103 protein-coding genes, 1 other RNA gene and 3 pseudogenes (2 of these 107 cut by a window edge) are annotated in these 112,097 nt (G+C 65.5%); 34 read left to right on the plus strand and 73 right to left on the minus strand.

The genetic code is table 11. The features are described from left to right. Positions 1-140 carry the start of a M3 family oligoendopeptidase gene (locus ACNJYB_RS31610; protein WP_439370434.1) on the minus strand. The gene continues 1,792 nt to the left of window position 1, outside the view, so only the first 140 of its 1,932 coding nucleotides appear in the window; it begins with the start codon at positions 138-140; the stop codon falls past the left edge of the window. A gap of 127 nt (positions 141-267) precedes the next feature. Between ACNJYB_RS31610 and ACNJYB_RS31615 the strand changes: the two genes are divergently transcribed. From ACNJYB_RS31615 to ACNJYB_RS31625, 3 genes are all read left to right on the plus strand, one after another. Further along, positions 268-1,764 (plus strand): sigma-54-dependent transcriptional regulator, encoded by a 1,497-nt coding sequence (locus ACNJYB_RS31615; protein WP_439370435.1) that lies wholly within the window; start codon positions 268-270, stop codon positions 1,762-1,764. Positions 1,765-2,112: 348 nt separating this feature from the next. Next, a complete protein-coding gene (locus tag ACNJYB_RS31620; protein ID WP_439370436.1) occupies positions 2,113-4,287 on the plus strand; it encodes a L,D-transpeptidase family protein in 2,175 nt (724 codons plus the stop codon). Positions 4,288-4,559: 272 nt separating this feature from the next. Further along, positions 4,560-6,182, plus strand: coding sequence for a DUF882 domain-containing protein (locus ACNJYB_RS31625; RefSeq protein WP_439370437.1), 1,623 nt, complete (start codon positions 4,560-4,562; stop codon positions 6,180-6,182). A gap of 83 nt (positions 6,183-6,265) precedes the next feature. On the opposite strand, the gene ACNJYB_RS31630 is transcribed toward ACNJYB_RS31625, so the two are convergent. From ACNJYB_RS31630 to ACNJYB_RS31640, 3 genes are all read right to left on the minus strand, one after another. Further along, the gene (locus ACNJYB_RS31630) at positions 6,266-8,032 is read right to left on the minus strand and encodes an adenylate/guanylate cyclase domain-containing protein (protein ID WP_439370438.1); all 1,767 of its coding nucleotides are present in this window, start codon (positions 8,030-8,032) and stop codon (positions 6,266-6,268) included. A gap of 115 nt (positions 8,033-8,147) precedes the next feature. Continuing rightward, the gene (locus ACNJYB_RS31635) at positions 8,148-8,420 is read right to left on the minus strand and encodes a DUF2312 domain-containing protein (protein WP_018641571.1); all 273 of its coding nucleotides are present in this window, start codon (positions 8,418-8,420) and stop codon (positions 8,148-8,150) included. Between the two features lie 198 nt (positions 8,421-8,618). Next, positions 8,619-8,924, minus strand: a complete 306-nt coding sequence (locus ACNJYB_RS31640) for a DUF1244 domain-containing protein (protein ID WP_439370439.1) — start codon at positions 8,922-8,924, stop codon at positions 8,619-8,621. Between the two features lie 167 nt (positions 8,925-9,091). Here ACNJYB_RS31640 and ACNJYB_RS31645 point away from each other — a divergent pair, with 167 nt between their 5' ends. Then, positions 9,092-9,670, plus strand: coding sequence for a DUF1036 domain-containing protein (locus tag ACNJYB_RS31645; protein WP_439370440.1), 579 nt, complete (start codon positions 9,092-9,094; stop codon positions 9,668-9,670). Next, positions 9,667-11,103: a pyruvate kinase gene (gene pyk, locus ACNJYB_RS31650; RefSeq protein ID WP_439370441.1), complete on the plus strand. Its 1,437-nt coding sequence runs from the start codon at positions 9,667-9,669 to the stop codon at positions 11,101-11,103. The genes ACNJYB_RS31645 and pyk overlap by 4 nt, the downstream gene beginning before the upstream one ends. Positions 11,104-11,253: 150 nt before the next feature. Here the strand turns inward: pyk and ACNJYB_RS31655 are convergent, their stop codons facing one another. After that, positions 11,254-11,934: a helix-turn-helix domain-containing protein gene (locus ACNJYB_RS31655; RefSeq protein WP_439370442.1), complete on the minus strand. Its 681-nt coding sequence runs from the start codon at positions 11,932-11,934 to the stop codon at positions 11,254-11,256. 267 nt (positions 11,935-12,201) lie between these two features. On the opposite strand from ACNJYB_RS31655, the gene ACNJYB_RS31660 reads away from it, so the two are divergent. After that, the gene (locus tag ACNJYB_RS31660; protein WP_439370443.1) at positions 12,202-13,185 is read left to right on the plus strand and encodes a phosphatase PAP2 family protein; all 984 of its coding nucleotides are present in this window, start codon (positions 12,202-12,204) and stop codon (positions 13,183-13,185) included. 376 nt (positions 13,186-13,561) lie between these two features. Here ACNJYB_RS31660 and ACNJYB_RS31665 read toward each other — a convergent pair whose 3' ends face one another. Then, positions 13,562-13,726: a Flp family type IVb pilin gene (locus ACNJYB_RS31665; RefSeq protein WP_018641576.1), complete on the minus strand. Its 165-nt coding sequence runs from the start codon at positions 13,724-13,726 to the stop codon at positions 13,562-13,564. Between the two features lie 287 nt (positions 13,727-14,013). Here ACNJYB_RS31665 and ACNJYB_RS31670 point away from each other — a divergent pair, with 287 nt between their 5' ends. After that, positions 14,014-15,486 (plus strand): hypothetical protein, encoded by a 1,473-nt coding sequence (locus tag ACNJYB_RS31670; RefSeq protein ID WP_439370444.1) that lies wholly within the window; start codon positions 14,014-14,016, stop codon positions 15,484-15,486. Positions 15,487-15,577: 91 nt separating this feature from the next. Here the strand turns inward: ACNJYB_RS31670 and ACNJYB_RS31675 are convergent, their stop codons facing one another. Further along, positions 15,578-16,783: an ABC transporter substrate-binding protein gene (locus tag ACNJYB_RS31675; protein WP_439370445.1), complete on the minus strand. Its 1,206-nt coding sequence runs from the start codon at positions 16,781-16,783 to the stop codon at positions 15,578-15,580. A 191-nt stretch (positions 16,784-16,974) separates the two neighbouring features. Here ACNJYB_RS31675 and ACNJYB_RS31680 point away from each other — a divergent pair, with 191 nt between their 5' ends. Then, on the plus strand, positions 16,975-17,829 hold the full coding sequence (locus tag ACNJYB_RS31680; protein ID WP_439370446.1) for an alpha/beta fold hydrolase: 855 nt from the start codon (positions 16,975-16,977) through the stop codon (positions 17,827-17,829). A gap of 314 nt (positions 17,830-18,143) precedes the next feature. Here the strand turns inward: ACNJYB_RS31680 and ftsH are convergent, their stop codons facing one another. The 12 genes from ftsH to ACNJYB_RS31740 form a co-directional block, all read right to left on the minus strand. Beyond that, a complete protein-coding gene (ftsH, locus tag ACNJYB_RS31685) occupies positions 18,144-20,066 on the minus strand; it encodes an ATP-dependent zinc metalloprotease FtsH (protein WP_439370447.1) in 1,923 nt (640 codons plus the stop codon). Positions 20,067-20,371: 305 nt separating this feature from the next. Next, positions 20,372-21,445, minus strand: coding sequence for a tRNA lysidine(34) synthetase TilS (gene tilS, locus ACNJYB_RS31690; protein ID WP_439370448.1), 1,074 nt, complete (start codon positions 21,443-21,445; stop codon positions 20,372-20,374). A 258-nt stretch (positions 21,446-21,703) separates the two neighbouring features. Beyond that, entirely contained in the window at positions 21,704-22,744 is a 1,041-nt protein-coding gene (gene ybgF / locus ACNJYB_RS31695) for a tol-pal system protein YbgF (RefSeq protein ID WP_439370449.1), read from the minus strand. A 188-nt stretch (positions 22,745-22,932) separates the two neighbouring features. Next, the gene (gene pal, locus ACNJYB_RS31700) at positions 22,933-23,421 is read right to left on the minus strand and encodes a peptidoglycan-associated lipoprotein Pal (RefSeq protein ID WP_018641585.1); all 489 of its coding nucleotides are present in this window, start codon (positions 23,419-23,421) and stop codon (positions 22,933-22,935) included. A 251-nt stretch (positions 23,422-23,672) separates the two neighbouring features. Continuing rightward, positions 23,673-24,398 (minus strand): N-acyl amino acid synthase FeeM domain-containing protein, encoded by a 726-nt coding sequence (locus ACNJYB_RS31705; RefSeq protein ID WP_439370450.1) that lies wholly within the window; start codon positions 24,396-24,398, stop codon positions 23,673-23,675. 177 nt (positions 24,399-24,575) lie between these two features. Further along, entirely contained in the window at positions 24,576-26,909 is a 2,334-nt protein-coding gene (locus tag ACNJYB_RS31710) for a putative bifunctional diguanylate cyclase/phosphodiesterase (protein ID WP_439370451.1), read from the minus strand. Between the two features lie 236 nt (positions 26,910-27,145). Then, entirely contained in the window at positions 27,146-28,492 is a 1,347-nt protein-coding gene (gene tolB / locus ACNJYB_RS31715) for a Tol-Pal system beta propeller repeat protein TolB (protein ID WP_439375694.1), read from the minus strand. A gap of 41 nt (positions 28,493-28,533) precedes the next feature. Continuing rightward, positions 28,534-29,493, minus strand: coding sequence for a protein TolA (locus tag ACNJYB_RS31720; RefSeq protein ID WP_439370452.1), 960 nt, complete (start codon positions 29,491-29,493; stop codon positions 28,534-28,536). Positions 29,494-29,497: 4 nt separating this feature from the next. Next, the gene (gene tolR, locus ACNJYB_RS31725; protein WP_080139316.1) at positions 29,498-29,950 is read right to left on the minus strand and encodes a protein TolR; all 453 of its coding nucleotides are present in this window, start codon (positions 29,948-29,950) and stop codon (positions 29,498-29,500) included. Positions 29,951-29,993: 43 nt separating this feature from the next. Continuing rightward, positions 29,994-30,710, minus strand: a complete 717-nt coding sequence (tolQ, locus tag ACNJYB_RS31730; RefSeq protein ID WP_018641591.1) for a protein TolQ — start codon at positions 30,708-30,710, stop codon at positions 29,994-29,996. A gap of 895 nt (positions 30,711-31,605) precedes the next feature. Next, on the minus strand, positions 31,606-32,316 hold the full coding sequence (locus ACNJYB_RS31735; RefSeq protein WP_439370453.1) for an SDR family NAD(P)-dependent oxidoreductase: 711 nt from the start codon (positions 32,314-32,316) through the stop codon (positions 31,606-31,608). Between the two features lie 25 nt (positions 32,317-32,341). After that, positions 32,342-33,109, minus strand: coding sequence for a serine O-acetyltransferase (locus ACNJYB_RS31740; RefSeq protein WP_439370454.1), 768 nt, complete (start codon positions 33,107-33,109; stop codon positions 32,342-32,344). Between the two features lie 297 nt (positions 33,110-33,406). Here ACNJYB_RS31740 and ACNJYB_RS31745 point away from each other — a divergent pair, with 297 nt between their 5' ends. Continuing rightward, positions 33,407-34,570, plus strand: a complete 1,164-nt coding sequence (locus tag ACNJYB_RS31745) for an acyl-CoA desaturase (protein ID WP_439370455.1) — start codon at positions 33,407-33,409, stop codon at positions 34,568-34,570. A gap of 156 nt (positions 34,571-34,726) precedes the next feature. Here the strand turns inward: ACNJYB_RS31745 and ACNJYB_RS31750 are convergent, their stop codons facing one another. From ACNJYB_RS31750 to ACNJYB_RS31770, 5 genes and pseudogenes are all read right to left on the minus strand, one after another. Continuing rightward, positions 34,727-35,218, minus strand: coding sequence for a DUF2852 domain-containing protein (locus ACNJYB_RS31750; protein ID WP_439370456.1), 492 nt, complete (start codon positions 35,216-35,218; stop codon positions 34,727-34,729). 121 nt (positions 35,219-35,339) lie between these two features. Continuing rightward, positions 35,340-36,080 (minus strand): TetR/AcrR family transcriptional regulator, encoded by a 741-nt coding sequence (locus tag ACNJYB_RS31755; RefSeq protein ID WP_439370457.1) that lies wholly within the window; start codon positions 36,078-36,080, stop codon positions 35,340-35,342. A 125-nt stretch (positions 36,081-36,205) separates the two neighbouring features. Then, entirely contained in the window at positions 36,206-36,571 is a 366-nt protein-coding gene (locus tag ACNJYB_RS31760; protein ID WP_439370458.1) for a hypothetical protein, read from the minus strand. Between the two features lie 59 nt (positions 36,572-36,630). Then, positions 36,631-37,035, minus strand: a complete 405-nt coding sequence (locus ACNJYB_RS31765; protein WP_439370459.1) for a YciI family protein — start codon at positions 37,033-37,035, stop codon at positions 36,631-36,633. A 121-nt stretch (positions 37,036-37,156) separates the two neighbouring features. After that, positions 37,157-37,392 (minus strand): annotated as a pseudogene (locus ACNJYB_RS31770) (DUF4440 domain-containing protein); the annotation flags it as partial. On the opposite strand from ACNJYB_RS31770, the gene ACNJYB_RS31775 reads away from it, so the two are divergent. The 4 genes from ACNJYB_RS31775 to ACNJYB_RS31790 all read left to right on the plus strand — a co-directional run bounded on the left by ACNJYB_RS31775 (position 37,391) and on the right by ACNJYB_RS31790 (position 40,309). Continuing rightward, complete coding sequence (locus tag ACNJYB_RS31775; protein ID WP_439375801.1) at positions 37,391-37,570, plus strand: hypothetical protein; 180 nt, start codon at positions 37,391-37,393, stop codon at positions 37,568-37,570. The pseudogene ACNJYB_RS31770 and the gene ACNJYB_RS31775 overlap by 2 nt on opposite strands. Before the next feature lie 370 nt (positions 37,571-37,940). Continuing rightward, positions 37,941-38,729 carry an SDR family NAD(P)-dependent oxidoreductase gene (locus tag ACNJYB_RS31780; protein ID WP_439370460.1) on the plus strand — a complete coding sequence of 263 codons (789 nt, stop codon included), beginning with the start codon at positions 37,941-37,943 and terminating at the stop codon, positions 38,727-38,729. A 154-nt stretch (positions 38,730-38,883) separates the two neighbouring features. Further along, on the plus strand, positions 38,884-39,321 hold the full coding sequence (locus ACNJYB_RS31785; protein WP_439370461.1) for a hypothetical protein: 438 nt from the start codon (positions 38,884-38,886) through the stop codon (positions 39,319-39,321). A 637-nt stretch (positions 39,322-39,958) separates the two neighbouring features. After that, complete coding sequence (locus ACNJYB_RS31790) at positions 39,959-40,309, plus strand: hypothetical protein (RefSeq protein WP_439370462.1); 351 nt, start codon at positions 39,959-39,961, stop codon at positions 40,307-40,309. Between the two features lie 106 nt (positions 40,310-40,415). Here ACNJYB_RS31790 and ACNJYB_RS31795 read toward each other — a convergent pair whose 3' ends face one another. The 4 genes from ACNJYB_RS31795 to ACNJYB_RS31810 form a co-directional block, all read right to left on the minus strand. Further along, entirely contained in the window at positions 40,416-40,829 is a 414-nt protein-coding gene (locus tag ACNJYB_RS31795; RefSeq protein ID WP_439370463.1) for a VOC family protein, read from the minus strand. 36 nt (positions 40,830-40,865) lie between these two features. Further along, a complete protein-coding gene (locus ACNJYB_RS31800; protein ID WP_439370464.1) occupies positions 40,866-41,402 on the minus strand; it encodes an SRPBCC family protein in 537 nt (178 codons plus the stop codon). A gap of 149 nt (positions 41,403-41,551) precedes the next feature. Next, positions 41,552-42,838 carry an RNA polymerase sigma factor gene (locus ACNJYB_RS31805; protein WP_439370465.1) on the minus strand — a complete coding sequence of 429 codons (1,287 nt, stop codon included), beginning with the start codon at positions 42,836-42,838 and terminating at the stop codon, positions 41,552-41,554. Beyond that, positions 42,835-43,203: a YciI family protein gene (locus tag ACNJYB_RS31810; RefSeq protein ID WP_439370466.1), complete on the minus strand. Its 369-nt coding sequence runs from the start codon at positions 43,201-43,203 to the stop codon at positions 42,835-42,837. The genes ACNJYB_RS31805 and ACNJYB_RS31810 overlap by 4 nt, the downstream gene beginning before the upstream one ends. Before the next feature lie 144 nt (positions 43,204-43,347). Between ACNJYB_RS31810 and ACNJYB_RS31815 the strand changes: the two genes are divergently transcribed. Next, positions 43,348-44,313 (plus strand): 2-hydroxyacid dehydrogenase, encoded by a 966-nt coding sequence (locus ACNJYB_RS31815; protein ID WP_439370467.1) that lies wholly within the window; start codon positions 43,348-43,350, stop codon positions 44,311-44,313. 142 nt (positions 44,314-44,455) lie between these two features. Here ACNJYB_RS31815 and ACNJYB_RS31820 read toward each other — a convergent pair whose 3' ends face one another. Further along, positions 44,456-45,133 (minus strand): TetR/AcrR family transcriptional regulator, encoded by a 678-nt coding sequence (locus tag ACNJYB_RS31820; RefSeq protein WP_439370468.1) that lies wholly within the window; start codon positions 45,131-45,133, stop codon positions 44,456-44,458. A gap of 106 nt (positions 45,134-45,239) precedes the next feature. Between ACNJYB_RS31820 and ACNJYB_RS31825 the strand changes: the two genes are divergently transcribed. Continuing rightward, the gene (locus tag ACNJYB_RS31825; RefSeq protein ID WP_439370469.1) at positions 45,240-45,884 is read left to right on the plus strand and encodes a glutathione binding-like protein; all 645 of its coding nucleotides are present in this window, start codon (positions 45,240-45,242) and stop codon (positions 45,882-45,884) included. Positions 45,885-46,100: 216 nt separating this feature from the next. On the opposite strand, the gene ACNJYB_RS31830 is transcribed toward ACNJYB_RS31825, so the two are convergent. The 8 genes from ACNJYB_RS31830 to ACNJYB_RS31865 form a co-directional block, all read right to left on the minus strand. After that, entirely contained in the window at positions 46,101-46,868 is a 768-nt protein-coding gene (locus ACNJYB_RS31830; RefSeq protein WP_439370470.1) for a substrate-binding periplasmic protein, read from the minus strand. 49 nt (positions 46,869-46,917) lie between these two features. Then, positions 46,918-47,244, minus strand: a complete 327-nt coding sequence (locus tag ACNJYB_RS31835) for a c-type cytochrome (protein ID WP_439370471.1) — start codon at positions 47,242-47,244, stop codon at positions 46,918-46,920. Positions 47,245-47,345: 101 nt separating this feature from the next. Next, on the minus strand, positions 47,346-49,064 hold the full coding sequence (locus ACNJYB_RS31840) for a pyrroloquinoline quinone-dependent dehydrogenase (protein WP_439370472.1): 1,719 nt from the start codon (positions 49,062-49,064) through the stop codon (positions 47,346-47,348). Between the two features lie 384 nt (positions 49,065-49,448). Next, a complete protein-coding gene (locus ACNJYB_RS31845) occupies positions 49,449-51,107 on the minus strand; it encodes a hydantoinase B/oxoprolinase family protein (protein ID WP_439370473.1) in 1,659 nt (552 codons plus the stop codon). A 2-nt stretch (positions 51,108-51,109) separates the two neighbouring features. Then, positions 51,110-53,194, minus strand: a complete 2,085-nt coding sequence (locus tag ACNJYB_RS31850) for a hydantoinase/oxoprolinase family protein (protein ID WP_439370474.1) — start codon at positions 53,192-53,194, stop codon at positions 51,110-51,112. A 141-nt stretch (positions 53,195-53,335) separates the two neighbouring features. Next, a complete protein-coding gene (locus ACNJYB_RS31855; RefSeq protein ID WP_439370475.1) occupies positions 53,336-54,142 on the minus strand; it encodes an NAD-dependent protein deacetylase in 807 nt (268 codons plus the stop codon). 53 nt (positions 54,143-54,195) lie between these two features. Then, a complete protein-coding gene (locus ACNJYB_RS31860; protein ID WP_439370476.1) occupies positions 54,196-55,032 on the minus strand; it encodes an SDR family oxidoreductase in 837 nt (278 codons plus the stop codon). 74 nt (positions 55,033-55,106) lie between these two features. Beyond that, a complete protein-coding gene (locus tag ACNJYB_RS31865) occupies positions 55,107-56,426 on the minus strand; it encodes a solute carrier family 23 protein (RefSeq protein ID WP_439370477.1) in 1,320 nt (439 codons plus the stop codon). 140 nt (positions 56,427-56,566) lie between these two features. Between ACNJYB_RS31865 and ACNJYB_RS31870 the strand changes: the two genes are divergently transcribed. Continuing rightward, entirely contained in the window at positions 56,567-57,895 is a 1,329-nt protein-coding gene (locus tag ACNJYB_RS31870; protein ID WP_439370478.1) for a dicarboxylate/amino acid:cation symporter, read from the plus strand. 97 nt (positions 57,896-57,992) lie between these two features. On the opposite strand, the pseudogene ACNJYB_RS31875 reads toward ACNJYB_RS31870, so the two are convergent. The 10 genes and pseudogenes from ACNJYB_RS31875 to ACNJYB_RS31920 all read right to left on the minus strand — a co-directional run. After that, positions 57,993-58,669 (minus strand): annotated as a pseudogene (locus tag ACNJYB_RS31875) (ATP-binding cassette domain-containing protein); the annotation flags it as partial. Between the two features lie 183 nt (positions 58,670-58,852). Continuing rightward, positions 58,853-59,200 (minus strand): RidA family protein, encoded by a 348-nt coding sequence (locus ACNJYB_RS31880; protein ID WP_439370479.1) that lies wholly within the window; start codon positions 59,198-59,200, stop codon positions 58,853-58,855. Positions 59,201-59,212: 12 nt separating this feature from the next. Then, entirely contained in the window at positions 59,213-60,334 is a 1,122-nt protein-coding gene (locus tag ACNJYB_RS31885) for an NAD(P)/FAD-dependent oxidoreductase (protein ID WP_439370480.1), read from the minus strand. After that, a complete protein-coding gene (locus tag ACNJYB_RS31890; protein WP_439370481.1) occupies positions 60,331-61,749 on the minus strand; it encodes an NAD(P)/FAD-dependent oxidoreductase in 1,419 nt (472 codons plus the stop codon). The genes ACNJYB_RS31885 and ACNJYB_RS31890 overlap by 4 nt, the downstream gene beginning before the upstream one ends. Continuing rightward, on the minus strand, positions 61,746-62,042 hold the full coding sequence (locus tag ACNJYB_RS31895) for a (2Fe-2S)-binding protein (protein WP_439370482.1): 297 nt from the start codon (positions 62,040-62,042) through the stop codon (positions 61,746-61,748). The genes ACNJYB_RS31890 and ACNJYB_RS31895 overlap by 4 nt, the downstream gene beginning before the upstream one ends. A gap of 28 nt (positions 62,043-62,070) precedes the next feature. Continuing rightward, on the minus strand, positions 62,071-63,207 hold the full coding sequence (locus ACNJYB_RS31900; RefSeq protein ID WP_439370483.1) for an NAD(P)/FAD-dependent oxidoreductase: 1,137 nt from the start codon (positions 63,205-63,207) through the stop codon (positions 62,071-62,073). 8 nt (positions 63,208-63,215) lie between these two features. Continuing rightward, complete coding sequence (locus tag ACNJYB_RS31905; RefSeq protein WP_439370484.1) at positions 63,216-64,022, minus strand: ABC transporter permease; 807 nt, start codon at positions 64,020-64,022, stop codon at positions 63,216-63,218. Beyond that, on the minus strand, positions 64,019-64,894 hold the full coding sequence (locus ACNJYB_RS31910) for an ABC transporter permease (RefSeq protein ID WP_439370485.1): 876 nt from the start codon (positions 64,892-64,894) through the stop codon (positions 64,019-64,021). Before ACNJYB_RS31910 ends, ACNJYB_RS31905 begins: the two co-directional genes overlap by 4 nt. Next, on the minus strand, positions 64,891-65,931 hold the full coding sequence (locus tag ACNJYB_RS31915) for an ABC transporter ATP-binding protein (protein WP_439370486.1): 1,041 nt from the start codon (positions 65,929-65,931) through the stop codon (positions 64,891-64,893). Before ACNJYB_RS31915 ends, ACNJYB_RS31910 begins: the two co-directional genes overlap by 4 nt. Positions 65,932-65,954: 23 nt before the next feature. Continuing rightward, positions 65,955-66,989: an ABC transporter substrate-binding protein gene (locus ACNJYB_RS31920; protein WP_439370487.1), complete on the minus strand. Its 1,035-nt coding sequence runs from the start codon at positions 66,987-66,989 to the stop codon at positions 65,955-65,957. Between the two features lie 274 nt (positions 66,990-67,263). Here ACNJYB_RS31920 and ACNJYB_RS31925 point away from each other — a divergent pair, with 274 nt between their 5' ends. Beyond that, positions 67,264-68,163 carry a LysR substrate-binding domain-containing protein gene (locus ACNJYB_RS31925; RefSeq protein WP_439370488.1) on the plus strand — a complete coding sequence of 300 codons (900 nt, stop codon included), beginning with the start codon at positions 67,264-67,266 and terminating at the stop codon, positions 68,161-68,163. 93 nt (positions 68,164-68,256) lie between these two features. Here the strand turns inward: ACNJYB_RS31925 and ACNJYB_RS31930 are convergent, their stop codons facing one another. The 9 genes from ACNJYB_RS31930 to ACNJYB_RS31970 form a co-directional block, all read right to left on the minus strand. Beyond that, on the minus strand, positions 68,257-69,630 hold the full coding sequence (locus ACNJYB_RS31930; protein ID WP_439370489.1) for an amidohydrolase family protein: 1,374 nt from the start codon (positions 69,628-69,630) through the stop codon (positions 68,257-68,259). Further along, complete coding sequence (locus ACNJYB_RS31935; protein WP_439370490.1) at positions 69,627-71,210, minus strand: ABC transporter substrate-binding protein; 1,584 nt, start codon at positions 71,208-71,210, stop codon at positions 69,627-69,629. Before ACNJYB_RS31935 ends, ACNJYB_RS31930 begins: the two co-directional genes overlap by 4 nt. A 222-nt stretch (positions 71,211-71,432) precedes the next feature. Next, the gene (locus tag ACNJYB_RS31940) at positions 71,433-72,089 is read right to left on the minus strand and encodes an aspartate/glutamate racemase family protein (protein WP_439370491.1); all 657 of its coding nucleotides are present in this window, start codon (positions 72,087-72,089) and stop codon (positions 71,433-71,435) included. 8 nt (positions 72,090-72,097) lie between these two features. Then, positions 72,098-72,982: a polysaccharide deacetylase family protein gene (locus tag ACNJYB_RS31945; RefSeq protein WP_439370492.1), complete on the minus strand. Its 885-nt coding sequence runs from the start codon at positions 72,980-72,982 to the stop codon at positions 72,098-72,100. After that, complete coding sequence (locus ACNJYB_RS31950; RefSeq protein ID WP_439370493.1) at positions 72,969-73,784, minus strand: ABC transporter substrate-binding protein; 816 nt, start codon at positions 73,782-73,784, stop codon at positions 72,969-72,971. Before ACNJYB_RS31950 ends, ACNJYB_RS31945 begins: the two co-directional genes overlap by 14 nt. A gap of 16 nt (positions 73,785-73,800) precedes the next feature. Further along, positions 73,801-74,565, minus strand: a complete 765-nt coding sequence (locus ACNJYB_RS31955; protein ID WP_439370494.1) for an amino acid ABC transporter ATP-binding protein — start codon at positions 74,563-74,565, stop codon at positions 73,801-73,803. Continuing rightward, entirely contained in the window at positions 74,562-75,419 is an 858-nt protein-coding gene (locus tag ACNJYB_RS31960) for an amino acid ABC transporter permease (protein WP_439370495.1), read from the minus strand. Before ACNJYB_RS31960 ends, ACNJYB_RS31955 begins: the two co-directional genes overlap by 4 nt. Then, entirely contained in the window at positions 75,416-76,243 is an 828-nt protein-coding gene (locus tag ACNJYB_RS31965) for an ABC transporter substrate-binding protein (RefSeq protein ID WP_439370496.1), read from the minus strand. The genes ACNJYB_RS31960 and ACNJYB_RS31965 overlap by 4 nt, the downstream gene beginning before the upstream one ends. A 48-nt stretch (positions 76,244-76,291) precedes the next feature. Further along, entirely contained in the window at positions 76,292-77,215 is a 924-nt protein-coding gene (locus ACNJYB_RS31970; RefSeq protein ID WP_439375695.1) for an N-carbamoyl-D-amino-acid hydrolase, read from the minus strand. 184 nt (positions 77,216-77,399) lie between these two features. On the opposite strand from ACNJYB_RS31970, the gene ACNJYB_RS31975 reads away from it, so the two are divergent. The 3 genes from ACNJYB_RS31975 to ACNJYB_RS31985 all read left to right on the plus strand — a co-directional run bounded on the left by ACNJYB_RS31975 (position 77,400) and on the right by ACNJYB_RS31985 (position 79,355). After that, on the plus strand, positions 77,400-78,326 hold the full coding sequence (locus ACNJYB_RS31975; RefSeq protein ID WP_439375696.1) for a LysR family transcriptional regulator: 927 nt from the start codon (positions 77,400-77,402) through the stop codon (positions 78,324-78,326). A gap of 27 nt (positions 78,327-78,353) precedes the next feature. Beyond that, a complete protein-coding gene (locus tag ACNJYB_RS31980) occupies positions 78,354-79,067 on the plus strand; it encodes a type 1 glutamine amidotransferase (protein ID WP_439370497.1) in 714 nt (237 codons plus the stop codon). A gap of 111 nt (positions 79,068-79,178) precedes the next feature. After that, on the plus strand, positions 79,179-79,355 hold the full coding sequence (locus ACNJYB_RS31985) for a hypothetical protein (RefSeq protein ID WP_439370498.1): 177 nt from the start codon (positions 79,179-79,181) through the stop codon (positions 79,353-79,355). Positions 79,356-79,359: 4 nt separating this feature from the next. Here ACNJYB_RS31985 and ACNJYB_RS31990 read toward each other — a convergent pair whose 3' ends face one another. From ACNJYB_RS31990 to ACNJYB_RS32020, 7 genes are all read right to left on the minus strand, one after another. Continuing rightward, the gene (locus ACNJYB_RS31990; RefSeq protein ID WP_439370499.1) at positions 79,360-79,827 is read right to left on the minus strand and encodes a DUF1348 family protein; all 468 of its coding nucleotides are present in this window, start codon (positions 79,825-79,827) and stop codon (positions 79,360-79,362) included. Positions 79,828-79,922: 95 nt separating this feature from the next. Continuing rightward, a complete protein-coding gene (ybgC, locus tag ACNJYB_RS31995; RefSeq protein ID WP_439370500.1) occupies positions 79,923-80,372 on the minus strand; it encodes a tol-pal system-associated acyl-CoA thioesterase in 450 nt (149 codons plus the stop codon). 67 nt (positions 80,373-80,439) lie between these two features. Continuing rightward, positions 80,440-81,357 (minus strand): metallophosphoesterase, encoded by a 918-nt coding sequence (locus ACNJYB_RS32000; protein ID WP_439370501.1) that lies wholly within the window; start codon positions 81,355-81,357, stop codon positions 80,440-80,442. A gap of 129 nt (positions 81,358-81,486) precedes the next feature. After that, the gene (gene ruvB, locus ACNJYB_RS32005; protein WP_439375697.1) at positions 81,487-82,518 is read right to left on the minus strand and encodes a Holliday junction branch migration DNA helicase RuvB; all 1,032 of its coding nucleotides are present in this window, start codon (positions 82,516-82,518) and stop codon (positions 81,487-81,489) included. Between the two features lie 20 nt (positions 82,519-82,538). Then, complete coding sequence (ruvA, locus tag ACNJYB_RS32010) at positions 82,539-83,156, minus strand: Holliday junction branch migration protein RuvA (RefSeq protein WP_439370502.1); 618 nt, start codon at positions 83,154-83,156, stop codon at positions 82,539-82,541. Next, on the minus strand, positions 83,153-83,680 hold the full coding sequence (gene ruvC, locus ACNJYB_RS32015) for a crossover junction endodeoxyribonuclease RuvC (RefSeq protein ID WP_439370503.1): 528 nt from the start codon (positions 83,678-83,680) through the stop codon (positions 83,153-83,155). The genes ruvA and ruvC overlap by 4 nt, the downstream gene beginning before the upstream one ends. Before the next feature lie 80 nt (positions 83,681-83,760). After that, positions 83,761-84,507 (minus strand): YebC/PmpR family DNA-binding transcriptional regulator, encoded by a 747-nt coding sequence (locus ACNJYB_RS32020; protein ID WP_439370504.1) that lies wholly within the window; start codon positions 84,505-84,507, stop codon positions 83,761-83,763. Between the two features lie 218 nt (positions 84,508-84,725). Between ACNJYB_RS32020 and ACNJYB_RS32025 the strand changes: the two are divergent. Further along, positions 84,726-85,230, plus strand: a pseudogene (locus ACNJYB_RS32025) (methyl-accepting chemotaxis protein); the annotation flags it as partial. 54 nt (positions 85,231-85,284) lie between these two features. On the opposite strand, the gene ACNJYB_RS32030 reads toward ACNJYB_RS32025, so the two are convergent. Next, a complete protein-coding gene (locus ACNJYB_RS32030; protein WP_439375802.1) occupies positions 85,285-85,686 on the minus strand; it encodes a hypothetical protein in 402 nt (133 codons plus the stop codon). A gap of 32 nt (positions 85,687-85,718) precedes the next feature. On the opposite strand from ACNJYB_RS32030, the gene ACNJYB_RS32035 reads away from it, so the two are divergent. The 3 genes from ACNJYB_RS32035 to ACNJYB_RS32045 are packed head-to-tail and all read left to right on the plus strand — an operon-like array spanning position 85,719 to position 89,700. Next, complete coding sequence (locus ACNJYB_RS32035) at positions 85,719-86,183, plus strand: (2Fe-2S)-binding protein (protein ID WP_439370505.1); 465 nt, start codon at positions 85,719-85,721, stop codon at positions 86,181-86,183. Between the two features lie 8 nt (positions 86,184-86,191). Next, positions 86,192-88,360: a molybdopterin cofactor-binding domain-containing protein gene (locus ACNJYB_RS32040; protein ID WP_439370506.1), complete on the plus strand. Its 2,169-nt coding sequence runs from the start codon at positions 86,192-86,194 to the stop codon at positions 88,358-88,360. Beyond that, on the plus strand, positions 88,357-89,700 hold the full coding sequence (locus tag ACNJYB_RS32045; protein ID WP_439370507.1) for a c-type cytochrome: 1,344 nt from the start codon (positions 88,357-88,359) through the stop codon (positions 89,698-89,700). The genes ACNJYB_RS32040 and ACNJYB_RS32045 overlap by 4 nt, the downstream gene beginning before the upstream one ends. 136 nt (positions 89,701-89,836) lie before the next feature. Here ACNJYB_RS32045 and ACNJYB_RS32050 read toward each other — a convergent pair whose 3' ends face one another. The 5 genes from ACNJYB_RS32050 to ACNJYB_RS32070 form a co-directional block, all read right to left on the minus strand. Continuing rightward, the gene (locus tag ACNJYB_RS32050; protein ID WP_439370508.1) at positions 89,837-90,661 is read right to left on the minus strand and encodes a TIGR00282 family metallophosphoesterase; all 825 of its coding nucleotides are present in this window, start codon (positions 90,659-90,661) and stop codon (positions 89,837-89,839) included. Then, complete coding sequence (locus tag ACNJYB_RS32055) at positions 90,639-91,235, minus strand: 5-formyltetrahydrofolate cyclo-ligase (RefSeq protein ID WP_439370509.1); 597 nt, start codon at positions 91,233-91,235, stop codon at positions 90,639-90,641. Before ACNJYB_RS32055 ends, ACNJYB_RS32050 begins: the two co-directional genes overlap by 23 nt. A gap of 191 nt (positions 91,236-91,426) precedes the next feature. After that, a non-coding RNA gene (gene ssrS, locus ACNJYB_RS32060) (6S RNA) lies at positions 91,427-91,587 on the minus strand. A 268-nt stretch (positions 91,588-91,855) separates the two neighbouring features. Then, positions 91,856-92,239 carry a cell division protein ZapA gene (locus ACNJYB_RS32065; RefSeq protein WP_061025095.1) on the minus strand — a complete coding sequence of 128 codons (384 nt, stop codon included), beginning with the start codon at positions 92,237-92,239 and terminating at the stop codon, positions 91,856-91,858. Beyond that, entirely contained in the window at positions 92,236-92,556 is a 321-nt protein-coding gene (locus tag ACNJYB_RS32070) for a DUF4164 domain-containing protein (RefSeq protein ID WP_020608063.1), read from the minus strand. The genes ACNJYB_RS32065 and ACNJYB_RS32070 overlap by 4 nt, the downstream gene beginning before the upstream one ends. Positions 92,557-92,926: 370 nt before the next feature. Here ACNJYB_RS32070 and tkt point away from each other — a divergent pair, with 370 nt between their 5' ends. The 8 genes from tkt to ACNJYB_RS32110 all read left to right on the plus strand — a co-directional run bounded on the left by tkt (position 92,927) and on the right by ACNJYB_RS32110 (position 102,508). Then, positions 92,927-94,912: a transketolase gene (tkt, locus tag ACNJYB_RS32075; protein ID WP_439370510.1), complete on the plus strand. Its 1,986-nt coding sequence runs from the start codon at positions 92,927-92,929 to the stop codon at positions 94,910-94,912. A gap of 148 nt (positions 94,913-95,060) precedes the next feature. Next, positions 95,061-96,068: a type I glyceraldehyde-3-phosphate dehydrogenase gene (gene gap, locus ACNJYB_RS32080; RefSeq protein ID WP_439370511.1), complete on the plus strand. Its 1,008-nt coding sequence runs from the start codon at positions 95,061-95,063 to the stop codon at positions 96,066-96,068. A 137-nt stretch (positions 96,069-96,205) separates the two neighbouring features. Further along, the gene (locus ACNJYB_RS32085) at positions 96,206-97,402 is read left to right on the plus strand and encodes a phosphoglycerate kinase (RefSeq protein ID WP_439370512.1); all 1,197 of its coding nucleotides are present in this window, start codon (positions 96,206-96,208) and stop codon (positions 97,400-97,402) included. 51 nt (positions 97,403-97,453) lie between these two features. Continuing rightward, the gene (fba, locus tag ACNJYB_RS32090) at positions 97,454-98,521 is read left to right on the plus strand and encodes a class II fructose-bisphosphate aldolase (protein ID WP_439370513.1); all 1,068 of its coding nucleotides are present in this window, start codon (positions 97,454-97,456) and stop codon (positions 98,519-98,521) included. Between the two features lie 288 nt (positions 98,522-98,809). Further along, positions 98,810-99,835 carry a class I fructose-bisphosphate aldolase gene (locus ACNJYB_RS32095; protein WP_439370514.1) on the plus strand — a complete coding sequence of 342 codons (1,026 nt, stop codon included), beginning with the start codon at positions 98,810-98,812 and terminating at the stop codon, positions 99,833-99,835. A gap of 3 nt (positions 99,836-99,838) precedes the next feature. Continuing rightward, positions 99,839-100,528, plus strand: coding sequence for a thiamine phosphate synthase (locus ACNJYB_RS32100; protein WP_439370515.1), 690 nt, complete (start codon positions 99,839-99,841; stop codon positions 100,526-100,528). 8 nt (positions 100,529-100,536) lie between these two features. Next, a complete protein-coding gene (locus tag ACNJYB_RS32105) occupies positions 100,537-101,628 on the plus strand; it encodes an HcpA family protein (RefSeq protein WP_439370516.1) in 1,092 nt (363 codons plus the stop codon). Positions 101,629-101,713: 85 nt separating this feature from the next. Further along, complete coding sequence (locus tag ACNJYB_RS32110; protein ID WP_439370517.1) at positions 101,714-102,508, plus strand: inositol monophosphatase family protein; 795 nt, start codon at positions 101,714-101,716, stop codon at positions 102,506-102,508. Positions 102,509-102,790: 282 nt separating this feature from the next. On the opposite strand, the gene ACNJYB_RS32115 is transcribed toward ACNJYB_RS32110, so the two are convergent. From ACNJYB_RS32115 to ACNJYB_RS32130, 4 genes are all read right to left on the minus strand, one after another. Then, positions 102,791-103,918, minus strand: coding sequence for an AAA family ATPase (locus ACNJYB_RS32115; RefSeq protein ID WP_439370518.1), 1,128 nt, complete (start codon positions 103,916-103,918; stop codon positions 102,791-102,793). Between the two features lie 229 nt (positions 103,919-104,147). Then, entirely contained in the window at positions 104,148-107,309 is a 3,162-nt protein-coding gene (locus tag ACNJYB_RS32120; RefSeq protein ID WP_439370519.1) for a multidrug efflux RND transporter permease subunit, read from the minus strand. Positions 107,310-107,416: 107 nt separating this feature from the next. Beyond that, a complete protein-coding gene (locus ACNJYB_RS32125) occupies positions 107,417-108,610 on the minus strand; it encodes an efflux RND transporter periplasmic adaptor subunit (RefSeq protein ID WP_439370520.1) in 1,194 nt (397 codons plus the stop codon). Positions 108,611-108,786: 176 nt separating this feature from the next. Further along, positions 108,787-109,860, minus strand: a complete 1,074-nt coding sequence (locus tag ACNJYB_RS32130; protein WP_439370521.1) for an SAM-dependent methyltransferase — start codon at positions 109,858-109,860, stop codon at positions 108,787-108,789. A gap of 246 nt (positions 109,861-110,106) precedes the next feature. Between ACNJYB_RS32130 and ACNJYB_RS32135 the strand changes: the two genes are divergently transcribed. Together ACNJYB_RS32135 and ACNJYB_RS32140 are read left to right on the plus strand one after the other, a co-directional pair. Then, on the plus strand, positions 110,107-111,126 hold the full coding sequence (locus ACNJYB_RS32135) for a flagellar motor protein MotA (RefSeq protein ID WP_439370522.1): 1,020 nt from the start codon (positions 110,107-110,109) through the stop codon (positions 111,124-111,126). Between the two features lie 4 nt (positions 111,127-111,130). Further along, positions 111,131-112,097: the 5' portion of a peptidoglycan -binding protein gene (locus ACNJYB_RS32140; RefSeq protein WP_439370523.1), read on the plus strand. Its footprint extends 62 nt past the window's final position; the window shows 967 of its 1,029 coding nt (coding positions 1-967); the start codon lies at positions 111,131-111,133; its stop codon lies beyond the right edge, outside the window.

The following is a 112,097-nucleotide window of genomic DNA, read 5'->3' on the forward strand; positions in this document are numbered from 1 at the left end:
GAGGGTTTTGCCTTGGCGGCCGATTTCACGGATGTCCTGGTAGCTGGCTTGCGGAGGGCGGGCTTTTTGAGAGCGGGCTTGTTCAAGGCAGACTTGTTCAAGCCAGACTTGTTCAAGGCAGAGTTGGAACGCGAATTCATTGTGTGGGAAACCTGTGTTCAACTATCGCGACGACGGGCCGGGGCATCAAGGTTTAAGAGTGCGTTAATCGGCTTCGGCCAGAGTGACCCGATTCGAGACAGATAGTAGTAGCGTGCGGGGAACACCATGGCTGCCTGTATTTTGATCGCCGACGACGACGCTGTAGCCCGCCGGCTGGTCGAGAACATGGTGCAGAAATGCGGCTATGAAACGATTGTCGTGGAGTCCGGCGACGCCGCGATCGCCGCCCTCACCGCCCCCGACGCCTCCGCCATCGACGGCGTCATCCTCGATCTCGTGATGCCCGGTCTCGACGGCATGGGCGTGCTGGCGAAGATCCGCGAAGCGGGCCTCTCCGTACCCGTCATCGTGCAGACCGCCCATGGCGGCATCGACAATGTGATCTCGGCGATGCGCGCAGGCGCCGCCGATTTCGTGGTCAAGCCGGTCGGCATGGAGCGGCTTCAGGTCAGCTTGCGCAACGCGCTCAACACCTCCGCGCTCAAAGGCGAATTGCAGCGCATCCGTCACAGCCGCGAAGGACGGCTGACCTTCTCCGACATCATCACCCGCGCCGAGGCAATGGCACCGGTCATGCGCGCCGCTCAGAAGGCGGCGAATTCCTCGATCCCCGTGCTGATCGAAGGCGAGTCCGGGGTCGGCAAGGAGATGTTCGCGCGCGCCATCCATGGCAGCGGCGAGCGCAAGGCAAAGCCCTTCGTCGCGGTCAATTGCGGCGCAATCCCCGACAACCTCGTCGAGTCCATCCTGTTCGGCCACGAGAAGGGCGCCTTCACGGGCGCCACCGAACGCCACACCGGCAAGTTCGTCGAGGCCCATGGCGGCACGCTGTTCCTGGACGAGGTCAGCGAGTTGCCGCTGACCGCGCAGGTCAAGCTGCTGCGCGCGCTGCAGGAAGGCGCGGTCGAGGCGGTCGGCGGCCGCAAGCCCGTCAAGGTCGACGTCCGCATCGTTTCCGCGACCAACCGCAAGCTGCTGGAGCGCGTGAAGCAGGGCCACTTCCGCGAGGATCTCTTCTATCGCCTGCACGTGCTGCCGCTGACCATCCCGTCGCTGCGCGCCCGCCGCGAGGACATCCCGCATCTGCTCCGGCACTTCCTGGCGCGCTTTGCCGCCGAGGAGAACCGTCCCATCACCGGCATCAGCGGCGAGGCCGTGGCGCATCTCGCCCAGCTCGACTGGCCCGGCAACATCCGCCAGCTCGAGAACGCGGTCTACCGCGCGGTGGTGATGAGCGACGGCGAGCAGCTCGGCCTCGCTGACTTCCCCCTGCTCACCGCCCAGCCGCATGGCGCAACGGACATCCCGACCGCACCGCTGATGCTGGAGCCGATCGCGGCTCCTTCGTTGGTGTCGGGTAGCGAAATACCAATCGCGCCGCTTCCCCTCGCGGGAAGCCTGTCGATGCTGACGCCGACCGGCGACGTCCGTCCGCTCGAGGACATGGAGAACGAGATCATCCGTTTTGCCATCTCGCACTACCGCGGACAGATGTCGGAAGTCGCTCGTCGCCTCAAAATCGGCCGGTCTACCCTTTACCGGAAACTCGACGAAGCCGGGGTCCCCGGACTCGGCGGGAAAAGCGGTGAGGAGACGCACTGAGCCTGATGCGAACGCACGTTCGCGCGAGGCTGGGAAGCGACCGCAAGCCGTTGAATTACGGGAAACTTCGACTGCGGCTTGAACCGTGACTTGGAAGTGACAGACAGAGGGAAAAGCGCGTGCGGCAAGCGCACAAACCGTTGCCAAGAGGCTTCCTTGAAGTCAGTTTGTCGTGAGTTGTCCCGGGTAGCGCTGGCAAAATCGGGGCCTGTATATCGATCGTCTGGCGTGGGGAAGCGTGGCGTGCAGGCGTGCGACTTTCGAGAGGCCGGCGCGACTAGCCGAAACTCAATTAGGCGATAACGAAGCTGTTCCACGAGGAACAGTTCACCCGAGGGGTGTGACACAATGCGTAACTGTTTGAACCACCGTGCAGGCTTTGACCGTGTCTTGATGACGGTCGCGGCAACCTTCCTCACGGTGTCGGCCGGCTCGGCGCTGGCGCAAGATCAGGCGCGCAGTAGCGCTGCCGAGCTCGCGATCGAAGCTGCGATCCCCCGCCCCGAACCCGCCAACGTTCCGCCTCCGACCGCGTCCGACATCAAGCTCGACACCACCGCCACCGTGCAGGATCCGGCGAAGGAAACTGTCAAGGAGCCCGCCAAGGCGGACACCGCGCCCGCACCGGACAAGGTCGAGACCAAGCCGTCCGACCTCGCCACCACGCCCGCGCCCGAGGCGCCGATGAGCGAGACGGCCAAATCCGAGCCTGCAAAGACCGAACCCGCGAAGACCGAGCCCGCAGCGCCTGCCGCTGCGACGGCTCCGGCGGCCGAGCCGGTGAAGGCCGCCAGCAACGTTCCCGCCGCCGACCAACCGGTCGCGGACAAGCTCAGGGATATCATCGGCGCCAAGACCTCGCGCCATTTCGACCGCAAGAACGAGCGCGCGGCGATCGAGAAGTTTTATGGAACCCGCGACTTCGCGCCGGTGTGGACGCAAGGCGGCCGCCTCACTGCTGCGGCAAAGGGCGTGATCGCGCGGCTGAAGGACGCTGCCTCCGACGGTCTCAATCCCGCCGATTACCCGGTGCCGGAATTCGCCGCCGCCACGACGCCCGATGCGCTCGCCGATGCCGAGCTGAAGCTCACCGCCAGCATCTTCGACTATGCGCGTCACGCGCAGAGCGGCCGCATGCACTGGTCCCAGGTCAGCGCCGACATCCTCTACCCCGAGCATCCGGTCGACCCGAACGAGGTGCTCGCGAAGGTCACGACCGCAGCCGACGCCTCTGCGGCGCTCGACAGCTACAACCCGCCGCACAAGCTCTACAAGGAGCTAAAAGCCAAGCTCGCGGAGCTCCGCGGCCATGGCAGCGGCCCGGTGATCGAGATCGCCGACGGTCCTGCGCTGAAGTACACGCCGGCCGGCAAGAAGCAGGCCGAGATCGTCGTGGACGATCCGCGCGTCCCGCAGCTGCGCGCCAAGCTCGGCATCACCGAGAACGCCAGCGACACCCGCTATGACGCGGCGGTCGCCGAGGCCGTGCGCAAATTCCAGAGCGGCATCGAGATGAAGCCCACCGGCATCCTCGACGACAAGACGGTCAGGGCGCTCAACACCCCCAAGCGCGACAAGCAGATCGACACCGTGGTGGTGAACATGGAGCGCTGGCGCTGGCTGCCGCGCGACCTCGGCGTGCCCGCGCTGGGCGATGCCTACGTCATCCTCAACATTCCCGACTACACGCTGAAGGTGATGCAGCGCGGCCAGCAGGTCTGGACCACCCGCGTCGTCACCGGCAAGCCAGGCCAGCACGCCACCCCGCTGCTGACCGAGACGATGAAGTACATCACGGTCAACCCGACCTGGAACGTGCCGCCGTCGATCGTCTACAACGAGTATCTGCCGGCGCTTCAGCAGGACCCGACCGTGCTCCAGCGCATGGGCCTCAGGCTCGAGCAGAACCGCGACGGCTCGGTGCACATCTCGCAGCCGCCCGGTGAAGCCAACGCGCTCGGCCGCATCCGCTTCAACTTCCCGAACAAGTTCCTGGTCTATCAGCACGACACGCCGGACAAGCACCTGTTCGCCAAGGAAGACCGCGCCTTCAGCCATGGCTGCATGCGCGTGCAGAACCCGGATCAGTACGCCTCCGTGCTGCTCAACATCACCATGCCGAACGAAAAGTACACGCCCGAGCGCGTGCGCAGCATGTACGGCAAGAGCGAGATCGACCTGAAATTCCCCACCCCGATCCCGGTCAACATCACCTACCAGACCGCGTTCGTGGACGACGCCGGCAAGCTGCAACTCCGCAAGGACGTCTATGGCCGCGACGCGACCATGCTCAACATCCTGAAGAACGGCCGCGGCAAGGATCTCGAGAACGTCGTGGCGCATTCCCAGCCGAGCTATTCGCGCCCGGCGACCACCCTGCCCTCGGGCGTTGCGGTGGCCAACAATGGCGGAGGCTTCGGGTCGTCGGGTCCGAACTTCTTCGAGCGGCTGTTTGGGGCTCCGACCCTGACCGCGCCGCCGGCCCCGATCGGCCGCCGGCCGCAGCGGGTGTTTACCCGCTGAGGCCCGCCCGGCGCCTTCTTTCCTCAAATTCTGCAATGAAATCAGCGACCCCGTCCCCAGGATGGGGTCGCTCAATGTTAACCGTCCTCAACCCGCCCTCGCTGCAGCGGGCGTGTTTTTGCCACAGTCAACCGTTTAGGATTGCAGCCTGACTTGGTTTGGGGGCGGGAAGGTCAACCTCGAATTAACCTTCTTGCTTTAAGAAAGCGTTCATCCTCTTTCGCGCGCTAACGGGGTTGGCGGGAGAGTCCATTTGAACGCAAGTCGACTGGGTGGGCTCATACGTGCTGACTGGTCTTGCACGCCAATTTGCTGTGCTGTCGTTGTCCCATGCGGGCGTGAAGGTCGGATCCCGGATCGGCCTCGCTTCCGTATTGCTGCTGGCTGCCGCCGGCTCGGTCCATAACGCCGCCGCGCTGAACGAGACCAAGACGCTCTCCTTCCACCACACCCATTCCGGCGAAGATCTCACCGTCACCTTCAAGCGCGACGGGCGCTATGACGAAGCCGCCCTGAAGCAGCTCAATCACTTCCTGCGCGACTGGCGCACCCAGGACGAGACGGTCATGGACCGTCACCTCTTCGACATCCTCTGGGAAGTCTATCGCGACGTCGACGGCAAGCAGCCGATCCAGATCATCTCGTCCTACCGCTCCCCTGCCACCAACGCCATGCTCCGCCGCCGCTCCTCGGGCGTGGCGCGCTTCAGCCAGCACATGCTGGGCCATGCGATGGACTTCTACATCCCGGGCGTGCCGCTGGAGCAGATCCGCTTCGCCGGCCTGCGCCTCCAGCGCGGCGGCGTCGGCTTCTATCCGACCTCGGGCTCGCCCTTCGTGCATCTGGACACCGGCAGCATCCGGCACTGGCCGCGCATGACGCATGACCAGCTTGCCCGCGTGTTCCCGGACGGAAAGACGGTGCATCTGCCGACCGACGGCACGCCGCTGAAGGGCTATGAGCTCGCCAAGGCCGAGATCGAGCGCCGCGGCAACGGTGACGATTCCGGCAGCAAGCCGAACTTCTTCGCCGCCCTGTTCAAGAGCAAGTCGGCGCCGGCCGCCACCAGCAGCGACGAGGATGACGAGGGCGCGCCGGCTCCGGCCGCGAAGTCGTCCGCGCCGACCGTGGTCGCCGCCGCAGCCAAGCCGGCCGATCCGGTGCCGACCCCGCGCGCCAAGCCACAGGTCGCAGCCACGCTCCAGCTGGCCTCGGCCGATGTGCAGCTCGTTGCACCGCCCAAGCCGAAGCCCGCGCCCGTGGCTGACAAGCCCGCCACGAAATCTGCCGAGGCCAAGCCGGAGACCCCGGCGGACATCATCAATGCCCGCGGCTTCTGGGATGCCCCCGCCACGCCGCAGCAGGCGACACCGGCGCAGGTCGCGGCGCTGAAGGCCCGCCAGGCGCTTGCTTCCGCCACCGATCCGCAACCGACTGCCAGCGTGTCCAGCGCAACTCTCCAGGCGCTGGCGTATGCGCCCGCGGCCTCGCCAGTCGAACGCGGCAACGTCGTCGCCGCCTCCGCGCCGATCCCGCGCTCTGCCCGTGCCGGTGCGCGCGGCGCGGCCCCCGCCACCGAGATCAACAGTGTGGTCGGCAAGAGCGTCGATGGCATGGTCGCGACCGCGACCCGCCTTTCCGCGGCCAAGAACGAGAGCATCTGGCTCAAGATCGTGATGCTGTCCCCGAGCGCCAGCCGTGCGATGTCCGTCACGCTGATGGGCGAGCTCGATACCGCGGCGCTGCGCGGCTACTTCGTCAAGCCGCAGACGGTGATCGCGATGGGCTTCACCGACGATCCGATGCCTGGCCTGTCCTGCGACAGCTTCTCCGGCAGCGCGACCGCGAAGCTCGAGACGGCGACCTTCGTCATGCGCACCGCGGCGCTGCGCTGAGGCGTAGAACGACCTCCACGAATTCGGTCTAGTAGCCTCCCGTCCTGCGATGGAGCGGCAATCGGTCTCCGCCGTGCGCAGGATCAGGCCGGCAGGCCTGCCCGGAGAAGACCTGCCTCATAGCGCTGACGATCGACCTCCCGCTTGTAATGCTGGGTGGAAAGATGATTGGCCACGGAAAAGGCAGGCTCACGCTTGAGCACTTCGGCCGCGTGCGCGCCGGCAGCCACTGCATTGCCCATCTGCGCGAAGATCCCGGCAAGGAACGCATGATGGGTATGATCGGGGCGTGAGATCCTCGAGAAGGCTTCGGCGGCTTCGGCGTATTTCTCGGCACAGTAATAGGCACGCCCGAGATGGCTCCAGAATCGTTCCGGGTGATACGGGTTGAGCCGCATCGCCTTCTTGATCCAGTCGATGCCCTCCTCCGGCCTCCCCAGCCAGGTCAGCAGTTCGCCCTGCTGCACCACCACGAGGTCGTAGTTCGGGTTGAGCGCCAGCGCGCGCTCCTGATGGTAAGTGGCCTTGTCATGATCGTCGCGGTTCAGATTGAGTGCCGCGAGGATGCGGTGGACGTCGCTGTCGTTGTCGTCGAGGACAAGCGCTGTTTCCAGCTCTGAAGCCACCTGCTGGAAGGTGGCGTCGCGATCCGCGCACCAGTTGTAGACCCAGGTCTGGCCCAGAACGCACGCCTTCCAGGCGTGCGCGTGCGCATAGTTCGCGTCGAGTTCGAGCGCCCGATCGAGCAGAAGCTGCGCCCGCGCATTGTCTTCGCGATTGGAGCGATGGTGCAACACCTTCGCGGCCAGCACGCATTCATAGGCCGCCATGTTGTCCGTCGGCTTGCGGTTCGCCCGATCGTGCGTCGCCGCCTCGACGCGGCCGGGCAACGTGGCGGCGATCGCCCGGGTCATCTCGTCCTGGATGGCAAAGATGTCCTTGATCTCGCCGTCATAGCGTTCGGCCCAGATATGCCGATCCGTCTCCGCATCGATCAGCTGCACGGTGACGCGGACGCGATCCCCGGCCTTGCGCACGCTTCCCTCGATGACGTAATCGACACCGAATTCGCGGCCAACGTCCTGCACCTTGACCGACTTGCCCTTGTACACGAAGGTCGAGTTGCGCGAGATCACCAGCAGGTCGTGGAAGCGTGACAGCTCGGTGATGATGTCCTCGGTCAAGCCGTCCGCAAAGAACTCCTGCTCCGGATCGCCGCTCATGTTGGCGAAGGGCAGCACGGCGATGGATGGCTTCTTCGACTTGCCGGTCGGCTTCGCGGCGGCGGTCGCGCCGGCTGGCGTGCTTGCCGGCGCATCCTCCAATCGGATTCGGTAGACACGGATGGCGCGCGCGATGTTCTTGACGTTCTGCTCGCCGATGTCCTCGAATGCGACCCCATCGAGGCGCTCGCCCAGCTGCTCGCGCACCGCGCTGGAGATGCAGATGCCTCCAGGCTCGGCTAGTGCCTCCAACCGGGCCGCGACGTTGACGCCGTCGCCGAAAATGTCGTTCTGATCGACGATGACGTCGCCCAGATTGATTCCGATGCGGAATTGGATCCATCGCGGCGGCGGGACATCGGCATTGCGGCGCCCCATCCGGCTCTGAATTTCAGCAGCGCACAACACAGCGTCGACGACGCTATGGAATTCGACGAGCAGGCCGTCGCCGGTCGTTTTGATGATGCGGCCGTGATTTTTGGCAATCGCCGGATCGATGAGCTCGATCCGGTGGGTCTTGAGGCGCGCAAGCGTGCCACCCTCGTCGACCTCCATGAGCCGACTAAAGCCGACCATGTCAGCCGCGAGGACCGCGGCGAGCCTGCGCTCTGGTCCAGGCACATCCATAGCTCGGTCCCTTCACCGAGCACTCTAGCAGACGAGCGGATTTTGCCCAAGTGCGGGCCCCGCAAATTGCGGCCCGGTGAGGTACGCCTACGGGTGAGGCGCGATCCTACCGCCTCTAAAGCATGCCCAGCGCCTGCATGTAGGTCTCGAGAATGGTCTCGGCCTCGGCGCGCTCGTTGGGATCCTGCTTGCGCAGGCGCACGATGGTGCGCAGCGCCTTGACGTCGTAGCCGTTGCCCTTGCTCTCGGCATAGACGTCGCGGATGTCGTCGGAGATCGCCTTCTTCTCTTCCTCCAGCCGCTCGATGCGCTCGATGATGGACTTGAGCTGGTCCTTGGCAAATTTCGTCGCGGGCTCGTCGTCGCGGACGGCGGCGGAGGTGGCCATCTTGGTACTCCCAATGGAACTGGCAAAACGAGGTGACGCCGGCATCCTCACCGCGCGTGCTGGGTAGACCCTTAAGCGTTAGCGCCCCCCGCGTTCAAGCCAGCATCACGCTCGTCCACAGCGCGCCCACACCTTCCTGAGGTGGCTCGAAGAAAGCTGTTGTGTGGTGCGACTCAGGCGGCGCCGGCACCGGGCCTCTCAGTGACCGTGCGGATGGACCTTCTTCATCGCCTCGAGCTGCTCGGGCGTGGCCGCGCCCTGGTACTTCGCCTTCCAGGTCTCGTAGGGCATGCCGTAGACGGCCTCCCGGCTCTCGTCCTTGCTCAGGGCGACCCCTTGCGCGTCGGCGGCGTCCTTGAGCCAGTTGGACAGGCAGTTACGGCAGAAGCCGGCCAGATTCATCAGGTCGACATTCTGGACGTCCGACCGGTTCCGCAAATGGTCGACCAGGCGCCGGAAAGCGGCCGCCTCGAGCTCCGTTCTGGTTTTGTCGTCGATTGCCATAGCTGGATCCCTCGGCTGGCCCTTGGACATCGTCACCCTTACGGGATCAGGTGGGGTCCTGTCACAGATTTTGCCATATCACGGCGCAAACGGGCCAAAGCGCGGCCAGGAGCAGTTCCCCCGGCCCTACGCCAATTCGTCAATGATCTGGTATAGCTTCCGCAACAATGATTGCCGAATCTCCCCGCTTCCCGCTTCGCCTGCTCGGCCGGTTGGTCCCGATGCTGGCGGTCCTGCTGTGCCTCTGGGCCAGCCCGGCCTCCGCCGATTTCCGGCTCTGCAACAACACCTCGAGCCGGGTCGGCATCGCGCTCGGTTACAAGGACGCCGAGGGCTGGACCACGGAGGGCTGGTGGAACATCTCGTCCCGCTCCTGCGAAACGCTGCTGCGGGGCACGCTGGTCGCTCGCTATTACTACATCTACGCCATCGACTACGATCGCGGCGGCGAATGGTCGGGCCAGGCCTTCATGTGCTCGCGCGACAAGGAGTTCACCATCCGCGGCACCGAGGATTGCCTGGCGCGCGGCTATGACCGCACCGGCTATTTCGAGGTCGATACCGGCGAGCAGCGCGCCTGGACGGTACAGCTCACCGATGCCAACGAACAGCCGGCGCAGCAGCGCGTGCCTGGCCTGCCCGGGCCGGTTGGCCCGGGCGGCGTCCCGGGTTTGCCCAATAGCCCGCCCGGTGCTACGCCCCCGGGCTCGCCCGGCCTGCCACCCCCGCCTGGAAATAAGCCATGAGGCGTCTTCGCCGTATCAAGATTCTCGCGACCCTGGGACCTGCGTCTTCAGACCTCGCGATGATCCGCCGCCTGTTCGAGGCCGGCGCCGACCTGTTCCGCATCAACATGAGCCACACCCCGCATGACAAGATGCGGGAGCTGGTGGCGACCATCCGCAATGTCGAAAGCAGCTACGGCCGCCCGATCGGCATCCTGGTCGACCTCCAGGGCCCCAAGCTCCGGCTCGGCGCGTTCGCGGAAGGCTCGGTCCAGCTCCAGAACGGCCAGACTTTTACCCTCGATTCCGACAAGGCGCCGGGCGATGCCACGCGCGTCCATCTCCCGCACCCGGAGATCCTGGCCGCGCTCAGGCCCGGCCACGCGCTGCTGCTCGACGACGGCAAGGTCCGGCTGATTGCGGAGGAGACCTCCAAGGAGCACGCGGTGACGCGCGTCGTGGTCGGCGGCAAGATGAGCGACCGCAAGGGCGTGAGCTTGCCCGACACCGACCTTCCGGTGTCGGCGATGACGCCGAAGGACCGCGCCGACCTCGAGGCTGCCCTGGTCACCGGCGTCGACTGGATCGCGCTGTCCTTCGTGCAGCGCGCCGACGACGTGATCGAGGCCAAGAAGATGATCCGCGGCCGCGCCGCGGTGATGGCCAAGATCGAGAAGCCGCAAGCGATCGACCGCCTCGCCGACATCATCGAGGCCTCCGATGCGCTGATGGTGGCGCGCGGCGACCTCGGCGTCGAGCTGCCGCTGGAGCGCGTGCCGAGCCTGCAGAAGCAGATGACGCGGATGGCCCGCCGCGCCGGCAAGCCGGTGGTGATCGCGACCCAGATGCTGGAATCGATGATCCAGTCGCCGGTGCCGACCCGCGCCGAAGTCTCCGATGTCGCCACCGCCGTCTATGAAGGCGCCGACGCCATCATGCTGTCGGCGGAATCGGCGGCCGGCAAATTCCCGGTCGAGGCGGTCTCGACGATGAACCGCATCGGCGAGGAGGTCGAGCGCGACCCGACCTATCGCAACGTCGTCACGGCCCAGCGCCCCGCCCCCGAAGCCACCGCGGGCGACGCCATCGCGGACGCCGCGCGGCAGATCGCCGAGACGCTGGACCTGCCGGCCCTGATCTGCTGGACCAGCTCGGGCTCGACGGCGGTGCGTGTGGCGCGCGAGCGGCCGAAGCCGCCGATCGTGGCGATCACGCCGAACATCGCGGCCGGCCGCCGGCTCGCCGTCGCCTGGGGCGTGCATTGCGTGGTGGCGGAGGACGCGCGCGACCAGGACGACATGGTGAGCCGCGCCGGCCAGATCGCCTTCCGGGACGGTTTCGTCCGCGCCGGCCAGCGCGTCATCATCGTCGCCGGCGTGCCGCTCGGCATCCCCGGCACCACCAACATGGTGCGCATCGCCTCGGTCGGCCCCGAGGGTGACGCGAACATGTAGGCCCCGCCAGCACGGCCAGATAAAAGTCGGAAAACAACCCCATGCACAGTAGCCGGCCGGTCCGGCGGATAATGCCGGGGTTTTGCGAAAAGGCACGCTCAGGCAATGACCTGAGCGCGATCGGGGCGCCGCTCCGGCCGCGGCGCGATTTTACGCCCCGACCAGCGCCTTGGTGGTCGGCAGCAGCGTCTGCTGGACCACGAGGCCGCGGGCGCGGGCGTCCATGACGCCGACGGCGCGCAGCGCCAGCAGCGTCACGGTCTGCACCGCATCGCGCATCTTGACGGGATCTTCGAGATTGTCGGGCGCGAGCGGCCCGACCAGAGCTTCATGCAGAGCCCCGAGCAGCGCGGTGGCGGCAAGGGCGGTATCCTGCGCCGGCAGATGACCGGCACGCACGGCCGCATCGATCCTTGCCGCGATCTCGCCGGCGATCTCGCGCCGGCTGGCGAACCGGGAGGCGCTGACATCGACATCAACAGGCTCGGCCAGGATGCCCCAGGCCAGCCGCCGCTGCGACAGCGTATGGACCGCCACCGTGGTGACGGCCGCGGCCAGCGCCGAGGACGGGCCCGGCGCGGCGTCGGCCGCCCGGCGGATCGCCGCGAGCTCGTCACGGGAGACCTCGGCGATCAATTCGGAGATCAGCTCGGCCTTGGAGGGGAAGTAGCGATAGACCGTGCCGGCAGCGACATTGGCCCGGACCGCGACCGGTGCGATCTGCACCGCCGCCATCCCGCCTTCCGCCGCCGCCTCCCGCGCCGCCGCCAAAATCGCACTGCGCCGGGCCGCAAGGCGCTTAACCACTTGATGCGTCCGCCGATAAACCATGGCGCGCTTCCTGTCCCACACACGCCGTCCGCACGCCCTGCGGCCGAACGCTTCGTCACTTCAAAGCTGCAAATCGCCCCGCAAGGACTGAACAACTATTCAGGCAGGATGACAAGATGATTTGCATCAAGCGACACGCCAAAGCCGCCGGCGACAAATGCGCAAAGTGCAAGAGCCGGTTGATAGACGGCTAACCACGATTGTTACCGTCATCTTAAAGCAGGTCCGCGACCTTACCGCCGGACTGCGATCCCATCTCGGTGCAGCATGCTCGATTCGGACGCCCGAACCGCCTGGCGGCTCTTCAACCTGAACTGGCTTCCCATCGTTGCCATGGGCATCCTGCTGGCGCTTGGCCTGCCTGCGACCGGTCTGAGCCTCGAGCCCGTCGCCTACAGCATCACGCTGGCAATTGCGGCCATCCTGGTCGGCGTCGCCTGTGGCCACCAGCTGACCAAGGGCGAGCTTGCCGACGCGAAACTGGTGTTCTCGCTCGGCACGATCGGACAAGTCATTTTCACCTGCGCCATCGTCGGACCTCTGAGCTACGTCGCGGGCAAGATGAACTGGCCACTCCAGGACGATGCGCTGCTGGCGATCGACCGCGCGCTCGGCCTCGATCCCGAACCGATCGCGCACTTCGTCAACGACCATCCATGGGTGGCAGATGTCCTGGCCCGCGGCTACGGACTGATCAAATGGCCGCTGCTCGCTGTCCCCGTCGTGCTGACGCTGTCGGCACGTCATGTGCGGCTGCAGGTGTTCATGCTGGCGATGAGCCTCGCGCTCGCGGTCACCATCGCAATCTCCGCAATGGTGCCGGCGATCGGCACCTATTACGCACTGCAATTGCCGGCCGCGCATTTTCCCGAGATCAACACCGCAGTCTATGCCGGGCAGCTGCGCGACATCCTCGCGCTGCGCGACGGCAGCCTGCACGAGCTGCGGCTGTTTTTCCTTTCCGGCATCGTCTCGTTTCCGAGCTTTCACGCCGCATCTGCGGTGCTCTACATGTGGGCGCTGTGGCCCGTGCGCGGCATCGGCGGCATCGCGGCCGCGCTCAACCTGTTGATGATCGCGGCGACGCCGGCGATCGGCGCGCATTACCTCATCGACGTCGCCGGCGGCATCGCCCTCGCCGCAGCATCGATCTGGGTAACGAAGCTTTTTGTCGAACGGCTCGGCCGCGCGGCGCCGGTGTCCGCCGCACCCGCGCTGCCGCCGGTCTGGCGGCCCAGCCTCGCGGAGTAACGGGGCGAGATTGGCCGTCACAAGCACGCTGCCGTAGCGCGGGCAAGGCGCACAGCGCCGTGCCCGCCATTTTCCACAACCGAAACGAACTTGTGAGTGCGCTGAGGCCTCCTCGTCATTGCGAGCGCAGCGAAGCAAACCAGTGCCTCTCCGCGGAGGCAGTCTGGATTGCTTCGCTGCGCTCGCAATGACGTTGTGGATGCACCGTGCTCATAGGAGGCGCATGTAGTGGTGGGCACGCTGCGCTTTGCTCACCCTACGATTTCCGCGATTGACGCGGCTGCTACGGACTCTCGCTCTGAAGGATGAGTGGCCGCCCAAAAAGAAAAGAGCCCCGTCGAAGACGAGGCTCTCGGAATTCCCAGCTCGTTCGGCCTTACTTGAGGCTGGACGAGATCGAGCCGAACTTGGTGTTCAGCGTGCTGCCGAGGTTGTTGACGACGGTAATGATCGCGAGCGCGATGCCGGCGGCGATCAGGCCGTATTCGATCGCGGTGGCGCCGGATTCATCCTTCACGAAACGTGCAACGAGGTTCTTCATAGAGTGCTCCCAAAGTACACAAGACTACAACTGGTCTGGTCTCTTCGGCTTCCCAGCGCCGCCCGACCATGGAACCCAACCTAGAGGCAAAGAATTGCGCCGCAGTTAATTCGAGTGCGGAAACAAGCAGCGGTTTGCGAGTATTCGGCGATGGTAAATCGAATTTGAAAACAATCCGTTAAATTGTCACGACATCGCACCGTCGCCGCGGTTTACCCGAAGTTATGACCGCCGTGGTCCAATGCCGCCCGTCCATCAGACAAGAACAAGCAGGACGACGAGGCGGCATGTCCCTTTCCTTTGCCAACAGCATCGCAGTACAGACCCGCGCGCGTGCGCTGGTGCCGCTGTGCGTCGGAGCGGCCGCCTATCTCTTCTTCCTCTGTGTCGGCGATACGCTGCTTCAGGACTCCGACTCGTTCTGGCAGATCAAGATCGGGCAATGGATTCTCGACCACCATGCCCTGCCCTACACCGACATCTATTCGTTCACGCGGCTGGGGGCGCCCTGGGTTTCGACCTCATGGCTGTCGCAGGTCGCGTTCGCACTGTCCTATGCGCAATGGGGCTGGGGCGGCCCAGTGATCCTCACTGCGATCGCGGTCGCATTGTCGGCAGCGATCCTCGTCTATCTGCTCGACGCGCATCTGGAGATGCCGCGCTCGGTGCTGTTCGCGATGCTGGCGGTCGTGCTGTCGCTGCATCACATCCTGGCGCGGCCGCACATGCTGGCACTGCCCGTGATGATCGCATGGATCGGCATGCTGATGGCCGCAGCCGATCGCAAGGGCACGCCCTCATGGCACTGGCTGCCGCTGATGTCGCTGTGGGCGAACCTGCACGGCGGCTTCATGCTGGGTCTCGCCCTGATCGGCCCGATGTCGTTCGTGGCGCTGTGGGGCCTTGAGTCCGGCAAGCAGGTCCGGCTGCTGCTGCGCTGGTTCCTGTTCGGCCTTGCTGCACTGGCCGCGAGCTGCGTCACGCCGTATGGCTGGCGCACGCTGCTGGGGGCGACCAACATCCTCAATCTCGGCGAGCTGCTCACCGTCATTTCCGAATGGTCGCCGGCCAACTTCGCAACGTTTACCGCGTTCGAAGGCGCGCTGCTCGGCCTGATCGCGCTCGGCCTCTATCGCGGCCTGACGCTGTCGCCGCCGCGCATCCTGCTGATCCTGCTGCTGACCTGGATGGCGCTCAGCCATGTCAGGAGCATCGAGGCCTTTGCGTTCCTGGTGCCGCTGGTGCTGGCCAGGCCGCTCGGCGAGAAATTTCCGCTGCAGCCAGCCGATGGGCAGATGGGCGAGAGCTGGCGTGCCCGGTACGTGACGGCGGTCGGCGCGTTGATGATCGTGGCAGCAAGCTGGACCTCGACTTCGATCTTCATGTCGCACCACCGCTTCAACTTCACGATGGACCAGACGCCGGTCGCGGCCACCGACCTGCTCGAGAAGCGTGGGGCGCAGCGCATCTTCAACGCCTACAGGTTCGGCGGCTATCTGATCGGGCGCGACATCCCGGTCTTCGTCGACGGCCGCGCCGAGCTCTACGGCGAGAAGTTCGTGATGGACTTCTTCAAGGCGACGGAGGGGAAGAAGCCCGAGCTGCTGCCTCGCCTGCTCGAGGAGTACAGGATCGACGCGACGCTGCTGGCCGCCGATGCACCAGGCCCGCAGATCCTCGATCACCTCAAGGGCTGGAAGCGGATCTATGCGGACGATATCGCGGTGATCCATGTGCGCGAGGACGCCGCGGCGCCGTGACGATCCTGCCCACGGCCGCGCATCCCGCAATCCCTGCCGTTCGACATGGCGGCCTAAGGCCCGCAACACGATCGCTCCAGTCCGGGACAGGTCAATTTCCCGTCTGCAACTCGCCAAAGCGCTCCCAGCTCCTGCCGTTGAAGCGCATGAACTGCATCTGGTCGATCGGAACGTGATCAGTCGGGCTGGTGTTGACCTTGATGCCGGGCAGCAGCATCGGCAATTCGAGATCGCGGATCGCAAACGCCTGCTTCAGGATGTTCTCGGTCGACAAATCGTCGCCGCAGGCTTTCAGCACCGCTTCCAGCGCCATCGCGCTGTTGTAGGAATTGACGTAGTTGGTGTCGTGCTGATCGGCCTCCGGCACGTATCTGGTCATGAACTCGCGCCAGCCCTTGACGCCGGGATCGTCCTTCCAGGCGGGATCGTCGGGATCCTTGACGTAGGCGGTGGAGAGGATGCCGGTGCCGGCTTCGAGCCCCGCCGGCTCCATCACCGCCGAAACCCATACCGCCACGTTCGAAAGGAACGTCAACGGCCGCCAGTTGATCTCGAAGGATTTGCGGATCGCCTGCGCCGCGAATTTCGGGGTCGCCGCGATCACGAACACGTCTGCGCCCGAAGCCTTCAGCTTCACGATCTGGGAATCGATGGTCGGATCCTGGATCTCGTAGGTGGCGTTGGTGACGACCGACTCGTATTTTTCGCCGAGCACGTCCTTCAGCCCGGCGAGGTAGTCGCGGCCGTAATCGTCGTTCTGGGAGATGACCGCGAATTTCGCGTTGGGATTCTTCGCCAGCGCATAGCGCGCGTACAGCCGCGCCTCGTAGCGGAACGGCGCCTGCACGCCCATGGTCGCCTGCGGATATTGTGCGATGTCGGCGAACTTCGAGGCGCCGGAGCCGATGAAGAGCTGCGGCACGTTCTTGGACTGGAGATATTTTGCGATCGCGGTGTTGTGAGCGGTGCCGATCGAGGAGAAGATCAGCGCGACCTCGTCGCTCTCGACCAGCCTGCGGGTCTGCTCGACCGATTTCGGCGGCGCGTAGCTGTCGTCGAGCGAGATGAGATTCACCCTGCGGCCGTTGATGCCGCCCTTCTCGTTCAGCATCTTGAAATAGCCGACCTCACCCTTGCCGAGCGCGCCGAAGGCGGAGACCGGGCCGCTGTAGGGCATGGTCTGGCCTATCCTGATTTCGGTCGGGGTGACGCCACGCATCTCGGCGGCGAGGGAAGCAGCAGGCCATAGCAGGAATGAAACGGCGCCAAGCGCGCCCAATGCCGCCTGAGAGCGCATCGGCTTTCCCTCCCCTTTTCGGTGCGGTCGCGACGCACCTTTATTTGGAGGGAGCATGCCATGACATCGCGGCGACTCCAATCATTATCGGGATCGGAAGATCGCAGTGTCGCTACAACTGTAACGCCTTAGAAGGTGACGCGGCCGTGTTGCCATGCAGTAATGTCCGGGGGCGAATAGGAATAATCATCATGATGTTTCGCAAGGTTTTCACCGCACTTCTCGTCACGATCGCGATCAACGCGGCGCACGCCGCGCCGCGGTGGCTGAACCTGCCGCCGACGCCGACCTTGCCCAAGGCGGCGCAGAGCGGCTTTGCACCGGTCAACGGCATCAAGGTCTGGTACGCCGTGTACGGCCGGGGCGAGCCCGTGCTGTTGCTGCATGGCGGTCTCGCCAACGCCAATTACTGGGGGCACCAGGTCCGCGCGCTGCAACGGCATTACCAGGTCATCGTCATGGAGAGCCGCGGACACGGGCGCAGCAGCCGCGACCAGGAGCCGTATGGGTACGATCTGATGGCCTCGGACGTGATCGGACTGCTCGACCACTTGGAGATCAGGAAGGCGGCGATCGTCGGCTGGAGCGACGGCGCGATCATCGGCCTCGACATCGCCATGAAGCATCCGGAACGGGTGAGCAGGCTGTTCGCCTTCGCGGCGAACTCGGATCCGTCGGGTGTTGCCGACATCGCCTCAAGCGAGGTGTTCAACGCCTACATCGCCAGGGCGGGCGAGGAGTACAAACGCCTCTCGCCGACCCCTACGCAGTACAAGAGCTTCGTCGACGAGATCACCAAGATGTGGGAGAGCCAGCCGAAATGGACGGCCTCGGACCTCGCGGCGATCAAGGTCCCGACCTGGATCGTGGACGGCGATCACGACGAGGCGATCAAGCGCGACAACACCGAGTTCATGGCGGCGAACATTCCCGGCGCCGGTTTGCTGATCCAGCCGGAGGTCAGCCACTTCTCGTTCCTGCAGGATCCGGGGCAGTTCAATGAGGACGTGCTGCGTTTTCTGGGGCGGGGTGCGGCGGCGAAGTGAGATATTGCAGGGTGGCGCAAGCGTCCCCACCATAGTGAGAGTGGACACGGCGCATCCCGATCGTCATTGCGAGCCACCGGGTGCGCGCGAAGCGTCGCCCGATGACAGGCTCCGCGAAGCAAATCCAGAGTCCTTCCGCGGAGACATTCCTGGATCGCTTCGCTGCGCTCGCAATGACGGAGTTTGCGGCCACGACGCAATCCAGAATCTTTCCACGGAGGCAGTCTGGATTCTTCGCTGCGCTCGCAATGACGAGGCCAACAAAAAAACGCGGCGTTGTCGCCGCGTTTTTGATGTCATCTGCCGCTTTGGGATCAGGCCTGCGGCTGCGGCTCCAGGCCGGGATCCGGATCGGGCCGCGGGCGCGACTTGCCGGCCGGGGGCACGGCGGAGGCGCGCGGGGTGGTCGGCTCGAGCACGGACTCACGGTTCGGCTTCTTGCCCTTAAGCAGGTCGACGATCTCGTCGCCGGTCAGCGTCTCGAACTCGAGCAGGCCCTTGGCGAGGGCTTCGAGATCGGCACGCTTTTCGGTGAGGATGCGGGTCGCTTCCTGATAGCCTTCCTCGACCAGACGGCGGATCTCGGAGTCGATCTTCTGCACGGTCGCTTCGGAGGCGTTCTGCGTGCGCGAGACCGACATCCCTAAGAACACCTCGTCCTGGTTCTCGCCATAGGAGACGGTGCCGAGCTCTTCGGACAGGCCCCAGCGCGTCACCATCATGCGGGCAAGGCGCGTGGCCTGCTCGATGTCGGAGGCGGCACCCGAGGTCACCTTCTCGCGGCCGAAGATCAGCTCTTCGGCGACGCGGCCGCCCATCATGATGGCGAGGCGCGAGGTCATCTGCTCCAGCGACATCGACAGCTTGTCACGCTCGGGCAGCTGCATGACCATGCCGAGCGCACGGCCACGCGGGATGATGGTCGCCTTGTGGATCGGATCGGTCGCGGGCACGTTGAGGCCGACGATGGCATGGCCGCCCTCGTGATAGGCCGTCAGCAGCTTCTCTTCCTCCGTCATGACGAGCGACTTGCGCTCGGCGCCCATCATCACCTTGTCCTTGGCTTCCTCGAACTCGGCCTGCGTCACCATCCGCTTGTTGCGGCGCGCAGCGGTGAGCGCAGCCTCGTTGACGAGGTTCATCAGGTCGGCGCCGGAGAAGCCGGGCGTGCCGCGCGCGATGGTCTTGAGGTTGATATCGGGAGCCAGCGGCACCTTGCGGACGTGGACCTTCAGGATCTGCTCGCGGCCGACGACGTCGGGGTTCGGCACCACGACCTGGCGGTCGAAGCGGCCCGGACGCAGCAGCGCGGGATCGAGCACGTCGGGACGGTTGGTCGCGGCGATCAGGATCACGCCCTCGTTGGCCTCGAAGCCGTCCATCTCGACCAGCAGCTGGTTCAGCGTCTGCTCGCGCTCGTCATTGCCGCCGCCGAGCCCGGCGCCGCGGTGACGACCGACCGCGTCGATTTCGTCGATGAAGATGATGCAGGGCGCGTTCTTCTTGGCCTGCTCGAACATGTCGCGGACGCGGGATGCGCCGACGCCGACGAACATCTCGACGAAGTCCGAACCGGAGATGGTGAAGAACGGCACGTTGGCTTCGCCCGCGACCGCACGCGCGATCAGGGTCTTACCGGTGCCGGGAGGGCCGACCAGCAGCACGCCGCGCGGAATGCGGCCGCCGAGGCGCTGGAATTTGCCGGGGTCGCGCAGGAATTCGACGATCTCCTGCAGGTCCTGCTTGGCCTCGTCGACGCCGGCGACGTCCTCGAAGGTGACGCGGCCGTGCGCTTCGGTCAGCATCTTGGCGCGCGACTTGCCGAAGCCCATCGCCTTGCCGGCGCCGCCCTGCATCTGCCGCGACAGGAATATCCAGACACCGATCAGCGCGATGAAGGGCAGCCAGGAGACCAGCAGCGAGACGAACCAGGGCACGTTGTCACCCGGCGGCTTCGCGGTGATCTGGACCTTGCTGTCATAGAGGCGCTTCACCAGCGTCGGGTCGTTCGGCGCATAGGTCTGGAAGCTCGAGCCGTTGGTGAAGGTGCCGTGGATGTCCGGCCCCTGGATCACGACGTCGCGCACGTTGCCGCGGTCAACGTCGCTCAGCAGCTGGGAGAAGGCGATGTCCTGCGAGGAGGCGCGCTGGCCCGGATTCTGGAAGAGCGTGAACAACGCCAACAGCAACAAGACAATGATGACCCAGAGGGCGAAGTTGCGCAGATTGGCGTTCATCGATCTTCCTTCGTGGTCGCGCGGATCGCGGCCCTGATCCTTCAGGAGTTACTCGACCCAGTGACTTGGCTAGTTACCTGGGCAATTCGAGGAAATCCCCAAGAATTCCTCATCGTTAGACGCATACAATTTAGGTGCCGCCCCGCTCGCTGCCAAGGGAACGAGATGGGACTATTTAGCCCATCTTAGGGCGATTCCCGCTGAAATAATGGCGCTAAAGGCCGGGTTTTTCCTGCCTGGTTAAGGTGTCCTGACGGCGTGCAGCGGAAGCGGCCGGTGTCATGATCCGCCCTCATCCGCCCTTTTCAAGTCCCCTTCAAGTCTGCTTGGGACCGCCGCGCCGGTGCAGGCGCGATGTGAATACGCCCGCCGGCAAGGCTGATCAAGGCTCCCGCAAGGGTCTGCTTCAGGACCGGCCGTCCATTTGCGCCTGCGCGGGAGCCCAAAGCCAAGGCCTGATCGAGCGCTGACAACAAGGTTTCGACCTTGCCGAGTTCCGCCGGCCCTTCATGCCCGAGGGCGTTGATGGCCCGCAGCAGGAGCCGCAGCCGGACCTCCTCCGGCAGGCTGGCGAAGGCGATCCCGTCGAAACTTCGCCGGCCCGGCCCATGCGGCGCATCGTCGCGATCCGTCAAGCGGAGGAAGCGCTCGGCACCGTCAGTCAGCACCTCGACGGCCGCATTGGCGCGCGCCAGCCGGCCCGCGAGCCGCGCCAGGTTCCTGGCATCGCCACCCTCGGCCGCGAGTTGCGGCAGCAATGCGCGCAGCCGCGGCCGGGTGAACGCGGTGTCGCGGTTGGTGGGATCCTCGGCAAAGACTATTCCGGCCCGCTTCAAGGTCGCGATCAGCTGCGACTTCGGGATGTCGAGCAGCGGACGCGCCAGCACGATGCCGTCGCGCTCCGTGAGGCGCGCCATTGCCGACAGCCCCGAAAGCCCGCTGCCGCGAAGCATGCGCATCAGCAGCGTCTCGGCCTGGTCGTCGCGGGTGTGGGCGGTCAGCACATGGCTCGCGCCGGCGATGCGCGCGACCTGCGCGAGCAGGCGATACCGGGCCTCGCGCGCGGCGGCAGGCAGTCCCGTCTTCGGCTTGGCGCCGCGCCAGCGCAGGGTCCGGTGCGGCAGGCCGAGCTCGGTCGCGAGCCGCTTGACCTCGCGCGCCTCGCGCGCCGCTTCCGGACGCAGGCCGTGATCGACGGTGACGACGATGAGACGCGGGCCGCGCGACAGGCTGCGCTGCCAGCGTGCCGCGAGCCACATCAGCGCGACGGAATCGGGCCCGCCGGAGACTGCGAGCACCAGCGCCGGCGCGTGCTTCAGGTCAGCGAAGAGTTGCTTCGCTGTGCGCGCCGAGATCGGTGAATTGTCGTCGTCTGACATGACGCTGCAATCGTCCGCGGATGGATCGACTGTTTAGCGCAAGGCAATCCGCATTGTCAGCGCCTGGACGGTGCGAAACGGATGCCTGCCGATGGTTCACCTCTCCCGTAGGGAGAGGTCGGAGCGCATCGAAGATGCGGTCCGGGGGAGGGGTCTAGGTCTCACTGGTCGCGGCGCCCCCTCACCCGGATTGCTGCGCAATCCGACCTCTACCCGCTGGGAGAGGTGAGCCACGGTCGGCCAGCCGAGTCTAAATCACTAGCACTTCACCCGCTTCTGCTCGCGGTCGACGGCGGCTTTGACGCCGGCGGAGGCGCGCGGATATTTGCGACCGATCTCACCGAAGGCGGCGCAAGCGGCTTCCTTCTCCTTCAGCGCGGCGAGCGACTGGCCGAGCCGCAGCAGGGCATCCGGCGCCTTGGCCGACTTGTCGTATTTGGTGGTGACGGCGAGGAAGGCTTCGGCGGAATCGCGATATTGCTGGCGCTGGAAGTAGCTCTCGCCGAGCCAGTATTGCGCGTCGCCGAGCAGCGGGTCGTTCGGATATTTCTGCGCGAAGTTCTTCATGGTCTGCTCGGCGAGCGCATAGTCCTTGCGCTGCATGTAGCCGATGCCGAGGTCGAACTCGTCGCGCGGCGTCGCCGAGGGCGGAAGTGTAGTCGGGCCAGCGCCGCCACCCTGCGCCGGATAGCCCTGCTGCGCCGGCGGATAACCCGGCTGGGCCGCGGGCGGCACGCCTTGCTGGTAGCGCGGGGCGGTGTTGGCGAGATCGAGCGGATCGCCGGCATTGCGTCCGCCGGGCGCACCCGGCATCGGCTGCTGTCCGCCGCCGAGCGCGCGCGGCGCGCCGGGCGCGTTCGGATTCTGGTTCGGATCGAAGGCATCGCCGCGGCGGCGCGTGCCGGGCGCGCCGGGCCCGGGCTGCTCCTGAACGATCGGCGCGGGAGCAGCGATCTGCGGCTGCTCGTAATTCGGCTGCACGGCCTGCTGCTGGCGATAGGCCGGCGCAACCTGCGCAGGCGGCACCGCGGTCACGCTGGGCTGGACCGGCTGCTGTCCTGGCGCGGCTTGCGCGCCGCCCTCGAGTGCCCGCAGGCGCTCCTCGAGCTGCCGGTTGCGGTATTGCAGTTCCTCGTTCTGGCCGGTGAGCTGGCGCAGCTGGTTCTCCAGCCGCTCGATCCGCATCTCGGGATCGTCATCGGTCTGAGCCAGGATCGATTGAGCCAGGACGGGCGCGCACAGGGAGAGCAGCGCGGCGGTCGCCACGGAGCCGGTAAGAACCTTAAATCTGGATGACATCTTGCCCTGACGACGAAAGCGAAATGGCCTGCGACGGAACCTTCGACGCGCCACACATTGAAGTGGAGTACGCCAAAAATGTGACTGCTACCAAGGGGTTTCTGTCACAGATCGCTGAAACGAAACCGGCGCCCTGAGGGCGCCGGCATGATCTTTTCCCGGAGATGGACGGCGCCTGACTGAAAGCGTCAGGAACTCGCGTTCAGCACGGTGACTGCCCGGCGGTTCTGCGACCAGCAGGAAATGTCGTTGCAGACGGCGACCGGCCGCTCCTTGCCATAGGAGATCGTGCGCATGCGGTTCGGATCGATGCCGCGCGAGGCGAGGAACGAACGCACCGACTGAGCTCTCCGCGCGCCGAGCGCGATGTTGTATTCGCGGGTGCCGCGCTCGTCGGCATGGCCTTCGATGGTGAAGGAGTAGCGCGGATAGGTCTGCAGCCACTGCGCCTGCTTCTCGAGGGTCACGATCGCCTGCGGGGTCAGATCGGTCTGGTCGCTCTCGAAGAACACGCGGTCGCCCACGTTCACGACGAAGTCCTGCTGGCTGCCCGGCGTCGCCGCATTGGCCATCGCATCCGTCGCAGCATTCTTGTTGGCGCAGGCGCCCATCGACAGCGCGACGGCAAGCACCGCGGCCAGCTTCAATCCCTGGAGGATACGCATAGGATGTTTCATTCGGGAGCCTCCACGCTCACGTTAGTCCACTGCTGTCCGGTCTACAGGGGGTTGGTTAAGCGAACGTTCCGTCAACCTTGACGGAACCTTGCCTCAGCCGGTCAAATGCCCCCAACCAGCGAAAAGCAACCGTCATGGTTAATGGGTTGTAAATGTGGCGCGAGGGTGAAGGCAAGCCGCGTTAACCGGCAAAATCGCTGGCATTGCTTGAATTTTGGGCCTGAGGCCGGGAGTTGCCGGAGTGCCTTAGGTCAGGCGTGAACGGCGTCCGCGACCAGCACCCGCCGCTGCGGGACCTGGCGCTGGCCGGCGCGCCCGAACAGCATGCGCCGCTCGAAGGCGGTGGAGCGCATGATCGGATAGCGCTCGAACACCTTCCTGCGGAAGGTCGGGAAGTCCGCCGCCATCAGTCCGAACGGCTTGGTGAGACCGGGGACCAGCCGCGGCTCGGCAATGGTCTCGTGCAGGAACACCCGCCGGTAGAAGGCCTGATGCTCAGGACGCACGATCGCAAGGCCGAGATCGGCATGGAAGTGCTCGCAGGCCATGTAGGCGAGCCGGGTCGTCAGATAGGGCAGCTCGGGGACGCGCTTGACCTGGTCGGGATCGGCGACGAACCGGGTCGGGTCGATCATGACCTCGCCGCGATCGAGCCGTGGCAGCAGGATGTCGGGAAAGACGTCGGCCGAAGTGGACTGGCGCCATTCCGAGTTCAGCACGCTGATACGCACCGAGCTGCAGAGCTTGCCCTTGAGATAGACGCCGAAGGTCCACGCGTTCGGCAATTCGTCATACTGGTCGGTGACGCGCGCGTCGGTAGATTCCTTGACGGCACCCTCGCGCAGATAGGCGCGATAGCGGAGATTGTAGATCTCCTCTTTCTCCGCGGCCGTTTCGGCAAGATGATAATCGACGTCGGTCAGGAGTTCGGCACCCCGTCCAACAGCCGAAATGATCGCTCTGGCTGAGGACTGCATTCCAACTCCCTGCCCACCACGGCTCACAAGTGCACACGGACAACTTCCACGCGCGTGATCCACCATTAACAGCTTCTTAATGATGAAGCAAAGCAATCGAAGTATTAGGGTTAACCTCCCGTAGCACCACGGTACCCGGCAACAGGCTGAAACAGTCGGGGATTTCGGGAAGCGGAATCAGGCGAAGGAGCGCGAGCCCACGACCTGGAGCAGGCTCTCGCCGCGCCGTCCATGCGAGGCGTTGAGGAGCTGGCGCATCCGCACGGCGGGCACCGGACGGCTGAACAGATAACCTTGCGCCTCGGACACGGTGCCGTCGGCGCTGATCAGCTCGAGCTGCTCGTTGGTCTCGATGCCCTCGACCACGACCGCCATGCCGAGGTCTGCCGACAATCGCGCGACGCCGCGCAGCAGCGTCAGCGGCCGGTCGGTGTCGATGCCCTCGAGGAAGGAGCGATCGATCTTCACCTTCTGCATCGGGAAATTGTGCAGGTAGCTGAGGCTCGAATAGCCGGTGCCGAAATCATCGAGCGAGATGCGCACGCCGAGCGCATGCAGCTGCGACAGGATATCGTGGGTGAGCTGGGTGTTGCGCAGCAGCGAGGACTCGGTGATCTCGATCTCGAGGCGATGCGCCGGAAGCCCCGAGACCTCCAGCGCGTAGCGGATCTCGCTCAGCACGTCGCGCTGGTGGAATTGCTGCGGCGAGAAGTTGACGGCGACGCTGACGCCGTCCGGCCACTTCATGCATTCCATGCAGGCGCGGCGCAGGATCCAGCGGCCGAGATCGACGATCAGGCCCATGTCCTCGGCGACCGGGATGATGTCGACCGGCGAAACCGTGCCGCGCACCGGATGATTCCAGCGCAGCAGCGCCTCGCAGGTCGTGATCTTGCCGGACTTCAGATTGACCAGCGGCTGGTAGAACAGCTCGAACTCCTCGTTGGCGAGCGCCTTGCGCAGGTCGAGCTCGAGGATGCGGCGCGCCTCGACGGTCGCAGCCATCTCGTCGCGGAAGAAGCAGAAGGTGCCGCGGCCGTCGGCCTTGGCGCGGTACAGCGCCATGTCGGCGTTCTTGAGCAGGGTGTCGGCGCTGACCTTGCCGTCCGGCGAGGTCAGCGCGATGCCGACGCTGGCGCCGATCTCGACCAGGTGATTGTCGATGCGGTAGCGCTCGCTCAGGCGCTCGACGATGCGGCGGGCGAGGCTCGCAGCGTCCTCGGCCGACGAGATGTTCTGCTGGAACACCACGAACTCGTCGCCGCCGAAGCGGGCGACGAAATCCTCGGGACGCAGCATCTCGCGCAGGCGGTTGGCGACCGCGCACAGGAGCTGGTCGCCGCAGGGATGGCCGAGCGTGTCGTTGACCTGCTTGAACTGGTCGAGGTCGACGAAGAGCAGCGCCGAGAGGCGTTCGGCGTGGTGGGCGAAGGCCAGCAGCCGCTCGATCTCGGCGCGGAACGAGACCCGGTTCGGCAGCGCCGTGAGCTCGTCATAGCGGGCGAGATGGCTGATGCGGGCTTCGGCGTTGGTGCGTTCGGTGATGTCCTCCAGCAGCAGCACGGTGCCGCCGCCCGTCATCGGCTGGAACGTCCAGGCGAGCGTACGGCCGCGCGAAAGATCCGGATCGGCGGTGACGATCTCGCAGATCCGCGCATGCGCGATCTCGGCCAGGATCTGGTTGCCGCTTTCCGCCGAGATGGAGCCCGCGGCGATGCAGGCCGACACGATGTCGGCCGCGGTGGCGCCGCGCTTGACCAGATCCTCGGGCAGGCCCATCAGCTGGCCGAAGCGATGGTTCATCACTGCAAGGCGCCCGTCGGCGCGGAACATGCACAGGCCATGCGGCATGTTGTTGAGCGCGGTGTCGAACTGGCTCGCCAGCGCGGATTCGCGGAAGCTCGAGGTCAGCGCCTTGACGAAGATCGCATGCAGGCTGAGGTTGATGTTCTTCAAGCCGATGAAGAAGAACATGAGCAGGACCGCAAGACCGACGTGGTAGGGGCCGCCGTGCAGCAGCAAAGCGAGCGACATCGGACCGCAGGCGAGCGCGACGTGCCACTGGATCACCCGGGGCTGGCCGTAATTGCGGGCGGCGCCGCCGGCGGTGTAGCCGATGCCGATGGCGACAGTGAGCATGTCGGCCACCGGATCCTCGTTGTTGTAGATGACGACGAAGGCCCACACGCCGAGCACAGCTGCATAGCTGAGCGCGCCGATCCAGTAGCGCGGCTCCAGATTCTTGGCTTCTTCGAACGACAGCGGGTGCGCGCGGTTCTCGTATCCGCGCATCTGGAACGCGCGCGCGGTGCCGATGGCGATCAGCAGAAATGCGAGCGGCCACAGCCACACGTCGCCGGTCTTGAGAGCAGTCATGACCGCGGCGACGGCCGCGGAGGCCGAGCCCAGGAAGATCGCCCAGAAATTCTGCACCATAGAGTTGATGAGAGCGGCGTAGAGTATCGGCTCCAGCTCGTCTCGATCGCTCTGCTTCTGGTCGGCCAGCTGCATTGGCTAATTACGCGTCCTGTTCAGCGCGTACTTTTACCCAGCCCAGGTGAAGCCTTTCTGAGGGAACATCGTTAAAGTCGAGTTGTTTTTCGGCAATTGCGAACAGGATTTCGCTGCAATATCAAGGAACTAGGCAAGCGTTGCCGGGCACAAGGTGAAGGAAAGCTTGCTTTCCCCGCCGAACGCGAAAAAATCGGCGCTTTTTTTCGGAAACATCGCGCGTCTGAACGCGCGATCTATTGACCTGCCGTCGAGGACAATAGCGGCGACCATGCCGGGTCGGAGGCGAAGCCCGGCGTCGGCACCTTCAGCTCGTTGCGTCCGGAGATGTCGACGGAGTACAGCGACGGTCCGGCATTGCCGCCGGGATCGCGGAAGAACATCAGCACGCGGCCGTTCGGCGAGAAGGTCGGCCCCTCATTGTGGAAGCCGGAGGTGAGCAGCCGTTCGCCGGAGCCGTCCGGCTTCATCACGCCGATCGAGAACTGTCCGCCGCCCTGCCTGGTGAAGGCGATGTAATCGCCCTTCGGCGACCACACCGGTGTAGAATAGCTGGCGTTGGTGTCGTCCTTGGAGAAGGAGATGCGCTGCGCAGGTCCCCCGCCCGCGCCCATCACGTAGATCTGCGACCTGCCGCCACGATCTGACTCGAAGCAGATGCGGCCGCCGTCCGGCGAGTAGGACGGAGACGTATCGATCGCCGGTGTGTCGGTGAGCCGCGTGGTCGAGCGCGAGCGCAGATCCATCACGAACAGGTTGGAATTGCCGCCCTGCTGCAGGCTCATGATGACCCGTTGGCCGTCCGGCGAGAAGCGCGGCGCAAAGGTCATGCCGGGGAAGTTGCCGACGATCTCGCGCTGCCCGGTCTCGATGTTGAAGAGATAGACCTTCGGATCGCCCTGGCCGAATTCCATGTAGGTGATCTCTTGCGAGTTCGGCGAGAAGCGAGGCGTCAGCACGAGGTCGGAGCCGCGGGTCAGGTAGCGCACGTTGGCGCCGTCCTGGTCCATCATGGCAAGCCGCTTGACGCGGCGCTCCTTCGGCCCGGTCTCGTCCACGAACACGACGCGGCTATCGAAATAGCCCTTCTCGCCGGTCATGCGCTCGTAGATCTGGTCGGAGATGATGTGGGCGATGCGGCGCCAATATTCCGGCGAGGTGAAATATTGCTGTCCTGCGAGCTGCTGGCCGGTGACGACGTCCCACAGGCGGAATTCCGCCTTGAGCCTGCCGTCCGGCTGCCGCGTCATGCGGCCGGTGACAAGGGCCTGCGCGTTGATGGTCTTCCAGTTCTGGAATTGCGGCGCGACGTCGATGTTGCTGATACGCTCGATGAAGGCGGCCTGGTCGATCGGCGCGAACAGGCCCGACCGCTTCAGGTTGTTGGTGATGACCTGCGTGACGCCGGTGCCGACGTCGCCGTCGGACGGCGAGCCCGGCACAAAGCCGGAGATCGCGATCGGGATCGGCTGGAATTCGGTGGGATCGATGCGCAGTCGCGGCTGGCCTTGAGCGAACGCATGTCCGCCCCCGAGCATCGCGAGCGTCGATCCGGCCAGGGTCATGAAGCGGCGGCGGTTCATCGATCGGGCGTCATTCATTGCAAAATTCTTTTGTTCGGATGTCACAACATATCTTTCAGGCCGAAAGTCATCGGAATGAGCTTCCAGCTCTCGTACTGCTGTTTCGGCATGAACGAATAGACCTGGCACTGCACGATGGCGCGCTTGGCGCTCTCGGCTACCGCCTGGGCGATCGACCGCGACGGTCCCCTGACCGCGATGACGATCGGCTCGGATGCGAGCGATCCATCGATCTTCATGGGAATGTCGATGTCAGCTTCGTATTGATCGGCGTCCTGGCCGTTATAGGTGGGCGTGAAGCAGCGCTTGACCGCGCCCTGGAATGCACCGCGCCAAGTCGCGACGTTGTTCGCGGCTGTCCCGGTCGCCGATCCCAACGACGCCGACGCATTCAGCGCGGCGCCTGCGAGCTCGTGCCGGGTCGCGGCGCGCTTGTCGAGATCGCGCTGGATCTGCGCGGGATCGAAGGTGCGCTCCTTCGGTTTCGGCTGCTGCTGCGGCTGCACCGCCGCGACCTTCTGCTCCACGGGCTTCGGTGGCGGCTTCTTGGTGTCCAGCTTCTTCTGGAGCTCGGCGATCGGATCTTCCTTGGCCGGATCAGGCTTCTTTTCCTGCGGCTTCGGCTCTTCCTTCGGCTTGGCCTCGGCCACGGGCTTCGGCGGATCGGGCTTCTTCTCGACCGGTTTTTCGACGGGCTTCGGCGGCGGCTCCGGCGTCGAGTTGGTCTTGATCAGCTCTTTCTTCTCGGTGACCTTGCCGACGGCGTCTTCCTCGGGCTTGGCTTCCGCGATCTTCTCGACCTTGGGCTTGGGCTGCTTCTTATCGCCGGTCTTCTGCCCCGTCATCATCTGCGCGAGCTGATCGGTGGAGATGATGTCGACCGGAAGCGACTCCTCCGGCGCGATGTAGGCCTTGCTGCTAAAGGTGAGCAGCCCCCACCCAAGCACGAGGACATGGAGGGCAATCGACGCAACGAGTGTCTTGTCGACGTTCACCTTCACCGGCTTACGACCCCTGATCCGCTTCCGTGACGAGGGCGAGCTTCTTGAATCCGGCACCGGACAACAGGCCCATCACCTTGGCCACCGTGCCGTAATCCGCCTTCTTGTCGGCGCGCAGATAGATGCGCTCCTCGAGCCCGCCGCGCGCATCCGTGATCGCCTTCAGCTTCGGCACCAGCTCGTTGATCGCGACCTCGGCGTCGTTGATGAACACCTTGCCCTTGATGTCCACCGACATCTGCAGCGGCTTCTGGTCGTTGTTTTCGAGGCTCTTGGCCTGGGTCTGCGGCAGGTCGAGCGGCACGCCGACCGTCAGCATCGGCGCCGACACCATGAAGATGATGAGCAGCACCAGCATCACGTCGACCATCGGCGTGACGTTGATCTCGGCCACGACGGGCTTGCGCCGGCCACGGCGCCCGCCGCCTCCGGACGAACTCGCAACGTTCATGGCCATGATCGCGTGCCCAAATTGCCCTTCACACTATACATGCCGTCCGTCAGCCCCGCTCGTCGATCTGACGGGACAAGATGGCCGAAAATTCATCAGCGAAACCCTCGAGCCGCTGGGCCTGCCGGTTCACCTCGGAGGTGAACTTATTGTAGAAAATAGTGGCAGGAATGGCGGCGATAAGGCCGACGGCAGTCGCAAACAGCGCCTCGGCAATGCCGGGGGCGACCACCGCGAGAGAGGTATTTTTCGACGCCGCGATCGACTGGAAGCTCGACATGATGCCCCAGACCGTGCCGAACAGGCCGACGAAGGGGCCGGCGGAGCCCACGGTGGCGAGCACCAGAAGGCGGCGTTCCAGCCGCTCGACCTCGCGGGCGATCGAGACGTTCATGACCTTGTCGATGCGCATCTGCAGCCCCGCGACCGAGCGGGCGTGGCTCTCGAAGGAGCGCTTCCACTCCCGCATCGCCGCCACGAAACAGGCGGCCATGGAATGCGTCGGCTTGGCCGAAAGGGTGCGATAGAGCTCCTCGATCGACTCGCCGGACCAGAAGGCCTGCTCGAACCGGTCCATCGAGCGGCGGGTGCGGGCAAACAGGAAGATCTTGTCGATGGCGATCGCCCAGACCCAGACCGAGCAGGACAGAAGTCCCAGCATCACCGCTTTCACGATCCAGTGAGCCTGCCAGAACAGCGCGATCAGCGACACGTCCGCGGAAGCGGCAACCGGAAGGGCTGACTGAGCCACGTCGGCCGGATTCATAAGCAGTATCCTCTCAAGGCGATCTCTAAACCTCATGTCACGGCCAGCAAATGACCGCCGGTTCCCCAACCGCCGCGCCAACCGCGCGGCCGGCAAGCCCGCTCAAAGCCTTGTCTTTCTGGGGTGCAGGGCTCGTCCAAAGCCGGCCGCCTGCATTCCCTGCCAAGATGTCAAAACTAAGGGGCCTTGACCCCAGGCCTTGACTTCGGGCTCCGGGCACGCCTGTCCACACTTACCAGAGCCCGCCGATGGTTAATGCGGGGTTACCGGCGGCGAATTTGGCTGCGGGAAAGGCAGGCAGCGCAGGGGGATGGCCGTTTTCCGCGACGGCAGGCACGCGCGTGAGGCCTGGGCGAGCCGCGCACCCCGGCGCGAGACAAGGTTCCCTCCTCGCCTTGCGGGGTATGGCATATGGAGAAGGGTGGCGGATAGCTCGCCCACAGCGCGTCCTTCGAGACGCCCGCCGATAGCGGGGGGGGGGGGGCCCCCTCACAGGATGAGGGCGGAGTGCGCGGCAACAATTTCAAGGTGCCAATGCTGCTGCTTAGTCTAGCCTCATCCTGTGAGGAGACCGCTGGAAGCGGTCGTCTCGAAGGACGAGGCGCTTGCTCCGGCCGCCACCAAGACGCCATCGGCGTGTTCCACAACTTGACCACGTCCTCATGCTCCCTCGGGCTGTCGCCGGACACGCGCAAGATTCTGGAGGGCATGGGCCACAAATTCGGACCGCCGCAACCTGCGAACCATCTCGCAGTCATCATTGTCGGCGCGCCGTCGCTTGACGGCAAGCAGGTCGGCAACAATCGTCACTACGGTGCGAACGATCCACGCGCAACAGCGTGCTGGCGGTCCGGTATCGATCGTCGTCACGGGCGACGCTCTTGCGGGTGGGTTGCTACCACTTCTCCTTCGAGGTCCGCACATCGAGCTCGAACGACCAGGCGCGTTCGGGCTGGCGGTAGAGGAAGCCGAAGGCATCGACGATGCCTTCGATGTCGATCAGGCTGTCCTCGCGGCCGGCCGCATCCGGAAAGCGCGAGAAGATCTTGTCGCCGGCGATGGCGCCGTCGACCACGACATGGCCGACATGGATGCCGTCGCCCGCATATTCCTTGGCCATGGCCTGAGCCAGCGTGCGCAGACCAGCCTTGGACGAGTTGAAAGCACCGTAGCCGGAGCGTCCGCGCAACGAGGCGCTGGCGCCGGTGAAGAGCAGCGTGCCTGACTTCTTCGGCACCATGCGGCGCACCGCCTCGCGGCCGAACAGGAAGCCGCCGAAGCAGACCACGCGCCAGGCCTTTTCGAAATAGGCGGCGTCCATGTCGATGATCTTGCCGGGCGTGTTGTTGCCGGCGTTGTAGATGGCGAGATCGAGGTGGTCGCCGGCGGCATCGAACAGGGCGACGATGTCGCGCTCGCTGGTCGCGTCCGCGACGACGGGCACGGCCACGCCGCCCGCCTTGGTGATGTCGTCCGCAACCGCCTGCAGCGCGGACAGCGTGCGGCCGGCGACGATTAGTTTCAGTCCGTCGGCCGCAAAGCGCTTGCAGAGCCGGGCCCCGAGCCCGCGGTCCGGGCCGACGCCGATCACGATTGCCGTCTTCATGGGGAGTCTCCGAGAAATGATGGGATCAGGCCGCGGATGCGGGCTCGGGGCAGTTGGTCAATCGCGCGGGATTGCCGACCGCGGTGCAGCCGGCGGGAATGTCCGACGTCACCACCGTGCCGGCGCCGATCTTGGCGAAGTCGCCGATGCTGATGTCGCCGAGGATGGTCGCACCGCCGCCGATGTAAACGCCGCGGCCGATACGCGGCGAACGCGCCGGCAGCTCGCTATGCCGGCCGATGCTGACGTTCTGAAGGATGGTGACGTCGTCGCCGATCACGACATTGGCGCCGATCACGATGCCGGTGGCGTGGTCGAGATAGACCCCCGACCCGAGGCTGGCCGCCGGGTGAATGCTGACCTGCAGGACGTTCGAGGCTTCATTCTGGAACAGCAGCGCCGAATCGATATGGCCGCGATGCCAGAGCCAGTGCGAGACGCGCCAGGCTTGCAGCGCGACGTAGCCCTTGTAGTGCAGCAACGGCGGCAGCAGTTCGGCGATGGCGGGATCGCGGCGTGCGATGGCTTGCAAATCGCAGGCGGCGGCTTCGATCAGGCCCGGCGACCCGCGAAAGGCGTCAAGAGAAAATGAGGTGAAGCGCGCGCGCTCGGTGGCGCCGATGCCAAGCCGCTGGCCGATCAAATGAGCCAGGGCTGCGGCAAAATCGTCATGGGCGAGAACGGCTCCGGCGAGGGCCTTGCCGAACACGGGATCGGCGGCGGCCGCGCGCTGCGCCTCACAGCGAATCTTCCGCCAGAGGCTGTCGCTCGCCATGATCGCGGCTTCCGCCATTGTCGCCTCCGGTATTCTGGCGCCTACTCAGGTGCCGAATATAGGGCGCGGGTTGCCTGCGCGCCATGCCGCCCGATCAACATGCCGCAGTCCCCGTGAGGCTACGAGCTTGCATGCCAGGCACCCGCGGCCATATAGTTCGTCAGCTGTTCGGCCGACGCTGCGTTGGCCGGGGATGTCCACGCAGAGCATTCTCAAGCCCCCGCGGTGGTCCGCCATCCGCGGGTTTTTCGTACCCGGCGTCCTGCGCGACCGATGCGATAACCCGATCCCCCTCACCCAAGGTCACGCCAAGACATGTCGCCCAACGCGCCTGCCGACGACCACCATGACGACGTCATGTATCCCTCCGCCATACCATTCGTGCTGGTCCATCTCGGCTGCTTCGCGGCCATTTGGTCGGGCATTACCTGGCAGGCCCTCGCGATCTGCGGTGCACTCTACATCGTGCGCATGTTTGGAATCGGAGCAGGGTACCACCGCTATTTCTCGCATAAGGCGTTTGCGACAGGGCGCGCGTTTCAATTCATCCTGGCCTGCCTCGCGCAGAGCAGCGCGCAGAAGAGCGTTCTGTGGTGGGCGGCCAAGCATCGGCACCATCATCTGCATTCCGATACCGAACTGGACGTGCATTCGCCGCGCCAACGCGGCTTCCTGTACAGCCATGTCGGCTGGATCTTCTACCGGCAGCACGACGCCACCGACCTCGTGAAAGTCGGCGATCTCACGGTCTATCCGGAGCTGATGTGGCTGCATCGGCTGGAGCTGCTGCCGGCCGTTGTGCTGGCGGTACTCTGCTTCGCAGCGGCGGGATGGTCGGGTCTGGTGGTCGGTTTCCTGTGGAGCACGGTGCTGGTCTATCACGCGACCTTCTGCATCAACTCCCTCGCCCATGTGCACGGACGCCAGCGCTACGTGACGGGCGACGATTCCCGCAACAACTGGCTGCTGGCGTTAGTCACTCTCGGTGAGGGCTGGCACAACAATCACCACGCCTATCAGAGTAGCGTGCGACAAGGCTTTCGCTGGTGGGAAGTCGACGTGACCTATTACATCCTGAAGGTCCTGTCCTGGTTCCGCATCGTCTGGAACATGAAGGCGCCCCCCGAACTGGTGCTGCGCAACGAGCAGCGGCTCGGCGCGCGGGTCATCAACCGGGCGGCCCGCCAGCTTGCCGGGCGGTTCGACGCCCATGCGCTGGCGCACGCGATCTCGTCGGCACTGCACAGGGCCGATCTCGCCCAGCTGCAACTGCCGACGCTGCACGACATCTTCAATCGCGCCCACGAAGGCGTCGATGCGCTGACGCATCTGCATCTGCCGAAGATCCCGACCCGCGAGGAGTTTCTCACCGAGGCGAGGGCGATGTTCGCGCGAACCCGGTCGCTCAACGAGATCGTGGACCACGCCTATGAGCACTTCTTGACGTCGGTCCGCGCGCAGCTCGTCACAGTGCGCTGACCAGGTGACCTGCGAGGCCAATCTGAACGTCGCGGCTGCCCAGCCGCACTCCCCAAACCAAACCGCCCGCCTGCGGGTTGCGCAGACGGGCGGCTCGGGGCCATCAGGACTTTGGGGGCATGTGCCTGAAGGCTTTTGAGAGGTGTCGACTTCAGATCAGCCCTGCTGCTGGTCGTTCGGCGGCGGGGTCGGACGGGTCTTGTGCTGCGCCATGAACTGGTCGAACTCTTCCTTGTCCTTGGCGTGACGCAGACGGGTCAGGAAATCCTTGAACTCGCGCTGCTCTTCCTCGAGCCGCTGCAGCGTCTCGGCGCGGTACTCGTCGAAGGCGCGGTTGCCGGAGGACGGTGGGCCGAAGCCAAAGCCGAAGCCGCGGCGCTCCATGCGGTCGCGCATGCGGTCCATCTTGTACTGCATCTTTTCCATCTTGTTCTGCCAGCGATCCGGGTGGCTCCAGCACGACATTCTTCTGCTCCCGAGTGTGAAAAAGAGAAGGGCAAGTCCGATCGGCCACCAGATCATGAAGCCGAGGATGGTCACGGCGATCCAGCCGGGATGCCAGGGCGTGTCGAGCATGCGGGGACGCTCGTACTGTTGGTATTGATCCGAAGGGCCGCGCCATCGATTGACATCAGCGGTGTAGGCCATTTCCCATCTCCATCACGGCACCAGCGCCGTTGTGAATGTAAATAACATTTACATAGCTAGACCATCCCGCGATTTTGTCAAGCTGGCCGGCTGACACGCCGGGCGAATTATTTGCGCAACTTTATTTCGGCTTGCCCCAGGGCCCGCCCGGCGGCACGCCTGAACCGGAGGAGGCCTCCGGCGGTACCGGCGGCGGCTCGGCACCTTTCGCAGGCGGTCGGCGATCGGTCGGGAAGCCGAGGCCGCGCAGATAGATCAGCACCTCGGCCTCGAGCAGCTCGTCCGGCGACATCGGTAGCTTTCGCCGCGCGGCATCGCCCCGCGAGAACAGCGAGGCCACGCCATGTGCCATCGACCAGATGTGCAGCGCCATCATCATCGCCGGCGGCCGCGGCGTACCGGGCGGAGCCAGCGCGGCAAGCCGTTCGGCCGCTGCGCGGATGATGTTGAAGGCGCGTTCGCTCGCGGCCTGCAGCGCCGGATTGGCATCGACCGGCAGCCCCGATTCGAACATCGCGTTGTAGAAGGCCGGCTCCTCGCGGGCGAAGGCGAGATAGGCCTTGCCAACGCGCTCGAACGCCGTGACCGTGTCGGGACGGCCGTCGTCCCAAGCCGCGGTGAGGCGCGCCTCGAACTGCTCGAAGCCGCGCTGGGCGATCGAGGACAGGAGTTCGTCGCGGTCGCGGAAATGCCGGTAGGGCGCGGCCGCACTGACGCCGGCCATGCGCGCGGCATCGGCGAAGGTGAAGCCGGCCGCCCCCTTCTCGGCGATCAGCCCAAGGGCGGCCTGCAACAGGGCTTCCTTCAGATTGCCGTGGTGATAGCCGCGCTCGGCGCGGCGCTGCTCCTTGCGCCAGCTCATGTGAACGGCTTTTACATGAGCCGGGCGTGAAGGTCACTAGCGGGAATCGCGCGTGATTAACCCGTACTTCCACGGTCCTGCCGGGCCGATGCGTCAGCATCGCGCTCGGAAAGACCTTGGCAGGGCTACATCTGCGGAATCGGCAGCACTGGCATGACCTCGATCGCCTCGCCCGGGAAGATCGCAAAATGCGGATGGTTCTCGAACAGCTTTGCAGCATCCTCCTGCGAGGCGGCCCGCACCACCGTGAAGCCGGTCAGCGCGTTGCTGATCTCGGTGATGCCGCTTGCGTCGATCCTGCGGGTCTTGCCGAGCGGGCCCCCCATCTCGATGATGACGTCCTGGTGCTTCTCGACCCAACCGTGCCAGGCGGCCATGCCCTCGCGCTCTCTGGCCTTCCGTTCTGCCTCGGGAAGTGCGTGCCAAGCCTTCATTTTCGACCCGCTCGTGCTGCCGAGATAGACGGCGAGGAATTTGTGTTCGGTGCTCATCGGTTCTCTCCTTGTTGATCGATTGACGGCAGCCGTGGAATGTTCCGCGGCCGCTGTGACTATTGCTTCAGGTCGTCGAAGCCGGCGGCGGCCGCCTGCACCTCCGGCGGAAAGTCGCTCATCTCCTGCACTTGCCGGATCTCGATGATTTCGTTCGGCGATGCCGGGCACTCCTTGGCCCACGCGATCGCCTCGGCGCGCGAGGCGACCTCGATCATCCAGTAGCCGCCCAGAACTTCCTTGGACTCCGCGAAGGGACCGTCGGTCACGACAGGCGCGCCGGTCGCGAACGAGACGCGCGCGCCCATCGAGGGCGGATGCAGGCCATCCAGCGTGATCAGCACGCCGGCATCCTTCAGGGCCTCGTTGTAGCGCATCATCGCGGCGACGCGCTCGGGATCGAGTTGGACGTCCGCTGGCGCGCTCTCGTAGCCGAGCGGGATCATGAGCATCATGAATCGCATGGTGTTCCCTAGTTTCACTGTTGGGAGAGCGGCGGGAGCCGCAAGCCCTCGCCTCCAAGACGAGCGAGATCCTACGGAACCGACAGGGCGGCAAAAATTATTCGCAAGGTATTGCGCCGCGCTAGCGCGGCTGCGGCAGGAAACGGCCATCCTGCCGGGCGGCACCGAAATAGCGTCGATGCGCCGGACCTTGCCGCCGGCGAAGGTGAAGAACTCGGTGTTGCGAAAGCTCCTGCCGTCCGTTGCCAGGCAGCAATAGGTGACAAAGGCCTCATCGCCCCGGACGAAAATCCGCTCGATCTCATGCCGCGCGATCCAGCCGCTGTCCCTCCAGCAGCGTTGGAAATAGGCTGCCTTGAAGCCGACCGCGGCAACCCCACGATCGAACGTCGCGACCTTCCTGAGCGCGATCAAGGTCGCGATCGCTGCCGTCGACGAGTTCATCGCCTCCACCGCCGCCGCGGTCGAGGAGCAGAGCATCGTGACGGCGGACATGTCGACCAACATGCAGCGCGCCTCGGCGGAGCTGGCATAGGCGCGACTTCCCGTCTATCTCCGTCGCCCTTCGAGGGCCGCTGAAGAGGCGGCCGCCTCAGGGTGACGGAGATGCAGTCTCACTCGCGGTCCCCACAGCGTCATGGCGAGCGCAGCGAAGCAATCCAGAATCCCTCCGCGGAAAGACCCTGGATTGCTCTGCTGCGCTCGCAATGACGCAGCAAGGAGCGCCGGCGTCGCTCTCCAGCTCGCATCTCAACGTGGAGACCCAGCTTCTCGTCCTTTCAGAGGCGACGGCTCGAGCGCGCAAGCGCTCGGCTCCATCGGCATAAGCCTTTTGTCCCGGGACCAAGCGCAGTAAAAGAAGCCGTGCCCACCCACGCCCTTTTCGATCCAGGACAGACCAGCCCATGCCGCAAGCCGCGCAAAAAGTCGCCCTCGTCACCGGAGCCGCGCGGGGGATCGGGCTTGCGACCGCGAAGAAGTTCCTTGACGAGGGCTGGCGCGTGGCGCTGCTCGACATCGAGGGCGAGCTGCAGGCGAGCGCGGCCGCGGCGCTGAACGACCCCGACAACACGCTGGCGATCACCTGCGACGTATCCGACGCAGCGGCCGTGGGCGCTGCGACGGCGGCGGTCATGAGCCGCTTCGGCCGGCTCGATGCCCTCGTCAACAATGCCGGCGTCGCCGTGTTCGCGCCCGTGCTGGAGACCAGCGACGCCGACTGGAGCAGGATCATGGCGGTCAATCTCACCGGCCCGTTCCTGTGCACCAAGGCGGCCGCGCCGCTGATGCGCGAGCAGGGCGGCGGCGCCATCGTCAACATCACCTCGATCTCGGCGGTGCGCGCCTCGACGCTGCGCTCGGCCTACGGCACCAGCAAGGCTGGCCTTGCGCACCTGACAAAGCAGCTTGCGGTCGAGCTTGCCTCGCTCAACATCCGGGTCAACGCAGTTGCTCCCGGGCCGGTCGACACCGCGATGGCCAAGCAGGTGCATACCAAGGAGATCCGCGCCGATTATCACGACGCCATTCCGCTCAACCGTTACGGCCTGGAAGAGGAACTCGCGGACGCAATCTATTTCCTGTGCTCAGGCGGTGCGAGCTACATCACCGGTCAAATTTTGGCCGTTGATGGCGGCTTCGATGCGGCCGGCATCGGCCTGCCGACGCTACGTGGGCAACGGTGGAACGGGTAGAACCTTAGAGGGTGGGCTTGCGGCTGCGCGAAGTGCAGGCGCGTAACCCATCTCTTTGCACGCGGCGAGAAAGGCGGTGGGTTACGCCAACGGACTGCGCTCCGCGCAGCCGTAGGGCTAACCCACCCTGCGAAACCGAGTTGGTGGAGAGTTCATGCGACGCGTCACCTCCCTCAAAGCCCTGATGCTCGCATCCACCCTGCTCGCCGCCACGCCCGCGGCCGCCGAAATCCGTATCATCCAGTCGCCGGGCGGTCAGGTTGGGCCGTTCCTCGATCTGTTCGAGAGGGTGCGCGAGAGCGGCGAGCGCGTGGTGATCGACGGTCCCTGCCTGTCCGCCTGCACGCTGGTGCTGAGCATCGTGCCGGGCGAGCGTATCTGCGTCACGAGGCGCGCCGTGCTCGGCTTCCATGCCGCGCGTTCGATCGACCGGGCCGGGCGCATCTATGCCGAGCCCGAAGCATCCGAAGCGGTGCTGGCCGCCTATCCCGGCCCGGTGCGCGACTGGATCAGCCGCCGCGGCGGTCTCACTTCGCGGCTACTGCTGCTGAAGGGGCGCGATCTCGCCGCCATCTATCCGCGCTGCCGCTGACGCCCTGGGCGCCGCTGGCGCGTCCGAGCTGCGGCTGCTCGAGCTCTATGTGAAATATGTCGGCGGGGACGCAGACACCGCGACCGTGCCGCCGGCGTCGAGCCGCCGCGGCAGGGGAAACCGACGCCCTCCCGGACGGCGCGGCCGCGCAACTACATCGCCTCGATGCTCGTCATCGCAAGTGTCAGCTTCACGCTCATCGCATTGCTCGTGAGCTGACGGGCAAGGGCGCCGGCGACATATTGCGCCCGTCACACGCTTCGTCGGTTCTAGAAGAACCGCTGGATCATCTGCGCCAGTTCCATGCTCGCGCAGATGAGCATACCCCAGAGTGCAAAGTTGATCTGTAGCGCCGCCACCATCGGTCGCTCCCCTTCCAAGTCACGTCCATCCCAGTTTGTAGAATTTATGAAGGAATGATTAGCGATTCTGACGCTGGGTTCACAGCCTATTATTGCGCCAGTTGTTGTGCGATGCGGGCCGCACCGTTTTCACGAAGCGGCCTCACTGCTCCCGCAAAGTGAGGCGAGCATGATCCCTCATGCCGGCCACGTCGTCCCTTACTTCCATTCAACTGGCGCGATGCGATACTTCCCAAGCGGAATTTGCGTGTCGCCTACCGCTCCGAAGGCCCGGCATGATGCGGCACGGCTTGTTCTTGCTTGGTTTTTGCGCAGCACTCATGGGATGCGCGGTCGCACCGGCGCAGGAGCGTCGTCCGGTCGCATGGGACGGCCTCGGCCAGAACCCGAATCGCTCTCACGTCGCAAAGCGGCGCGCTGCCAATCCGCTACCTGCGCAGGACAATCCCAATCAGGAGCGGGAAAAAGTGCTCGCCACCTTGCGTCCGTACTCCGAAGCGTGGTGGGCGGTCCACGACGAGATCGAAGCGGAGAACGACAGAACCCTCGGCACCAAGCTCGTGATCTGCCCGCGCTGCGTTCAGTCTCCGCCGTCCGGCGAAGACGTGACCGGATCAATCCGGTGAGAGGCGCATAAGCCGATCTGTATTTGACGTGCCCAGCCCGGGGCGCGCCCTGACCCGCAATGATCGAAAGGGGCGCGCCGCCGGGCGTGTCAGGCGACCAAGGCTGTCACATGCCCTCCGCCGGGCAGTTCACCATCCAGGGAATGCCGAACCTGTCGACGCACATGCCAAAACCCTTGGCCCAGAAGGTCTTGCTGAAGGGCATCGTGACGGTGCCGCCGTCGGCGAGCGCATTGAACCTGCGCTCGGCGTCCGCGACGTCCGTGATCGTCAGCGAGACCGAAAAGCCCTGCGGCTTGTGAAAGTGCTCGCCTGGCGCATCGGAGGCCATCAAGACGCTGCCGTCGGGCAACGACAGCCGCGCATGCATGATCATCTTCTCGCGGCCGGGTGCAGCCGGCATGTCCGGCGGCGCTTCGGATGCTCGCATCATCGCGTCGATCTTGCCGCCGAGGACCTTGGCGTAATAGGTGAACGCCGCTTCGCAGGTGTCCTGATAGAACAGATAGGGATTGAGCATCGTTTCTCTCCTCTTTCTTCCTGGGCAATCGTTGCGTTATTTCTCGGCGAGCTTCTTGAGGCTCGCGAGACCAGCTTCGAAATCCTTGCCGATCATGCTGTCCATGTTGATGAAGACCTGCATCACCTTGGACATGAACGGGGCCGGACCGTACATCGCCCATGTGACCAGAGTGGTATCGCCCTGCGGCACAAAGGTGAACTCGGCGGTGTTGTGGCCTTCGAAGGGCCGCTCGAAATCGAGCTTGATGCGGAGCTTCGACGGTGAGCTCGCCTCGAGGATCTCCATGTGGCCGGCGCCGACATTGTTGTTGCCGTCCCAGGCATAGGTCGCGCCCTTTCCTGCCGCGGTTCCACCGAAGCTGCGTTTCATAGCGGGATCGCGGTTCTCGTACGGCGACCAGCTGGTCCAGAAGCGGAAATCGGCCACCTGCGGATAGATCGCGGCGGCGGGTGCCTTCATGGCCAGGGAACGCTCAACGCGGAACGTGTCCGGCTTGCTCAATGCGAAGACGAGGACTCCGGCGATGCCGACGGCGAGAACGATGACGATGACGGTAATGGGTTTCAGCAATGAATGGCTCCCTGGCTACGGGATCAAGACGAAGGGGAACGGCGGGGGCCGACAATTGATGGAATGTTTTTTTGATCGTCATTCCGGGATGGTCCGAAGGACCAGACCACAGGTGCGCAATTGCCCACCGCCCCGGAATGACGGGCGCCCTACTTCGCCTTCGCGCTTTCCTTTGCCTTCGGCTGGCTGTCCCGGATCAGCCGGTCGAGATGCATGCGGATGTGGGCGGCTTCGGCGGAGGTGTTGGCCAGCGCGATGGCGCGGTCGAAGGCGGTTCGGGCTTCGTCGTTGCGACCGAGCTGCATCAGGAAGGCGCCACGCACGCCATAGAAATGGAAGTAGTTGGCGAGTTTCGGCGCCAGCGGCTCGATCAGGTCGAGCGCGGCCTGGGCTCCGCGGACCTTGGAGACCGCGACGGAGCGGTTGAGCGTCACCACGGGCGAAGGCTGCACCAGCTCGAGCGCGCCGTAGAGCAGGTCGATCTGGGCCCAGTCGGTCTCCTCCGGCGTCGACGCGCGCGCATGCAGTGCGGCGATCGCGGCCTGGATCTGGTATGGCCCGCTGCGGCGATGGCGCATCGCCTTGTCGATCAAGGCGAGGCCTTCCGCGATCATGGCGCCATTCCACAGCGAACGGTCCTGGTCGCCGAGCAGGATCAGCGAGCCATCCGCCGCAAAGCGCGCGGCGCTGCGGGCATGCTGCAACAGGATCAGCGCCGTGAGCCCCATGATCTCAGGCTCGCTCGGGAACAGCCGCAGCAGCAGCCGCGCCAGCCGGATCGCCTCCTCGCACAAGGGCTTCCTGATCTCGGCGGTATCGCCGCTCGCGGAATAGCCCTCGTTGAAGATCAGGTAGATCATCGCCGCCACGCCGGCGAGCCGCTCGGCGCGCTCGACGGCGCCGGGGGCTTCGAACGGCGTCCCCGCCTCCGCCACCTTCGCCTTGGCGCGCGTGATCCGCTGCTCCATCGCCGCGTCCGAGACCAGGAAGGCGCGTGCGATCTGCTTCACGGTGAGGCCCGAGACGATGCGCAAGGCCAGCGCGATCTGCTGCGTCGCCGGCAGCTGCGGATGGCAGCAGATGAACATCAGCCGCAGGATGTCGTCGCGATAATGCGAGCCGTCGAGTCGCTCGGCGAGCGCGCCCTCGGCGTCGTCGAGATCGGAAATCGCCTGGTCGTCGTCGGGCAGCGGCTGCTGCTTGCGGGTCCGGCGCACTTCGTCAATCGCGACGTTGCGGCCGACCATGATCAGCCATGCCGCGGGATCGCGCGGCGGCCCGTTCTGCGGCCAGCTTTTCAGCGCGCGCAGGCAGGCGTTCTGGAAGGCTTCCTCGGCGGTGTCCAGATCGCGGAAATAGCGCAGCAGCGCGCCGACTGCCTGGGGTCGCGCCGAGGTCAGCGCAGTCTCGATCCAGGCAGTCTCGGTCTCGCTCACGTCAGGTTTCCTCCGGGCCGGAACACGCCGACGGGACGCACCTCATAGGCGCCGCCGGGATTGGCTGCGCCGAGCTCGCGCGCGACGTCGAGGGCGTCATCGAGGTTCTTGCAATCCACGATGTAGAAGCCGAGCAATTGCTCCTTGGTCTCGGCATAGGGACCGTCGAGCACCAGCGGCGGGTCCTCCTTGCGCAGGGTCGCAGCCGCGGTGGTCGGCAGCAGCCGCGCCACCGGCCCGAGCCGGCCCTGCTTGGTGAGCTTCTCCTGCACCACGGCGAGCTTCTTCATCACGGCCTCGTCCTGCTCCTTGCTCCAGGAGCCGACGAAGTCCTCATCGTGATAGCAAAGAATCGCATAAAGCATGGGCAGTCCCTTCCCCGACCTCTCGTTCTGAAGACGATCCACTATGCCCTGCGCCGACAGGGCTGCGGAAAAATTTTGCAAGAAAAATCCGGCAGATCGTGCCAAGGAGAGCCTCCAAAAGCGGAACCTGACGAGGCACTTCGAATGAGCAAAGGCACCCTGGCCGTCCTGATCAACAGCACGCAGCAGAACTGGCTGCCGGAGCGCTGGAAGGCCCGGTTCGACGCGGTCTGCGGCGGCCGCCGCGTGGTGCTGCTGCCCGATCCCGGGCTCGATCCTGCCGAGGTGCATTATGCGGCGGTGTGGAAGCCGGTGCCGGGCGATCTCGGCGCGTTCCCCAATCTTCGCGCCATCTTCAATCTCGGCGCCGGCGTCGATGCGCTGATGGCGGACAAGAGCCTGCCCGACGTGCCGCTGGTCCGCGTCGCCGTGCCTGACCTCACCAACCGGATGACCGAATACGTCGTGCTGCACGTGCTGATGCACCACCGCCAGGAGCTGTACCTGCGGCAGTCGCAGCGCGAGAAGCGCTGGGAGCCGAAATATCAGTGGCCGGCGAGCGCCATCACCGTCGGCGTGATGGGACTCGGCACCCTCGGTGCGGACGCGGCCGGCGTGCTGCGACGGCTCGGCTTCCGGGTCACCGGCTGGAGCCGCAGCCCGCGCACGATCGCGGGCGTCGAATGCTTCCATGGCACTGCCGGCATGGACGCGTTCCTGCGCAAGACCGACATCCTCGCCAGCCTTTTGCCCCTGACTCCAGACACGCACGGCATCCTCAACCGCGACGTCTTCTCAAAGCTCAACCGCACCAGCCCGCTCGGCGCGCCGGTGCTGATCAATGCCGGCCGCGGCGGCTTGCAGAACGAAGCCGACATCCTCGCCTGTCTCGATGACGGCACGCTCGGTGCCGCCTCGCTCGACGTCTTCGTGCAGGAGCCGCAGCCGAAGGACAGCCGGTTCTGGACCCACCCCAAGGTGCTGCTGACCCCGCACAACGCCGCCGACACCGATGCGGAGGCCATCTCGGCCTACGTCGCCGAGCAGATCGAAAAATTCGAGGCGGGCGGTGCGCTGGAGAACGTGGTGGACCGGGTCAGGGGGTATTGAGGCCCGGTAGCTCTGCACGCTCTTCTATGCAGCCGAGTACGCCCGCGCACCCGGCGGCGACTTCACGGTGCGACAGTCCCGGCTCGATGCCACGCCCGTCGCCGCGCCGCCTGGCGAAAGCCGGGCTGCGCGGGGATGACAGCTAGGGCTTTGCTCCCAGCATCACATCAATCGCGCCCTTCACGATCGCTTCCAGCTCCTTGCGCGGGACGCGGGCGCGCGAGCGGATGGCGATGGTGTGGACGGTGGCGGACGCGATCTGCGCCAGCGCGAACGGATCGGCGCCCTCCGGCAGCTCGCCTTTCTCCCTCGCGCGGCGGAAGCAGCTTGCAAACGCCTTGTCGAGCCCGGTGAGACCGTCGAGCACCATGGCGCGGATCTCGGGATCGCCGACGGCCTCGGACGCCGCGGTCACGACCGTGAAGCAGCCGCGCGGGCCGGTGTCGCCGGACAGATAGATGTCGAGCGCCGCAGCGTAGATGCGCTCCAGCCGCTGCCGCAGGGGCATCTCCTGGCGAAAGATCTCGACCATGGAGGCGGCAGCCTCCTCACGATAGCGCTGGTAGCTCTTGATGTAGAGCTCGCGCTTGTCGCCGAAGGCGCCGTAGAGGCTCGGCCGGTTCATGCCGGTCGCTTGGCTGAGATCATCGAGCGAGGTGGCCGCAAAACCTTGCTTGCGGAACAGATCGAGCGCCTTGCCCAGCGCGATATCGGGCTCGTAGGCGCGGGGACGGCCACGACGCTTGGGTTCGCCGCGGCGCTCGGGTTCGCCGCGGCGCCTGGGCTGACCGGCAGCTGGCGGCTTCGATTTTTGTACCATTTCGCAAAATAATCCTTGACCACGGATATATTATGCAAGATGGTACAAAAATCAATCTGGCCAGGTTGAGCGACACCAAAAGAGGAATTGCCCAAGGAGGCTACAGATGGATCTTTATTTCTCGCCGCTCGCCTGCTCGATGGCGACGCGCGTCGCATTGTATGAAGCCGGCGCCGAGGCGAACTATCTCGAAGTCGATCCGCCGACCAAGACCGTGCTGAACGACGGCTCCGACTTCCGCGCCGTCAATCCGATCGGCCTCGTGCCGACGCTGCGCACCGACGAAGGCGTGGTGCTCACCGAGAACGCCGCAATCCTGCAATATGTCGCGGACCGTTTTCCGCAATCCGGCCTCGGCGCCACCGCGGGCATCGAGCGCACAAGGCTGCATCAATGGCTCTGCTTCATCGGCACCGAGCTGCACAAGGGCCTGTTCATTCCCGTACTCGACCGCAAGGCGCCGCAGGAAGCCAAAGCCTATGTGCTGGAGAAGAACCTGTCGCGGCTCGATTATCTCGACAATTACCTGAAAGGCAGGGAATTCCTGCTCGACCATTTCAGCGTGGCCGATGCCTATCTCGTCACGGTCATCAACTGGACCATGGCGACGCCGCCGATCGAGCTTGCGAAATGGCCCAACGTAAAGGCGTATTACGAGCGCCTGCGCCAGCGGCCGTCAGTCGCCAAGGCGATTGCGGAAGAGTTCGAGCTGTACAAGGCCGAGCTCGCGCGGAAGAAGGCGGCGGCCTGAGGCGCGATGAAATAGGCTCGATCGCTGCAACCACGGGAGGTGCGCTCCCTCTCCCGCTTGCGGGAGAGGATGCTTCTCCAATGGCACAACCCCCAGGAGGAGAAAGCCCTCACCCGCGCCTCCGGCGCGACCTCTCCCGCAAGCGGGTCGCAAGCGGGAGAGGTGAACGAGCCGCGGCAGTCGATCCAGCCAAAGCCGCTCCGTCCTGCAGCTCGACTATTTCGGCGCCTGCAGCACGATGCCATAGCGGCTGTAGATGCGGTCGATCGTGCCGTCGCTCCGCAGCCGCTCCACGGCTCCGTCGATGGCTTCGCGCAACGCATCGTCCGGACGGATCATGCCGACGGCAACGTTCCAGTTGAGATCGACCACGCTCTCGTCGCGATCCAGGATCCGGAGCTTCTTGTCCGGATGCGTCAGGTTGAAATAGCTCGCCGCGGTGGGCGTGACGGCGGCGGCATCGATCTCACGGTTCGACACCGCTTCCAGGCTATCGTTCTCGAAGCCGAAGGTCGACGTCGGCACGCGCCGTTGACCGATGATCATGGCTGCGATCGATCCAACCTGCACGCCCACCCTGGTCGCCTCGTTGAGGCTCCCGAACGAGGTGAGCGTGCTGGATGACGGCACCGCGAGCGCGACGCCCGTGCGATAATACGGTTTCGAGATCCTCAGGCGGGTTTCGCCCTGCGCTTCGCGGTCGGCGATGACGTCCAGAAGAATGTCACAGCCGGCGCTGCGCATCTGATATTGCGTGATGATCCAGTCGAGCCTGAGCGAGACGCCGAGCTCGCGTGCCAGCACCCGACCGAACTCGACCTGAAAGCCGGGTGGATCGGCGGCCTTGTGCGCAAAGGGAAGCGAATTGGGATGCGCGCACAACCCGATCACGCCGCTCGAACGGATCGCGTCCAGGGTTCGCGCCTGCGCGGGCCCCGACAGAACGATGGCAGCAGCGACGATGGCCGGGGCGAATGCCTTCATTCCGTGTCTCTTGGATGGTTCGGGGCTTGACGGATCGAGTCCTGGCGGTTCAACCCTCGCGCGGTTTCAAGGCGCGGATGTATTTGACGATCTGGTCGATCTGGGCGTCGGTGAAGGCGCCGTCGAATGCCGGCATCGCTCCCTGCTTGCCGTGCTTGATGCGGTCGCGAATGAAGTCGTCGTCGCGCGGCGAGTTCATCAGTTGCGGCCCCTTGCCGGCTGCACGTCCACCGTCGGAGTGACAGAAGCCGCAAGTCCCCGCGAACACCTGCTCGACGTCGAGCGTCCCGTTCTCGGGCGCCGGCGTGGCGGATTGTGCTTGAGCCATAACAGCGCACAGCAACGAGGCGGCCAGCGCCGCCGGAATCGTTTTCAAATGCAATCTCAACACGTCCTCTCCATTCCTGAATCACGCCGCTGCTTCGATCGACCGGGGAGCGGGCTTGCGCCCGCTTCCCGACGAACGTTTGCGGCAGGCTATTTCAGGCTGAAGACGATGAGCGCGCCGTCGTCACGCGGCATGCTCTTGTAGGCGCCGCCGAAGTTCGGCGCATATTCGTCCGCCAGCATCCCGCCAAAGCCCGCGGTTACGGCGATATATTGCTTGCCCCCGGCGGAGTAGCTGACGATGCCGCCCTGGTGGCCGGTGCCATTGTTGTGCTTCCACAGCTCGGCCCCGGTCTCGGCATCGTAGGCGTGAAGGACGCCGCGGGAATCGGGCACGAACACCAGATTGCCGGCGGTCGACAGCACGCTCCCCAGCGGCGGCTCGGGGTAGCGAACCTCCCATTTCTTTGCCCCCGTGATGGGGTCGCGCGCGTCGAGGTGTCCGTAGATCTCACCGCCAGGGGGCGGCGCCATCTTGAAATCGGCGCCGATGTTGAGCTGCGCCTGCGGCGCGGTGACCGGCGTCGTCTTCTGGATATCGAGCGTCATGCACCATTCCTGGCCGATCTTGTAGTAAAGACCGGTCTTCGGGCTGTAGGAGCCGGAGTTCCAGCTGATGCCGCCGCCGATGAACGGACACAGCGGCGGTTCGGTGACCTTCCCGACCGGGAAATCGCGACGGCCGATCAACGCGCCGGTCTTGGGATCGATATCCTTGACGAAGTTGATGTTCTCGACCAGCCGCCAGACGTTCTTCACGCCGAGATTGCGGTCGTAGACGAAGACGAAGCCGCCCTTGTTCGGATGAACCACGTATTTCTGGCCGTCTCGCTCGAGCATCACGAACTCGCCGACGGCGCTGTCGAAGTCCCAGGCATCGTGCGGCAGTTCCTGATGGTAGGATTTCAGCTTTCCGGTATCGATATCGAGAGCGATCACCGAACTCGTGTAGAGATTGTCGCCGGGGCGCGCACCTTGCGTCTTGTAGTCGGCGCCCGACCAGTCGTAGAGCGGCGCCGGGTTTGCGGTGCCCCACAGGATGGTGTTGGTCTCGGAATCGTAGGTGCCCGGCATCCAGCCGCCACCGCCGCCGGTGCGCCAGGAATCGTTGCCCCAGGTCTTCATAGCCTCGTCGGTGCCCGCGACCGTCAGGAACTCCCACTTCTTCTTTCCAGTGGTGGCATCGACCGCGAAGATCGGGCCGCGGCCCGGCCATTCGCCCCCTTGCGAGCCGATGATCACAGTCCCCTTCGCGTAGAGCGGCGCGCCGGTAAAGCCGACCGTGAGCTTCTGCGAATCGATCAGCCTGGTCTCCCAGAGCACCTTGCCGGTCTTCGCATCGAGCCCGAACAGACGACCGTCCATGGTGCCGACGAAGACCTTGCCTTCGCCGAGCGCTACGCCGCGGTTGTAGGGAGAGTGGGTCTGGCGGCTGATGAGCGCCTCATCCAGCTCCGGAAAGAACGACCAGATGACCTCGCCCGTCGCGCCGTTCAGCGCGAAAACACGGCTGTAGGATCCCGAGTAGTACAGCACACCGTCGGCCGCGAGGGGCATCGACTGCAGGCCGCGCGTCGATCGTCCTGGAATGTGCATCCAGGCGACGCCCAGATTGCCGACGTTGTTCGCGTTGATCTGCGCGAGCGGGCTGTAATGATGGGATTTGTATGAACCGTGATAGGTGAGCCAGTCGTTCTGCCCGGCGCCCTCGATCCGGGCCGTATCCACGGTTTGGGCCAACGCCGCCGACGCAGCAAATGCCGCAACGGCGAGAACAGGTAAGCCCGAGTTGAGCCACTGCTTCCTCATATGCACTTCCTCCCGCTTTGTGTTTGTTGATTGCGTCTCGTGAACGCCGCTGCGAGGAACGTTTGCAGTTCGGTACGCGTCGATAGTCCTCCACCGGACATGAGCTGCCAACAAATGCCCCTTCTCTCGGCGCATGTCGCCGAGGGAGCCACGTTCACTGCCGTGATTGCTGTCGCACGTCTGCTCACACAGCGTACGACGGATCGCAGGACGTGCAAAGATGGAATGCGCGCGCCGGGCGACTTGGCGCGGAGGCCGAATTGAAACGACAGCAGCGCTGACCGTTCGATCTCTTACGGCTCTCCCTAGCGCATCCGCGGCAGGATCGCGACGATGCCGGGCCAGAGCGCCAGCAGCGGCACTAATCCGATCGACGCGTTGGCATCAACGCGCATACGCGTAAAGCTTGACCGCGTTGTCCGGGGACACGAGACCGCTCGCGACGTCCTCGTTGACGGCCGCACGATCGCGCTCCCTGGGATCGCCAATGCCGGCACCGCCGGGCGTCATCACCACCAGCCGATCGTCCGGCGGCACCTGCTGAAAACCCTTGCCACGAAGCTTCTTGCCGGATTTCAGGCCGACATAGCCGGCCTCGCCGTTCTGGCCGCCGTCGCGGCCGCGCGGCGGATGATCGATGCGGTCGAACGCCGCGAGGATGTCGAACGGCGCATCGACGCCGCTGCCGACCTCGATGATCTGGCCGAGGCCGCCGCGGGTGCGCCCTGCTCCGCCGGAATCCGGACGCAGCTCCTTGCGCCAGAAGATCAGCGGCGTCTGCGTCTCCGCGATCTCCACCGGCGTGCCGCGCACGCCGCTGGGATAGGCGGTCGCCGACAGCCCGTCCTTGCCGAAGCGCGCGCCGGTGCCGCCATTGGAGGTGACCGCCATGGAGAACCCGTAATTGCCGCCGGCGCCCGAGCGGGTCTGGCCACGCACGTTGAGATTCCACAGACACGAGGTGCCTTCAGCGGGCACGCGCTCGGGAATGATCTGGCGCAGGCAGCCGAACACGACGTCGGGCAGCATCTGGCCGATGACGTGGCGCGAGGCGACCGGCGCCGGCTTCGGCGCATTGAGGATCGCGCCAGGGGGAGCCGACACCGTCAGCGGCGAGAGCGAGCCGGCATTGTTCGGGATCTGCGAGGCGACGACGCAGCCGAGGCCGAACACGGTGTAGGCGGTGGTGTAGGACAGCGGCACGTTGATGCCGAATTTCGACGCGTCCGACGTGCCGTCGAAATCGACGTGAATGCCCGCATCCGATATCGTCAGCGTCGCGGCGAGCGTCACCGGCGCATCGTAGCCGTCCACGACCATGCTGTTGCGCCAGCTGCCCTTCGGCAGCTTTGCGATCTCGGCGAGCACGGCCTCGCGCGAGCGGTCGCAGATGTAGTCGCCGAGCTCGTCGAGCGTGTCGATGCCGAACTCGGTCATCATCTCGACCAGACGCTCGCAGCCGACGTCATTGCAGCCGGCGAGCGAATAGGTGTCGCCCTCGGTATCGATCGGCAGCCGCGTGTTGGTGCGGATCATCGCCATCAGCGTCTCGTTGACGACGCCCTGGTCGATCAGCTTCAGCATGGGGATGTAGAGACCCTCCATGAACACGTCGGTGGCGTCAGGCCCGAAGCCGATGCCGCCGATGTCCATGAGATGGCTGGTGCAGGAGAACAGCGCGACGACCTTGCCGTCCTTGAAGCAGGGCGTGGTGACGACGAAATCGTTGAGATGGCCGGTGCCCATCCAGGGATCGTTGGTGATGTAGGCATCGCCCTCCTTCATCGTCTCGATCGGAAAGTGGGCGATGAAGTGCTTGACCGATTCCGCCATCGAGTTGACGTGACCGGGCGTGCCGGTGACCGCCTGCGCCAGCATACGCCCCCTGAGGTCGAACACGCCGGCCGAGAGGTCGCCGCATTCGCGCACGATCGGGCTGAACGCAGTGCGCAAAAGCACCTGCGCCTGCTCCTCGACCACGGCGATCAGCCGGTGCCACATGATCTGGAGGTCGATCAGGCTCGCGCCGCTTGCCTTGCTCATGATCAAGCCGCCTTTCGTTCCATGACGATGCTGCCGGCACCGTCGATATGCGCGTCAAAACTGGTCGAGACAAAAGTGGATGTCTCGTCTTCCGCGATCACGGCGGGGCCCGCGATGGTCGCGCCCGGCGCCATGTCCTCGCGGCGATAGAGCGGGATCTCGATCACCTCGCCGGCCCGGCCGTCGAAGAATTTTCGGCTGCCGGAGGCCTTCGCCGCCGGCTTGCGCGCGACCGCCGCAACGGCGGGCGGATTGCGCGCCTCGGTGGTGGCGAGCACCGACCAGCTCAAGACCTCGATCGCCGCGCCCGGGATCGGGCGCTCGAACATCGCCGAATAGTCAGTCTCGAACTTCTGGCGCAGGCCGGCGAGATCGGCCGAGGTCAACGGCCGGTTCGGCAGCTCGACGGTGATCTCGTGGCCCTGACCGACATAGCGCATGAAGGCTGCACGGCGCTCGCGCACCGGCGCGCCGGCTGCGCCGGGCTCGACCAGCGCACGCGCCTCGGTCGCCATCTCCTGAAGCAAGTCGGAGACGGCCTTGGTGTCGAAATCGTCGAGCCGGACATGACGGCTGCGCACCAGCTCGTAGGCGATGGGCGCCGCCAGGAATCCGACCGCCGAGCCGACGCCGGCATTCGACGGCACGATCACGCGGGAGACACCGATCTTCTCGGCGACGCGCGCCGCATGCAGCGGCGCGGCACCGCCGAAGGCGATCAGCGTGTGCTGGCCGACCACGGCGCCGCGCTCGACCGCATGCACGCGCGCCGCGCTCGCCATGTTCTCGCAGACGACCTCGTGCACGGCATAGGCCGCCGTTTCCGCCGACAGGCCGAGTGCCTCACCGACATCGCGCAGCAGCACCTGCTTCGAGAGCTCCGGATCGAGCTTGATCGTGCCGCCTGCGAAGGCATCAGGATCGATCATGCCGAGTGCAACGTCCGCATCCGTCACCGATGGACGCTGGCCGCCGCGGCCGTAGCAGGCGGGACCAGGCTCGGACGAGGCGCTCTCCGGGCCGACGGTGACACGCTTCATCGCGTCGACATGGGCGATCGAGCCACCGCCGGCGCCGATCTCGACCATCTCGATCACGGGGATGCGCACCGGCAGGCCCGAACCTTTCAGGAAGCGCGCGGCGCGGTCGACCTCGAACACGCGCGAGGTCTCGGGCTGGTATTCTTCGATCAGGCAGATCTTTGCCGTGGTGCCGCCCATGTCGAAGGAGAGCACCTTGCTCTCCCCCAACCGTGCCGCGATCTGCGCCGCGAAGATGGCGCCGCCGGCCGGGCCGGATTCGACGAGACGCACGGGAAAGCGCCGCGCCGTCTCGATCGAGGTGACGCCGCCGCCCGACGTGACGAGGTAGATCGCGCCGCGAAACTGCTCGACCTGCAAGGCATCGGCCATGCGGGCGAGATAGCCGTCGATCAACGGCTGCACATAGGCGTTGGCAACTGCCGTGGAGGTGCGCTCATATTCGCGGATCTCCGGACACACCGCCGACGAGACCGTCACCGAAATGCCGGGCATCTCTTCGGCAATGATCGCAGCCGCGCGGCGCTCGTGCTCGGGATTGGCATAGGAGTGCAGGAAGGCGATCGCGACGCTCTCGACGCCCAGCTCGCGCAATTTCGGCGCGAGTGCGCGTACGGCCGTCTCGTCGAGCGGGAGACGAACCGCCCCGTGGGCGTCGATGCGCTCGGGCACGGTGAAGCGAAGGCTGCGCGGCGCCAGCGGCTTCGGCTTGTCGATGCTGAGATCGTACTGGTCGTAGCGGCTCTCGGTGCCGATATCGAGCACGTCGCGAAAGCCGTAGGTCGCGATCAGCGCCGTCCTGGCGCCGCGGCGCTCGATGATGGCGTTGGTCGCGAGCGTGGTGCCGTGAATGAAGACGTCGATATCGCTGATGTGGGCCCGCGCATCGGCGAGAATGAGACGCATGCCGTCGAGCACCGCCCGCTCGGGTCGCTGCGGCGTTGTCAGCACCTTGCGCGTCTTGCGCGCCTCGCCCACGTCCAGCACGATGTCGGTGAACGTGCCACCGATATCCACGGCAAGCCGCACCTCGGCTCCCTCAAGCATTCCAAATTCTCCGTGCTGATCGTCAAGATTGGGCCCAAAAAGCTAGCAATTTGCGTGCCATGAGGCATGCCAGCAACGCTATGCCCGGTCATTCTGCGCGGCACCTTTGCAATAGGCAAGGCGTGTTCGCGGCCTGCGCAATCAGAGCAGGAATGCAAGCGCCGCTTCGCAGCGCTCCTCGACCTTCAGCGTCAGGAGATCGTCGGCGCGGGTGCGTCCGAGATTGACCGCGGCGATCGGAATCTGCCGTTTCGCGGCCGCCTGCACGAAACGGAATCCGGAATAGACCATCAATGACGAGCCGACGATCAGCATGGCATCCGCCTGCGCCAGGTGATCCTGCGCCGTGGCGACCACGTCGCGCGGCACGTTCTCGCCGAAGAACACCACGTCGAGCTTGAGGATGCCGCCGCAGGCTTCGCAATGAGGCACCTTGAACGACGAGAACTCCGCGCGCTCCAGATCGGCGTCACCGTCCGGCGCGTCCGCGGCATCGAGCGTCAGCCACTCCGCATTCGGGCGGCCGAGCGTGTCCTGGAATTCGCTCCGCGGCGTCTTCACCCCGCAGCCCATGCAGCGGACGAGATCGAGCCGGCCATGCAGATCGATCACCCGCCGGTGGCCGGCGGATTGATGCAGCCGGTCGACGTTCTGGGTCAGGAGCATGCCGCAGCGGCCGTCGCCCTCGAGCCGGGCCAGCGCACGGTGCGCATCATTCGGCCTCGCTTGGCCGAACCGCCGCCAGCCGATCAGGCTGCGCGCCCAATAGCGCTGGCGCGTACGCGCATCCGACATGAAGGCCTGGAAATTGACCGGCTGCGTCCGCTTCCAGTTTCCATGACTGTCGCGGTAATCGGGAATGCCCGAATTGGTGCTGCAGCCGGCGCCGGTCAGCACGAACAGATTGTCGTGCCGGCCGACGAAATCCTGGAGGGGAGAGCTTGCCATGGCGCAGATGTAGTCTGCGCCGGCGGATTCTGCCAGATGCCGCGCGGGCCTGCCTAGCTCGCCCAGTTCTCGCGAAACTCCGGAAACAGCGTTATGCCACCACAGGCGTAGATGGTCTGTCCAGTGATGTAGCTGGCATCGTCCGAGGCGAGGAAGGCGAACACGGCGGCGATCTCTTCCGGCGTGCCGACGCGGCCCATGGGAATGTGGCTGGTGACGACGCCGCGCTTTTCGAGATCGCCGGTCCAGGCCGCGTTGATCGGCGTGTCGATCGCGCCGGGACCGACCGCATTGACGCGGATGCCGCGCCCTGCAAATTCGAGCGCCAGCGTGCGCGTCAGATTGGCCATGCCGCCCTTGCTGATGGAGTAAGCGAGGTAGCCCGGCTTCGGAATGATCTGGTGGACGCTGGAGCAATTGATGATGCTGCCGCCTCCGCCGCGCGCGACGAAATGCGCCAGTGCCTTCTGCGCACAGAGCACGGCACCGTTGAGGTTGACGTCGATGATGCGGCGATAGGTTTCGAGGTCGAGTGCCTCGCTCGGCGACTCCCGCTGGAAGCCGGCATTGTTGACGAGGCAGTCGAGCCGCTTGAAGCGCGCCAGGACCGTCTCGAACATCGCGGCGATGTCCTGCTCGTTGCCGACATCGGCCTTGACGATGATGTGATCGAGCCTGCCGTGACCGCGGTCGCTCGATGCCGTCCGCGCAAGGGCGAGCGTCTCCTCGGCCTTTCCGGGATGATCGAAATAGTTGATGGCGACGGTCGCGCCTTCCTGCGCCAGCCGGATGGCGACGGCACGGCCGATGCCTTGCGAGGCGCCAGTCACCAGGGCGTATTGGCCGGCGAGGCGCGAGGGAAAGGACGTTGAGTGTTCGGTTTGCGGCATGTGTTCTCTCCGGAATGCCTCATCATGGATGGAACCGGCGTTTTGTTCCATTCCCATCCGCGCATTGCTGGGATTCACTCCCCGTGGCGCGCGAGCGGCGAGGTCAGGATCTGATACAGGATGATGGCGCCGAAGGTCGCGGTGCCGATCCCGCCGATCGTGAACGCACCGAATTTGAGCGTGAGGTCGCCCGCGCCTGCGGTCAACGCCACGGCGACGGTGATCAGGTTCGCAGGGTTTGCGAAGTCGACCTTGTTCTCGACCCAGATCCGGCCCGCCATCGCGGCGATCAAGCCGAACAGCACGATGGAGAGACCACCGATCACGGGCCCGGGGATCGACAGGATCAGCGCGCCGAATTTCGGCGAGAAGCCGAGCAGGATCGACACCGTGGCCGCGAACGCAAACAGCAGAGTCGAATAGACCTTCGTCGCCGCCATGACGCCGATGTTCTCGGCATAGGTGGTGACGCCGGTGCCGCCGCCGCAGGCCGCGACGATCGTGGCGAGGCTGTCGGCGAACAAGGCCCGGCCGAGATAGGCATCGAGGCTGCGCCCCGTCATCGCGCCGACGGCCTTGATGTGCCCGAGGTTCTCGGCGACGAGGATGACCGCGACCGGCGCGATCAGAAAGATCGCATCGGCCTGGAACGTCGGCGTGGTGAATTTCGGCAGGCCGAGCCACGGCGCCGCCGAAAGCTGGGTGAAGTCGATCGGCTTGCCGAAGCCGAGGCCGTTCGCGAACAGAAAATACAAAAGATATCCGCCGATCGCGCCGAGGATGATCGGCAGCCGGCGCCACAGGCCTGGCGCTGCAACGGCGACCACGCCGATCATCAGAACGGTCGCGAGACCGATCCAGGTGTCGAACGCATTGGCGCTCACCGCCTTGACCGCGACGGGTGCGAGGTTGAGACCGATCGCGGCGACCACGGCGCCGGTGACGGCCGGCGGCATCAGGCGCTCGACCCAGCCGACGCCCGACCACATCACGATCAGCGCAATCGCGCCGTAGAGCACCCCGGCTCCGACGATGCCCCCGAGCGCAACGGAGATGTTCGGGTTCGGCCCCTGCCCGGCGTAGCCGGTGGCGGCGAGGACGACGGCGATGAAGGCGAAGCTCGAGCCGAGATAGCTCGGCACGCGCCCGGCGACGATGACGAAGAAGATCAGCGTGCCGACGCCGGAGAACAGGACCGCAACGTTGGGATCGAATCCCATCAAGAGCGGCGCGATGATCGTCGCACCTGACATCGCCACGCAATGCTGCAGACCGGAGACGATGGTCTGGCCCCATGACAGCCGCTCCTCCGGCATGATCACGCCCGAGGTCTTGAGCTTCCAGCGCGGAAAATAGCCTTGCGTCTGCTCGTCCGAGCCTGTCGTGGCTGTCATGTTCCCCCCGTTGCGGTGCAGCGATCGATGTTCGTGCGATCCGACAAAAATGTGATTGTCGCTTCTGTAGCGGCCATCACATGATGCGGGTCATGCAAGAGTCAAATCTTGCGAGATCAATGCGTTCCGGGGCTCAGCATATGACACAGATTGCGGTCCAGCCAGCCGTCCACCGCCGGCACCAGCCCTGGTACAAGATCCTCTACGTCCAGGTGCTGATCGCGATCGTGCTCGGCGTGCTCATCGGCTATTTCTATCCCGATCTCGGCAAGGCGTTGAAGCCGCTCGGCGACGGTTTCATCGCGCTGATCAAGATGATGATCGCGCCCGTCATCTTCTGCACCGTGGTACACGGCATCTCCTCGATGGGCGACCTCAAGCGTGTCGGCCGGGTCGGATTGAAGTCGCTGATCTATTTCGAGACGGTCTCGACCGTCGCGCTCGCGGTTGGCCTGCTGGTCGGGGAGATTCTCCAGCCCGGACACGGCTTCAACATCGATCCCGCCACGATCGACCCGAACTCGGTCGCGACCTACGTCACCAAGGCCAAGGAAGAGGGCATCGTCGCCCACCTGATGGCGATCATTCCCGACAGCTATCTCGGCGCCATCGCGCGCGGCGACCTGCTGCAGGTGCTGCTGATCTCGATTCTCTCCGGCTTCTCCATTGCCTTCCTCGGCAAGGCCGGCGAGCCCATCGCGGCGGCGATCGACAAGGCGGCAAAGATGTTCTTCGGCATCATCCGCATCATCGTGCGCGTCGCGCCGGTCGGCGCGTTCGGCGCGATGGCGTTCACCGTCGGCGCCTACGGGCTCGGCTCGCTGCTCAACCTCGCCGCCCTGATCGGTACGTTCTATCTGACCAGCATCCTGTTCGTGCTGATCGTGCTGGGTGCGATCGCGCGACTCGCCGGCTTCTCGATCCTGCGCTTCATCGCCTATATCAAGGACGAGCTCCTGATCGTGCTCGGCACCTCGTCCTCGGAGACGGTGCTGCCGCAGATGATCCAGAAGATGGAGCATCTCGGCGCCTCGCGCTCGGTGGTCGGCCTCGTGATTCCGACCGGCTACAGCTTCAACCTCGACGGCACCAACATCTACATGACGCTCGCGACGCTGTTCCTGGCGCAGGCGACCAACACGCATCTGACCATCTGGCAGGAGCTCGGCATTCTCGGCATCGCCATGATCACCTCGAAGGGCGCCTCGGGCGTGACCGGCGCCGGCTTCATCACGCTCGCCGCGACGCTCTCGATCGTGCCTGATATCCCGATCCAGTCGATCGCGATCCTGGTCGGGATCGACAAGTTCATGAGCGAGTGCCGCGCGCTGACCAATCTGATCGGCAATGGCGTTGCCTGCGTCGTCATCAGCATCTCCGAAGGCGAGCTCGACCGCGAGGCGCTGCACGAGACCATGGCGCATCCGCTGGAGATCGGCGAAGCGCTGGAACCGGGTGGCCGTGCGTGAGGCCACGGCAGTCCGGTTACGACCGCGGTAGTTTTCCGGAGTAGAAATTTGGTGCGGCACGCGTCACAACAGTGACGTTGGGATCACTGATTGATACTCATTTCTTTCCACCCGACGCGCTGGGGGCAGGGCGTCGGGTTTTTATTGCTCGAATGTCGGACCTTTGGACACGTTCGCCGGTGAGATCGAATCGACGCGTGATCCCGATCGCCTGCAAAAATGCCTCGTCATGACTGACGACGAGCAGAGCACCGTCATAGGCTCTCAAGCCTGCTTCAACGGCCTCGATGGCCTCGATGTCCAGATGATTGGTCGGCTCGTCCAGGATCAGCAGAGACGGCGGCGTTGGCCCGCCCAGCACGCAGGCCAGGCCGGCACGAAGCATCTGCCCGCCACTGAGACGTCCGACTTCTTGCAAGGCAGCATCGGCGCGAAACATGAACCGCGCCAGCGCGGCATGGCATTCATTCGCGCCCGCCTTCGGATTGAGACGACCGAAATTCTCCAGGATCGAGATCGCGGGATCGAGCAGGCTGACCTTCTGGTCGAACAACGCGAAGTCCGGCCTGACCCTCACGGTGCCAGAGAGTGGGCGCAGCTCGCCCGCCACGAGTTTCAGCAGCGTCGTCTTGCCGGATCCGTTCGGGCCGACCAGCGCGATCCGCTCCGGCCCGACGATGGCGAATGAGAGATCGCGCAAGACCGGCCCGCCGGCCGATAGCCGGCGCTGACCCGGTCCAGTCAACGCACCTCCCTGCCCGCCGCCAGGACAGTCGAAGCAGGCATGGAATTCCCCGTGGGCAAGGCGGATGAGCGTTGCGGTCGGGTTAAATCCATGGCTGCGAATATCCTGGTTGAGGAACTCCCCAAGTAGTCCCATCGAAGGACGAGATCAAGGCGGCGGCACAAGGAGACAACGGCGCGAGCGGCGCTGCCGTCCTTCGTCGCCGTGCGCGATCAGCCCTTGAGCGCGGTGACCACCACCTCGATCAGCGCGCCGCCGCCGAGATCGGCGACGCCGACGGTGGCGCGGGTCGGCAAATTGTCGCCGAAGAACTCGGTCCAGGCTGCATCCATCTCTTTCTTCTTCGACAGATCGGTGACGAAGATCGAGGCGCTGACGACGCGGCTCTTATCGGTGCCGGCCTCCTTCAGATAGCCTGCGATCTTGCCGAGGATGTTGCGGGTCTGGTGGCCCATGGAAACGCTGGTGTCGTCGGCGATGGTGCCGCCGACGAAGACGAAGCCGTTGGCTTCGACCGCTCGGTGCATGATGGGCGTCCGGATGCTGCGGGTGATGCTCATGATGTCCTCTTCTTAGAGAGTGGATGGATGGAAGCGGTCGATGCCGAGATCGCTGACGCGGGTCTGGGTGCCGCCGTTGACGATCAGCTCAGCCATGACGGCGCCGGCGCCGGGGCCGAGCTGGAAACCGTGCAGCGAGAAGCCGAACTGGTGATAGAGGCCCCTGTGGCGGCCGCTCGGCCCGAACACCGGGATGTCGTCCTTCATCTTCGCCTCGATGCCGGCCCAGGCGCGGACGATGGTGGCGCTGCGCATCACCGGAAACAGCTCGAACACGGTCTGCGCGCTGGTCGCAAGGCTCTTCCAGTCGAGCACCGTCTCGTTGCGGTCCTGGTAGGGTGTCGCGAGATGGCCGCCGCCGATCAGCACGGTGCCGTTCTTGAACTGCTTGAAGGAGAGCTTCCGCCCGCGCAGGATCACCACGGGATCGATGAAGTGCGGCACGTGCGAGGTGATCATCAGCATCGGCGCGACGGTCTCGACCGGAACGGGCTCGCCGAGATCAGCCGCGATCTTGCCGGCCCAGGCGCCGGCCGCGTTGACCAGCACCGGCGCGGCGTAGCTGTCCGATCCGACATCGACATGCCAGAGGCCGTCGCTGTGGCGGATGTTGCCGGCCGCCACGCCCTCGCGCACGGTTGCGCCGAGCTGCTCGGCCTTGCGGCGGAACGCGGTCGTGGTCTGCGCCGGATTGGCCGCGCCATCGCGGCGCGAGACCACGCCGCCCGGACAGGTCTCGGCCACCGCGGGCACCAGCCGGCGCAATTCGGCGGCGTCGATCAGCTCCTCGTGGGTGAAGCCGAGCGCGTTGAGTTCTGCCACGCGCGCGCGGCAGACGGCGAGCTCGTCCTCGTTCTCGGCGACCAGAACCTGGCCGTGGCTCTCGAAGCTGCAGTCGTCGTCGAGAAGATCGTTGATCTTCTCCCAGATCCCCATCGAACGGATCGAGAGCGGGATCTCGGGGATGTGCCTCGCGAGCTGGCGCACGCCGCCGGCGTTGACGCCGGAGGCGTGGCGGCCGGCATAGTCCTTCTCGATCAGCACCGGCTTCAGGCCGGCGAGGCACAGATGCAGCGTGGTCGAGCACCCGTGGATGCCGCCGCCAATGACGATCGCATCCACGTTCTTGCTCATCCGCGCACCACGGCCTTCACATCGGCCTCGCTCTTCGGGACAGCGGCGAGCTCGGCGAGCGTGATCGGCTTCACCGGCGCGCGCAGCCGGTAATAGCCGATCTCCTGAGGGGTTTTACCGCGCGCCTGCGCCATCAGCTCGGTGACGGTGAGGCCGCAGAGACGGCCCTGGCACGGGCCCATGCCGGTGCGGCGATAGGCCTTGAGCTGGTTCGGTCCGGTCGCACCGATCGCGACGGAGTCGAGAACGTCCTTGGCCGTCACCTCCTCGCAGCGGCAGACGATGGTATCGCCTGAGGGAATGCGGAACGGTGGCGACGGGCGGAACAGCGTATCGAGGAACAGGCGGCCACGCTCGGCCCTGGCGAGATCGGAGCGGAGCGTTGCCATCGCGGGAAGTTTTGCGGCAGAAGCGGGCGCCAGCGCTTCGACTGCGGCGCGCGCGGCAATGCGACCGCGCACCACGGCTGCATTGGCACCACCGATGCCGGCGCCGTCGCCGGCGATCGCGATGCCCGCGACCGACGAATTGCCGCTCGCGTCGAGCACCGGCGACCAGCACAATTGCAGATCGTCCCAGCGATGCTCGATGCCGGCCGCCATTGCCAGGTTGACGTTGGGCACGACGCCCTGATGCAGCAGCAAGAGATCGGCGGGAATGGTCTCTCGCTTGCTGCCGGCGACATAGCTGACACTCGCGAGCTGACCGTCGCCAGCCGCAGCAAGCTCCGTGATGCCGGAGACGACCGGCACTTTCGCCTGCACCTCGCGCATCATAGACAGGCCCTTGGTGAAATAAGGCGATGTCATGAACGCGAAGGCGTGCGGCAGCGCGGCGAAATAATTGGCGCGCTCGGTGGTATCGAGGATGCGATCGATGCGGCCACCAAGGCGCAAAATCTGCGCGGCCAGCAGCCAGAGCAGCGGCCCCTGCCCCGCGATCACCGTGCGGCCATCGGGCACCAGCGCCGAGGACTTCAGCATGGTTTGCGCCGCGCCGGCGGTCATCACGCCCGGCAGCGTCCAGCCCGGGACCGGGAACGGGCGCTCCAGCGCGCCGGTCGCAAGGATCACGCGCTTGGCCTTGACGAAGGCGGAGGCGCCGCCGATCGAGACGGCGATGTCGAGATTGCGGTCGAGGCTCCAGACCGTCGCACGCTGAATCACTTCCGCGTTGCTCGCGCGCAGCGACTGCACGAGATCGGCGCCCACCCAATAGTCGGCGCCGAGCTGGTTGCGGTCGGTGACCGGCGTCGAGGCGATCGCACGAAACACCTGGCCGCCGGGGCCGATATTCTCGTCGAGCAGCAACGTCGTGAGACCTGCTTCGGCGGAGGTCGCAGCAGCAGCGAGGCCGGCAGGCCCGGCGCCGATCACGACGACGTCATATTCTTCGCGCTTGGGAGCCACAGTCATCTTCCGATCTCCCGCTTGCCCTTCTGGATCTCGACCTGCATGCCCTCGACGACCGGCACGAGGCAGCCCTGGCGGTTGCCGACGCCGTCGATGGTGACGAGGCAGTCGAAGCACACGCCCATCATGCAGTAGGGCAAGCGCGGCGCACCGCTGACCGCGGTGGAGCGCCGTGCGTCGCGGCCAGATGCCAGCAGCGCGGCCGAAACGGTGTCGCCCTGGCGCGCCGCGACGGCAACGCCGTCGACGAAGATCTGCACCTGTGGCCGCTTGTCCTGGTCGGATCGTCTAAACATGGGATGCCTCGTGGCTCCTTAAAAATCACTAGTAGCCGCTGCTGTTGGCAGCGCCTGCGCCAGCAAAGCGGCTGGCCGAGAACGCGCCGACCAGCTCGGGCTCGAGCGCGCCCTGCGCCACCATGCGGGCGATCTCGAAGGCGTGGTTGGAGGCGAGCGTGACGCCGGAATGGCAGCAGGCCACGAAGGCGCCGGGATGCGTCTCCGACTGGTCGTAGATCGGAAAGCCGTCCTGCGGCATGACGCGGATGCCGGACCAGCTCCTGACCACGTTGAGCCGCGCCAGATGCGGAAACATGCGCTGCGCGCGATCGGCCATCACGCCGCTGATCGAAGGCTTCAGCGTGCGATCATCCAGCTCGTCCTCCTTGCTGTCGCCGATCATCACCGTGCCCTCGTCGGTCTGGCGGATCGTGGTCAGCGGATGCGGCAGAAACGGCATGGTGCGCTCGGTCACCACCACCTGGCCGCGGGTCGGCCCCATCGGCGCGTAGAGACCGACCATCGGCGCCAGCGCCTGGTTGGCATTGCCCGCGGCGAGCACGATCTTTTCGGCACGCAGCTCGCCGTTGGGCGTGGTCAGACGGAATTCGCCGCCGCTCTTGCTTAGCGCCGAGACCGGACGCTCCGGAAAATAGTCGATGCCGAACGCCTTGAAGCCGGTGTGAAAAGCGCGGAACGTGCGCAGCGAATTGACGTGGCCGTCGAGCTGGCAATAGCTGCCGCCGGAGACCTCGGGCCCGATCAGCGGCAGCGCCTTCTTCACCTCGGAGGGCCGCAGCATCTCCATCTTGTAGTCCGCCGCACCGGCCTGGTTGTGCATGCGCTTGACCAGTTCGGCACGCTGACCGAATTCGTCCTCGCCGAGGGTGAGATGAAAGCCGCCGTTCTGCTGCAAGGCAACGTCAAGACCGGTCTGCTGCTTCAGCTCGGAGGCGAGCCGGCCCCATGCCTGCGAGGCCTGCACGGTCCAGACCGTATAGGCGGGCATGCCGAGCCCCTTGCTCTGCACCCACACCAGCGCAAAATTCGCACGCGAGGCGCGCTTCGTGATGTCGCCTTCGTCGAGCACGGCGACGCGTCTGCCGAGCCGGCCGAGGCCCCAAGCAATGGCGGAGCCGAGCAGACCGCCGCCGACCACGGCGACGTCGTAATCCGTTCGCATAGGTTCTCCTATCGTCCCGTATCGCCCTTGCCGGCCAGCACACGGTCGAGCCCGTAGAAGCGGTCGAGCAGAATGAGGGCGGACATGGTAACAGCGATCACGCAGGCCGAGACCGACGTCACCAGCGGATCGATGTTGTCCTGGATATAAAGGAACATGCGCACCGGCAGCGTCTCGGTGCCGGGTGCCGCGAGGAAGACGGTCATGGTGAGATCGTCGAAAGACTGGATGAAGGCGAGCGCCCAGCCGCTGACGACCCCGGGCAGGATCAGCGGCAGGGTCACGCGGCGGAACAGCGTCCAGCCGCCGGCGCCGAGCGAGACCGCTGCCATCTCCACGGTGCGGTCCATGCCGGTTGCGGCTGCCAGCGTCAGCCGCAGCGCGAACGGAAACACGATGATGACATGCGCGACGATGAGCGCCGCAAAGCTGCCGCCGAGACCGGCCGAGGTGAAGAAGCGCAGGAAGGCGATGCCGAGCACGACATGCGGGATCATCAGCGGCGACAGGAACAACGCCGCCAGCGCATCGCGGCCCCGAAAGCGATAGCGCGCGATCGCCAGCGCCGCAGGCACGGCGAACAGCAGCGACACGAACGAAGAGAGCGCCCCGAGGCCGAGGCTGACCCAGAAGGCGTGGATGAATTCGGGGTAGTTCAGGATTGTCCTGAACCAGCGCAGCGAAAAGCCGTTGGTCGGCAGCGACAGAAAGCCTTCGGGCGTAAAGGCGACGAGGCAGACCACCAGGATCGGCGCCACCATGACGATGACGAAGACAGTGTGGAAGATCAGCGCGAGCGGACCGTTCCGGCTCATCGGAACACCTCCGCATAGCGGCGCTCGATCAGCGCGTTGCTGCCGATGACGATCAGCACCAGCGCGACCAGCAGCAGCGTCGCGACTGCTGCGCCCAGCGGCCAGTTCAGCGTGTTGAGGAACTCGTCATAGGCCAGTGTCGCCGCGACCTTGAGCCGGCGGCCACCGATGATCGCGGGCGTCGCGAAGGCGCTGGCCGACAGCGAGAACACGATGATCGCGCCCGACAGCACGCCGGGCATGATCTGCGGCATGATGATGCGGCGTATGATGGTGAAAGGTCCGGCGCCGAGCGACATCGCGGCGTTCTCGATCTGCGGATCGAGCCGCTGCAACGCCGCCCACACCGACAGCACCATGAACGGCATCATCACATGCGCGAGCGCGACCACCATGCCGGTTTCGGTGAACATGAAGGGAATGGGGGAGCGGATCGCGCCGAGCGACATAAGCAGCTTGTTGACGAGGCCCTTGTTGCCGCCGAACAGCAGCGCCCAGCCGAGCGTGCGCGCGACGACGGAGATCAGCAGCGGCCCGAGGATCACCAGCAGGAAGAAGCTCTTCCAGCGGCCGCTCATGCGGTTGAGGATGTAGGCTTCGGGCGCACCCAACAATGCGGTGAGCAGCGTCGTCAGGACCGCGATCCGAAACGTCCGCCAGAACATCTCGGCGTAATAGGGGTCCGTCGCGATCTCGTGCCAGTTCTTCAGGATGAAGACCGTCTCGATGCCCTTGTACTGGCCCCAATCGTGGAACGACAGCATCACCGTCATCGCCAGCGGGATCAGCAACACGCCGACGAACAGCATCAAGGCGGGCGCGGTCATCGCCCATGGCGCACGTGCGCTGCGCTCCTCGGCGGCCATGCTCATGCGCCGGCCCTCGCGCGCACGCTCATGTCCTCCGGACGCCAGGTGAGGCGAACCGCATCGCCTTCGGCCGGCTGCGCCTTGCCGTCATTCTGCCGGATCACGATCGCCGGGCCGCATTCGCTGTCGCACTGGAACAGCCAGTGATTGCCCTGGAAGATGCGCGTGATGATTTTTGCGCTGAGCCCTGTATCGCCGAAGCCGATTCTCTCGGGGCGAACGCTGACGGTGACGGGACCGCCGAGCCCGGCCGGCGCCGGCGCGCGCCAGGAGCCCGCCACCAACTGCGCCAGCGAGACGGTCCGGTCGATCGTTCCGGCAAAGTCGTTCGTCTTGCCCAAGAACTGCGAGACGAAGGCGGAGGCCGGCTTCTCATAGGTTTCCTGCGGCGTGCCGATCTGCTCGATCTTGCCCTGGCTCATCACCACGATGCGGTCTGACAGCGACATCGCCTCGTTCTGGTCGTGGGTGACCAGGATCGTGGTGGTGCCGACGGTGCGCTGGATCTGGCGCAGCTCGATCTGCATCTCCTCGCGCAGCTTGGCGTCGAGATTGGACAGCGGCTCGTCGAGCAGCAGCACGCTCGGCTTGATCACCAGCGCCCGCGCCAGCGCCACGCGCTGCTGCTGGCCGCCGGACATGCGGCGCGGATGGCGGTCCTCATAACCGGCGAGCCCCACCATCGCGAGCGCGGCACGGACGCGCTCGGCCCTTTCAGTGCGCGGCACGGCACGCATCTCGAGGCCGAACGCAACGTTCTCGGCCGCGGTCATATGCGGAAACAGCGCGTAGCTCTGGAACACGATGCCGAGGCCACGCTTGGCCGGATGGATCGCGGTCAGGTCCTTGCCCTCGAGGCGAATCGCGCCGCGCGTGGGATCGAGGAAGCCCGCGATCATCTGCAACGTCGTGGTCTTGCCGCAGCCGGACGGGCCGAGGAAGGAGATGAACTCCCCCTTCCTCACCGACAGGCTGAAGTCGTCGACCACAGTCTGCGCGCCGAACTGCTTGGCGACCCGATCGAGCTCGAGATAGACCATGACGCTGTCTCCGCGGCGGCCGATCAGCGCTCGACCTCGCGATTCCAGCGCTTGGTCCACTCCTCGCGCTTCTCGTTGATCACGGTCCAATCCGGATTGTAGAGCTTCGCCGCGCGCTCGCCGATCGGCGCCATCTTGCCGAGCTCGGGCGGGATCACCAGCGATTTCAGCACCGGGCCGTAGCCATAGTCCTTCAGCATCACGAGCTGGATTTTTGGATCGAGCAGCATCTTGACGAAGCTCGCGGCGAGCGGCGAGGCATTCGGCTTGGTGATCGGGCATGCGGTGGTCAGCAGCGTCGCCGCGCCTTCCTTCGGGTAGACGAAGTCGACGGGGAAGCCGGTATTGGCAAGGCTCTGCACCCGGCCGGTGCCCCACACCGCGATCACGGCCTGGCCCGACTGGAACAGCTCGGTCATCTTGCCGGGCGACGGCTCATAGGCGAGCACGTTCGGATTGATCTCTTCCTTGAAGATCTTGAAACCGGAATCGACATTGCTCTCGCCGCCGCCGTTCATCTTCGACAGCATCACCAGCGCTTCGAGACCGTAGGTGTTGTTGATCGGCGGGATCACGAGCTGTTTCGCGTATTTCGTGTCCTTCAGATCGTTCCACGAGGTCGGCGGCGCCCAGCCTTTCTCGGCGAACACCTTGGTGTTGTACATCAGGCCGGTCGCGACGATGCCGATCGCGACCGCGCGATCGTCCTTGAAGCGCGCGGTGTCGTAGAGATCGGCGGGCAGGCCGTCGAGCTTGCCGCAGAAGCCGAGCTGGATCGCCTGGTACATCGGGCCGTCGTCGACGATGGCGACGTCGATCTGCTGGTTGCCCTTCTGCGCCTGGAGTTTCGCCAGCGTATCGGTGGAATTGCCGGCGACGTATTCGACCTTGACACCGTTCGCCTTCTCGAAGGCCGGGATCACCTCGTCGCGGATGGTCTTCTCGAACGAGCCGCCATAGCCGGCGACATAGAGCGTTTTCTGCTGGGCCGAGGCGACCGAGGGGGCCGCAACCAGCGCCGCGATGCTGACCGCTGTCAGGAGGCGAAGAGTCTTCATATGGACCGATCTCCAATACCGGAATGAGGTGACGTGCCGACGAGTCTCGCTGGCTGGAGCGTCTTTCCGCATTTCCTTCCGCGCCAATCCGTTTCCGACGGGGATCCGGCCCCCATTCGGCGGTTTTGGCGCGATCTGGAGGTTGGAACCCCTCCAATCTGCCGAAAAAGCGGGCCGACCCCAGTCCTGATGAAAAAGATCGCAACCTATACTTCCATCGTCCAATGAATAATGGCACCCTTTGCATGCCAAAATGTTATGATTGGAATTGGGGATGGCGCGGATCAATTCGCGGCAGGTGGAGGCCTTCCGGGCGACGATGCTGACCGGCAGCGTCACCGAGGCGGCGAAGCTGATGGTGGTGACACAGCCTGCGGTGAGCCGGCTGCTGCGCGACCTCCAGGCGCTGCTGAAAATGGAGTTGTTCGAGCGGCGCGGCACCGGCCTTGTGCCGACCGCCGCAGCGATGGCGCTCTACACCGAAGTGGAGCGCTCCTTCGTCGGCCTCGAGCGCATCACCGCGGCGGCCGAGGAAATCCGGGGACGCCGCACCGGCTCGTTGCGCATCGCCGCGCTGCCGGCGCTGGCGAACGGATACCTGCCCCGCCTTGCCGGACATTTCCTGATGGAGCGACCGAATCTCAACCTCGCCTTCTTCGGCGTGATCTCGCCGATCGTGGTCGATTGGGTATTGAACAACCAATGCGACATCGGCTTTGCCGAGGTGCCGATCGCGCATTCCGGCTTGCCAAGCCAGCGGCTGCCGGCTCTGGCGCGCGTGGCCGTGCTGCCGACCGGTCATCACCTTGCGGAGAAGGAAGTGCTGGAACCGCGCGATTTCGAGGGCGAGACGTTCATCTCGCTGTCGGCGGGATCGTCGAGCCGGCATCTCGTCGATCAGGTCTTCCACCGCCACGATGTCCGCCGCGTGCTCAGGGTCGAGACCACGCTGTCGGAGATCATGTGCGGCATGGTCTCGTCGGGGCTCGGGGTCTCGATCTGCGATCCCTTCACCGCGCAGGAATTTGCAACGCGCGGCGTCGTCGTGCGGCCCTTCCTGCCGCGCATCGATTTCGAATTCTCCGCCGTCTTTCCCGCGCAGCGCAGCCCCTCGCCGGTGGCGCTCGACCTGGTCGAGACCATGCGCAAGGCGCTGCTGGAGTTTGAGGATTAGGACTTGGGTTTGAACAGTGCAGCTACAAGCTCGCGGCAACCTCTCCCGCAAGCGGGAGAGGGAGCGCACCGTCTTCGTGGCACCGGCAGCCCTTCACCCGTTGAACGCCGCCTGCGCTTCCGGCAAATCCCAGATCTTGCCGATCGCGGCGGTGCCGGCCGCCGTGATCGCCGCTTCATCGGCGCCGAGATAGCGTCCGTCGTTAACCAGCACACGGCCATCGACGATGACCTGATCGATATTGGCGCGGTTGGCGAGCGCGATCAGCGCGCGGCGCGGATCGAACAGCGGCTGGAGATGCGGATGGGTGAGATCGACGACGGTGAGATCGGCGGTCGCGCCCGGCTCGATCCGGCCGAGATCGGGGCGCTTGATGACATCGGCGGCGATCGCCGTGTTCGCCTCGATCAGTTCCGGCGAGTTGGCGACGTCGGGGCGCGCCGCGGTGATCTTGGAGATCAGCGACGCCGCATTGAGCTCGCCGAGCAGGTCCATGTTGTAGCCGTCGGTGCCCACCACGGTTCGCACGCCGTGCTCGGCGAAGCGGCTGAAGGCGGCGGTGATGCCGGCACGCGCGAACACGCGCGGGCAGTTCAGCACGGTCATGCCGCGCGCAGCCATCAACTCGAGATCGTCGTCACTGCTGAACATGCAATGCGCCGCCATCAGATCGGGCGCGAGCAGGCCGAGCCAGTCCAGATATTGCGCCGGAGTGCGGCCACCATAGCGCTTGCCGATGGTCTCGACCTCGGCGCGGCTCTGCGCCATGTGGGTCGTGATGGGGACACCGAGCTCGCGCGCCCGCGTCGCGCACGCCTTCAGAAGATCAGGACCGCAGGTGTCGGTGGCGTGCGGGCTCATCGCAAGCGAGATGCGACCGTCGCCGCGATTGTTCCAGCGGTGATAGAGCGCGTCCCACGTCGCCATGTCGGCGGCGCCGTCGTCGCCGGAATAGCGTACCACGCCATCCTGGCCGGCCTTGGCGTCCGACGTCGAGAACAGATAGGGCGCGCCGTAAAAGCGTATGCCCATCTCCTCGGCGGCGTCGAACATTTCCGGGATCGAGTTGCGGAACGGCTCCATCACCGTGGTGGCGCCGCCCTTGAGGAGCTGGAGGATGCCGAGCCGCGCCACTGCGAGGCGCTCCTCCGCCGACAGGATATCGGCGCCACGCTTGGTGAGCGGCAGCAGCACCGTGTAGACGATGCTCTGGTTGTTCTTGCGGCCGTTGCCGTCCTCGGTGTGGCTGCGCGCCACCGCTTCTGAGAAGCAGTGATTGTGCAGGTTGAGCAGGCCCGGCAGCACCAAGCGGCCGGGACGGTCGTAGACCTGATCGGCACTCGGCTTGTCGCGCGTGACCGCGGCGATCCTCTTGCCTTCGACCAGAACCCAATGGTCGCGCAGCACGTCCTGCGCGCCGTCTTTCCGTGACAGCACATAGCTGCCGAAGATTGCTGTGGTGCTCATGCGGGGCGTACGTTCCAGAACACGGCGGTGCCGTCGAGAATCCCGGTGATGGCTTTGCGATAGGCAGTCGGCTGCTTGTACAGGCCGATCGGAATATAGGGGATCTCCTCGAACGCCACCGCCTGGATCTCGCGGCAGATGCGCTGCTGCTCGGCGAGCTCCGAGGCTGCCAGCCACTGGCTGCGCAACTCGCCCATCTTCGTGCTCGCATACCAGCCGGCGACCTTGCCTTCGCCGCGGATGTTGGTGTTGCCGGCCGGGTTCAGCCAGTCGATGCCCTGCCAGTTGCCGACGGCTGCGCTCCAACCGCCCTGTCCGATCGGGTCTTTTTTGAGCTGGCGCTGCAACACCACAGCGAAATCGAGCCCGGCATATTCGACATTCATGCCGGCCTTGCGCAAGCTATCGACCGCGATCTGGCCGAGCGGCTTCTGCGCCAGCGAGTTGGTGGGGACGAGCAGCACGATCTTCTCGCCGTTGTAGCCGGCGGCCTTCAGATCCGCGTTGACCTTGTCGTAGTTGCGCGGGCCGCGGAATACGTCGAGGCCGCCGTCGCTCGCCATCGGCGTGCCAGGTGCGAAATAGCCGATCGGCGAGACCTGGAAGGCCGGGTCGGTGCCGGCAACCGCGGTCATGAACGCGGACTGGTCGATCGCGCCGAGCAGCGCGCGGCGGATGGCGGGATTGTCGAACGGCGGCTGCAGATGGTTGAGGCGCAGCATGCAGGCATAGCCTCCGGGGTCGAGGATGCGCGTCTCGATGTCGCCTGCGGCCTTGATCACCGGCAACAGATCGTGCGGCGTGGTCTCCTGCCAGTCTTGCTCGCCGGTCTGGAGCGCGGCGACGCCGGTGCCTGCATCGGGCGTGGTGGTCCAGACCACGCGATCGTAATGGACAATCTTCGGCCCGGCGGTCCAATCCGGCTTGCCGTCCGTGCGCGGCTGGTAGCGCTCGAACCTGGCGTAGGCGTTGCGCGCGCCCTGCACGCGCTCGTCGGCAAGATAGCGGAACGGGCCGCTGCCGATGACCTCGGTGAGCGGCTTGAACGGGTCCTGGCTCGCCAGCCGCTCCGGCATCATGAAGCAGGCGTTGATCGCGGCCTTGCCGAGCGCCTGCGGCAGCAGCGGGAACGGTCGCTTGAGACGGAAGCGGATGGTGCGGTCGCCGGCGGCCGAAAGCTCCGCAGTCGCTTCGAGTAGTTCACCGCCAAAGCCGTCGCGCGCCGCCCAGCGGCGGATGCTGGCGACGCAGTCGCGCGCGAGCACGCGCTCGCCATCGTGCCAGAACAAGCCGTCGCGCAAGGTGAGGTCCCACTGGAGCTGGTCACCGGAGATGGCGTGACCCGACAGCATCTGCGGCGAGACCTGGAGCGACGAACTCATGCCGTAGAGCGTGTCGTAGACCATAAAGCCGTGGTTTCGCGAGACCTGCGCGGTCGAGTAGATGGGATCGATGAAGGCGAGGTCGATGACGGGGATGAAGCGCAGCGTGGATTGCGATTCAGCGCGGACGATGCCCGGCAGCGACAGCGCCGGCACGGCTGCGGCGGCCTTGAGGAGCGAACGGCGGGAGATGAGCATGACAAGAGGCTCCTAGTGCGGTGATATGCAGCGGCGTTGACGGTCTGCTCCCTCCCCCGTCTGCGGGGGAGGGTTGGGGAGAGGGTTTTTCCGCAACGGAACAGTCCCCAAGAGGAGAAAGCCCTCACCCGGCGCTACGCGCCGACCTCTCCCGCAAGCGGGAGAGGTGCAGCGAGTAGGCCGCCCGAGCGATATCAAACCACCAGAATGCACCATTGGTACTTACGTGTTCAACAAGACCGCGCCGATGGCAGCCGCGACCGCCTGCTGCGCCGGCTCGACCACGGGCACGCCGATCGCCTGCGCGATGGCCGCGCGGTGCGAGGCCATGCCGGCGCAGCCCATGACCACGACATCGGCGCGGCATTGCGTGACGAGTGCGCGGCCGGCGTCAATCAGGCGGCCGCGGATGTCGGCACCTGCCGTCTCGGCCGCACTCGCGCCGACCGACCAGCTTCCGGCATAGCGGCTGTCGACACCCATCACGCGCGCCATGCGCTGCTGGCGGCGGATGCTCGACGGCGACAGTGCAATGACGCCGAAGCGCTCGCCCAGCATCAGCGCGCGGAAGATGGCGCATTCGGCGATGCCCATGACAGGACGGCCAGCGGCCGCCTCGCGTACCGCATGCAGGCCGGGATCGCTGAAGCAGGCGAGCACGAACGCATCTGCATCGTCGCGCGACACGCGGTTCACCAGCGGCATGACGACGCTGTCGGCGTCGCGCTGCGAGTTGATGCCCGGCGGGCCCTCGGCAAGGCCGACCACCTCGATGTCAGGCCCGCCGGCGATACGCAGTGGCGCGACCGCGTCGTCGATCGCCGCCGTCACCGACGCCGACGAGTTGGGGTTGATGACGAGGATGCGGCGATGGGTCATGGCTTGGCTCAGCGGTTGGACGCTTCGTGGCGCAGGAAGTTTTCCGCGATCTTCTCGCCCGTCGTGATCCAGACATCGGGGCACGACTTGGCGTAGGTGAGGAACTCACGCAGCAGGCGCAGCCGCATCGGACGGCCGCTGCATTGCGGATGCAGCACCGTCGTCACCATCGCACCCCAGTCGCGGACCTCGTCCAGCTCGTCTTTCCACATCGAGAGCACATGCTCCTTGGGGAAGATCGAGCGCGGGCTGAAGCGGGCAGAGAGGCCGTGCATCCAGTCGTCATAGCTCGCAGTCACCGGCAGCTCGATCGTGCCGGGCTTGCCGTCGGCGAGGCGATGGCGATAGGGCCTGACGTCGTCGCGGAACGAGGACGTGTAGACAATGCCGTGGCGCACCAGCGCAACGCGCAGCTCCTCGGTGAACTCGCCGTAAGGCGCGCGATAGCCGGTCGGCTTGACACCGAGCCGGCGCTTCAGCGCCTCGAAGCCGCGCTCCAGCTCCTCCTCGATCCAGGGATCGCCGGGATCGGGCAAGAGATGGTGATAGCCGTGATGGCCAATCTCGTGGCCGGCCTTCAGAATCGATTCGGCCATCGCGGGATGTGCGTCAACCGACCAGCCCGTGACGAAGAAGGTCGCCTTGAGATCGAGCTGGTCGAGCAGCTCCAAGAGCTTCGGCGTGCCGACACGCGCCTCATAGCCGCCATAGCTCATGGTGATGAGCCGCTGCGCATGACCTGCGTCCTTGCTGGTCCAGGCGCTTTCGGCGTCCACGTCGAACGACAGGAACATCGCCGACTTGTACGGCTTCGGCCAGGGATATTCCGGCGCGGGATCCGCGGTGTTGGCCGGGACCAGCGGGATGCTCTTGAGTGCCTTACTGTCCAGCATTGATGGTCGCCTTCTCTAATCCGTTGTCATTGAGTTTCCACTTGGCCAGCAGGGTCTTGTAGGTGCCGTCGGCGATCAACGCATCGACGGCTTCGAGGATGGCCTGCTGAAGTGCCTTTTCCTTGACCGGCAGCGCAATGCCCGTGAACTGCGACGCGAAGGGGACGCCGACCGGCGCATAGGTGCCCGGCTCGAGATCCATCAGATAGGGCAGCGTCTCGTTGCCCTGCACGGCGGCATCGATACGCCCCTGCCTGAGCTGCGTGCGCGCATCGGCCGATCCGTCGGTGCCGACGATCTGGACCGGATTGCCGCCGCAGTTCTTCTGGCTCCACTTGTCGATCTCGGCCGGAAACATGGTCCGGCGGCTGGCGCCGACCTTCTTGCCGCACAGCGCAGCCATGTCCTTGAACTCGGACGCGCGGGACTGCTGCACGAAGAATTTTGGACCGCTGCGCAGATAATCGACGAACGACGCGATCTCGTGCCGGTTCGCATAGTCGGTGAAGCCGGACAGGATGGCATCCACCCGCCCCGTCGAAATCGACGGCATGAATTCGGCAAAGCTGGTCTCGGTCCATTCGATCTTGACGCCGAGCTTGCGGCCGATCGCCTCGCCGAGATCGATGTCGAATCCGGACAGCGCGTTGGTGGCGGGATCGCGGAACTCCATCGGCGGATAGTTCGGCACCAGCGCCACCTTGAGGCTGCCCCGCTTGGCAATATCAGGCGGCAGCTCGATCGCCGTCACCGATGCGCTCATGGCGCCGAGGAACGCCGCCGCAACCAAAATCCGCTTCATCACCACACCCCCAATGTCAGATCACAGCCGAAAGAAATGCCTTGGTGCGCTCCTCGCGCGGCGCACCCAACACGTCCGAGGCGCGGCCCTGCTCGATGATCGCGCCCTGGTCCATGTAGACGACGCGGTCGGCGACCTCGCGCGCGAAGCCGAGCTCGTGCGTCACCACCATCATGGTCATGCCGCTCTTCGCCAGCTCCTTCATGACCGCGAGCACCTCGCCGACCAGCTCGGGATCGAGCGCGCTGGTCGGCTCATCGAACAGCATCAGCATCGGCTTCAGGGCGAGCGCCCGCGCAATCGCGACGCGCTGCTGCTGCCCGCCGGAAAGCTGCGCCGGGTATGAGTCCGCCTTGGCCGCCAGCCCGACGCGACGGAGCAGCTCGAGCGCCTCAGTGCGCACCTCTTCTGGCTTGCGGCCTTGCACCTGGGTCGGGCCTTCGGTGATGTTCTCGAGCGCAGTCTTGTGCGGAAACAGGTTGAAGCGCTGGAACACCATGCCGGTCTTCAGCCGCTGCCGCCCGATCTCGCGCTCGGAGAGGCGGTGAAGCTTCCCACCGTGCTCACGCACGCCCAGCAGCTCGCCGTCGAGCCAGATGCCGCCGGCATCGATCGTCGCGAGCTGGTTGATGCAGCGGAGCAGCGTGGTCTTGCCGGAGCCGGAGGCGCCGATCAGGCACATCACCTCGCCGGGCCAGACGTCGAGCGAGACATTCTTCAGAGCCTGGAACTCTCCAAAATTCTTGCTGACAGAGCGGATCGCGACGAGGGGTTTTGTCATCGCGCGAGCCGCAATGTGCCGCGCGCAAAGCGGCGCTCCAGCAGCATCTGCAGCGGGGTCAGGATCGAGACCACGAGCAGATACCAGAGCCCGGCGACGATCAGGAGCTCGATGACGCGGGAGTTGGCGTAATAGATGTTCTCTGCGTTGTGCAGCAGCTCCGGATACTGGATCACGCTCGCAAGCGATGTCGCCTTCACCATGCCGATGAACTCGTTGCCGAGCGGCGGGATCACCACCCGCATCGCCTGCGGCAGCACAATCCGGCGCAGCGCGCGCAGCCGTCCCATGCCGATTGCCTGCGCCGCCTCATATTGTCCGACGTCGACCGACAGCATGCCGGCGCGCATCACTTCCGAAGTATAGGCGCCCTGGTTGATGCCGAGCCCGAGCAGCGCCGCGAGGAACGGCGTCATGACGTCGACGGCCCGCGCGCTCCACAGGCCGGGAATGCCGATGGTCGGAAACACCAGCGCGAGGTTGAACCACAGCAGCAATTGCAGGATCAGCGGCGTGCCGCGGAACAGCCAGGTGTAGCCGGCGGCCACCGACTTCAGCACCGGATTGGGCGACAGCCGCATGATAGCGACGACGATACCGAGAAAGATGCCGAGCATCATTGCCAGCACTGCCATCACCATGGTGTTGACGATGCCTTCGAGGATGACCTTCACGGTCAGGAAGCGGCTGACATAGGACCACTCGATCTGGCCGTTCGCAAACGCGCGCACGATCGCCGCCAGCACGAGGACGATCAGGGCCGCGCTGATCCAGCGAAACCAGTGCGGCTCGCGCGCGATCCGCATGCCCGACAGATCGGGAAATCCCTCCGCGAGAGCCGGCGTCGGCTTCATTGCGGCGCCGCGTTCAGCATGGGCTGCGCAACCGCGTTGGCGCCAAGGCCCCATTTGTCGAGAATGGCCTTGTAGGAGCCGTCGGCGATCATCGCCGCGAGCTTCTCCGTCACCACCTCGCGCAACGCCGCGTCGTCCTTGCGGAACATGATGCCCTGATAGCCCCTCGCGAAGGCCTCGCCGACGATGCGGTATTTGCCGGGCTCCTGGGATTGCGCATAAGGCAGCGTCTCGCTGCCCTGCACGGCGGCATCGATGCGGCCCTGCTTGAGCTGGTTGCGGACGTCGATCGAGTTCTCGCCCGGAACGTACTGGATCGCCGGTTTGCCGGCCGGCTCGCAATTCTGCTTGCTCCACTTCTCGATCTCGGCCGGGAAGCTGGTGCTGCGGGTGGTGCCGACCTTCTTGCCGCAGAGATCGGTCGCCTCCTTGGCGGCGTTGTCCGCCATCACGAAAAACTGCGGACCGGTCGCGAGGTAATCGACGAAATCGGCGGTCTCTCGCCGCGAGGCGCGATCGGAGATACCGGAGATGATGAAATCGGCGCGCTTGGTCTGGAGCGAGGGGATCAGCTCGGCGAACGGCGTCTCGCTCCAGACGATCTTGAGGCCGCCGAGCCGCTTGGCGAGCTCGTTTGCGAGATCGATGTCGAGCCCGACCAGCTCGTTGGTCGCGGGATCGCGATATTCCATCGGCGCGTAGGTGGAGTTGACCGTGAGTTTCAGCGCGCCAGCCTGCTTGATCTCGGCCGGCAGCTCGGCGGCTTGTGCGGAGGTCACCGCGGCCAGCGCGGCAACAGCGAGAGAAAATGAGAGGCGTGTCATGTCAACTTCCTTGCCCATGTCAGCTCCTTTGCCAGCGCCGTGCCAAAGTCAGTCGGCATCGAGAACGGCCGGCTCGATCACGCCGGCGCGTTCGGTGATCACCCGGTATTGCTCCGGCCGCCGGTGGGCGGCGAAGTTGAACATCTTGTCCTTGCCCTGGCGGCAGAGATCGAGATCGATGTCGGCGACGATCACCTCGTCCGCGAGCGTCTGCGCCTGTGCGACGATGCGCCCATTGGGATCGACGATGCAGGAGCCGCCGATCAGCCCGGAGCCATCCTCCTCGCCCGCCTTCGCCACCGAGATCGCCCAGGTCGCGTTCATGTAGGCGTTGGCCTGTGTCACCAGCGTCGAGTGGAAGGTGCGCAAGGCTCCGTCTTCCGTCGTGCCGCCATTGGGATCGTAGGCCGCCGAATTATAGCCGATGCAGACGAGCTCGACGCCCTGCAGGCCGAGCACGCGCCAGGATTCCGGCCAGCGGCGATCGTTGCAGATCATCATGCCCATGATGGCGTGAGCCCAGGCCGAGCCGGCGCGGAAGGCGGGAAAGCCGAGGTCGCCATATTCGAAATAGCGCTTCTCGAGCTGCTGGTAGCGCGCGCCCTCGCGCGGCTCGACCGAGCCGGGCAGATGCACCTTGCGATAGCGGCCGAGAATCTCGCCGTCGCGATCGACCAGGACGGCGCAATTGTAGCGGCGGCCGTCCGGCGTCAGCTCGGCATAGCCGACATAGAAGCCGACGCGCAGCGCGCGTGCGCGGTCGAACAGCTTTGCCACCGCCGGGTTCGGCATGCCGCGCTCGAAATACTGGTCGAGCTCCTCGCCTTCCAGCAGCCAGCGCGGGAAGAAGGTGGTGAAGGCAAGCTCGGGGAACACCACGAGGCTGGCGCCGCGGCCGGCGGCCTCCTCCAGCAATGCCAGCATCCGCGCCAGCGTGTGCTCGCGCGAGTCTGCTTTTTGCGTCGGCCCCATCTGGGCGGCGGCGGCGCGAAGGACACGAACCAAGATTGCCTCCAATCTGTGCGCAGTGCTGCCTCGATGGGCGAATGAACCCATTGATGCGACGCGCAAATCCGCTGCCATTACGGGTGAGCGGGGCTGCAAAATCAATTCGTTCTGCTATGATGTTTTGGCCCAGAGTATAATCGGCAGTGATATGAACCTGCGCCAGCTCGAGATCCTGCGTGCCGTCATCCGCCACCGCACCACGGTGGCGGCGGCGGACGAACTGGCGCTGTCGCAGCCCGCGATCAGCAATGCCTTGAAGACGATGGAAGCGCAGGCGGGCTTTGCACTTTTCGAGCGCGTCAACAACCGGCTGTTTCCGACCGCGGAAGCGATGGCGCTCTACAAGGAGAGCGAAGCGATCTTCGCACTGCATGCCAAGCTCGAGAGCCGCGTGCGCGATCTGCGCGAGAACCGCTCCGGGCATCTTGCGATCGTGGCAACCCCGCCGCTCGCCTACAGCATCATTCCGTCCGCGCTGTCGGGCTTTTTGCGCCGCCGCCCGGAGACGCGCGTCTTTTTCGACGTGCGGCGCTATGAGGGCATCATCGAGGGCGTGCTCAGCCGTGTCGCCGAGCTCGGCTTCGCGCTCGGGCTGACCCATCATCCGGGCATCGCGCATGAGATCGTGCACACCGGCGAGATGGTCTGCGTGCTGCCGCCGCAGCACAAGCTCGCCGACCAGCAGGTGATCTCGGCCGCCGATCTGTCCGGCCTGCCCTTCATCGGGCTCGAGCGCGGTACGCGGCTGGGCGAAGCCGTGCGCGACAGTTTTGCCCGTGCTGGCGCGCCATTCCGGCCGACCGTCGAGGTACGCTACTGCAACACGGCCTGCGTGCTCGCTGCCGCCGGCGTCGGCGCCGCGGTGGTCGACCCGTTCTCGCCACGCCAGAACGGCGGCAGCGGCCTCGTCGTGCGGCCGTTTGCGCCGACAACCAGCGCCGTCGCCTATATGCTATGGTCGGAGGCCGAGCCGCTGTCGCGCCTCGCCAAGGCTTTCCTCAACGAAGTGCGCAAGGAAAGCGCGCTGCTGGAGCGTGCAGCGCCACACCAGCAACATGGGGCAGAAAGCGACTGAGCTGCGCAACCTTCGACCCGGGGGCACATGGCACGCATCACCATCATCGAGACGGGGCAGGTCCCGCCAAAATATCGCGAGCGGCACGGCTCGTTTCCGGACATGTTCGAGCGGATGATCCGTAGCGAGGATCCGACGGCGGCGATCGAGGTCGTCAGCATTCCGAATGGCGACGCGCTTCCCGACCCCGGCAAGGTCGAAGCCGTGCTGATCACGGGCGCAGCCGCCGGCGTCTATGATGGGCTCGACTGGATCGTGCCGCTGGAGGACTTCGTCCGCAAGGCCTACACGAACAAGACACCGATGGTCGGCGTCTGCTTCGGCCATCAACTGATCGCGCAGGCGCTCGGCGGCACCGTGCGCAAATCCGAGAAGGGCTGGGGCATCGGGCGGCACGTCTACCAGGTGTTGCCGGAGAACGGCGTCGTCGACGGCGAAGCGGTGGCGATCGCCGCCTCACATCAGGACCAGGTGATCGAGCCGCCAAGCGATGCGCTGACAATCCTCTCTTCCGAGTTCACTCCGCATGCCGGCCTGCTCTACGCCAACGGCGCAACGCTGACCGTGCAGCCGCACCCGGAATTCGATGTAGAGTTCGCGCAAGTCTGCTGCGACCTGCGCGACGGCAAGGCACCGGAGGATGTCGTGGCGACGGCGAGAGTGTCGCTGGCAGAGCCGATGGATAGTGCAAAGCTCGGCGGGGCGATCACGAGGTTTCTGACACAGCGCGCGGCGCGTTAGTTGCACACTTCATAGCTCTCTCCCCTTGAGTGTCCCCATTGATAGGGCATAATGTCCTCGGCGCCTGAGGCGGGATGGGGAATGAGCCCAAGTCGTCGCACGATAAGCCTGATGTTTGCACTCGCCCTGTTCGTCGTAGGGCTGGTGGCTCTGGTATATCTCCTGTTCTTCGGGCTCGCGTGGAAGGGCTGGATGTTAATGGCCGCCGGTTTCGTGACGGCGCTAGGCTGCATGTGGTTCTGGGAGGACCTCCCAAAAGCGAGAGCCAAGAGCAGTGAGGGCGGTTAGATAATCAGAACGGATCCGTTCCCAGGCCCGGCACATCGGCCGGACGCGGCCCGGGCGCGGCCCAATGAAAGCGGCGGTCCTTCTCCGCAATCATGATATCGTTGATCGAGGCCTCGCGGCGCTTCATCAGGCCGTGCTCGTCGAACTCCCACTGCTCGTTTCCGTAGGAGCGATACCACTGGCCGTTCGCGTCGTGCCATTCGTACTGGAAACGCACCGCGATGCGGTTGCCGTCAAAGGCCCAGAGATCCTTGATCAGGCGGTAGTCCTGCTCCTTCTCCCATTTGCGGGTGAGGAAGGCGACGATGGCCTCGCGGCCCTGGAACACCTCGGAGCGGTTACGCCAGCGACTGTCCTCGGTATAGGCGAGCGAGACCCGCACCGGATCGCGCGAATTCCAGGCGTCCTCTGCCATGCGCGCCTTCTGCGCGGCGGTCTCTCGGGTAAAGGGCGGTAACGGCGGGCGCGACATGATGGCCTCATCGGTTTGGTCGGGGCCGCAAATCTATCGCTGCGATTGACGGAGTCGATAGGCCATCTCATATCGGCCGATCACTTATCGGGCGATCAGGAAATCAGATCGGCCTTCATCAAGGTGCGGATCGACTTCGGGATCGGCTGGGCGCGGCCGCCGCTGATGAAGGCGACGCGCACCTCGGCCTTCACCAGCACGTCCTCGCCCCGCCGCACCTCCTGCGCCAGCATGATGGAGGCGCCCTTCACCGCGATCCGCCAGGTCACGACGTCGAGCACGTCGTCCATCCGCGCCGGCTTGAGGAAATCGAGATGCATCGAACGCACGACGAAGGCAAAGCCCGCGCCTTCCGTCTCCACCTGCTCGAACAGCGCCTGCTGCTCGGCGCCCATCAGCCTGAGATGATTGGTCCGGCCGCGCTCCATGTAGCGCAGATAATTGGCGTGATAGACGATGCCGGAAAAATCCGTGTCCTCGTAGTAGACGCGGACCTGCATGTAATGGCGGCCGTCGCGGATCTCGCCGTCGAGATGGGCAGTCACGTCGCGAGCCTCTTGGCTTGTCGCTGTCGGCCCGTTTTGCGCAAAAACCTTGGTCCGCGCAAGCGTATTAGGACACAACCGGCGCCCGCCCCAGCGTCACCTCGACGATCTCCGGCGGCACGCCGACGCGGACGGGCATGAGGCTGCAGCCGAGGCCGCCGGAGATGATGACGTCGCATTTGAGCCTGACGTGACCATACGCCAGCCTGATGCCCTGCTGCTTCGGAACGGCCGGCGACCAGCCGAGCAGGCGGACCTGGCCGCCATGGGTGTGGCCGGACAGTTGCAGCGCGACGCGCGCGGGCACGCGAGTCGCGATGCCAGGCTCGTGCGCGAGCAGGATCACTGGCGCGTCGTCGCTGACCTTGGCGAGCGTTGCGGTGAGATCGTCGGCACCGAAGCGCCCCGTGGTGCGGAAGCGCCGCGCCGGCAGGAAGGCGAGCTGATCGCCGAGGCCGGCGAGCCAGAACGGGCGACCGTCCTTGGTAAGGCGCACGGCGTCGTTCTCGTAGACGGGAATGCCGGCCGCCTCCAGCGCGCGGTGCGCGACCGTCGGCCCATGGCCCGCCTGCTGCACGGCCCTGTCGACCCAATAGTCGTGATTGCCCATGACGGCGTGGACGCCGAGGGGCGCTTTCAGGCCCGAAAGCACCCTCGCCCATTCGCTCGAAGGGATGATGCGCGTGACGTGGTGAAGGCCGGCGACATAATCGCCGAGCAGCACGATGAGGTCGGGCTCGAGCGCATTGGTGCGATCGACGATGCTCTCGATCCGCTCCAGCGACATCCAGGGATCGCAGGCATGGATGTCAGCGATCGCGGCAATCTTCAGCGGAAAATCCGCCGGCCATTGTCGCGGGGTCGGATGATACCGGGTGACGCGGAGCCGCAGCACCGGCTCGATCCCGAAGCCGTAGGCAGCGGTCGAAACGCCGAGGGCAGACAGGCCGCCGATGGAGCGGATGAAATGACGCCGTGTGATCATGGAAGCCCAATGGTCATGCAGCTTCTTGATGCGTCCCGATTGGAGCGGAATTGGGGTGCGCTCGTGCAGACCTTCTGCACGAGATTACCGGAAATTCATCAAAACCGGAACGGCGAACGTTTCAGCAGATCAGTCGTCACTTTCGTCGGTGCCGAACAGGCCGAACTGTGCCGCATCGCGATTCGGCTCGGCGAGACCGAGGTGGTGGAAGGCGTGCGAGGTGAGCAGCCGGCCGCGCGGGGTGCGCTGGAGATAGCCGCACTGGATCAGATAGGGCTCGATGATGTCCTCGATCGCATCGCGCGGCTCGGACAGCGCCGCGGCCATGGTCTCGACACCGACCGGGCCGCCGCCATAGTTGAGCGCGATGGTCGAGAGATAGCGGCGGTCCATGGCATCGAGGCCCGCGGCGTCGACCTCGAGCGCGCTCAGCGCGTGATCGGCGATCTTGCGGTCGATCGTGTCAGCATTCGCCGCCGAGGCAAAGTCGCGGACACGGCGGAGCAGGCGCCCGGCGATGCGCGGCGTGCCGCGGGCGCGGCGCGCGATCTCGTTGGCGCCATCCGCGCTCATGCCGACATTGAGCACGCGCGCCCCGCGGCTGACGATGCTCTCGAGTTCCTCGATGGTGTAGAAATTGAGCCGGACCGGAATGCCGAAGCGGTCGCGCAGGGGATTCGTAAGAAGACCGGCGCGCGTGGTGGCACCGACCAGCGTGAATTTCGACAGCTCGATCTTCACCGAGCGCGCCGCCGGGCCCTCGCCGATGATGAGGTCGAGCTGAAAATCCTCCATCGCGGGATAGAGCACCTCTTCGACCGCGGGGCTCAGGCGATGGATCTCGTCGATGAAGAGCACATCGCGCTCTTCCAGGTTGGTGAGGAGCGCCGCGAGATCGCCGGCCTTGGCGATCACGGGACCCGAGGTGGCACGAAAGCCGACGCCGAGCTCTTTCGCCACGATCTGCGCCAGCGTGGTCTTGCCGAGGCCGGGGGGACCGACGAACAGCACGTGATCCAGCGCCTCGCCGCGCTTGCGCGCCGCCTCGATGAAGATCGACAGGTTCTTGCGCGCCTGCTGCTGGCCGACGAAATCGGACAGCGATTGCGGACGCAGCGCGGTGTCGCCGACATCGTCGCTGCGGCGCTCGGGCGAGACCATGCGGTTGGCCTTGGGATCGCTCACTTCGCCAGTTCCTTCAGGCCGAGCCGGATGAGCTGCGCCGTTTCGGCGCCTTCACCCGCGCTGCGCGAGGCCGATGCAATCGCGGCAGCCGCCTGCGGCTGGCCGTAGCCCAGATTGACCAGCGCGGAGATCGCATCGGCAACCGGGCGCGGCGCGCGCTGGTCGTCGACGGCGCCGGCGAGATGCACGACGGCCGGATCGACACTGGCGAAGGCCGGCGCCTTGTCCTTCAATTCGGTGACAATGCGCTCGGCGACCTTGGGGCCGACCCCGGGCGTGCGCGACACCGCCGCCTTGTCGCGCAGCGCGATGGCATTGGCGAGATCGCCCGGCGCCAGCGTGCCGAGCACCGCGAGCGCGACCTTGGCGCCGACGCCCTGTACGGTCTGGAGCAGGCGAAACCATTCGCGCTCCTGGTCGGTGCGGAAGCCGAACAGTTTTATTTGGTCCTCGCGGACGTAAGTCTCGATCGACAGCACGGCGGCTTCGCCGGGCGAAGGCAGATGCTGCAGCGTGCGCGACGAGCAGTGCACCTGGTAACCGACGCCGCCGACGTCGAGGATGACGAAGTCCTCGCCGTAGGAGTCGATCAGGCCCTTGAGCTTGCCGATCATAACCCCGCCACCTTCAGCCTGAGCGCCCTGCCCTGGCGGTGATGGGCGTGGGTGACGGCGATGGCGAGCGCGTCGGCGGCATCCGCCGACGGCGGCTCGGCTTTGGGCAGCAATATCTTCAGCATCATCGCGATCTGTTGCTTGTCGGCGTGGCCGGCGCCGACCACCGTCTTCTTGACCTGGTTCGGCGCGTACTCGGCAACACTGATGCCGAACATTGCGGGCGCCAGCATGGCGACCCCGCGGGCCTGGCCGAGCTTGAGCGTCGCAACGCCGTCCTTGTTGACGAAAGTCTGCTCGACCGCGGCTTCGATCGGCTGGTGGCTGGACAGGACGGACGCGAGACCTTCGTGGATCGCGAGCAGCCGGCTCGACAGCGGCAGATCGTCCGGCGGTTCCACCGAGCCGCAGGCGACGTAGACCAGGCGGTTGCCCTCAGCCTCGATCACGCCCCAGCCGGTGCGGCGCAGGCCGGGGTCGATGCCGATGATGCGAACGGGGCCACGAATCGGAAGCGCAGTCATGGGCCAGTGATAGCGGCTGGCCGCGGCGGGGGAAACAGAAACAGAACGGAAGTAACAGGGGAAGTGGAGCCTTCGTGCCCCTACCCGCCCATCTTCGCCATCAGCGCGTCCGACACCTCGAAATTGGCGTAGACGTTCTGGACGTCGTCGTGCTCGTTGAGCAGGTCCATCAGCTTGAGCAGCTTCTCGCCGGTTTCGTCGTCGACCGACACCGTATTCTGCGGCTTCCAGATCAGCGCGGCCTTGCGCGGCTCGCCGAACTTGGCTTCCAGCGCCTTGGCGACGTCGCGATAGCTTTCGGTCGAGGCATAGATCTCGTGGCCGCCTTCGCCGGAGATCACGTCGTCGGCGCCGGCGTCGATCGCGGCATCCAGCACCGCGTCGTCGGAGGCGACGCTGCGGTCATATTCGATGATGCCGGTGCGGTCGAACATGAACGAGACCGAGCCGGTTTCGCCGAGATTTCCGCCGGACTTGGTGAAGAAGGAGCGGATGTCCGAGGCCGCGCGGTTGCGGTTGTCGGTCAGCGCCTCGACGATGACTGCGACGCCGCCCGGGCCATAGCCCTCGTAGCGGATCTCGTCATAGTTCTCGCCGTCATTGCCGGCCGCCTTCTTGATGGCGCGCTCGATATTGTCCTTCGGCATGTTCTCCTGGCGTGCGGCGATCACGGCGGCGCGCAGGCGCGGGTTCATGGCGGGGTCGGGCGTCCCCAGCTTGGCGGCGACGGTGATTTCCCGCGCCAGCTTGCCGAACAGTTTCGACTTTTGCGCATCCTGCCGCCCCTTGCGGTGCATGATGTTCTTGAATTGGGAATGTCCGGCCATGCGTGGTCTCTTGAGGAATAGTCAGCCAAAGGTGAGCGTGGGAAGCGCGGCCTTATAGGCCGCCAACCCAGCGGAATCAAAGGGCCCTGACGCGTCAAGCTAGCACTGTGAAGTTAGCCGGCGGAATGGTCCGTGCCCAGAGGTCGGGCATTGTTAACCCTGATTTCATCCTGGCCTGCGAAAATAGCGTCCGCCCGCCCCCCGGCAAGAGATACCTGATGGCATTCGGACTGTTTCGGAAGCGTCGGCCGGATATGGCTGCGCCGGCGGCCCCCCGCAGCTGCGCAGCCGGCGGCCATTTCCGAGCCCGTTCCGGCCAATGAGGGCGATTCGGCCAGGGACGTCCTGGAACCGCTGGAACTCGAGCTCGGGGCCATGATCCGCCAGCTCGAGCGCGCCCCAATTCGATGGCCGGCGGCGCCGAGGCGATGGCGGTGAGGCTGGCCGCCATTCGCGACCGCACCAACGCCCTGACAGGTCCCACCAACGCCGCCCAGTCGACCGCATCCACCTTCGCCCACGCCGCCGACAAGTTCGCCCAGTCGGCGCAAGGCATCGGGGCGCAGGTCCGCGCGGCCGGCAAGCTCGCCGACGACGCCAGCGCCGCAGGAAGCGCGCGCCAATGTCGACCGCCTGCGCGAGTCCTCCGCCGCGATCGGCAACGTCGTCAATCTGATCGCGCAGATCGCGCGGCAGACGACGCCGCTCGCGCTCAACTCGACCAAGAGTTCGAAAACAACCCCATGCACAGTAGGCGGGGTGTGCGGAAGCAATGGCTTATGCCGACATGCCGTGGCGCGCTTTGACTCGTCGGGCAAAACAGGGGCATAATGCTATTATTCCGAAATAACCAATTCTCATCGCCGTCTTCTCTAGCAAGATAGAGCTATCGCAGGTGACTTCCTGGCGGCCGCCGACTTTTCCAATCGCACGAATTTCGTCATCGCACGGCTTTGCACATTCGCACGACGATTTGCGACGATCGGGGGCGCTTGCGGCGAAATGCGTCAAAATATGACGATTATCATATCTTTTAACCCAAAAACGCCGCGATGATTGCCGCACAAATTCGTGAACGTCATGGCCTGACGCTTCGATCGCGCAAATATGCATTGCCGGAAATTTCGATGCTTCTTCGCTTCGCATCGATATGATTATGGTCGCGCGCAAATCGGCCACGCCGCAAGCGCTCGTCGAGCAAGGGGATGCACATGGCAACTGTTCTCACCATCAACGGGGAAACGAAATCGTTCGACGCACCACCTGAAATGCCCTTGCTGTGGGTGCTGCGCGACATCCTCGGCATGACCGGCACCAAGTTCGGCTGCGGCATCGCGCAGTGCGGCGCGTGCACGGTGCATGTCGACGGCAAGGCGGTGCGTTCCTGCGTGCTGCCGGTGAGCGCGGTCGCGAACCGCGCCATCACCACCATCGAACATGTCGGCAGCACGCCTGCGGGCGCGAAGGTGCAGAAGGCCTGGCTGGAGGCCGAGGTGGTCCAGTGCGGCTATTGCCAGTCCGGCCAGATCATGGCGGCGGCCGCACTGCTGGCGACGACGCCAAACCCCGACGATTCCGACATCGACGCCGCGATGGCCGGCAACATCTGCCGCTGCGGCACCTATGTCCGCATCCGCGAGGCCATCAAGCACGCCGCCAACGGCAAGCAGTCGTGAGACCCGCCATGAACGCACACAACGACATCTCCCGCCGCGCGCTTCTCACCGGCGGCCTCGCCTCCGGATTCCTGCTCGCCTTCCACCTGCCGCTGCGCGCCGCCATCAACGAGCCGGTCCAGCCGGATGACAAGACCGACGGCAAGTTCGCACCGAATGCCTTCATCCGCATCGATCCGGAAGGTGTGACCACGCTGGTGATGCCGCAGGTCGAGATGGGACAGGGAATCTACACCGCGATCTCGATGATCCTGGCGGAAGAGCTCGACGCGGATTGGTCGAAGGTTCAGCTGCTGCACGCACCGGCCAACGAAAAGCTGTACGGCAATCCGCTCTTCATCATCCAGGCGACCGGGGGCTCCTCATCGGTCCGCGCGTTCTGGAAGCCGCTGCGCGAAGCCGGCGCCAGCGCACGCACCATGCTGGTGCAGGCCGCGGCCGCACAATGGAGCGTCGATCCCGCCAGCTGCACGACCTCGAAGGGTATCGTGACGCACCAGGCGAGCGGCCGGGCACTCGCCTATGGCGCGCTGGCGGCGGCCGCGAGCGGGCAGACACCGCCCAAGAACGTCCCGCTGAAAGACCCCAAGGATTTCGTCTATATCGGCCAGCCGTTGAAGCGGCTCGACACGCCCGAGAAGGTGAACGGCAAGGCCGTCTACGGCATCGACGCCATCGTGCCGGGCATGAAATTCGCGACCCTGGCGCAGTGCCCGGTGTTCGGCGGCAAGGTCGGCAAGGTCGATGACCGGGCCGCGAAGAAGATTCCGGGCGTGCGGCAGATCGTCGTGCTCGACGATCTCGTCGCCGTGGTCGGCGATCACATGTGGGCGGCCAAGAAAGGCCTCGATGCGCTCGACATCGAATGGAACGAGGGACCGAACGCCAAGCTGAATTCGAAAGCGATCTGGGACGATCTGCGCGCCGCCAGCGCCAAGGACGGCGTGGTCGCCAAGGCCACCGGCGACGTCGCCAAGGGCCTCGCGGCCGGTGAAAAATTCGAGGCCTCGTTCGAATTGCCGTTTCTCGCCCACGCGACGATGGAGCCGTTGAACGCCACGGTCCATTGCAAGCCTGATTCCTGCGAGATCTGGACGGGCACGCAGATCATGGCGCGCGTGCAGTCGGAGGCGGCCAAGGCCGCCGGGCTCGCTGTCGAGAAGGTGACCGTGAACAACCATCTGCTGGGCGGCGGCTTCGGCCGCAAGCTCGAGCCCGACATGGTGGTCACCGCGGTACGCATCGCCAAACAGGTCGACGGGCCGGTCAAGGTGGTGTGGACCCGTGAAGAGGACATTCAGCACGACATCTACCGTCCGGTCTATCGCGACACGATCGCGGCAACCTTGTCAGGCGGCAAGATCACCAGCTGGAAGTACAAGATCGCCGGCGCTGCGATCCTCGCGCGCTGGCTGCCGCCGGCGTTCCAGAAGGGTATCGATATCGACGCGGTCGACAGCGCCGTCGACGTGCCCTACGAGATCCCGAATTTCCAAGTCGAGTATGTCCGGGCCGAACCGCCGGCGATCCCGACTGGATTCTGGCGCGGGGTCGGCCCCAACAACAACGTGTTTGCGGTCGAGTCGTTCGTCGACGAATTGGCGCGCAAGGCGGGCAAGGACCCGGTCGAGTTTCGCCGCGGCATGCTCGCCAATTCGCCGCGCTTCCTCTCCGTCCTCGACCTCGCGGCCGAGAAGTCCAATTGGGGGCAGCCCTTGCCGGCGCGCGTCGGGCGCGGAGTGTGCCTGCAGCCGTCATTCGGGAGCTTCATCGCCACTGTCGTGGAAGCGGAAGTCGACGAGCAGGGCGAGGTCAATCTGCGACGCGCCACCTCTGTGGTCGATACCGGCATTGCCATCAATCCCGATACGATCATGGCCCAGCTCGAGGGCGGGCTGGTCTTCGGCCTGACCGCCGCGCTCTACGGCGAGGTCACCATCGACAAGGGCCGCGTCCAGCAATCCAACTTCCATGACTACCGGATGCTGCGGATCAACCAGATGCCCAAGATCGAGGTTCACGTCGTCAAGAGCGGCGAGGCGCCCGGCGGAATCGGCGAGACCGGTACGACGGCGGGGCCGCCGGCGCTGCGCAACGCGATTTACGCGGCAACCGGCGTGGCGCTGCGGCGCCTGCCGATCGATCGGAAACTGCTGGCTGCGGGGAAGAAGGCATGAGCGGCAAGATGCGTATCCTCTCGAGTCTCGTCGTGATCGCCGTCGTCGCGGTGGCGCTCGGAGTCTGGATCATCCGCGGGCCCGGCCCGCTCGACTTTGCCGGAAGCACCAAGGTGGCGCTGGCGGATTACCGCGCCGGCAAGCCGACCGGCGTGCCGGCCAAGCTGGAGAATGCGAGCCTGGTCGAACGCGGCGAATATCTCGCCAAGGCCGCCGACTGCATGGTCTGCCACACCAAGCCGGGCGAGAAGGACTATTCCGGCGGGCTCGCCTTCAAGCTGCCGTTCGGCACGCTCTATTCGACCAACATCACGCCGGACAGGGACACCGGCATCGGCAATTACAGCGACCAGGACTTCTTGAACGCGGTCCAGCACGGCAAGCGGCGTGACGGCGCGCGGCTCTATCCGGCGATGCCCTACACGTCCTACACGTTCATGACCGATGAGGATGTGCTGGCGGTGAAGGCCTATCTGTTCAGCCTGCCGGCGGTGCGTGCCAGGGCGCCCGACAACACGCTGTCATTCCCGTTCAACCAGCGCTGGGCGATGATCTTCTGGTCGGCCGTGTTCAATCCGGACACGCGCTTTGCGCCGGACACGTCGAAGAGCCCGGAGTGGAATCGTGGTGCGTATCTTGCGGAGGCGCTGGCGCATTGCGGGGAGTGCCACACGCCGCGCAATCTCGGCTTCGCGCTCGATAACCGCAAGAAGTTCGCCGGCGCCATCACGGCGGGCTGGCGCGCCTTCAACATCTCCTCGGACAAGGCCACCGGTCTCGGCAACTGGAGCGACCAGGATCTGATCTCGTATCTGTCGCTCGGCCATGCGCCGGGCCACGGCTCGGCCTCGGGCCCGATGGGTGAAGCGGTCGACCACAGCTTTAGCCAGTTCACCCCAGGGGACATCAGCAGCATCGTTGCCTACCTGCGCAGCGTGCCGCCGCAGCCCTCGCCCGACCTGCCGGCATCTACGGCACCCGTCGCCCCCGCCTCGCACCGCGACGGCGTGACAGCGGACGCGCGCGGCAAGAAGGTGTTCGCCAGCGCCTGCGCCAGCTGCCATGGCTGGAGCGGCGAGAGCCCGGTGTCGCCGATGGCGACGCTCACCGGCACCTGGGCCGTCAACGACCCCGCCGCCACCAACGTCGCGCAGATCGTGATCTCGGGCACCAAGCGGCATACGCCTGACGGTGCGCTGTCGATGCCCGCGTTCGGCAATGCCTATACCGACGACGAGATCGCGGCGGTGGCGAACTACGTCACGGCGCGATTCGGTGCGAAGGGCTCGATGCTGACGGCGAAGGATGTGGCGGAGCTGCGGGAGCAGACGGCGGAGTGAGTCTCGCCGCGATTGACACTGCACCCTCTCCCCTTGCGGGCGAGCCTCTCGCAGTCGAGCTCGCTGATAGAACCCGGCGCTTCGCGCCACCTTCTCCCGCAAGGGGAGAAGGTGCAGTGGTTGTTTGCCGCGCAAGCTAGCTCAACCAGAACTTCGGCGTCGTCGGCTCCAGTCTTCCGCCGACGCGCACCGGTGCGATGCGGAGCGCGAGGCCCGTTGCGTCGTCCGTCTCTACCGCGACGCCACTGAGGGTTGCAGCGCCGGCTGCCGGCTCGAAGCGGCTCGACGGAATGCCTGACGTGAACCGGCGCAGCGGCTCTTCCTTCTGCATGCCGATGATGGAATCGTAGTCGCCGGTCATGCCGGCGTCGGTCATGTAGGCGGTGCCGCCTGCGAGGATCTGGTGGTCGGCGGTCGGCACATGCGTGTGGGTGCCGACGACGAGGCTGGCGCGCCCGTCGCAGAAGAAGCCGATGCCCTGCTTCTCGCTGGTCGCCTCGCAATGGAAATCGACGACGATGGCATCGGCGGCGACGCCGAGCGGACAGGCCCCTAACTCGCGCTCGAGCGCGGCGAAGGGATCGTCGAACGGGGTCATGAAGACGCGGCCGAGCGCGTTGACGACGAGGGCGTGCTTGCCGTTCTTGGCCTCGACCAGAGCGGCGCCGCGGCCGGGCGTGCCGCGCGGATAGTTTGCGGGGCGCACCAGGCGGTCGGCGCGCTGGATGAACACCAGGGCCTCGCGCTGGTCCCAGGAGTGGTTGCCGAGCGTCACCGCATCGGCGCCGGCCTCGAGAAACTCCTGGTAGATCGCTTCCGTGATGCCGAAGCCGCCGGCCGAATTCTCGCCGTTGACCACGACGAAATCGAGCGACCAGTCCTTGACCATGCCGGGCAGATATTCGGCGACGGCCTCGCGCCCGCTACGGCCGACGACGTCACCCACGAAGAGAATGCGCAACTTCAGGACTCCGGAAATCGAACACGTCCGATTCCGTTAGCACATAATCCAGCGCCACGTCGTGGGATAGTGCCGGAACCGCCTCGATCTCCTGCGCCGCAAAAGCAAGGCCGATGCCGACGATGTGCTTGGCCTTGCGCAAATGCGCGAAGGTGAAATCGTAATGCCCGGCGCCATAGCCGACGCGATGGCCGAGACGGTCGAAGGCGGCGAGCGGCGTCAGCATGACGTCGGGGATGACTTCAGCGGCTGCAGGCGACGGCTCGGGAATGCCGAGCGGGCCTAGCATCAGGCGGTCGTTCGGATGGAAGATGCGGAAGATCAGCGACTGGCCACGCGCGGTGACGCAAGGCAGCGCCAGCCTGGCGCCCTGCTCCGCAAGCCGCTTGAGGAGCGGCATCGGATCGATCTCGCTGCGGATCGGCGAATAACCGGAGACGATGCTGCCCGGCAATAGCTCGAACGGCAGCCCGCGCTTGGCGAGCTTGGCGGCCGCAGCCGTGCGCTTCTTCTCGCTCAGCGCATCGCGCTTGGCGAGGGCCTTGGCACGGAGCTCGGATTTGGAGTTGGACATGCGCTTTGGTCCCCCAAGGTCATCACCCGCCTTGTGCGCCATTGCGCACTGGAGCGGGTGATCCAGTATTCCAGAGGCGGTCGTGATTCACACAAGGGCCGGCGTACTGGATGGCCCGGTCAAGCCGGGGCATGACACCTGTTGAACTGGCCGCAGTCGTTTCAACAAGTACAAACCAAGCAAACATCGAGTGCGAAGCCGCGTACGCCGTTGAAGCACTCGATCCCGGAGTTCCCTACGAAAGTAGGTGGGCACCATATGTCCGGGCCCACGGGCCCGGCCAGGGACAGTTCCCTAAAGGATCGATAAGGCCCCGGGGATATATGGCTCCTGACGCACGTCGCAGCTTCGCTTGGGCAATGTAACAACGATACCGATGAATCGCCAGCCCGGCGGAAATGCGAGCTTCGACGTAATGAGGCGTGCCGCGAGCCGCGGCGGAAGTGCGCTCCCTCCCCCGCTTGCGTGGGAGGGTTGGGGAGAGGGTGTCTCCTCGGGCGAGAACCCCCTGGAGGAGAGAGCCCTCACCCGGCGTTCGCGCCGACCTCTCCTGCAAGCGGGAGAGGTTGAGACCGCGGACACATCGAACCCAACAAGCTGATCGAGTCTTCCGAAGAGCCTCAGCCGATCGCAATCCCGTTGCCGACGGTGCGGTTCAGGACCTGAGTCGACTTCTCGATGCGCTCGGCGGCGGCATTCAGGGCGTTCACCACCGCGGTCTGGGTCATGCGGGCGCGCTCGACCGCGGCGTTGCGGAAATCCCGGAGCTCGGTCAGCTCCTGCTCGAGGGTTCGGACGCGGTTGCTGGTGTCGATCAGCTCGTCGCAGACGGTCAGCGCGGCCATCACGGTGAGGCGTGCATCGCCGATCTCGCCGAATTTGCCGCGCAGCGACTGGATGCGTGTCTCGAGGGTTTCGGCGAGCTTGAGCAGCCGCACCTCCTGGCCCTCCTCGCAAGCCATGCGGTATTGCCGGCCATTGATGGTGACGTTGATGTGGCTCATCCATCCTCTCCGGTATCGAGCACCGAGCGTATCGTGACGATCGCGGAATCCAGCCGGTCGGAGATCTCGCGATTGGTGCGCTCGAGCTTGCGCGCCTTCACCAGCGCGCCGTCGAGCTCGTCGGCCAGTCGCGAACGGTCCGCGCCGAGCGCCTGGATTCGCGCCGCGAGCTCGTTCTCGTCGCGATCGGCATCGCGTCGCCGCTCGACCGCGCTTTCGAGCGCATCGAGCGCCGCCATGAGCCTGCGGGTCGCGATCTCGATCTCGACGGCGGACGACTCCGTCATGGCAGAGCTGTTGGACACGCGATCGTTCATGCAGTCAGCGGCGGAACCTGGCGGCCTTTGCCCAGTGGCCTTTCCCTGGAGCTTGCCACCCGGCAAAAGACTCGGTTCGGCAAGCGGTTAGAAGCAGAAATTTACGTGGCAAGCTAGCCGAGCGCAACGCCGCCCCGAAATTGTACACCGATAGATCGGAGGGACATCGTCCGGATCGTCGATTGCCGCCGGCACGATCCGGGCGCAGAACCGGTCTCCACAGAGGCAACTTTTGCGGTCAAACCGGCGTTTGATTGCCTTGGACTCGCGGAACTGAGGTGCTATCCCAGCCGCGACCTCCAGCGGCCGAAAGGCTCCTTCCCCGCGCGGGCGTGCACGCCAAGCGCCTCATTTCAGACGGATTTCAGACATGACGCAGGTCGACCACACCCGTATGGCCAACGCCATCCGCGGCCTTTCGATGGACGCTGTCGAGAAGGCGAAATCGGGCCATCCCGGCCTGCCGATGGGCGCCGCCGACATCGCGACGGTGCTGTTCACGCAGTTCCTGAAATTCGACGCCTCAGCGCCCGCCTGGCCGGACCGCGACCGCTTCGTGCTGTCGGCCGGCCACGGTTCGATGCTGCTCTATTCGCTGCTGTATCTCACCGGCAATGCCGAGATGACGCTGGACCAGATCAAGCAGTTCCGCCAGGTCGATTCGCTCACCCCCGGACATCCCGAGAACTTCCGCACCAAGGGCATCGAGACCACGACCGGCCCGCTCGGCCAGGGCATCTCGACCGCGGTCGGCATGGCGCTCGCCGAGAAGATGCTCGCCGCCGAGTTCGGCAAGAAGATCGTCGACCACCACACCTATGTGCTCGCCTCCGACGGCGACCTGATGGAAGGCGTCTCGCAGGAAGCGATTGCGATGGCCGGGCACTGGAAGCTCAACAAGCTGATCGTGCTCTACGACGACAACGGCATCTCGATCGACGGCCCGACCTCGCTCGCCGATTCCGTCGACCAGGTGAAGCGCTTCAAGTCCGCCGGCTGGGCGGCCGAGAAGATCGACGGCCAGGACCAGGCCGCGATCGCCGCTGCGATCACGCGCGCGAAAAAATCCAACAAACCGACGCTGATCGCGTGCCGCACCACCATCGGCTTCGGCGCGCCGAACAAGGCCGGCACCTCGAAGGTGCACGGCGAGGCGCTAGGGGCCGACGAGCTCAAGGCCGCCAAGGAAAATCTCGGCATCTCGCTCGAGCCGTTCACGGTCGCCGACGACGTGCTGAAGGCCTGGCGTGCGGCCGGCAGCCGCGGCGCTGCGGCACGTCAGGAATGGGAAGCGCGGCTGGGCGAGCTCGGCAGCCGCAAGCGCGCCGAGTTCGAGCGCCGCCTGCGCCATGAGCGTCCGGCCTCGCTGGCGAAGGCGCTGCGCGCGCACAAGAAGGAGCTGCTCGAGAAGCCGCTCGTCGCCGCCACGCGCAAATCGTCGGAAGCGGCGATCGAGGCGATCGCAGCCGCAATGCCGATGGAATTCTTGGCGGGCTCGGCCGACCTCACCGGCTCCAACAACAACAAGGCGAAGTCGGCGACCGCCTTCTCGGCGAAGACGCCGAAGGGCCGCTTCATCCATTACGGCATCCGCGAGCACGGCATGGCCGCGGCGATGAACGGCATCTTCCTGCACGGCGGCTTTGCGCCGAACGGCGCGACCTTCCTCGTCTTCACCGATTATGCGCGGCCGGCGATGCGCCTAGCGGCGCTGATGGGCGCCGGCGTCGTCTACGTGATGACCCACGACTCCATCGGCCTCGGCGAGGACGGTCCGACCCATCAGCCGGTCGAGCATCTCGCCGCACTGCGCGCCATGCCCAACATGCGCGTGTTCCGCCCCTGCGATTCCATCGAGGTCGCCGAGTGCTGGGAACTGGCGCTGAACCGCGTCGACGGCCCGACCGTGCTGGCGCTGACGCGGCAGAACCTGCCGCAGCTCCGCACCACCGCGCCGAACGACAACCCTTGCGCCGCGGGTGCCTATGAACTGGTTCCGGCGCAGGGCGAAGCCAAGGTGTCGCTGTTCGCATCGGGTTCGGAGGTCGAGATCGCGGTTGCCGCGCAGAAGCAGCTCGCCGAGCGCGGCATCGCGTCACGGGTGGTGTCGGTACCCTCGCTCGAGCTTTTGTTAGCGCAACCAGAAGCCAAGCGGGCCGCCGTCATCGGCAATGCGCCGGTGAAGGTCGCGATCGAGGCTGCAGTACGCTGGGGCTGGGATGCCGTGATCGGCCAGGATGGCGAATTCATCGGCATGCATTCCTTCGGCGAAAGCGGCCCGGCGAAGGAGCTTTACAAGCATTTCGGCATTACCGCCGAGGCTGCGGTTAACGCCGTGCTGAAGCGCGTTTCCTGAGAGTTGAGCTTGTCAAAAAAAAGGACTACGTAACGTCTCATATGATCAAGCACCGTCCGGCCGAACCGGGCGTCCGCCCCTAAAAAACCCTCGCTGGCGCGCAAAGCGCGTTGTGCGGGACGACAACGGTCATTGAAGGAGACGAAACATGGCAGTCCGCGTCGGAATCAACGGTTTTGGCCGCATCGGCCGCAACGTGCTGCGGGCTATCGCCGAGTCGGGCCGCAAGGACATCGAGGTCGTCGGCATCAACGATCTCGGCCCGGTCGAGACCAACGCCCATCTGCTCCGTTTCGACAGCGTCCATGGCCGCTTTCCCGGCACCGTGACCGTCGATGGTGACTCGATCAACCTCGGCGGCGGCAAGATCAAGGTGACCGCCGAGCGCGATCCCTCGAAGCTGCCCTGGAAGGATCTCGGCGTCGACATCGCGCTCGAGTGCACCGGCATCTTCACCTCGAAGGACAAGGCCAGCGCGCATCTGACCGCCGGCGCCAAGCGCGTGCTGGTCTCCGCGCCCGCCGACGGCGCCGACGCCACCATCGTCTACGGTGTCAACCACGACACGCTGACCAAGGATCACCTCGTCGTCTCCAACGGAAGCTGCACCACCAACTGCCTCGCGCCGGTCGCCAAGGTGCTGAACGATCTCGTCGGCATCGAGACCGGCTTCATGACCACGATCCACGCCTATACCGGCGACCAGCCGACGCTGGACACGCTGCACAAGGATCTCTACCGCGGCCGCGCGGCTGCGATGTCGATGATCCCGACCTCGACCGGCGCCGCCAAGGCGATCGGCCTCGTGCTGCCCGAGCTGAAGGGCAAGCTCGACGGCGTCGCGATCCGCGTGCCGACCCCGAACGTCTCGGTCGTCGACCTCAAGATCGTCGCCAAGCGCGCCACCGATGCCAAGGAAATCAACGCGGCGATGAAGCGCGCCAGCGAGCAGCAGCTCAAGGGCATCCTCGGCTACACCAATGCGCCGAACGTCTCGATCGACTTCAACCACGACCCGCACTCCTCGACCTTCCACGAGGACCAGACCAAGGTGCAGAACGGCACGCTGGTGCGCGTGATGTCCTGGTACGACAACGAGTGGGGCTTCTCGAACCGCATGGCGGACACCGCCGTCGCGATGGCGAAGGTGATCTAACGCCGCTCTCGTGTCCCGGACGCGGAGCGGCGCGCTTGCGCTGCTCCGCAGAGCCGGACCCATCTCCCCGCGTAGGTCCCGGTTCTGCAGCGCACCGCTTTGCGGCTGGCGCAGCACCCGGGACAAGGAAGCGTCCGATGACCAACAAATTCCGCACCCTCGACGACGTCGACGTGAAGGGCAAGCGCGTGCTGCTGCGCGTCGATCTGAACGTGCCCATGGACAACGGGCGCGTCACCGATGCGACCCGGCTCGAGCGCGTCGCGCCGACCATCACCGAAATCTCGGACAAGGGCGGCAAGGTCATCCTGCTCGCGCATTTCGGCCGGCCCAAGGGCCGCGATGCCAAGGACTCGCTCAAGCCCGTCGCCGAAGCGCTGTCGAAGGTCGTGAAGAAGCCCGTGGCGTTTGCCGATGACTGCATCGGCGAGCCCGCGGCCACGGCCGTGGCGGCTCTGAAGGATGGCGACATTCTCTGCCTGGAAAACACCCGCTTCCACAAAGAGGAAGAGAAGAACGATCCCGCCTTCGTTGCGGAACTGGCAAAGCTCGGCGACATCTGGGTCAGCGATGCGTTCTCGGCTGCGCACCGCGCCCACGCCTCGACCGAAGGCCTCGGCCACAAGCTGCCGGCCTATGCCGGCCGCACCATGCAGGCCGAACTCGATGCGCTGGAGAAGGCGCTGGGCTCGCCGACAAAGCCGGTCATCGCCATCATCGGCGGCGCAAAGGTCTCGACCAAGATCGACCTGCTCGAAAATCTCGTCACCAAGGTCGACGCGCTCGTGATCGGCGGCGGCATGGCCAACACCTTCCTGCACGCCCAGGGCGTCGCCATCGGCAAGTCGCTGGCCGAGAAGGATCTCGCGCCGACCGCGGTGCGCATCATGGAGAAGGCCGAAGCCGCCAACTGCGCCATCATCCTGCCGGTGGACGCCACCGTCGCCTATCACTTCGCGGCGAATGCGCTCTCGCACGCCTATGGTCTCGATGCGATCCCGGCCGACGGCATGATCCTCGACGTCGGCCCGCAATCGGTCGTGCGCGTCCAGGCCGCGATCGACGATGCGGCGACGCTGGTCTGGAACGGACCGCTCGGTGCGTTCGAGATGCAGCCGTTCGACCGCGGCACCGTGGCGGCCGCCAAGCATGCGGCCGGACGCACCAAGGCGAAAAAGCTGATCTCGATCGCGGGCGGCGGCGACACGGTTGCAGCGCTCAACCAGGCCCATGTGGCCGGCGACTTCACCTATGTCTCGACCGCCGGTGGCGCATTTCTTGAATGGATGGAAGGCAAGCCCCTGCCCGGCGTCGAAGTCCTGCGCGTCAAGTAGTCAGTCGGCCTTTCAAGTCAGCTTGCAGGCCCAAACGGGAGAAAAACACACATGGCTCGGATCACGTTGCGTCAATTGCTCGACCATGCGGCGGAGAACGATTACGGCGTACCGGCCTTCAACATCAACAACATGGAGCAGGCGCTGGCGATCATGGACGCGGCCAACCAGGTCGACGCGCCCGTCATCATCCAGGCCTCGCGCGGCGCGCGCTCCTACGCCAACGACGTCATGCTCAAGCACATGATGGACGCCGTCACCGAGATCTATCCGCACATCCCCGTCTGCGTGCATCTCGACCACGGCAATGAGCCCGCGACCTGCATGACCGCGATCCAGGCCGGCTTCACCTCCGTCATGATGGACGGCTCGCTCAAGGCCGACGGCAAGACGCCGGGCGACTGGAGCTACAATGTCGGCGTCACCAAGACCGTGACCGACATGGCCCATCTCGGCGGCATCTCGGTGGAAGGCGAGTTAGGGGTGCTCGGCTCGCTCGAAACGGGCATGGGCGACAAGGAAGACGGCCACGGCGCCGAAGGCAAGCTCAGCCACGACCAGCTCCTGACCAATCCGGACGAGGCCGTGAAGTTCGTGCAGGAGACCAAGGTCGACGCGCTCGCGATCGCGATGGGTACCTCGCATGGCGCCTACAAGTTCACCCGCAAGCCCGACGGCGACATCCTCGCCATGAACGTGATCGAGGAGATCCACCGCAAGCTGCCGAACACGCACCTCGTCATGCACGGCTCCTCGTCGGTGCCGCAGGACCTGCAGGACATCATCAACGCCTATGACGGCAAGATGAAGCCGACCTGGGGCGTGCCGGTGGCCGAGATCCAGCGCGGCATCAAGAACGGCGTGCGCAAGATCAACATCGATACCGACAACCGCATGGCCATGACCGGCCAGATCCGGAAAGTGCTCAAGGACAATCCGGAAGAGTTCGATCCGCGCAAGTACCTGAAGCCGGCGATGGAAGCGATGACGAAGCTGTGCAAGCAGCGCCTGCAGGAGTTCAACACCGCAGGGCAGGCCTCCAAGATCAAGAAGGTCCTGACCACCGCCGAGATGGCCAAGCGCTACGCCAAGGGCGAGCTGGATCCGAAGGTCGCGTGAGACCCGCCCCATCCCTCCCTCTCCCCGTTCTTACGGGGAGAGGGTCGGGGTGAGGGGCTCCCTCCGCGAGTTGTGCCCTATCGATAGACCTGTCCCCCTCACCCGGATCACATCTGCGATGTGATCCGACCTCTCCCCGCAGGCGGGAGAGGTGTAGGGTCGCCCAGCCCGCCCAGGCATTTACCCAACTGACCTCCCCCTACCCTGCGACGAACGTTAACTCGGCAATTGCCCGAGAACGGTCTATTTTCACGGGCAAGGGCAGAATCGTTTTGGGAGGACCTCTCGATGAATCTGACTGAGCTCAACAGGATCGCGACCGCCATGGTCGCCCCAGGCAAGGGCATCCTTGCCGCCGACGAATCCTCCGGCACCATCAAGAAGCGCTTTGACGCGATCGGCGTGGAATCGACCGAAACCAACCGCCGCGACTATCGCGAGATGTTGTTCCGCTCGACCGAAGCCATGAGCCAGTATATTTCCGGCGTGATCCTCTATGACGAGACGATCTGGCAGGACGCCGCGGACGGTACGCCCCTCATCAAGCTGATCGAGCAGAGCGGGGCCATTCCCGGCATCAAGGTCGACGAAGGCACGCAGGCCCTGCCGATGTGCCCCGGCGAGCTCGTCACCGTCGGGCTCGACAAACTCGCCGAACGGCTGAAGAAGTATTACGAGCGCGGCGCGCGCTTTGCCAAATGGCGCGCGGTGATCGATATCAGCAGCGGCATCCCCTCCATGACAGCGATCAGCGTCAACGCCCATGCGCTGGCGCGCTATGCGGCGCTGTGCCAGGCCGCGCAGATCGTGCCGATCGTCGAGCCTGAGGTGTTGATGGACGGCGACCACGACATCGACCGCTGCTATGACGTGACCCAGCGCGTGCTCAACAAGACGTTCCAGGAATTGCGCGTGCAGCGCGTCGCGCTCGAAGGCATGGTGCTGAAACCGAACATGGCGATCTCAGGCAAGAAGTCACCGAAGCAGGCTTCCGTCGAGGAAGTCGCGGAGAAGACGATCCGGCTGCTCAAGGCCTGCGTGCCGGCGGCAGTCCCCGGCATCGCCTTCCTCTCCGGCGGCCAGTCGGACGAGGAGGCAACTGCGCATCTCAACGCCATGCACAAGCTCGGCCCGCTGCCCTGGGGCCTGACCTTCTCCTACGGCCGCGCGCTGCAGGCCGCGCCGCAGAAGGCCTGGTCAGGCAAGGCCGAGAATGTCGCGGCCGGCCAGCGCGCGTTCAGCCATCGCGCGCGCATGAACGGCCTCGCCTCCAAGGGCGAATGGCAAAGCAGCCTGGAAAAGAAGGCAGCCTAGACCTTGTCGAACAAACCGCCTCCGCCGCGCCCGGCGCCGCGCCTCTATCTCGCGACGCCCGTCGTCGATGATCCCGCTGCGCTGGTCGCCGAATTGCCGGGCCTGCTGGCCTCAGCCGATGTCGCGGCCGTGCTGCTGCGGCTGAAGGAGACCGACCAGCGCAGCATGATCTCGCGCATCAAGGCGCTGGCGCCGGCGGTGCAGAAGGCGGGCGCAGCACTGCTCGTCGACGGCCATCCCGAGCTCGTCGCACGTGGCGGCGCCGACGGCGCACACTTGCCCGGCATCGCCGCGCTGAAGGAGGCGCTGCCATCGCTCAAGCCCGATCGCATCGCCGGCGTGGGCGGGCTGACGACGCGGCACCATTCCATGGATGCGGGCGAATTGGGCGCCGACTATTTGCTGTTCGGCGAGCCCGATGCGAAAGGACAGCGGCCCTCGTCGCAGGCGATTGCCGAGCGGCTGGACTGGTGGGCCGAGCTGTTCGAGCCGCCCTGCGTCGGCTTTGCGACGTCGCTGGGAGAGGCCTACGACTTCGCCGCCAGCGGCGCCGATTTCGTGCTGGTCGGCGAGTTCATCTGGGCCGATCCGCGCGGGCCCAAGGCGGCGCTGGTCGAGGTCGATGCTGCGATCAAGAAGGCCCATGCGACGGCGCCTGGCCCTCGAGATACTGCCGGTCAGGAGCACGGCTAGCGTCCGACATGAAGCTCCAGCGCATCACCATTTTGGCCACGCTGCTGCTCGCGGCGCCCGCGGCCGCACAGCTCCAGATCACGCCGCCCGCCACACCGAGCCCTGCGGCCGAGAAGCACAAGCCCAAGTCGCCTGCCAACAAGGCGCCTCCGCCCGCCAAGAAGAAGGAGGCTGCGCCGGCGCCGAAACCTTCGGCCTCGCCCAAGCCGACCGCTTCTCCAAAACCTCAACTGCCCGCGACCGTGATCCCGGCGCCGCCGGCCGACACCGGTGTCGACCTGGTGTTCGGCGCCTATCAGCGCGGCCAGTACAAGACGGCGTTCGAGCTCGCCACCGCCCGCGCCGCTGCCGGCGATCCCAAGGCGATGACCATGCTGGGCGAGCTCTATTCCAATGCCATGGGCATCCGCCGCGACTACGCCAAGGCGCTGGAATGGTACAAGCGCGCCTCTGATGCCGGCGACCGCGAGGCGATGTTCGCGCTCGCCATGCTGCGCATCTCCGGCCGCGGCGGCCCGGTCGACAAGGGCGAGGCGGTCAAGCTGATGGCCTCCGCCGCCAAGCTCGGCGAGCCCAAGGCGGCCTATAACCTCGCGTTGCTCTATCTCGACGGTCAGAGCCTGCCGCAGGACGTCAAGCGTTCCGCCGAGCTGTTGCGCCAGGCCGCGGATGCCGGCCTGCCCGAGGCCCAATACGCGCTCGCGACCTTCTACAAGGAAGGCACCGGGGTGCCGAAGGACCCCGAACGGGCGGTGCGGCTGCTGCAGGCCGCATCGCTCGCGGACAATGTGGATGCCGAGGTCGAATACGCCATCGCCATGTTCAACGGCACCGGCACCCCGAAGAACCAGCCGGCGGCCGTCGCGTTGCTCCGCAAGGCGTCGCGCCAGGGCAGCGCGATCGCGCAGAACCGCCTCGCCTGGGTGCTGATCAACGGCATGGGCGCGCCCGCGGACAAGATCGAGGGCTTCAAATGGCACCTGGTGGCCAAAACCAGTGGCAAGGGCGATCCGGAGCTCGACAAGCAATTGTCCGATCTGCCGGCCGAGGACCGCTCCAAGGCCGAGGCCGCGGCAAGGAAATGGCTCGGGGCCAAATGACTTGACGCGGGGCCCCTCACGGGGCACCCAGTCCCTCAAACAGGCGTGTTTCTGCGCCAATTCCCCCGATCAAGACCTAGAGCTCATGCTGTATTCCGCCACTATCAACGTCATGGTCAAGGCCGCGCGCCGCGCCGGCCGCAGCCTCAAGCGCGATCTCGGCGAGATCGAGCATTTGCAGGTCTCGCTGAAGGGGCCGGCGAACTTCGTCACCCTCGCCGACAAGCGCGCGGAGGAGATCCTGTACCAGGACCTCGCCAAGGCCCGGCCCGGCTACGGCTTCGTCGGCGAGGAAGGCGGCTCCCGCGAGGGCACCGACAAGAGCCACACCTGGATCGTCGATCCCTTGGACGGCACCACCAACTTCCTGCACGGCATCCCGCAATTCGCGATCTCGATCGGCCTCGCCCGCGAAGGCACGGTGATCGCCGGCGTGATCTACAACCCCGCCAATGACGAGCTCTACATCGCCGAGCGCGGCAAGGGCGCCTTCCTCAACGACCAGCGCCTGCGCGTCGCCGGCCGGCGTCAGCTCAACGAATGCGTGGTGGCCTGCGGCCTGCCCCATATCGGCCGCGGCGACCACGAGGAGTTCCGCCGCGAGATGACCGCGATCCAGGACCGCGTCGCCGGCCTGCGCCGCTTCGGCGCCGCCTCGCTCGACCTCGCCTTCGTCGCCGCCGGCCGCCTCGACGGCTATTGGGAGCGCAATCTGCAATCCTGGGACATCGCCGCCGGCATGCTGATGGTGCGCGAAGCCGGTGGCACCGTGAGCGACATCGCGACACCGGGCGACCCGCTCCTCACCGGGCACGTCGTGTGCGGCAACGAGTACGTGCATGGGGAGCTGGTGAAGATTTTGCGGAAGTCGGCAACTTAACCTCTCCCCACTCTTCCGCGGGGAGAGGTCGGATTGGCATCTGGCGATGCGGACCATCGTCCAGTGCCATCCCGGTGAGGGGCAAGGCAGGACGTCAGCCAGAGCCGACAGTCGATCCGGCACACATGGCCGTGGCGCGGGTCGGACGCTCTGAGCGGAACGTGAAAAGAGCAGCCCCTCACCCCACCCTCCCCGTAAGAACGGGGCGAGGTAGTGAGACAGCGTCCGCGCCTTACGGCCCGTTGCCTTGCGTTTGACCGGCTAGGGCTTGACCCGTAGCGATCAAGCGTCGTCTTCGTCGGATTCCTCGTCCCGATATTCACCGCCGAGGGTCCGGCCCTCGATGGTCGTGGCGCCTTTCTGCTTGATCACCCTGCGAAGCGGGACCGAACTCTCACTTCGCAATGCCTCCATCAGTTGTTCCGAATGGGTGACGATCCAGATGTCGGCACGGCGTGATGCCTTGGCGACCAGCCGCGCCAATGGCGCCAGCAGCGACGGATGCAGGCTGCTCTCCGGTTCGTTCAGCGCGATGAAGGGCGGCAGCCGATAGCCCATGAACACCGCGAGCAGGCAGATGTATTTCAGCGTCCCATCGGATAGTTCATGCGCCTTGAATGGCCTAGGCATATCCGCCAGTTGCAGATCAAATTCACATAAGCCATTTCCTCCCCATGCGCGAAGCTCGGCGCCTGGGAATGCATCCTCGATCGCGTCCTGCAGGTCGGTGGCATCTTCCCGAATGGAATAGAGTGTCGCCAGGGCGGCAGCCAAATCGCTTCCATCGGCGCTGAGCGAGGGCGTCGTGATCGCGAGGCACGGCTTTCGTATCGGCGAGGCCGGATCGGTGCGAAAGTCATGATAGAAGCGCCAACCGAGCATCGCGTTTCTGATCAGGCCGATCTCAGGGCATTCCTCGCCATCGGCAAAATCCGCAAGCGCCGTCTCTGACGGCAGCACCGCATCCTTGTGGCTGTTCCAGGCACCGCTCTCGCCGCGGACGCTGACGAGCGAATTTTTCCGCTTCATGAGTTGAACCGTTCGTTTGCCTTGCGTCGCCTCGATGCTTTCGGCCTTGATCATCGGCTCGCCGGAAAATGCCGCCTCTCCCGGGCCGGGAAATCCGAGTTCAATGGAATAGCTGAGACGATCGAATCTGGCGGACAAGCGCAGTCGCCCATCTTCGCCTTTCCTGCGAAGGCCGGACCAGCAGACGGAATTCAATCCTCCTTCCTCGGCGATCGTGCGCGTGATTCGACCCGCCGCTGCGTCGCGCAACAGCGACAAGGACTTGTAGAGATTGGATTTGCCGACACCATTCTCCCCCACGAACACGGACAGGGGGTGAATGGGGATCGAGAGCTGGCGAATGGAGCGATAGTTGGAAATCGCAACGTCGGTCGGACGCATCACATGCTCTCAATCGGCGGGTTGATAACGCATTCGCACTACGGTGCGAATGCATGCCCATTCAATCCAGAGCTGCAGTCTGGATTGGCGATCACGAGAAAGCAAGCTCCCATGGTCATTCCGGGGCGCGCCTCTTGGCGCGAGCCCTGAATCTATTCATCGACTGTGATTGCCGCTCGATGGATTCCGGGTTCGCGCTACGCGCGCGCCGGAATGACGGAAAAAAACGTTAGTGACCTTGTTGCGCCGGCGCGGGCGGCCCGTACGCCTCGCCGTCCCTCGCCGCCTTTGGCTCGCGATCCCCCGCCAGCACGCGCTGCACGGAGACGAAGAACACCGGCACCATCAGCAGCGCCAGGATCACCACCGCAATCATGCCGCCCATCACGACGCTGCCGAGCGCCTGCTGGCTGGCGCCGCCGGCGCCATGGGCGATGGCCATCGGCAGCACGCCGCAGATGAAGGCGAGGCCGGTCATCAGGATCGGTCGAAAGCGCAGGCGGCAGGCCTCGATGGTGGCTTCCACCAGCGGCTTGCCCTCTTTGCGCAGATCCTTGGCGAACTCGATGATGAGGATCGCATCCTTTGCGGCAAGGCCGATGATCGTGATCAGGCCGACGGTGAAATAGACGTCGTTGGGCAGGCCGCGCAGCATCGCCGCGGTCACGGCACCGACGATGCCGAGCGGCACGGTGAGCAGCACCGCGAGCGGAATGGTCCAGCTCTCGTAGAGCGCGGCGAGACACAGGAACACCACGAACACCGAGAGCGCGAGCAGGAACGGCGCCTGCGAGCCCGACAGCTTTTCCTGCAGCGACTGGCCGGTCCATTCGTAGCCGAAGCCACGCGGCAGTTTTCCTGCGAGCCGCTCCATCTCGGCGATGGCGTCGCCCGAGGTGAAGCCGGGCCTCGCCTCGCCGGAGATACGCACCGCCGGATAATAGTTGAAGCCGGCGATCTGGGTCGGGCCGCGCGCCCATTCCACCGTGGCGAAGGACGAGAACGGCACGAGCTGGCCCCGGCTGTTCTTGACGTTGTAGTTGAGGATGTCCTCGGTGCGCATGCGGTCGCGGGCATCTGCCTGCACCACGACGCGCTGCATGCGGCCGCGGTTCGGGAAGTCGTTGATGTAGTTCGATCCGAGATTGGTCGAGATCGTGTTGTTGATGTCCTCGAAGGTGACGCCGAAGGCACCGGCCTTCTCGCGGTCTATCACGAGATTGACCACGCCGGCCTCGGGCAGGCCTTCGATATAGACCTTCTGCAGCACCGGGCTCGCATTGGCCTCGGCGATCAGCTGGTCGGCGGCGCGCATCAGGGCCGCATAGCCCTTCTGGCCGCGATCCTGCAGGCGGAACGAGAAGCCGGAGGAGTTGCCGAGATTGTCGATGGGCGGCGGCTGCAGCGCGGAGATTTTTGCGTCGCGGATCGACGACCCGAGATCGCGGTTGATGTCATTGACGATCGCAGCAGCCGACTCGTTCGGCCCGCGCTCCGACCAATCCTTCAAGGTAATGAACGCCTGTGCCGTGTTCATGCCCTGTCCGGAGAAGCTGAAGCCGGTGAGGAAGGTGACGTTGTCGACGCCGGGCCGCTGCGCGAGATATTTTTCGACCTTCTCGATCACCGCCTCGGTGCGGGCATAGGACGAATCCGACGGCGTCTGCACGTCGGTGGTGACGAAGCCCTGGTCGTCGATCGGCAGGAAGCCGCCGGGCAGGTTGATGAAGGCCCAGGACAGGCCGACCAGCAGCGCGGCATAGACCAGCATCAGGCGGCCGGTGCGCTTCAGCGAGAAGCCGACGGTGCGGGAATAGCGCTCCTTGCCGCCTTCAAGCATGCGGTTGAACCAGCCGAACACGCCCCGCTTCGCATGGCCGTGGCCCGCGGTAACAGGCTTGAGCAAGGTCGCGCACAGCGCCGGCGTCAGCGATAGCGCGAGGAAGGCGGAGAAGCCGATCGCGGCGACCATGGTCACCGAGAACTGGCGGTAGATGATGCCGACCGATCCCGGGAAGAACGCCATCGGCACGAACACCGCCATCAGCACCAGGGTGATGCCGATGATGGCGCCCGAAATCTGCGACATTGCCTTGCGCGTCGCCTCCTTCGGCGGCAGGCCTTCCTCGCTCATGATGCGCTCGACGTTCTCGACCACGACGATGGCGTCGTCGACGAGGATGCCGACCGCGAGCACCATGCCGAACATCGAGAGCATGTTGATGGAGTAACCGGCGAGCAACAGCGTGCTGCAGGCCCCCAGCAACGCCACCGGCACCACGATGGTGGGAATGATGGTGTAGCGGATGTTCTGGAGAAACAAGAACATCACCACGAACACCAGCACCACGGCTTCCAGCAGCGTCGTCAGCACCTTCTTGATCGAGGCCTCGACCACGGGCGTGATGTTGTAGGGGATCTCGTAAGAGATGTTGGCCGGGAAGAAGCGCGACAGCTCCTTCATCTTGGCCTCGACCGCGCTCGCCGTCGCCAGCGCATTGCCGGTCGGCGACATCAGCACGGAAAGACCGGCGGTCGGCTTGCCGTCGAGGCGGGTGTTGAATTGGTAGCTGAGGCCGCCGACCTCGATGCGCGCGACGTCACGCAGCCGCACGGTCGACCCGTCGGCATTGGCGCGCAGGATGATGGCACCGAACTCATCGGGAGACGAGAGCTGGCCCTTGACCAGCACCAGCGCGGAGGTGCGCTGGCTCGAGGTCGACGGCTCGGCGCCGATGCTGCCGGAGGCGACTTGCGCGTTCTGCGCGGCAATGGCCTTGTTGACGTCGTCGGCGGTCAGCCCGTAACCGACCAGCTTTGCGGGATCGACCCACACACGAAGACTGCGCTCGGTCGAATACAGCGTGGCGCGGCCGACGCCGGGAATGCGGCGGATCTCGCCGAGCACGTTGCGGATCATGAAGTCGCCGAGGCCGACCTCGTCCAGGCTGCCGTCGGTCGAGTTCAGCGTGATGATCTGCAGCACTGCGCTCGAGGCTTCCTCGATCAGGATGCCCTGCTGGATCACCGCGCGCGGCAGGCGCGCCTCGACCCGCTTGATGCGGTTCTGCACCTCGACCGAGGCCGCGCTGGTGTCTGTGCCCGGCACGAAATTCGCGATGATCTCGACCTGGCCGAGCGAGTCGCTGGTCGATTCGAAATTTAGGATGCCGGAGGCGCCGTTGAGCTCCTCCTCGATCAGCCGCGTGACGCTGTTGTAGAGGTTTTCCGGCGAAGCGCCGGGATAGCTGGTCGAGATCGAGATCGAGGGCGGCGCGATGATCGGATATTGCGCGATCGGCAGCAGCGGCACGGAGATCGCGCCGATCAGACAGATGAACAGCGCGACCACCCAGGCGAAGATCGGCCTGTCGATGAAGAAACTCGCCATTTTGCCGTATCGCCCTCGTTGTTTCGTTCAGGCTCGACGAAGTCAGGTTCGGCCGGTCGTCTAAGGTCCACCTCTCCCTTCGGGAGGTGTTCTCGGCCGCGCGAGCGTTACCGCGTCAGCTTCTGGGCGTGGCGGTCGTCTGCGGTCGCGTCCGCTTCCGACCAGGATTGCGGCTTGACCCTGTCGCCGGCCGCGAACTTCTGGAATCCCTCGACCACGACCTTGTCGCCGGCCTTCAGGCCTTCGGTGACGAACCAGAGTCCGTCCTGCACCGAGCCGGTGCGCACCGGCTGCACCGCGATGTGGTTGTCATCCTTGACGACGAAGACCTCGCTGCCGCCGCCGCCATTGCGCTGGATCGCCTGTTGCGGCACCGCGATAGCGTCGCTGTCGAGACCCTGGTCGATGCGGACGCGGACATACATGCCCGGCAGCAGCTCGCGCTTGGGATTGCGGAACTCGCCGCGCAGCGTCACCTGCCCGGTATGGGCGTCGACCTTGGCGTCGGAGAACAGCAGCTTGCCGTCGAGCGAATAGAGTGTGTTGTCGTCGAGCACGAGCCGCACCTTGGCGGCATCGGCCGCGATGCGCTCGAGATCGCCGCTCTCGAAGGCGCGGCGAAGCTGGTTGAGCTCGGTCACCGACTGGGTGAAGTCGGCATAGATCGGATCGAGCTGCTGGATGGTGGCAAGATTGGTCTCGTTCTGCACGGCGAGCGCGCCTTCGCTGACGAGGGCCGCACCGACGACGCCGTCGATCGGCGCGCGCACGGTGGCGTAGTCGAGGTTGAGCTTGGCGCGGGCGAGCTCGGCCTTGCGTCCCTCGACCTCGGCATGGGCCTGGCGTTCGGCGGCGATCGCCTTCTCGTTCTCGGCTTCCGGCGCCGCGCGATCCCTGGTGAGGGTGGCAATGCGGTGCGCCTGCTGCCTGGCCTGCATCAAGGCAGCCTCGGACTTGGCGACCGCCGCCTCGTTCGCCATCACCTCGACCTCGAACGGACGCGGATCGATGCGATAGAGCGGATCGCCGGCCTTGACCTCGCTGCCCTGGCGGAACAGACGTTCGACCACGATGCCGGAGACGCGCGGCCGCACGTCGGAGACGCGTGTCGGCGCGATCCGGCCCGGCAGCTCGCGCACCACGGCGCGCGGTTGCGGCTTGACGACGACGATGCTGACGTCAGGATCGGCGGGCGGAGCGGCAGAGACGGCCGAGCTCGTTTCCTCGCAAGCGGCGAGCAGCGGCGCAAGGGCCGCGAGCATCATTGCAACGCATGCCGATCGCGCGCGAAGTCCTGACATGAAGTGAAATGCCCCGATGTTGTTGACACTGGTCACGCGCGAGCCTGCCCATTCCGGGCGATTTGCGCGCGGCTGATGCCGTCAAAATAGAATGGACCTGCTGCGACGCAACGCATGCTGCGGGCGGCTCAATGTCACACGACCTATCGTGCTGACTTTTTGAGGCTTTTCGGGACTCACCGGATTGTGAGTCGGGTTCCACCAGCGGCTGCTGCGACAGAAAATCGCAATCGATCGGCGGCCTTCATCCGGTACTGGCTGACGCCCCATTCGGTTCCATCGGCATAGCCGAACAGGCCCGATGTCACCAGGAACAGCCAGCGCCAGCGCCGCATCCAAAGACCGGTGTCATCGCCGTAGACCTTGCGCAAGGCCGCCTCGATCGGCTCGCGACGCGCGTCGAAATTGACGAGCCAGTCATTGGCGGTGCGCTGATAGTGCGTTCCGCTCCAGCACCATTCCTTCTCGACCGTGAAGATGTCGTCGAACCGCCTGACGAGGTGATGGCTCGGCATCAGCCCGCCGGTGAAGACGTGCCGGACGATCCAGCCCTCGCGATCGCTCGGGCCGAACAGATGGGAGCCGGTGCGATGCGTGGCGATTTGCATGAAGCAGCGCCCCTCGGGCGCGAGCCACGAGCGCAGGCGCGTCATCAGCTTGCGCCAGTTCATCATGTGCTCGAACGTCTCGACGGAGACGATGCGATCGAACTGCCCATCGGGTGCGAACACGTTCATGTCCGCCGTGACCGCGCGCAGGTTCGACAACCCGCGCAGCCGCGCCTGCTCCTCGATCAGGGCGCGCTGCGCCCGCGAATTCGAGACCGCCGTGACCGCCGCGTTCGGAAACTGCCGCGCGATCCACAGCGACAGCGAGCCCCAGCCGCAGCCGAGCTCGAGGATGGCCTGGCCGTCGGCGAGACCGGCATGCTCGACGGTCTGGCGCAGCGCCTCCTCCTCCGCCTCCTGCAGGGTGGTCGCCTCGGTCCTGTAGAAGCAGCACGAGTATTTGCGGTTGGGGCCCAGCACCTCCGCGAAGAACGAAGCAGGCACCTCGTCAGCCCCGGCAGCCGCGCCCCCGGTGATCGGCCGCAGCAGCATCCGCCGGGCGATGCCAGCATCGTCGGCCGCATCAGGCGCGGCGAGACAGGTTGCGGTGCGGGAGCAGAGACGCTGGATCGCGGTCCGGATCACGACGTCAGGCAGCGGCACGCGTTCGGCAGTCCCGATGATCGCGGAAACGACGCTCATGCGACCACTCCCTTGGTCAGGTCTCGTGGGGCGGCAGAGGGAAGAACGGGCGGGTGCCGGCAACAGCCGGAGCAGCTACAGGGCAGCGGCGGCCTGCGGAAGTCGTGCAAATGTCACGTTATCAAAGCGCGTTTTCCGCTTCGGGTTCCGGCCTCTCCACGAAATCGGCTCATCCGGCGCTTTTTTTGGGCCGGGCCTGTGCCATAGTGCACCCCGCAATCACGTTCGTAACGGATGATACCGGCCATGCCGCCTGGCGCCTCGCCCCGCTCCCCCATGGACATCGAATACACGAAACTGTCCTCCCCCAGCGTGTTCCTGGTGCGGATGCTGGTCTTCCTGGTGCTCTGCACCCTGGTCGGCGTGGTGCTATATAAGCAGATCATCCAGGCCTTCTTCGCCAATCCCGGGCTCAACGCCCTGATCGGCGGCGTCCTGTTCATCGGCATCATCCTGGCCTTCCGCCAGGTGATCCGGCTCTACCCTGAAGTGTCCTGGGTCAACAATTTCCGCATCGCCGACCCTGGCCTTGCGCCTGCCCGCCACCCGAAACTGCTGGCGCCGATGGCGATGATCCTGGGCGGCGAGCGCACCGGGCGGATGACCATCACCCAGACCACCATGCGGCACCTGCTCGATTCCATCGCGACTCGCCTCGACGAGGCCCGCGACATCTCCCGCTACATGACCGGCCTCCTGGTCTTCCTCGGCCTGCTCGGCACCTTCTGGGGCCTGATCGAGACGGTCGGCTCGGTCGGCAAGGTGATCGACGGCCTCAAGGTCGGCAGCGATTCCGGCGCCCTGTTCGACACGCTGAAGGAAGGGCTTGCCGCCCCGCTCGGCGGCATGGGCATCTCGTTCTCGAGCTCGCTGTTCGGCCTCGCCGGCTCGCTGATCCTCGGCTTCCTCGATCTGCAATCGAGCCAGGCGCAGAACCGCTTCTACACCGACCTGGAGGACTGGCTCGCCACCACCGTGCGCGAATATGGCCGCGGCGAGGTGCCTGTCGCCGCCGCCGGCGGCGCGGTTGCCAGCGGCGAGCTTCAGGCCGCGGTCGAGCGACTGCGCTCCGTGCTCGAGGAAGGCAGCGCCAGCCGCGGCACCACGGCGGCGATGGCGAGCCTTGCCGAGGCGATCCAGGCGCTGGTCTCGCACATGCGCACCGAGCAGCAGATGATCCGCGAATGGGCCGACGGCCAGGGCGAGCAGAACCGCGAGATCCGGCGCCTCCTGGAACGGATCGCGCGCCAGCCGGAGAAGGGCTAGCGACATGGCACTAGCCCGCGGCCGCCGCAGCGAAGGCGGCTTCAACTACTGGCCCGGCTTCGTCGACGCGCTGTCGACGCTGGTGCTGTCGATCGTGTTCCTGCTCTCGGTGTTCCTGGTGGTGCAGTTCTTCCTGTCGCAGGAGGTGACCGGCAAGGACAAGGCGCTGGAGCAGCTCAACGCCAAGATCGCCCAGCTCAACGAGCTGCTGTCGCTGGAGAAGCTCGGCAAGCTCACCCTCGACGACCAGGTCTCGCAGCTGAGGGCCGGGCTCGCCTCGGCCGAGTCCGAGCGCGACCGCATCAAGGGCCTCTATGAGGGCTTAGCTGCCGCTGGCAACGACGCGCAAGGAAAGACCGCCGAGCTCGGCAAGGCGCTCGACTCCGAGAAAGCGGTTTCGGCGCGGGCACTGGCGCAGATCGAGGTGCTGAACCAGCAGATCAGTGCGCTGCGGCGGCAATTGGCGGCGCTGGAAGAGGCGCTCGATGCCTCCGAGAAGCGCGACAAGGAATCGCAGAATCGAATTGCCGATCTGGGCTCTCGCCTGAATGTCGCGCTGGCGCAGCGCGTGCAGGAATTGTCGCGCTACCGCTCCGAGTTCTTCGGCCGCCTGCGCGCCATCCTCGGCAACCGCCCCGACATCCGCGTCGTCGGCGACCGCTTCGTATTCCAGTCCGAAGTGTTCTTCGACACCGGACAGGCGACGCTGCTGCCGGAAGGCCGCGCCGAGCTCGACACCGTGGCGAACGCGTTGATCGAGCTCGACAAGAAGATTCCGAGCGAGATCGCCTGGGTGCTGCGCGTCGACGGTCACACCGACGTGCGGCCGGTGAGCGGCGCGAACTTCAAGTCGAACTGGGACCTCTCCGCCGCCCGCGCCATCTCGGTGGTGCAATATCTGATCTCGCTCGGCGTGCCCGCCCAGCGCCTCGTCGCCGCCGGCTTCGGCGAATTCCAGCCGCTCGACGCCG

The organism is Bradyrhizobium sp. SMVTL-02 (assembly GCF_051853005.1).
GTDB lineage: Bacteria > Pseudomonadota > Alphaproteobacteria > Rhizobiales > Xanthobacteraceae > Bradyrhizobium.

What these genes read in the sequence shown, in the direction of transcription:
- ACNJYB_RS31615 (WP_439370435.1), top strand. Translation starts at nt 268, where the DNA reads ATGGCTGCCTGTATTTTGATCGCCGACGACGACGCTGTAGCCCGCCGG.
- ACNJYB_RS31620 (WP_439370436.1), top strand. Translation starts at nt 2,113, where the DNA reads ATGCGTAACTGTTTGAACCACCGTGCAGGCTTTGACCGTGTCTTGATG.
- ACNJYB_RS31630 (WP_439370438.1), bottom strand. Translation starts at nt 8,032, where the DNA reads ATGGATGTGCCTGGACCAGAGCGCAGGCTCGCCGCGGTCCTCGCGGCT.
- ACNJYB_RS31635 (WP_018641571.1), bottom strand. Translation starts at nt 8,420, where the DNA reads ATGGCCACCTCCGCCGCCGTCCGCGACGACGAGCCCGCGACGAAATTT.
- ACNJYB_RS31640 (WP_439370439.1), bottom strand. Translation starts at nt 8,924, where the DNA reads ATGGCAATCGACGACAAAACCAGAACGGAGCTCGAGGCGGCCGCTTTC.
- ACNJYB_RS31645 (WP_439370440.1), top strand. Translation starts at nt 9,092, where the DNA reads ATGATTGCCGAATCTCCCCGCTTCCCGCTTCGCCTGCTCGGCCGGTTG.
- pyk (WP_439370441.1), top strand. Translation starts at nt 9,667, where the DNA reads ATGAGGCGTCTTCGCCGTATCAAGATTCTCGCGACCCTGGGACCTGCG.
- ACNJYB_RS31655 (WP_439370442.1), bottom strand. Translation starts at nt 11,934, where the DNA reads ATGGTTTATCGGCGGACGCATCAAGTGGTTAAGCGCCTTGCGGCCCGG.
- ACNJYB_RS31660 (WP_439370443.1), top strand. Translation starts at nt 12,202, where the DNA reads ATGCTCGATTCGGACGCCCGAACCGCCTGGCGGCTCTTCAACCTGAAC.
- ACNJYB_RS31665 (WP_018641576.1), bottom strand. Translation starts at nt 13,726, where the DNA reads ATGAAGAACCTCGTTGCACGTTTCGTGAAGGATGAATCCGGCGCCACC.
- ACNJYB_RS31670 (WP_439370444.1), top strand. Translation starts at nt 14,014, where the DNA reads ATGTCCCTTTCCTTTGCCAACAGCATCGCAGTACAGACCCGCGCGCGT.
- ACNJYB_RS31675 (WP_439370445.1), bottom strand. Translation starts at nt 16,783, where the DNA reads ATGCGCTCTCAGGCGGCATTGGGCGCGCTTGGCGCCGTTTCATTCCTG.
- ACNJYB_RS31680 (WP_439370446.1), top strand. Translation starts at nt 16,975, where the DNA reads ATGATGTTTCGCAAGGTTTTCACCGCACTTCTCGTCACGATCGCGATC.
- ftsH (WP_439370447.1), bottom strand. Translation starts at nt 20,066, where the DNA reads ATGAACGCCAATCTGCGCAACTTCGCCCTCTGGGTCATCATTGTCTTG.
- tilS (WP_439370448.1), bottom strand. Translation starts at nt 21,445, where the DNA reads ATGTCAGACGACGACAATTCACCGATCTCGGCGCGCACAGCGAAGCAA.
- ybgF (WP_439370449.1), bottom strand. Translation starts at nt 22,744, where the DNA reads ATGTCATCCAGATTTAAGGTTCTTACCGGCTCCGTGGCGACCGCCGCG.
- pal (WP_018641585.1), bottom strand. Translation starts at nt 23,421, where the DNA reads ATGAAACATCCTATGCGTATCCTCCAGGGATTGAAGCTGGCCGCGGTG.
- ACNJYB_RS31705 (WP_439370450.1), bottom strand. Translation starts at nt 24,398, where the DNA reads ATGCAGTCCTCAGCCAGAGCGATCATTTCGGCTGTTGGACGGGGTGCC.
- ACNJYB_RS31710 (WP_439370451.1), bottom strand. Translation starts at nt 26,909, where the DNA reads ATGCAGCTGGCCGACCAGAAGCAGAGCGATCGAGACGAGCTGGAGCCG.
- tolB (WP_439375694.1), bottom strand. Translation starts at nt 28,492, where the DNA reads ATGAACCGCCGCCGCTTCATGACCCTGGCCGGATCGACGCTCGCGATG.
- tolR (WP_080139316.1), bottom strand. Translation starts at nt 29,950, where the DNA reads ATGGCCATGAACGTTGCGAGTTCGTCCGGAGGCGGCGGGCGCCGTGGC.
- tolQ (WP_018641591.1), bottom strand. Translation starts at nt 30,710, where the DNA reads ATGAATCCGGCCGACGTGGCTCAGTCAGCCCTTCCGGTTGCCGCTTCC.
- ACNJYB_RS31735 (WP_439370453.1), bottom strand. Translation starts at nt 32,316, where the DNA reads ATGAAGACGGCAATCGTGATCGGCGTCGGCCCGGACCGCGGGCTCGGG.
- ACNJYB_RS31740 (WP_439370454.1), bottom strand. Translation starts at nt 33,109, where the DNA reads ATGGCGGAAGCCGCGATCATGGCGAGCGACAGCCTCTGGCGGAAGATT.
- ACNJYB_RS31745 (WP_439370455.1), top strand. Translation starts at nt 33,407, where the DNA reads ATGTCGCCCAACGCGCCTGCCGACGACCACCATGACGACGTCATGTAT.
- ACNJYB_RS31750 (WP_439370456.1), bottom strand. Translation starts at nt 35,218, where the DNA reads ATGGCCTACACCGCTGATGTCAATCGATGGCGCGGCCCTTCGGATCAA.
- ACNJYB_RS31755 (WP_439370457.1), bottom strand. Translation starts at nt 36,080, where the DNA reads ATGAGCTGGCGCAAGGAGCAGCGCCGCGCCGAGCGCGGCTATCACCAC.
- ACNJYB_RS31760 (WP_439370458.1), bottom strand. Translation starts at nt 36,571, where the DNA reads ATGAGCACCGAACACAAATTCCTCGCCGTCTATCTCGGCAGCACGAGC.
- ACNJYB_RS31765 (WP_439370459.1), bottom strand. Translation starts at nt 37,035, where the DNA reads ATGCGATTCATGATGCTCATGATCCCGCTCGGCTACGAGAGCGCGCCA.
- ACNJYB_RS31780 (WP_439370460.1), top strand. Translation starts at nt 37,941, where the DNA reads ATGCCGCAAGCCGCGCAAAAAGTCGCCCTCGTCACCGGAGCCGCGCGG.
- ACNJYB_RS31785 (WP_439370461.1), top strand. Translation starts at nt 38,884, where the DNA reads ATGCGACGCGTCACCTCCCTCAAAGCCCTGATGCTCGCATCCACCCTG.
- ACNJYB_RS31790 (WP_439370462.1), top strand. Translation starts at nt 39,959, where the DNA reads ATGATGCGGCACGGCTTGTTCTTGCTTGGTTTTTGCGCAGCACTCATG.
- ACNJYB_RS31795 (WP_439370463.1), bottom strand. Translation starts at nt 40,829, where the DNA reads ATGCTCAATCCCTATCTGTTCTATCAGGACACCTGCGAAGCGGCGTTC.
- ACNJYB_RS31810 (WP_439370466.1), bottom strand. Translation starts at nt 43,203, where the DNA reads ATGCTTTATGCGATTCTTTGCTATCACGATGAGGACTTCGTCGGCTCC.
- ACNJYB_RS31815 (WP_439370467.1), top strand. Translation starts at nt 43,348, where the DNA reads ATGAGCAAAGGCACCCTGGCCGTCCTGATCAACAGCACGCAGCAGAAC.
- ACNJYB_RS31820 (WP_439370468.1), bottom strand. Translation starts at nt 45,133, where the DNA reads ATGGTACAAAAATCGAAGCCGCCAGCTGCCGGTCAGCCCAGGCGCCGC.
- ACNJYB_RS31825 (WP_439370469.1), top strand. Translation starts at nt 45,240, where the DNA reads ATGGATCTTTATTTCTCGCCGCTCGCCTGCTCGATGGCGACGCGCGTC.
- ACNJYB_RS31830 (WP_439370470.1), bottom strand. Translation starts at nt 46,868, where the DNA reads ATGAAGGCATTCGCCCCGGCCATCGTCGCTGCTGCCATCGTTCTGTCG.
- ACNJYB_RS31840 (WP_439370472.1), bottom strand. Translation starts at nt 49,064, where the DNA reads ATGAGGAAGCAGTGGCTCAACTCGGGCTTACCTGTTCTCGCCGTTGCG.
- ACNJYB_RS31845 (WP_439370473.1), bottom strand. Translation starts at nt 51,107, where the DNA reads ATGAGCAAGGCAAGCGGCGCGAGCCTGATCGACCTCCAGATCATGTGG.
- ACNJYB_RS31850 (WP_439370474.1), bottom strand. Translation starts at nt 53,194, where the DNA reads ATGCTTGAGGGAGCCGAGGTGCGGCTTGCCGTGGATATCGGTGGCACG.
- ACNJYB_RS31855 (WP_439370475.1), bottom strand. Translation starts at nt 54,142, where the DNA reads ATGGCAAGCTCTCCCCTCCAGGATTTCGTCGGCCGGCACGACAATCTG.
- ACNJYB_RS31860 (WP_439370476.1), bottom strand. Translation starts at nt 55,032, where the DNA reads ATGCCGCAAACCGAACACTCAACGTCCTTTCCCTCGCGCCTCGCCGGC.
- ACNJYB_RS31865 (WP_439370477.1), bottom strand. Translation starts at nt 56,426, where the DNA reads ATGACAGCCACGACAGGCTCGGACGAGCAGACGCAAGGCTATTTTCCG.
- ACNJYB_RS31870 (WP_439370478.1), top strand. Translation starts at nt 56,567, where the DNA reads ATGACACAGATTGCGGTCCAGCCAGCCGTCCACCGCCGGCACCAGCCC.
- ACNJYB_RS31880 (WP_439370479.1), bottom strand. Translation starts at nt 59,200, where the DNA reads ATGAGCATCACCCGCAGCATCCGGACGCCCATCATGCACCGAGCGGTC.
- ACNJYB_RS31885 (WP_439370480.1), bottom strand. Translation starts at nt 60,334, where the DNA reads ATGAGCAAGAACGTGGATGCGATCGTCATTGGCGGCGGCATCCACGGG.
- ACNJYB_RS31890 (WP_439370481.1), bottom strand. Translation starts at nt 61,749, where the DNA reads ATGACTGTGGCTCCCAAGCGCGAAGAATATGACGTCGTCGTGATCGGC.
- ACNJYB_RS31895 (WP_439370482.1), bottom strand. Translation starts at nt 62,042, where the DNA reads ATGTTTAGACGATCCGACCAGGACAAGCGGCCACAGGTGCAGATCTTC.
- ACNJYB_RS31900 (WP_439370483.1), bottom strand. Translation starts at nt 63,207, where the DNA reads ATGCGAACGGATTACGACGTCGCCGTGGTCGGCGGCGGTCTGCTCGGC.
- ACNJYB_RS31905 (WP_439370484.1), bottom strand. Translation starts at nt 64,022, where the DNA reads ATGAGCCGGAACGGTCCGCTCGCGCTGATCTTCCACACTGTCTTCGTC.
- ACNJYB_RS31910 (WP_439370485.1), bottom strand. Translation starts at nt 64,894, where the DNA reads ATGAGCATGGCCGCCGAGGAGCGCAGCGCACGTGCGCCATGGGCGATG.
- ACNJYB_RS31915 (WP_439370486.1), bottom strand. Translation starts at nt 65,931, where the DNA reads ATGGTCTATCTCGAGCTCGATCGGGTCGCCAAGCAGTTCGGCGCGCAG.
- ACNJYB_RS31920 (WP_439370487.1), bottom strand. Translation starts at nt 66,989, where the DNA reads ATGAAGACTCTTCGCCTCCTGACAGCGGTCAGCATCGCGGCGCTGGTT.
- ACNJYB_RS31925 (WP_439370488.1), top strand. Translation starts at nt 67,264, where the DNA reads ATGGCGCGGATCAATTCGCGGCAGGTGGAGGCCTTCCGGGCGACGATG.
- ACNJYB_RS31930 (WP_439370489.1), bottom strand. Translation starts at nt 69,630, where the DNA reads ATGAGCACCACAGCAATCTTCGGCAGCTATGTGCTGTCACGGAAAGAC.
- ACNJYB_RS31935 (WP_439370490.1), bottom strand. Translation starts at nt 71,210, where the DNA reads ATGCTCATCTCCCGCCGTTCGCTCCTCAAGGCCGCCGCAGCCGTGCCG.
- ACNJYB_RS31940 (WP_439370491.1), bottom strand. Translation starts at nt 72,089, where the DNA reads ATGACCCATCGCCGCATCCTCGTCATCAACCCCAACTCGTCGGCGTCG.
- ACNJYB_RS31945 (WP_439370492.1), bottom strand. Translation starts at nt 72,982, where the DNA reads ATGCTGGACAGTAAGGCACTCAAGAGCATCCCGCTGGTCCCGGCCAAC.
- ACNJYB_RS31950 (WP_439370493.1), bottom strand. Translation starts at nt 73,784, where the DNA reads ATGAAGCGGATTTTGGTTGCGGCGGCGTTCCTCGGCGCCATGAGCGCA.
- ACNJYB_RS31955 (WP_439370494.1), bottom strand. Translation starts at nt 74,565, where the DNA reads ATGACAAAACCCCTCGTCGCGATCCGCTCTGTCAGCAAGAATTTTGGA.
- ACNJYB_RS31960 (WP_439370495.1), bottom strand. Translation starts at nt 75,419, where the DNA reads ATGAAGCCGACGCCGGCTCTCGCGGAGGGATTTCCCGATCTGTCGGGC.
- ACNJYB_RS31965 (WP_439370496.1), bottom strand. Translation starts at nt 76,243, where the DNA reads ATGACACGCCTCTCATTTTCTCTCGCTGTTGCCGCGCTGGCCGCGGTG.
- ACNJYB_RS31970 (WP_439375695.1), bottom strand. Translation starts at nt 77,215, where the DNA reads ATGGGGCCGACGCAAAAAGCAGACTCGCGCGAGCACACGCTGGCGCGG.
- ACNJYB_RS31975 (WP_439375696.1), top strand. Translation starts at nt 77,400, where the DNA reads ATGAACCTGCGCCAGCTCGAGATCCTGCGTGCCGTCATCCGCCACCGC.
- ACNJYB_RS31980 (WP_439370497.1), top strand. Translation starts at nt 78,354, where the DNA reads ATGGCACGCATCACCATCATCGAGACGGGGCAGGTCCCGCCAAAATAT.
- ACNJYB_RS31985 (WP_439370498.1), top strand. Translation starts at nt 79,179, where the DNA reads ATGTTTGCACTCGCCCTGTTCGTCGTAGGGCTGGTGGCTCTGGTATAT.
- ACNJYB_RS31990 (WP_439370499.1), bottom strand. Translation starts at nt 79,827, where the DNA reads ATGTCGCGCCCGCCGTTACCGCCCTTTACCCGAGAGACCGCCGCGCAG.
- ACNJYB_RS32000 (WP_439370501.1), bottom strand. Translation starts at nt 81,357, where the DNA reads ATGATCACACGGCGTCATTTCATCCGCTCCATCGGCGGCCTGTCTGCC.
- ruvB (WP_439375697.1), bottom strand. Translation starts at nt 82,518, where the DNA reads ATGGTCTCGCCCGAGCGCCGCAGCGACGATGTCGGCGACACCGCGCTG.
- ruvA (WP_439370502.1), bottom strand. Translation starts at nt 83,156, where the DNA reads ATGATCGGCAAGCTCAAGGGCCTGATCGACTCCTACGGCGAGGACTTC.
- ruvC (WP_439370503.1), bottom strand. Translation starts at nt 83,680, where the DNA reads ATGACTGCGCTTCCGATTCGTGGCCCCGTTCGCATCATCGGCATCGAC.
- ACNJYB_RS32020 (WP_439370504.1), bottom strand. Translation starts at nt 84,507, where the DNA reads ATGGCCGGACATTCCCAATTCAAGAACATCATGCACCGCAAGGGGCGG.
- ACNJYB_RS32035 (WP_439370505.1), top strand. Translation starts at nt 85,719, where the DNA reads ATGGCAACTGTTCTCACCATCAACGGGGAAACGAAATCGTTCGACGCA.
- ACNJYB_RS32040 (WP_439370506.1), top strand. Translation starts at nt 86,192, where the DNA reads ATGAACGCACACAACGACATCTCCCGCCGCGCGCTTCTCACCGGCGGC.
- ACNJYB_RS32045 (WP_439370507.1), top strand. Translation starts at nt 88,357, where the DNA reads ATGAGCGGCAAGATGCGTATCCTCTCGAGTCTCGTCGTGATCGCCGTC.
- ACNJYB_RS32055 (WP_439370509.1), bottom strand. Translation starts at nt 91,235, where the DNA reads ATGTCCAACTCCAAATCCGAGCTCCGTGCCAAGGCCCTCGCCAAGCGC.
- ACNJYB_RS32065 (WP_061025095.1), bottom strand. Translation starts at nt 92,239, where the DNA reads ATGAGCCACATCAACGTCACCATCAATGGCCGGCAATACCGCATGGCT.
- ACNJYB_RS32070 (WP_020608063.1), bottom strand. Translation starts at nt 92,556, where the DNA reads ATGAACGATCGCGTGTCCAACAGCTCTGCCATGACGGAGTCGTCCGCC.
- tkt (WP_439370510.1), top strand. Translation starts at nt 92,927, where the DNA reads ATGACGCAGGTCGACCACACCCGTATGGCCAACGCCATCCGCGGCCTT.
- gap (WP_439370511.1), top strand. Translation starts at nt 95,061, where the DNA reads ATGGCAGTCCGCGTCGGAATCAACGGTTTTGGCCGCATCGGCCGCAAC.
- ACNJYB_RS32085 (WP_439370512.1), top strand. Translation starts at nt 96,206, where the DNA reads ATGACCAACAAATTCCGCACCCTCGACGACGTCGACGTGAAGGGCAAG.
- fba (WP_439370513.1), top strand. Translation starts at nt 97,454, where the DNA reads ATGGCTCGGATCACGTTGCGTCAATTGCTCGACCATGCGGCGGAGAAC.
- ACNJYB_RS32095 (WP_439370514.1), top strand. Translation starts at nt 98,810, where the DNA reads ATGAATCTGACTGAGCTCAACAGGATCGCGACCGCCATGGTCGCCCCA.
- ACNJYB_RS32105 (WP_439370516.1), top strand. Translation starts at nt 100,537, where the DNA reads ATGAAGCTCCAGCGCATCACCATTTTGGCCACGCTGCTGCTCGCGGCG.
- ACNJYB_RS32110 (WP_439370517.1), top strand. Translation starts at nt 101,714, where the DNA reads ATGCTGTATTCCGCCACTATCAACGTCATGGTCAAGGCCGCGCGCCGC.
- ACNJYB_RS32115 (WP_439370518.1), bottom strand. Translation starts at nt 103,918, where the DNA reads ATGCGTCCGACCGACGTTGCGATTTCCAACTATCGCTCCATTCGCCAG.
- ACNJYB_RS32120 (WP_439370519.1), bottom strand. Translation starts at nt 107,309, where the DNA reads ATGGCGAGTTTCTTCATCGACAGGCCGATCTTCGCCTGGGTGGTCGCG.
- ACNJYB_RS32125 (WP_439370520.1), bottom strand. Translation starts at nt 108,610, where the DNA reads ATGTCAGGACTTCGCGCGCGATCGGCATGCGTTGCAATGATGCTCGCG.
- ACNJYB_RS32130 (WP_439370521.1), bottom strand. Translation starts at nt 109,860, where the DNA reads ATGAGCGTCGTTTCCGCGATCATCGGGACTGCCGAACGCGTGCCGCTG.
- ACNJYB_RS32135 (WP_439370522.1), top strand. Translation starts at nt 110,107, where the DNA reads ATGCCGCCTGGCGCCTCGCCCCGCTCCCCCATGGACATCGAATACACG.